Raw genomic sequence first — 115,343 nt, forward strand, 5'->3', positions numbered from 1 at the left:
GTTCCGTCATTTGCTGGTAAGCTGTCTGATAAGGGTCCGAAGTTATCCGTTCCTACTGAACAGTCATCACATCCGTCTCCATCTGAGTCACCACAAATATCTGGGTTCGTATCGTTAGGGTCTGTAGCATCTAAGATTCCGTCGTTATCATCGTCTGTATCTCCAGTATCACATATTCCATCTCCATCTGTATCCGTTCCGTCATTTGCTGGTAAGCTGTCTGATAAGGGTCCGAAGTTATCCGTTCCTACTGAACAGTCATCACATCCGTCTCCATCTGAGTCACCACAAATATCTGGATTCGTATCGTTAGGGTCTGTCGTATCTAAGATTCCGTCGTTATCATCGTCTGTATCACAAGTTCCTACTAAACCATCTCCATCAAAATCTAAATCAACTGTTGTTACACTTAAATTTGTCCCAGTATAACCACCATCTCCAGTAATTTGACCTGAGCCATTTACTGTATCAGGTGTTGCTCCTAATGTACCGTTATTATCTGAATCCAAAAATCCAGCCTCATTAACATCGTTACAACCGTCATTATCAGAATCTAAATCAAAAGAATTCTGTACCCCATCTCCATCAAAATCACAATGGTTAACATTTATGACAATATTATCAACATATTGATCAACTGAAACACTTAAAGAAGCATTATTTAACCACGGATAATTACTTGCTGGACCAAAATTTATTGCATTAGCGATAATAGGTGCACTAGTAGGAATACCTGTTGGGCCATATTGATAACCCTCATTATTAGCATATAAATGTAAAACTCCTGATCCATTATCTGCAACATAATACGTTGACTTTTGTCTAAACCATCCGGTAACTCTTGGTGGAGCAGTAAATGCTGGTCCTGAACTATTTGGCTCACGTATTAAAGATACACCATGTCCATATAAAAAGACCCCATCAGGAACTCCCGGTACATCATTTCCCCAAATTGGATCTTGTCCTCCAGCTCCTAAAGCTATACCATATTCATTACTAGTCCCACCTGTAGTCATATCCAATGAAAAATCAGCACTAACTGTAAAAACATTTCCAGCTACAAGATCAATATTCTTTTTTACTACAAACGAAGACATTTGCAAATTATCAGTAATTCCACCACCATTTGCATTAATAACCTTAGTAAGATTTCCATCAAAACCAATAACACTTGAATATTCACCAACATTAACTGTTGAAGAATTTCCAGGATTACTATTATATGCTTCTAATAAACCAACTATACCAGGAACTCCCACTAAATTTCCTTTAGGTACTGGGAAACCAATTGTTCCTGTTTCAAAAACTTCATTTAAAATATTTTCAACCACAAAAGGACCTGATGCACAATTAGTATCTTCAACAGTATCTAAAATACCATCATTATCGTCATCTAAATCTGTTAAATCAGGAACTCCATCACCATCATTATCAGGAGCTGGATTAACAATTAAATCTACTGCGTTTGATTGTACATTGGCACAAACAAAATTAGATTCTGTTATTATAACTCTATAATCATAACCATTATTAGCACCAGTAACAGCGGTTAATGTTAATGTATTTGTTGTAGCGCCACTATAAATACCAGCATTTACTATATTATTCCATGTTGTACCTCCATCTGTACTTTCTTGCCATTGGTACGTTGTTACACCTGAACCACCAGAATTTGCTACAGTAAATGTTGCGTTGTTTCCAGAAATTACTGATTGGTTTGAAGGTTGTGTTGTAATTGCACTTGCAGAACCTGCAGTTGTTACATTGGCGTTTGTCCCAGTATAACCACCATCTCCAGTAATTTGACCTGAGCCATTTACTGTATCAGGTGTTACTCCTAATGTACCGTTATTATCTGAATCCAAAAATCCAGCCTCATTAACATCGTTACAGCCATCATTATCAGAATCTATTTCAAAGCTATTTGGAATCGTATCTCCATCAGTATCTCCAACTTCAACAGTATCTAAAATTCCATCATTATCATCATCTAAATCAGTTGAGTCATCAATCCCATCTCCATCATTATCTGCTAAAATTGCAACCGTAAACGTTTCTATATCATTAGGACAGGGAGCGGTACCAGTCACTAAATATTGAAAAGTGTAAGAACCAATACCTGCTAGAGCGGGATCAAAAGTTCCTGCACCTGCATTAAAGGAACCAGGACCAGGACTTCCAGCGGTTATTGTCCATACACCACCTGCGTCCTCACCTGTTAATTGATTTGCTAATGTAATTATTGGATCAATTAACGATGCAGTTAAATTAGTTCCTAAACCAGCATTAGATCTTGGATTTGCTTGAATAAACAAAATATCTTCTCTATTACAAGATGATATACTATTATCTAAAGTAAGTTTAACCCATGTGTTTTGATTAACTACTAAATTTGGTGTTAAAGTTGTGTTATTAAATTCCGCATATGGACCAGCAATACCGTCTACACTATAAGACCATTGCCATCCTCCTGACGAACCATTGACACCAACACTAGGATTAATTGTTAATGTCTGACTTACAGTAACTAACGGACTTGAAGGCACCACATAAATAGAAGCTGTAGCTTGAGTACATGAGTTGTCATTAATTGGCACATTAATTGAGCCACTTGTATATGTGACTATATTACCAAAACCATCATCAAAAATAATTGTTGCTCCGGTTAAATTCCCTATGTCAGCGCCAACACAATCATAAATTTGTACAGCCCATCCCCCTTGATTAGCATCTATACCATAAAGAGGCGCCCAATTAATTAATTTATTAGTATTATTAGGCAAATCTGTTGGGTTTGTACCAGTATAATATCCGTTCCAAGTTCCTGTTAGTGGTGCTACAACTGGTGAACAATAATTGAAATAAGCAGGTGCACCTTGATTACTAAATGTTAAATTACTAACATTATCTCCAGAATTACAAGTATTTGCCTGATTTACAGCTAAAGGAATTGTAATTGTACTTGAAGGATCAACAAAATAAAAGCCTAAATCAGAAACGTAGGTATGTGTAGCATTAAATCGTACTGAAATTCGAGTAGTTGGGCCAATAATAAAGGGTCTTCTTACTGGGTCATAGTGCGTAAAAGTTTGAACTAAACCTCCAATACTTCCGTTTAAAGAATGAGTATCACCCTTACAAACAATCGCATCAACACCAGCATTAGGGTTGCTTGATGCAACATTCCATATCCAAGCTCTACCTTCTGTAATAGTTCCTGCATCATTTCTTACAACCAAATAACCCCCATCAGGAAGGTTACTTTGAATTCTTGTACTACCTAATGCATAATTTGCATAAGAATTTGTAGCTGGGTTAAATTTATACCAATTATAAGTTGTTGCGACATCTACACCTGCTGGGCACTCTAAGTTACCATCGTTACCACCAGAATTAAATATATATATGGGATCATTTGAATTAGCGGAATATAATGGATTTGAATAGTTTGTTTCTAACACACCGCAAGAGCTAGAAGAAGTCAAAGGCAATTCATTAGCATCCATTTTTATAACTAAGACCGATGTAGATGCGGTACCACAAGGAAGTGGTGCATTAACATCATATCTAAAAGTTGAACCTCCTAATGGTAAAGAAGCAATTGTCACAATACTTCCGGCTAGTGACCCAGTACCATCAACATCAACCCAAGTACCACCTAAATCTTGCGAACCATCTAAACCAGTGAATAAATCCACAGTAAATCCTGTAGTAAAAACAATTAGCGGACCTGGTGTATTTCCGGAGTTTGCAGCTTTTGTGACATTGAAAAAAGCTATTGGTGCATTTGAAATTTGACCAATCGCATCAGTAACTTGAACACTAACTTGACGTTGTACAACAGTATTTGGATTTGTTGCTAAATCTTTATAAATTAAATCATCTAAAACATTTCTCATTGTATTAGTTGAAGCTGAACCATCATTTGTAATTGTCAAAACTTGTGATCCATTACCAGCTACTAAAACACCTGCATATGAACCTCCAATTGACAACTGCTCATTTACTCCGTCTTGTGGATTTAGTAACGTCACCGTCATAGACATAACTACTCCATCTGGAGAATTAAAATTAGAAGTCGCTCCTGTATTTGAGTTGTCTAATATTTCCCAACCACTAGAACAAGCAGTTGTATTAATATTTACACCACCCGCTCCAGTAATATTTGTTACATCTAAACTAATTATTGGAGCAGCAACAAGTTTTTTGTAAGTAGTATTGTTCTTGCTTTTTGCTGAAAAAGACTCTTTGTTTTTTATAGAACTCGACTTTTTGCTTTTGGTGTTTTTCCCATTTTCAGCATACATTGAAGTAACTAAAAAGAAAGTTAGCAAAGACAAAAGACCAAATTTAAATTTTGAGTATTTTGTTATCATAATTAATAAAATTAAATTTTAAAAAAGTTTATAGTTGATTGATTAAAAAAATTATTCTGAAACTAATTTTTTTAATACTTTACTGTTTTTTTCTAACTTAGAAACTTCATTTGGATAAATCAAAAGTTTTAATTCTTGTTCAAACTCTAATGCAATTTCCTTTTTCCTTTCAACTGTTAACGAATAAATGGAATACTGCTTATACTTCTTATAAAAAAAATCTAAAATAGGTTGTTCTTGTTCAACACCTACTGAAACAACTGTTTTTAAAATTTCTAAATCTTTCTTTGCAAAAAGTTTAAAATCTTTAGTTAAGTCTTGAGACATTGACATTTGAGTAAAGCTTAAGAAAAACAAAAGTGCAATGATTTTTTTCATGTGTATGGATTTATTAGGATTAAATAATGTTGACTCTAAACAATATGAACAACTTTACAAAAGTATTAACTTTTTTTTAAGATATTTGTAACGGCCCACTACATTGTTTGTAGAATTAAAACTACAAATGTTTTTGGTCGATGTTTTAAAACATTTTGTCGATGAAGTTAACAGAAAATACTACTTTTAAAGTTTTATTAACCATTTTTTTACTTATTTCTAATACTATTTATTCACAAAACAGTTATTTTGAGGAGTGGTATTCTGCAGATAAGGAACATTTACCACAAAATTCTGTTAAAAGTATTACTCCAGATAAATATGGTTTTGTTTGGATGACAACTGAAAATGGATTGGCGCGATTTGATGGGCAAAACTTCAAAAACTTTAACAATACTACAATGGAATTGCAATCCAATCGGTTTTTGTATTTGTTTGGTAATATTAAAAAAGATGCCTTATATGCCTTTACAGATGAACGAGCCGACTTCGTTTCTATTACAAAAAGAAAAGTTAATAAAATCAAAAAAAACAATTTTAACAAAAACGTTTTAGATTATTTAGATAAGCGATTTTACCTCAATCATCAGCTCCATACAAAAATCCATTTTTTAGGATGTAGAATTGAAGATACTAACGAAAACTATTATCTTATTGGAGCAAAAAACATCTCGTTTTACTCTTCAAAACATAAATTAATAAAGAAAGTTGCACACAATTACCTACCTACAAATGACTATTTTTTAATCCATAACGAATTAGTTTGCTTGAGCAACTCCAAAATTTATAGCTTTTTTAATTCAAATTTTCAAACTCAAAACACACTAAATTTACCTTCAAATTCAAAAACTATTTACAATCATTTAACCCAACAATATTTTCTGTGTTCTGCTAATCAAATTGCAATGATTAGTAAATCGAAGAATAAATTATTTTTAACAACCTTAGTGAAATTAAAAAATGATCATAATTTAATTAGTTGTGTGTATTATGATACAAAAAACAAAAAGTTATTTTTGGGTACACAAAACAAAGGATTAGCTATCCTTACCTTAAATAAATTTACTGTTTTAACAAATCCTACTAGTACAAATAATAATTATTATGCGATAACAGCCTTAACAAAAACGGAATTTATTACGGCTAAAGGAGAAATTTATAACAAAGACGGACTGGTTAAAGATTTAAAATTAAACCAAAACGGAAATACATATGCTATAACTTTAGATCAACAAAAAAATATTTGGATACAAAACGACAATATTTTAATACGCTTTCACAAAGCTACAAACTATACCACTTCCAATACTTACGATTTTAAAACAGAAATTAAAACTATTTTTTGTGATTCTAAAAACAAAATATGGGTCGGATTTAGATCCACAAAACAAACAAAATGTGGAGTGGCTACTATAGATGCTAACAAAAAGAAAGCAACACCCGAATGGAAGTTTTTTATTAAAGATGCTGTTAGTTTTTTTGCAGAAACGAAAGAACAAACGATTTTAATGATTGGAAAAAAAAGAATCTTATTTTATAAACCCAATAGCAAAAATGTACAAACTGTTTCACTCGGTAAAAATGAAGCGCGAAGTATTTTTATCTGTAAAGACAATAAAATATGGATTTGTACTTACAATAATGGATTTAGTTTACTAAAAGATAAGCAATTAATTAAACTCCCTTTTGATACGAATCAATTTTTAAACTCTGCACATTGCATCAATGAAGACAAAAAGGGGCATTTTTGGATCAGTACAAATAGAGGGTTAATTGAAGTTGCAAAATCAAGTTTACTTCAATATATTGTAGCAAAAAAACCTGTTTATTACCATCATTATGATACGGAGGATGGATTTCTTACTAATGAATTTAACGGGGGTTGTCAACCAAGTACCTGTCAATTAGAAAATGGGTATATTATATTTCCAAGTTTAAATGGTTTGGTGGTTTTTCATCCAGAAAAAGTAAATAAAATTATTCCAATTCGTGATTTTTTTATCCATGAAGGAGAAACAGAAAACGAAACTATTTATTTTAACGATACGGTATATTTATCTAGAAAAAATACTAGAGTAAAATTAAAAATCGACTTTCCATATTATGGTAATGGAAATAATATTCATTTCGAATCCAAATTGATGCTAGGTGAAAACAGTAAGTGGATTTCAACAAGTGGAGAAAAAAAAACAATTAGTTTTACCAATTTACCTCCCGGTGATCACATCCTATTTATCAGAAAAATTGGTGGTTTTTCTTCTAATTACCAAACTAAAAAAATAGTACTTTCTGTTCCGTATAAGTATTATGAAAAAACTTGGTTTAAATTTATAATTATACTATTCATAATTGGTTGTATTTTAATTATATCGAGATTAAGATATAAATATATACAAAGGAAAAACGAAGAATTAGAACAAATTATTGACGAAAGAACTAATGCACTAATTAAAACGGTTGAAGCTTTAAAAATCACAAAAAACAATTTATCGCAAGAAATTTTACAGCAAAAAAAATTAATTGGTACTATAAGTCATGATATTAAAAGTCCCTTAAGATTTCTTGCAATTACCGCCAAACATTTAGATGAAAAAGTATCAAAAACCGAAAACGAAACTTTAAAAGATAATGCTAAAATTATGCATGAATCAGCCAATCAATTGTTTCGATTTGTAGAAAACTTGGTAGATTATTCTAAAATATTTATGGAACATCATAACATAAACCAGCTTCAAAAAGAGCCAATTGAAGTGGTAATTTATGAAAAAATGGACTTGTTTGAAAATATCGCAGTAGCAAATGGCATTCAAATTCTATATAAAAATGAAACGGCACATCCTCTTTTAATAGACAAAAAAGTCATAGGAATCATTATCCATAACTTATTAGATAATGCTATCAAAAACACCAAAAATGGTGAAATACATATAAGTGTAAAACTAGAAGGTAAAAAATTATATGTTGGAGTAACAGATACGGGAAATGGTATTTCGGAAGAAATTAAAAACTATTATTTAAACTTGTTAAAAAACAACGAAACAGATAAACTAAGCATTCAAAACTATGGCATTGGTTTACACATGGTTCTCGAATTAGTGAAACTTTTAAATGGTGATTTAAAAATAAATACTAAAAAAAATGAAGGCACTACAATGGAAATTATTTTAGATTATATTTAGGAAAGATACAACTGATACACCTCTATTAATTCTACTAAATTATTAATCTTTAGCTTTTCAAATATTCGGTTTTTATAGGTACTTACAGTAGACATTTGTATGTTTAAACTATTCGATATTTCTAAATTACCATTTCCTTTAATTAATAATTTAGTGATTTCTAATTCTCTATTCGATAATTTATCAAAGGGATTAATAGGTTCATTATTTAATTTTTTAGCTTGTAATAATGATCGGATATCATCCGGAATGTATTCTCCATGATTCATAATTGAATTTACAGCAGCAACAATTTTGTCTTCTCCGCTTAATTTATTTAAATATCCGTTGGCGCCAGCCTGAATATATCGTAAAGCATGAGATTCTTCTTCGTAAGCTGAAAACATTAAAACCTTAACTTCTGGCATCATAGCTTTTATCTCAGTAATCATTTCTGTATTTTTTCCCCCAGGAATATTGATATCTAAAATAATTAAATCATAATTTTCCTTAGATAAGATCTGTAATAAATCACAAAAATCTGCTCCAAAAGATATAGAAAGTCCTTCTATTTCGCTTTGCAAAATAATTTTCACACCTGTTTTAACTACCAAGTGATCGTCTACAATAAGTATTTTATAAGCCATTCTATATATTTTATAGGTATAATTAAATCTGCTTCAATTCGTTGGTAAAATACGAAACAAACCTTTGTATTTCTTATTCAGATGCTAAAATAACAATTCGAAGATTAGAATGTTAGTAATAAATAGTATTTTTGCAAAAAAAAGCACACAGATGAGTTTCGAAAAAGAAATTGCCTTGCAATAATCAAAATCCTGTTAAAGCTGTATTTAAAATTTAATTTTAGGTACAGCTTTTCTTTATTTATATATTCTACAAATATTGTTTTGATGAAATTTAATTCTTTTAGTTTTTTGTATGTTAAAATCACAATTTTAGTTTGTTACTAAAATTGGTTTTCCGTTAAAAGTTTCTATTGGTTTATTTCCTAGTAATCGTTGTTGTGGTCTAATGGTGTTGTAAGTTATTATACAAGAAATTGTTTTACAAGTTCTTTTTTATCTTTTCCTATTCTACTTACAGCTTGTTCAATTTTATCTAAAATTAAATCCTCTACAACCTTTCCATTTGGCTTCAGATAATTTACAACCTCATTTATTCCTTACTTTTTGAGATTTAAGGAATAAAACTGAACTCTCGGAATACCCTTTGTATAAGTATGAAATTCCGAAAGTTCTTCATTAGTGATATTAGGAAAGTTCTTTTTTATAAACAGTCCTGTTATCAATCAATGTGATTGTTCTTTCATCACGATTTTCAGTTATCATTTTATCCCAAATCATTTTAAATAATGAATTGAATTTGTTCCACAATCTTCAAAATCTAATAACCTTATAAAATCAGTGAAGTCTTTCAAATTTAACCTCGATGCCTTTCTCAATTTTAAAAAAGGTACTTTTAATATTTCAGAAAATCATTTAAAACAGCATTAAAACTCAAAGCTCTTTTATTTCTGATTAAAAAATTCTGAATTTGAGTAATTTGATTTAAATATAAAGCATTAACACTTCTATTACTAACTAATTTAATTTTTGATATCACTTCATCTCTCCCAAATTCATCTAAAAAGGTTTTAAAAATAGTAGCTAACCTATGAATGATTAACCCATCATAAGAGCTCGATTTTTTACCCTCATACAATTTTGAAAAAGTAAAATTTTCATTTGATCTTCTTGTGCTGTATTTTAACAAAGAAATTACAATTGATTCTGAACTTTTAAAATCATTCCCTCCAAAATATTCCGTCAAATCAATTCCTAAAAAATTTTCCCCAGAAAAATCAATTTTTCTTGACAAATTCTTTTCAAATCCTTCAATTGTAATAGCCTTTATACCTGCTTTCTCAAAGTTTAGTAATTCGAGAGATTTCTTAATAGACCACAATATGTGAAAGTCGTCTCCAGCACTAGATAAATCCGCATCTGTAATAGATTTTTTAAATTTCATGTTCTAAATCTATTTTTATTATAATATTACATACTTTACTATAACAAGCATACTTAATACATTATAAAAATAATTAATAATCTTAATTGATTAAATCACTATAATCCTCAGGTAATTCTGCATCAATATCGGGTAAACACTTTTCTAAAGCCATCATAGTATTATGAACAGTAATTAACATTAATCTACTCTTTGTTTCAAATGGAGTTAAAGTCTTTCTCATTTCACGATAAATCTTTGTAATAAAAGCATGTCTGAATGAATAGATTCCATATTCACTACCTAAAGCAAAATAATCTTTAGCTCATCTTTAGCTTTTTTAGTGAACAAATCTTTTACTTCCTTAAATTTCTTCGTAAAGTAATCTCTTTTGTTATCATCTGTAGCTTCACAATCAGAAGGTTCTCCTTTTGGAGTAAAAATAAAATCGGATGGATTGTATTTACACAAAAAAGATAATTCTTCCATTAAGATATTTGGAATGATTTTCTCTTTTACTAACTTATTTTTAGCCTTAACACTTAAAGTTTGTTCTTTGAAGTTTATATCTTCAACTTTTAAACGACAAACTTCAATAGGACGCAAGAAATTATATGATACAAATTTGACAAATAACAATAAATTTGGATCATTCTTTTTAAGATACTCATAAATGAATTCTAACTTATTTTCAGAATAACTTTTATTTCTTTTTGGAGGAGCTTTTAAGTGTTTCAATTTAGAAACAAAATTTGAAGGAATAATATCTTCATCTTCAAAAAGCTGAAACATTGTTCGAATATCTGTTCTAGTATTATTTCTATTCCTTGGACTTGATGTATTTAAAAATTGATTTAAATAATCCATCACTACACGCTTATCAACTGAAGTTATAAATCGATGAGTAAAACCATTATCTAAATAAACTTCAAAACGCTTAATTCTAGATTTAAATCGAATAAACGAATTCTCATTCATCACATTCTTTTTTAAATTCAATCCAAAAGAAAATGCGCCTTTTACAGACATGATTTCAGTTATAACTTCTTATGAGTCGTATGGGTCATAACCGTCCTTTAAAATCCTTGACAAGTCGTTTACTGCTGCCAATATATGAAGAATTTTAGACATAAAAAAAAAGGCTTTGAAAGTATTCAAAACCTTTTGTTTTCTAGCTCTACAAGCTTTTCTAATTTAGTAGCGGGAACAGGACTCGAACCTGTGACCTTCGGGTTATGAGCCCGACGAGCTGCCTACTGCTCTATCCCGCGATATATGTTTAAATCAATTTGTCAATTCTAAGAACTAATAAGAAAATCTCTTCCTTAATTCGAGTGCAAATATACAACCATTTTTGGTTCTGGCAAGTAAAACTTAAAAAAATATTAAATTATTTTGTTGTGACTAAAAAACAAGTACATTTGTATTGTTAAAAAAAACACATCAGTGCTTAAAAAAATATTCCATAAACTATTGTTTATCACTCCGCTATTAGGATTGATACTATCTTATGCAACAGGAATAACAACTACTTCAATTGAACTAAACAAAGAAACAAGTTATGTTCAATCTGAAAAAAATACCTTAAAAGCACTTTCTTTCTATCACGAAATTGAAGAAACCAACGATTTTTCCGATTTCTTTTATGAAGAATCTGAATTAGAAGATGACTTTGAATTTGATTGGCTTACTCCCATATCTAATTCGGAAACTTTCATTTCTTCTGTTACCGAAGACCAAAAACTTTATAACAAAACCTCTTTTTGTCTCCTACAAAAAAGTACACCTCTGTACGATTTATTTTGTAATTGGAAACACCATCTAAGTTAAAACAATAGTTACAACCATTTGCTAACTAAGCAAATTTACATTGTTATTAACTTAATTTAGAATATAATGAATTCAACTTCATTGCGATTTGTCGAAGAAGCAACTCTTCACAAACTTTCGCATTTTCTACCTGCACAAAATCCGTTAAAAGACTTTGTGCATCATAACACATTACATGCTTTTCAGGATAAAGACTTCTTTACTGCCTTACAAGAATCATCTGGAATATTTGGTTATAAAACGTTTTTACCGCTTTCTGATTTCAGAAACAAGCTAAAAAACAACCAAATAAACTCAGAAATTCTAGATAAAATTATTTATCAGAAAAAAGGAGAAGACAACTTTTCATCTTGGAAAGAAAATATTTTACATAAAAATTACGACGAAGCCATTCATCCTAAGATTGGAAAACTTAGAAGTCTTTGGAAAGAAAAATATGCCATAAACTTAGATAAATCTACACATGGTATTCTTTTCAGAATCTTATGCAGTTATTTAGATCAAGGTATTTCTGTTTGGACATTTCCTGTTCATCAAGACGGGTTTTTAGCTTCTATAAAAGAATTAGATAAAAATGGTGTTTTTAGTATTTTTTCAACGGCAAGAGCTAAGAAATTACTAGAAGAAGACACTTCCATTTATAAATTACTTCAAATTTTAGTGGGAGAAGGTTTGTATTTTGAAAATTATCTCTTTGATCAACAATTTTCTCATCCTGGATGGAGCGGTATGATTGCAACTTTGGAAAGCAATCCCACTTCTCTATTAGATGAAAGAAAAATAACTTTAAAAGAACTTATTACTTTCGAGTTACTTTTAGAAATTGACGCATTAGATAAAAAATTTGGTGAAAACTGGGAACCACTTATTTCTAAAATCACTTTTGACGCCGAAAATTTATTTTCTCAATCTGCCTATTCTGAATATTTTGAAGTGCTTTCTATTTGGCAAGAAGCTTTTGAATGGACCTTTTACAACCAAGCCTTAACAGGTTTACAACATAAAACAAGTGTAAAAACGTCAAAAGAAACTACAAAATTTCAAGCTTTCTTTTGTATGGATGACAGAGAATGTTCATTACGTAGACATGTTGAAGCTTTAGAGCCTAATGCAAAAACGTTTGGAACTGCTGCGTTTTTTAATTTCGAATTTTTCTATCAACCTATAAATGGAAAATTCTTTACCAAATTATGTCCAGCACCTGTTACTCCAAAATTTTTAATTAAAGAATTACCGAGAAAAAAGAAAAGCGCTAAAGATTATCATTACCATAAGAAATCGCATTCTTTAGTATTTGGTTGGCTTATTTCTCAAACTTTAGGATATACCTCAGCGTTTAAATTGTTTTTAAATATTTTTAAACCGAGCATGTCACCAGCCACTTCTTCTTCATTTAAACATTTGAATAAGAAATCGCAATTAGTTATTGAAAACACCAATCCAAAGGAAACTATTAAAGGTTTACAAGTTGGTTTTTCAGTGGAAGAAATGGCAAACCGCGTGGAAGGGATTTTAAAAAGTATTGGTTTAGTGGAAAACTTCGCACCTCTTGTGTACGTGGTTGGACACGGCGCAACTAGCGTAAACAACACCCATTTTGCCGGTTACGATTGCGGTGCGTGCAGCGGAAGACCAAGTAGTGTGAATGCGAAAGTATTAAGCTTCGCAGCCAATCATGTAAAAGTTCGTGAAATTTTGGCTGAAAGAGGCATTGTTATTCCAGCTGAAACTCAGTTTCTACCGGCTTTACATGATACAACTAGAGATGAAATTGTTTTTTACGATGAAGCATTACTTTCTGTAGTAAACACTTTTTCACACAAAGAAAACAGCAAAACATTCACAAATGCCTTAGCCAATAATGCCAAAGAACGCTCTAGACGATTTGATACAATTGATTCTAACCTTAGCATTTCAAAAGTACATGAGAAAATAAAAAATCGTTCGGTTTCACTATTTGAACCTCGACCTGAATTAAATCACGCAACAAATGCCATGTGTATTGTTGGTAGAAGAAGCGTTTCAGACCATGTGTTTTTAGACAGACGTTCGTTTATGAATTCTTTTGATTATGAAGTAGATCCAAAAGGCGATTATTTAGCTGGAATTTTAAATGCCGTAGCTCCTGTTGGTGGTGGAATTAATTTAGAATATTATTTTTCTAGAGTCGACAATCATAAACTCGGCGCTGGTTCCAAATTACCTCATAATGTAATGGGATTAATTGGAGTAGCCAATGGAATTGATGGTGATTTACGACCAGGTTTACCTAGTCAAATGATTGAAGTTCACGATCCATTACGCTTATTAATTGTAGTAGAACATTTTCCTGAAATTGTAAAATATGCCATAACAAAATCTCCTGCAACTTACGAATGGTTCATCAATAATTGGGTGAATTTAGTTGCCTTAGATCCAGAAACTAAAGAACTATATCGTTTTGTGAAGGGTGAATTTGAAATTTACAAACCTGTTTCTTATAACATACAAACTATCGATAATTCTTTGGAATATGCGATTACGAGTTCGGAAAATTTAAACATAACGCTAATAAAATAAGAGGATGACAAATGAATTTTTATTAGTATTTATCATTATTCCTATTGTAGGATTTTTGATTAGTTTTTTTATTCCTGAAAAGAAAGAGTCTTGGCTATCTTGGACGGCATTTACAACCGTTTTTGTTCAGTTTTTAGTGCTATGCGTTTTTATTTCCTATTGGATAATTAACGGCAGCAAAGATTTAAATTTATTCGAAATATCATTAGTCAAAACAAATGACTACGACTTCTTTATAGATTTTTATTTCGACAAAGTAACTGCGGTATATTTATTCATCGGTGCTTTATTAACCTCAATGATAACTACATATAGTCGCTATTATTTACATCGAGAAAAAGGATACAAACGCTTTTTTATAACGGTTTTATTCTTCTTTTTTGGATATAATTTAGCCATTTTATCAGGAAATTTTGAAACCTTATTTATCGGTTGGGAAATTATCGGAATTTCATCATTCTTACTAATTGGTTTTTACCGAGAACGTTATTTACCTGTAAAAAATGCTTTCCGAGTATTTTCAATTTATAGAATTGGTGATGTGGGAATTATTTTAGCGATGTGGGCAAGTCATCATTTGTTCCATGAAAACATCACTTTTATCCGACTACATAATTACGAATTGGTCAACGAACATTTGCAAAATCACACCTTAATTGGTTCGTTTATTGCCTTATGTTTGGCGTGTGCAGCAGCAGTAAAATCTGCTCAAGTACCTTTTTCTTCTTGGTTACCAAGAGCTATGGAAGGTCCTACACCATCAAGTGCTATTTTTTATGGTTCCCTTTCGGTGCATTTAGGTGCATTTTTAATGTTACGAACCCTACCTTTTTGGGAACACCAAACGTCTATGCGAATTGCCATTGGCGTAATGGGTTTCACCACAAGTATCATTACCACATTAATTGCTAGAGTACAATCCTCCGTAAAAAGTCAAATTGCTTATAGTTCGATTTCTCAAATTGGATTGATATTTATTGAAATTGCATTAGGATTCGAAACATTAGCTTTATTTCATATCGCTGGAAATGCGTTTTTAAGAACCTATCAATTATTGGTTTCACCATCTGTGGTAAGTTATTTAATCCGAGAACAATTTTACAATTTCGTACCTAAACAAGTAAGCAAAAGTATCCTTCCTAAAAAATTAGAAAATGCTTTATATGTTTTAAGTATCAACGAATTTTATTTGGAAAAAATAATTAGAATTTTCCTTTGGAATCCATTAAACACAATTGGTAACAAATTAAATTTCTTAAACTTAAGAAAACTATTCTTCTTGTTTTTAAGCACGTATTTAATTGGAAGCATCACTTTGTATTACAAAAATTCCATTCCAAGTTATGTGACTAATTATTTGCCTGAAATTTTTGCTGCGATTGGATTAGTATTCGTATTCAAAGCCTTTTCAGAAAGAAAAAGTCCGTTTGTAGCTTGGTTGCTAATTGTTTTTAATCATTTCTGGATTGTGTTAGCCATTTTGTTTAACGAAAAAGTAAGTTATTACGAAATATCCCTTTATATCACAGGAATTGTAATTGCGGGAACAATTGGTTACATCGCTTTATTGAAATTAAAAACAATGGAAAAAAGAATTTTATTAAGTCAACATTCTGGACACGTTTATGAACATCCAAAATTTGCTTTCTTTTTCTTATTAGCAGCACTTGGCGTTACAGGTTTTCCAATTACTTCCACTTTTATTGGCGAAGATTTATTGTTTAGCCATATTGAAAGTCACCAAGTAGTTTTAGCTTTTTTAGTGGCAAGTAGTTTTGTGGTTTCTGGAATAGCTGGCGTTAGAATTTACACCAGACTTTTCTTAGGTACACACATTAAAACCTATCACGAATTACCTTATAAATCATCATAAATAGAAACAAGATTATAGACGAAAGATAATAGACTTTTCGCAAATATTTAAATTATCAATATAAACACATTCATTTATATGAACTCAAAAATAAAAAAAATCCTCCCAGCAGACGGAATTGCGGGATTAAAAGAAAATTTCTCATCAGATGCCATATCTGGTTTTATCGTATTTTTATTAGCGCTTCCTTTAAGTTTAGGAATTGCCAAAGCATCAGAATTTCCACCAATTATGGGATTAATTACTGCCATTATTGGTGGTTTATTAGTCAGTTTAATTTCTGGTTCACGATTAACTATAAAAGGTCCAGCTGCTGGATTAATTGTAATTGTAGCTAGCGCAGTTGCCGAATTTGGACAAGGCGATCCAATTTTAGGTTGGAAATTAGCCTTAGGCGCCATGGTAATTGCGGGTTTTGTTCAAATTTTATTTGGTGTTTTAAAACTTGGAAAACTTGCCGATTTCTTTCCGCTTTCGGCCATTCATGGCATGTTAGCCGCCATTGGAATTATTATTATTGCGAAACAAATTCCAGTATTATTAAATGACAATCCAGCTTTGGCAAAAGGGAAAGGTCCGTTAGAATTATTAGCTAACATTCCGAATTTCATTATGAATTTAGACTATAAAGCGACTATTATTGGTGTGGTGAGTTTAGCCATTATGTTGGGTTGGCCATACATCAAAAACAAGTATATCAAAATGTTTCCAGCGCCGCTTGTAGTTTTATTATTCGCTATTCCAGCTGAGTTATATATGGATTTCGCTCATACAGAACCGGCTTATTCTTTAGTAAAAATTGGAAATTTAGTAGATAACATTAATTTCAACGCTAGTTTTGAAGGAATTTCACAAACAGGAACATTTATTAAATTCGTGATTATGTTTGCTTTGGTTGGAACTTTAGAAAGTTTATTAACTGTAAAAGCTATTGACTTAACGGATCCTTTCAAAAGAAAATCGAACGCTAATAAAGATTTAATTGCTGTTGGAATTGGAAATGTTTTCGCTGCTTTTTTAGGTGGTTTACCAATGATTGCTGAAGTAGCACGTAGTTCTTCAAATGTGAACAATGGTGGAAAAACACGTTGGGCGAATTTCTTTCATGGTTTTTTCATTTTAGCTTTTTTATTAGTCGCTTCACCCTTATTAGAAATGATTCCGAATGCCGCATTAGCAGCCATGTTAGTTACGGTTGGAATAAAATTAGCACATCCGAAAGAATTCATTCATACCTTTGAAATTGGAAAAGAACAATTAGCCATATTTTTAGTGACTATTTTCTTTACTTTATTTGAAGATTTATTAGTCGGTATCGCTGCTGGTATGATTTTAAACATGATTATTCACTTATTACACGGAACTCCAATTTCATCATTCTTTAAAGCACCTACAGAAGTCGCTTTCGAAGGAAATGAGTATTTAGTTACGATTAGCAAAGCTGCGATTTTCACCAATTTCTTAGGAATTAAAAGAAAATTAGAAGAAATTCCATACGGATTTAACGTTACAATCGATTTAAAAAAGACGAAAATTGTAGACAATTCTGTTATGGAAAACTTAGAACATTTCGTTCATGATTATGAATCTAACGGAGGAAAAGTTACCATTAAAGGATTAGAAAATCATACCGCTTTTTCAGCACATCCAAAATCGTCAAGGAAAAATTTAAATTTTGTTCATTAACAAATGAAAAGATATATTCATTTCTTAGTAGCTCTAGTTGGGCTACTAGGAATTCTGTTGCCAAATAGTTCTAGCGCACAGACCAAAACAAGCAACAACGATGTTTGGTTTCATTATGTTGGAAAAAATATGTTAACCAAAAAGTTATCGTTTACATTAGAAGCTACCATGCGATATGCAAATGGAGTTTCTGAAAAACAACAATATTTTGTGAGACCATCCTTTGATTATCAGTTTACTAAAAAATTTAATGGTAGCATTGGTTATTCGCATTACAACACGTATGTATATGGAAGTCCGGCTTTAAATAAAAAAGATATTCCTGAAGATCATGTTTGGATTCAAGGAACATTTGTTCACACGAAAGGAAAATTTAAATTCACGCATCGTTTAAGAGATGAAAATAGATTTGTTGGAATCGCAGTTAAAAACGGAACCGATTATTCAATTGATCGTTATGAGTATAGAAACAGATTGCGATATATGTTTTTGATGAATTATACTTTAACGAAAAAAGAAGATAAAGTAAAATTATTTGGAATTGTAGGAAATGAAGCTTTTTTTAATTTGGGTTCAAACGCCGGAAAAACCTTTTTTAATCAGAATAGAATTATTGGAGGTATAGGTTATAATATTGATAAAAACCAACAAATTCAACTAAGTTATATCCATCAAAACATTTGGAATTACTCCAATACTTTACAAGAAAGTAATCCAACTATTAGAATATCGTATATAACGAATTTAGATTTCAGCAAAAAAGAATAAATAGAGTTTAGTTATAATGCGAAAAATCCGTCTTGATTTATTTCTTGACGGATTTTTTATGCTCATATATTTAATTATAAATCTTACTTTTATAGGATAAAATTTAAAAATGAATTTGAAACACAAAATAGTAGTTGTCTTGTTCTTTATGTTTTCAGTAACATTTGCACAAAAAACAATTCAAGGTCAAGCCATTTGGGTCGCCTATACAGGACAATATAAACTTACCAACAAGTTTGGTGCACATTTAGAAGTTCAATGGCGTGGCGATGCTAATTTTGAGCAAAACAGACAAAATTTATTCCGAATTGGCGGCATGTATTACTTAAACAATCAAATTACGATAAGTGCGGGTTACGGATTGATAAAAACATTCAAACCTTCTTTAACCGATTTTTTTACAGAAAACCGAGCTTGGGAACAAATACAATACAATCATAATTGGTCTGAAAATAAAAACGTAATGTCTCATCGTTTTCGTTTAGAACAGCGTTTTGTAGACAATATTGTTTTAAATAGTGACGATGAAGTGGTAGTTGAAGCAACGAATTATCAAAACCGATTGAGGTATTTAAACCGAAATTTGTTTCATTTATTTAAATTTAATGATGACAGAAATAAAGCGTACGCCATTTTACAAGACGAATTCTTTTTTAATTTAGGAGACAATAAAGTGAATGCAAATTTCTTTGATCAAAACAGATTTTTACTTGGCTTCGGAATTAATTACGAAAATACAATCCGACTTGAAGTTGGTTATTTAAATCATTTGGTAACTCCAAGTACTGGAAACAACACAATGAATCATAATGTTTCTATGAGCATTACACATAATTTAGATTATACGAATTCGAAGAAGTAATAAAGTTTCTAAAAAACAAAAAACCGTCCCGATTTTATCAGGACGGTTTTTTTATACTTCGTAAATCTAAAATCGTAAATCTAAAATTAGACTACATCATTCCTGGCATTCCTCCGCCCATTGGACTTGGACCCGCATCTTCTTTAATTTCGATTAAAGCACATTCTGTAGTTAAAATCATTCCAGCTACTGAAGCTGCATTTTCTAAAGCTACACGCGTTACTTTTTTCGGATCGATAATTCCAGCAGCTAACATTTGAACATATTCTCCTGTTTTAGCATTGAATCCGAAATCACCTGAACCATCAATCACTTTTGCAATAACTACAGAACCTTCTCCGCCAGCATTTTCAACAATTGTACGTAATGGAGATTCGATTGCTTTGTTTATAATTTGAATTCCTGTTGCTTCGTCAGCATTTTCTGCTTTTAAATTTTCTAAAGCATTTTTAGCTCTCACTAAAGCCACTCCACCACCAGCAACAATTCCTTCTTCCACAGCAGCACGAGTTGCATGTAACGCATCGTCTACTCTGTCTTTTTTCTCTTTCATTTCTACTTCAGAAGCCGCACCAACATACAATACCGCTACTCCACCAGCTAATTTAGCCAAACGTTCTTGTAACTTTTCTTTATCGTAATCAGAAGTTGATGTTTCCATTTGTGCTTTAATTTGGTTGACACGACCTTTAATTAAGTCGGCTTCACCAGCACCATTTACGATAGTAGTATTATCTTTATCGATAGAAATAGTTTCGGCAGTACCTAACATTTCTAAAGTTGTGTTTTCTAATGAATACCCGCTTTCTTCTGCTATTACAGTTCCACCAGTTAAAATAGCGATGTCTTCTAACATAGCTTTTCTTCTGTCTCCAAATCCTGGAGCTTTCACAGCAGCAATTTTTAATCCACCACGTAATTTATTAACTACTAAAGTTGCTAACGCTTGTCCGTCAACATCTTCTGCAATAATTAACAACGGACGACTAGATTGTGCAACTGGCTCTAAAATTGGCAATAACTCTTGTAAGTTAGAGATTTTTTTATCGTATAATAACACATAAGGATTACTTAATTCCGCTACCATTTTATCAGCATCAGTCACAAAATATGGAGATAAATATCCTCTGTCAAATTGCATTCCTTCTACAACATCTACGTAAGTATCTGTTCCTTTTGCTTCTTCCACAGTGATAACACCTTCTTTTCCAACTTTCGTGAACGCTTTAGCGATTAAGTCACCAATCGTTTCGTCGTTGTTAGCAGAAATAGACGCTACTTGTTTAATTTTTTCAGAAGAATCACCAACTGATTGAGTTTGTTTTGCTAAATCGGCAACAATTGCTTCGACAGCTTTATCGATTCCACGTTTTAAATCCATTGGATTTGCTCCAGCAGCTACGTTTTTCAAACCTTCTTTTACGATAGCTTGAGCTAAAACCGTTGCAGTTGTAGTTCCGTCGCCAGCTAAATCATTTGTTTTAGAAGCTACTTCTTTTACCATTTGCGCACCCATATTTTCTAATGGATCTGCTAATTCAATTTCTTTTGCTACAGAAACTCCGTCTTTAGTCACTGTTGGTCCACCAAATGATTTTGAAATAATTACATTTCTACCTTTTGGTCCTAAGGTTACTTTTACTGCGTTTGCTAATGCATCAACACCACGTTTTAATCCGTCACGTGCTTCTATATCGAATTTTATATCTTTTGCCATTGTAATTTTTGTTTAAAGTTTAAGGTTATATTTGTTTAACGTTGAACAACCCATAAATCAATTTTAATAAATAATATTTTCAGAAATTAAAGCTTATTAACTTGAAACTTTAAACCTGAAACTAAGAGTTTTATAATATTGCGTAAATTTCGTCTTCTCGCATAATTAGGTAATCTTTACCTTCGTATTTTAATTCTGTTCCTGCATATTTACCATATAAAACAGTATCTCCAACTTTCACAGTCATAGTGTAATCAGTTTTACCAGTTCCAACGGCAACAACAGTTCCTTTTTGAGGTTTTTCTTTAGCTGTATCTGGAATAATAATCCCTGATGCAGTAGTTGTTTCTGCAGCAGAAGGTTCAATTACTACTCTGTCTGCAATAGGTTTAATATTTAATGACATAATTATATGAATTATTAGTTTATTTTTCGCTTTTGATGTTGTCAGAAATTGTGCCAAACGCAATTTTTGACAAATTTACTTAAATGAAAATGCCAGCACTGACAGGCTGGCATTTTATAATATGAATGGCAAAATATTATTTTGCAGAATCTACTGGTTTTGCAGCAGGAGTTGTAGCTGGTGCTGGAGTCGCTGACTTCTCAGTTGCAGGAGCAACATTTTCGTCAACTAATTTAGAACCACCTGTACTTCCGTTGAAACTTAAAGTTGATAATAAGATTAATAAAATTAATGTACCTCCTAAAACCCAAGTTGTTTTTTCCAAAAAGTCGGTAGTTTTTTGAACACCTCCCATTTGACCACCACCACCAAAAGATGAAGACAAACCTCCACTCTTAGGATTCTGAACCATAATAGTTAAGATTAATAAGAAACATACGATGATGATTAATGCTAAAAAAATTGTAAATGACATAACTTCTGTATTAATTATTTTGTTGTAAAATTTTTATATTTTTTATTCGGTCTGCAAAGAAACTACTTTTTTCTGGATATTTCAAAATTAAAATATCATAAGCTTGTATGGCTTTGGTATATTTTTTTTGTTCGAGATAAATTTGAGCCAAAGTTTCCGTCATAATTGACGAAGGCATTTCATTGCTTTTGGCCACATTTACTGGCACTGACGTGCTATCTTTTGCTTGAGGAATTTTCGGATTTAGTTCAATAAATTTTTCAATTAAGTCGAATTTTTTTTCTAATTCTGAAGACACTTCAAGTTGTTTTTCTTCTTGTTCACGAACAATTGGTGAAATTTTAGACAATTGTAACCATTCTGAAAAGGAATGTGTTTCATTTTTTTCGAAATGCAATGGTTTTCCTATTTGCAATTCGGCTTCTACAATTTCGTTTTGTGTTTTTGGTTCTGCACTTGCAACAAATTCTGTTCGAATAGTTGTATTAACTTTAGAAATCGCATTCAAATCAACAGTTAAACCTTCCTCCACTTGAACCAATTCAAAGTCAGCTACAATTATATTCTGAATTTCAGCTTGGTATTTATCGTATACTTCTTGTTGAAAAATTTTAAAATCGTCGGAAGTAACAAAATCGAACAACACACTTCTATCTGTTGTATGAGCTGCTGTTTTCTTTAATTCGTAATTATATCTGAAACTTTCCTGATTATACAATCCCTTTAAATACAAAGCACGAGCACTTTGATAAAAAGGAAATTCTTGCACAATAGTTTCTAGTATTAACGTTTGTTTGTCGTTAATAGCCTTAGAATTATTGAGTAAGTTGATGTAATCGTTTGTGTTCATTTTTATAAAAGAGCCAAGTAAAAAGTAAAAAGGTTAAAGTGTGAAATTTTGAAATTAAATTACCATTTCGCTAAAGATTCATTAAAGATATCTTGAGTGATACGTCCGTAAATACCTTCTAAAGCTTCATTTAATACTTCTGAAGGTAATTTATCTGCGGGATAATCATGATAAAACGAAAAACGTTTTTCAAAATTATCTTCTTCTGTGTTTTTACTTGAATATCTGACATTAATAGTAATTGTCATTCTGTTTTGAGAGGATTCTTGTGCCGCATTGGCCGACATAGGCGTGATACGATATTCTACAATTTCACCTTCATATAACAAATCGCCACCAGAAGTTACTAAGTCTAAATTGGTTTGATTTAAAATAGTGTTTTGCAATTTTTGTGTAAAAGTTCTTTCGATTCCAACTTCCACAATTTCAGCATTATTTGTAAAATAATTTACTTGAAATGTTTTGGCATTTATTTTTCCTGTTCCTGTAAAATTATATTTCACATTACAACCAACAAGTGTAAACAAGGTTAAAATTGCAATTATTTTTATCTTTAATTTCATATGCGGATATTATTGTTTTTTTAGGACATATGGTATAGCTTTTATATCTGTGTTTGCAAGCAAACGCTTTGTTTATGGCTATTTCATTATTTTACAAATCAAATTGTTTAATTTTTCTGTATAAAGTACGTTCAGAAATACCTAATTCGTCAGCCGCAGCTTTTCTTTTTCCTTTATTTTTTTCTAACGATTTTTTAATTAATTCTATTTCTTTGGCTTCTAAACTTAACGTTTCCGTTTCGTCTATCGTTTCTGCATACAAGTAATTGTTATTGAAATCGTCATCGTCGTCCTCAAATTCTTCTTGTTCTATTTCCTCTTCTTCAGGCAAAACCTTGATCTTCGATTCTTGTTCAAAAATAGTATTTTTTTCTTCAGAATTGCCATAAATTTTCTGAATCAACGATTTATTATTTTCCTGAACTTTTGCTGTTCCATTTTGCATCAATTCTAATGTCAGCTTTTTCAAATCGGTTAAATCGCTTTTCATATCGAATAAAACTTTATATAAAATTTCGCGTTCGTTACTGAAATCTGAAGTGCTTTTTTTCTCGCCAACTACTTGTAATGAATTACTTTCTGCACTTGGTAAATACGATTTTAAAGCTGCTAAAGAAATATCTCTATTCGCTTCCAAAACCGAAATTTGTTCTGCCGAATTTCTCAATTGACGGATATTTCCGCTCCAGCGATAATGCATTAAATAATTCACCGCATCATCTGATAATTTAATCGGAGGCATTTTATATTTGTGCGCGAAATCAGCTGCAAACTTGCGAAACAACAAATGAATATCTTCTTTTCTTTCGCGTAAAGCAGGCAAATTAATTTCAACAGTGCTTAAACGGTAATATAAATCTTCACGAAATTTCCCTTTTTCAATCGCATCTAACATGTTCACGTTAGTAGCAGCTACAATTCGAACATTTGTTTTTTGTACTTGCGAAGAACCTACTTTAATAAATTCACCATTTTCTAAAACACGTAATAAACGTACTTGAGTTGTTAACGGCAATTCCCCTACTTCATCTAAGAAAATAGTTCCGCCATCGGCCACTTCAAAATACCCTTCACGAGTTCCTGTAGCGCCAGTAAATGAACCTTTTTCATGTCCGAAAAGTTCCGAATCAATCGTACCTTCTGGAATAGCACCACAGTTTACCGCAATGTATTTTCCGTGTTTTCTGTGTGATAAAGAATGAATGATTTTAGGAATACTTTCTTTTCCCACACCACTTTCACCTGTGACCAATACAGAAATATCTGTAGGCGCAACCTGAATGGCTTTTTCTACGGCGCGATTGAGTTTTGGATCGTTTCCAATAATCTCAAAGCGTTGTTTTATGTTTTGAACTGATTCCATATATGTTACGAAGCAATTTCGTTTATTTATTAGCCGCGAATTTTCGAATTTATCGAATTATTTTGTACTTACTAATCGTTTTCTTTCTAATGAAGCTTTATTGAAATTTACAATTAATCCAACATCTGCATCTGCTAACTTTATATAATTCAATGTTTGAGCAATATGTTCTTTAGATATTTCAGTTACAGATTTTATTTCAAGAATAATATCTTCAAAAACTATAAAATCTGCATAAAATTTATGTGGAAGAACTATTCCTTTATATTCAATTTTGAACTCTTTTTCGCGTTCAAAAGGAATTCCTCTTTCTTTAAATTCGATTTCTAAAGCATCTTTATAAACAATTTCCAGCAATCCTGGTCCCAAACTATTATGAACTTCAATACAAGCACCTATTACTTTAAAGGTGTCTTGATTTCTATAATCTTCTAAACTCATTATTTCGTTATCAATATATTCGAAAAATTCGAAAATTCGTGGCGTATATTTTTTATTTTCTAATTCATTATCTCAGAATATCCAACTGCTTCCCCAATTAAGGTTCCACTTGTACAATCAGATATTTTTACTAGTACAAAATCTCCTGGTTTATAATTTTCTTTTGGAAAAACAACAACTGTACTTTGTGAATTTCTTCCACTCCATTGTTTGTCGGAACGTTTAGAATCTTTTTCCACTAAGACTTCAACAGTTTGTCCTACAAAACGTTGTGTGCGTTCTAAAGCAATACGTTGTTGTACTTCGATAATTTCTTGTAAACGACGTTTTTTTACTTCTTCAGGAATATCATCTTCCATTTTTCTGGCTGCTAAAGTTCCTGGTCGTTCCGAATACGAGAACATGAATCCGAAATCGTATCGAACATATTCTAATAAACTTAAGGTATCTTGATGATCTTCTTCAGTTTCTGTAGGGAAACCTGCAATAATATCTTGCGATAAAGTAATATCTGGAATGATTCTGTAAATATTATCCACCAACGTAATATATTCTTCACGAGTATGTTGGCGATTCATTTCTTTCAAAATTCTGGTACTTCCACTTTGAACGGGTAAGTGAATGTAATTACAGATGTTATGATGTTTTGCCATCACTTCAATCACTTCAAGATGCATGTCTTGTGGATTTGAAGTTGAAAATCTAAAACGCATTTTTGGAAATTGCGTCGCACATCTGTCTAACAACTGAGCAAAATCTACCGAAGTTGCTTTTTGCATATCACTTGCTTTTTCGAAATCTTTTTTCAATCCGCCACCATACCAAAGGTAACTATCCACATTCTGACCTAATAAAGTAACTTCTTTAAAACCTTTACTCCATAAATCGGCAATTTCTTCAATAATACTTTCTGGTTCACGACTACGTTCACGACCACGAGTGAAAGGCACTACGCAAAACGTACACATATTATCGCAACCACGAGTTATCGATACAAATGCTGTAATTCCGTTGCTACTTAAACGTACTGGTGAAATATCTGCATAAGTTTCTTCACGAGAAAGAATTACGTTTATCGCATCACGACCATCTTCTACTTCTCTTAATAAATTTGGAATATCTTTGTAAGCATCTGGTCCTACAACCATATCAACAATTTTTTCTTCGTCTAAAAATTTTTCTTTTAAACGTTCTGCCATACAACCTAAAACCCCAACTTTCATTTTTGGATTGATGTCACGTTTTACAGCATTATACATTTGTAATCGCTTACGAACGGTTACTTCTGCTTTATCTCTAATGGAACAAGTATTTACTAAAACCAAATCGGCTTCTTCTAAAACTTGGGTAGTATTATATCCTTCATTAGCTAAAATAGAAGCTACAACTTCACTATCAGCAAAGTTCATTTGACAACCATAACTTTCTATAAATAACTTTTTTTGGTTTTCTTTTTTTGTTTCCAAAACCATCGAAGTTCCTTGTTTGCTTTCTTCTATAACCTTTTCTTCCATAACCAGTATTATAATTTTATTTTCGAAAACTATTCTTTCGAAAATTCAGTCAGCAAAGATAGTACTAAATTTTACTATCTGCCAAATTGTCAGCATCAGTTTAACAAAATATTTTAAAATTTCTTCGCGTATACAAAAAACTAAAAAAATCAAAAAAACTACACCTATATATATTAATCAAAAAAAAAATATACTTTTGCCAAATCAAATAAATGAAAATGGCGAAGAATTTAGTTATCGTGGAGTCACCTGCAAAGGCAAAAACCATAGAAAAATTTTTAGGAACAGATTTCCAAGTGGAATCGAGTTACGGACATATTGCAGATTTACCTTCAAAGGAAATTGGTGTAGATGTGAACGATAACTTCAAACCTAAATATGAGGTTTCTCCGGATAAAAAAGCACTAGTAAAAAAATTAAAAGACTTATCAAAGAAAGCCGACATGGTTTGGTTAGCTTCCGATGAGGACCGAGAGGGAGAAGCAATTTCTTGGCATTTAGCTGAAGAATTAAAATTAGATCCAGCCAAAACAAAGCGTATTGTTTTTCACGAAATTACAAAAACTGCCATTTTAAAAGCGATTGAAAATCCGAGAGATATTAATTACAACTTAGTAAACGCACAACAAGCTCGTAGAGTTTTAGACCGTTTAGTAGGTTACGAATTATCACCAGTTCTTTGGAAAAAAGTAAAAGGTGGACTATCTGCTGGTCGTGTACAATCGGTTTCAGTGCGATTAATTGTGGAACGTGAAAGAGAAATTCAGAATTTTAAAGCGGTTGCGAGTTATTCCATCAGTGCTGAATTTACAAACGAAGCTGGAAAAACGGTTAAAGCAAAACTGAGCAAAAATTTCAATACGAAAGAAGAAGCGAAAGCCTTTTTAGAAAAAAACATAAAAGCCGATTTTAAAGTTGCCGATTTAGAAACGAAACCAACTAAAAAATCACCAACAGCACCCTTTACGACTTCTACTTTACAACAAGAAGCCGCTCGTAAATTGTATTTACCTGTTGGAATTACGATGCAAATTGCACAACGTTTATACGAAGCCGGTTTAATTACGTATATGAGAACCGACAGTGTAAACCTTTCTCAAGATGCAATGGCAGCTGCAGAAGCAGAAATCACATCATACTACGGAAAAGAATACAGTAAACCAAGAAATTACAATACCAAATCGAAAGGTGCGCAAGAAGCTCACGAGGCTATTCGTCCTACAGACATGAGTCGCCATACAGTTGATATCGATAGAGATCAAGCACGTTTATACGATTTAATTTGGAAACGTACTTTAGCTTCGCAAATGAGTGATGCAGAATTAGAACGTACCAATGTTAAAATTGCTGCAAATACACATAATGAATATTTTTCTGCAACGGGTGAAGTTATCAAGTTTGACGGTTTCTTAAAAGTATACTTAGAAGGTAATGACGACGATGAAGAAGAACAAGAAGGCATGTTACCTGCTTTAAAAGTAAACGAAAAATTAAATAATAAATTTATTGCTGCAACGGAACGTTTTACCAGACCAGCAAGTAGATATACTGAAGCTTCTCTAGTAAAAAAATTAGAAGAATTAGGAATTGGTCGTCCTTCAACGTACGCGCCAACTATTTCTACTATTATCAATAGAAACTATGTTGAAAAAGGTAGTTTTGAAGGAGCAGAAAGAAAATACGAACAATTGACTTTAATTGCTAACGAAATCAAATCGCAAACTTTAAAAGAAAATTCTGGTTCGGATAAAGGAAAATTAGTTCCAACAGATATTGGAGGAATTGTGACCGATTTCTTAGTCAAAAACTTCGAAACGATTTTAGATTATAATTTCACAGCAAAAGTGGAACAAGATTTCGATGAAATTGCTGCTGGAAATGAAGATTGGCATAAAATGATGAGTACGTTTTATAACCACTTTCACCCAATTGTAACAAAAGTAGAAACGACTGCAGAACGTGAATCTGGTGAACGTATTTTAGGAACCGACCCAAAATCTGGAAAACCAGTTTCAGTACGTTTAGGAAAATATGGTGCAATGGCTCAAATTGGTGCTATTGACGATGAAGTAAAACAATTTGCAAGTTTAAGAGCGGAACAAAATTTAAGTACTATTACTTTAGAAGAAGTTTTAAATTTATTTTTATTACCAAAATCTTTAGGGAATTACGAAGGAGAAGAAATTGAAGTGAATAACGGACGTTTTGGACCTTATGTGAAGTTTGGTACTCAATTTATTTCTTTAGCGAAAGGTGAAGAACCACTAGACGTTACTATGGAAAGAGCTATTGAGTTAATCGATGAAAAAACGAAAGCAGATGCTCCAATTGCCACATATGACAATTTACCAGTTCAAAAAGGAGTGGGTCGTTTTGGACCTTTCTTAAAATGGAATGGCATTTTCATCAATGTAAATAAAAAATACAATTTCGATAATTTATCTCAAGCAGATATTAACGAATTAATTGAAGACAAGCAACAAAAAGATATCGACAAAGTACTTCATAATTGGACGGATGAAGGCATCAAAGTTGAAAAAGCACGTTGGGGAAGATCTGTAATTACAAAAGGTAAAATTAAAATTGAATTAAGTAAAGATATTGATGCTACCAAATTAACTTTGGAAGAAGTTAAAGAAATGATCGAAAAGAAAGCTCCAGCTAAAAAAACAGCAGCAAAAAAAGCTCCAGCAAAGAAAACTGTAGCTAAAAAGAAATAACATTTTAAAAGCAAGAAAAAATTATGATATTCGAATATTTACAACCTGTATCGGAAGAAATTCAGAAATTTACAGAAAGTTTATCTAATCAAACATTAGGTAAAAAGGTTGTGATGCATACTGAAACCGATTATCCAAATTTAGAAAATATATCTATTGCAATTATTTGCGTTAATGAAAATAGAGGTGCTGATTTATATAATGAAGATTATAATTTCGACAACTTTAGAAAAACCCTATACAGCTTATTTCCAGGAAACTGGAGTAAAGGAATTGCGGATTTAGGAGATGCATTAGTTGGAAATGAAACAAGTGACACCTATTTTGTGTTAAAAATCATTTGCGCAGAATTAATTAAACAAAAAATTATACCTTTGGTGATTGGTGGGTCACAAGATTTAACTTATGCGATGTATCGTTCATTTGATAATTTAGATCAAATGGTTAATTTAGTTGCCATCGATAATAAGTTCGATTTTGCAAAAGAAGAAAAACTGCAATCTGATTCCTATTTATCAAGAATTATAGTCGAAGAACCAAATAATCTATATAATTTTAGCAGTGTTGGTTATCAAACCTATTACACTTCTCAAGAAGAGATAGATTTAATTGAAAAACTATATTTTGACACATACAGATTAGGCGAAATAATTAAAAGTCCAGCTATTGTTGAACCCATTTTTAGAGATGCTGATATTATCAGTTTAGATCTAAAATCAGTAAAATCATCAGACTCTGGAAATACAACTGAATTTTATCCAAACGGATTTGACGGAAGAGAAATTTGCGCATTAGCAAGATACGCTGGAATTAGCGATAAAGTAAGCGCATTTGGTGTTTTTAATCAGTTTTTTGCAAAAAATGAAAACGAGCTAATTGCTCAAATTGTTTGGTATTTCATTGAAGGATACCACTTAAGAAGTTACGAATACCCATTTGAAGAAAAAACAAACTATAACAGATATATTGTTTTAGCAGAGGACGAAGAGTTGATTTTTTACAAAAGCAACCGATCAGAAAGATGGTGGATGGAAATAAATTATAATACTATATACAATAAAAGTGTTAAAAAAACGTTATTACCTTGCACAAACGACGATTATATAGCAGCATGCAATGCGGAAATTCCAGAAAGATGGTGGAAAGCGCATAAAAAAAGTTATTAAAACATCGTTAAAAGTGCAATAATAATCGATAAAAAGCATTTTTTTTAGTTTTTTTTAAGATAGCTATTGTATATGTCAAAATAAATAGATAGGTTTGAACCCTAAAATAAAATAAAATTTTATAACCCAATTAATATGAAAAAGTTTTTAGTATTATCGGCAGCATTAGCTTTATTTACAAGCTGTGGAAAAGGCGATAAAGGTGAACTGGTAGGAGTTAAAGGCAAGAAGTGGTTTTCTGAAAAGCCATTTGGTATGTCACTTATACCTGGAGGTGCATTTATAATGGGTAAGTCAGATGATGACGTTGCCAATATTCAAGACGCTCCAACTAAGACTGTTACTGTTCGTTCATTTTATATGGATGAAACTGAAATTACTAATAGTGAATACCGTCAATTCGTAGAATGGGTGAAAGATTCTACTATCAGAACAAGACTTGCTATCCAAGCTGAAGAATCTGGTGCAAAACCAGCTGAAGGTGGTAAAGGCGGTAAAAACGCTGGAAGTATTGGTGATTTTGCTTTCGCAGACACTGATCCAGAAAAAATGACGGCATATGATAAATATATGTACGAAAACTATTATAGTGTTGGAACTGATGCAGATCCTTACGCTAATAGAAAAACAAACAAAAAAGTAAAATTAATTACAGAAACTGCAAAATATCCAGATGCGGATTATGTTGAAGTAATGGATTCTATGTATTTACCTGAATCAGAATCGTTTAATGGGTTAAAAACGATTGATGTAAGTAAATTAAAATTCAAATACAATCAAGTAGATTTAAATAAAGCTGTAAAGAAAAAAGGTCGTAAAAACTTCTATGAAGATGCACCACCTTTAGAAATTTATCCTGATACAACTGCTTGGATTAAAGATTTCGCATATTCTTACAACGAACCAATGCACAATGATTATTTTTGGCACCAAGCATATGGAGAATATCCAGTAGTTGGAGTTTCTTGGAAACAAGCTAAAGCATTTTGTGCTTGGAGAACAATGTACAAAAACTCTCATGTTAAAAAACAAAAAGGTAGAGATCAAGTAAACTCTTTCCGTTTACCAACTGAAGCAGAATGGGAATATGCTGCAAGAGGTGGAATTGAATCAGGAACTTACCCTTGGGGAGGTCCTTACGCTAAAAACGACAGAGGATGTTTCTTAGCTAACTTCAAACCAAACAGAGGAGATTATGCAGCAGACGGTGCTTTATACACAGTTGAAGCTAAATCTTACGAGCCAAATGATTTCAATTTATACAACATGGCTGGTAACGTTTCTGAGTGGACAGAAACTGCTTATGACGCTGGAGCTTATGAATTCGTTTCAAGTATGAATCCAAACGTTGCAGATCCAAAAAACCAAAGAAAAGTTGTTCGTGGTGGATCTTGGAAAGATGTTGCATTCTTCCTACAAGTTTCAACTCGTGATTTCGAATATGCAGATTCTGCAAGAAGTTATATCGGTTTCAGAACTGTACAAGATTACATGGGAACTGATGCAACAGGAAATAAACCAAAATAATATTAAACAAGAATTAACTTAACTAATTAATTATACTTAACTAACTAAAATTTAAATTATGGCACTTTTAAGCAAAAAAGCAATGAATTTCCTTTACGGAATGGGAGCAGCAGTAGTAATCGTTGGAGCATTATTCAAAATTCAACACTGGCCTGGAGCAGGACCTATGTTAATTGTTGGATTATTAACTGAAGCAATAATTTTTGCATTATCAGCATTTGAAACTCCTGAAAAAGACTTAGATTGGTCATTAGTTTATCCAGAATTAGCAGGAGAAGATGCTAAACCAAAATCATTGAAAAAAGAAAATCCAGCTGAAGCTCAAGGATTATTATCTCAAAAATTAGACAACTTATTAAAAGACGCTAAAATTGATGGTGAATTAATGGCAAGCTTAGGAAATAGCATTAAAAACTTCGAAGGTGCTGCTAAAGGTATCGCTCCTACAGTTGATGCAATGGCTTCACAAAAGAAATATGCAGAAGAAATGGTTAAAGCATCTAGTTCATTAGAAGCATTAAACAATTTATATACTGCACAAGTTGACGCTGCTCAGAAAAATGCTGATGCAAACTCTCAAATTGCTGAAAATGCAGAAAAATTAAAACAACAAATGCAATCAATGACTTCTAACATATCTTCATTAAATGCTGTTTATGGTGGAATGTTATCTGCAATGCAAAACAAAGGATAATTAGTTTTATCAAATAAATTACAATTTAATTAACTAAACTAATTATTACACAAAATGGCAGGAGGAAAATTAACCCCTAGACAGAAGATGGTAAACCTAATGTACTTGGTTTTCATCGCAATGTTGGCATTAAACATGTCAAAAGAAGTATTATCAGCATTCGGAAACTTTAACGATAAATTTTCAGAATCTAATAAATTGACAGATGAAGCAAATGGAAATTTATTATCAGCATTAAATACCAAAGCTAGTGATGAGCCAGCTAAATATGCAGAATCAGCAAAAAAAGCTGCGGAAGTAGCTAAAATTTCTAAACAATTTGTAACATTTATTGAAAGTGTTAAAGGTGAAGTTACTGCAGGTTATGAAGTTGATGAAAATGGTAAATTACCATTTGAAGCAATGGATAAATCAAGTATTGATGAAAAATGGTTTTTAGGAGATGGGTATAGCCCAAGAGGAAAAGAAATTGTTTCAAGTATTGATAAATACGTTGCTGATATTAAAAAGGTATTAGGATCTGATGTAAAATACATTCCTTTTATCAAAGAAATTGAAAAGAAATTTTCAACGGCTGATATTAAAAACAGAGAAGGTGTAAGTGTAAAATTCTTAGATTATAAAACTAAAGGTTTTCCAGATGTATCTACTTTAACATTTTTAACAGCTTTACAAAATGATGCTAAAAATACTGAAGCTGGAGCTTACAATTTATTCTTAGGAAATGCATTAAAAACTGCAGCTTCTATGAAAAACTTCCAAGCGATTGTTGTTTTAGATAAAAATGCATATTTCCAAGGTGAGCAAGTAACTGGTAAAGTGGTTTTAGGTCGTTATGACGCAAACACTCAACCAACTTCTTTCAAAGGTCCTGGAAAAATCCAAAACGGACAAGCTGTTATATCTATGACTGCTGGTGGTATTGGAGAACAAACAATCTCTGGACAATTTGGTTTCTTAGAAGATGGAAAAGAAATTCCATTAAAATTCGAAGGTACTTACGTTGTTGTTCCTCGTCCAAACTCTGCAACTATTTCTGCAGACAAAATGAACGTGGTTTACAGAGGTGTAAACAACCCAATGACAATATCTTTTGCAGGAGTTTCTAACGATAAAGTAAGAGCAAATGCAGCTGGAATGACTGGAACAAACGGTAAATACGTTTTAAGACCAGGAGCTGGAAGTACAGTAATGATTAATGTAAGTGCAACATTACCTGATGGTAAAGTGGTTTCTGACAAAAAAGAATTCCGTATTAAAGGTTTACCTGCTCCAACTGGAAAAGTTAGAGGAATGGTTGCTGCAAGTGGACCAGCTTCAAACTTAGAAGTTGTTTCAATTTCAGCTGAAATGGAAGATTTTGATTTCCCTGTAACAGCAAACGTAACTCAGTTTAACGTTAAAGTTCCTGGACAACCAACAATTGTAGTTCAAGGAAACAGAATGGACGGAAGAGCTAAAGCTGCAATTAAAAAAGCAGGAAGAGGTGATGTTGTAATCATTTCTGAAATTAAAGCTACTTTCGTTGGAATTGACCAAAGACCAAAATCTATTTCGCCTTGTACTTACGAAATAAAATAATTTAAATAAAAATAAAAAAATGAATTGGAGAAATTTTTTATTAGTAGCAGTATTTAGTGTAAGCACGTTTTCGTTCGCTCAATCTAACTTACTAAACGCAAAAACACCTGCTGAAATCGGTAAAAAAACGGAAGCAGAATTAAATGCAGATAATGACAAACCATTACCTTACGGTTACGTAGGTGATAGAGATATCCTAATGGGTAAAACAGTTTGGGAAATTATTGATGTAAATCAAAGAGTTAATTTTCCTATGTATTATCCAATTGAAGGAGATTTAGGTCCAGATAGAAAACCTTTATATGATGTATTGACTCAAGCAATGAGAGACAAAAAAATCACTGAAGTATACGATTCTGGATACTTTACAGCTAAAAAAACTTTAGATGATATTGAAAAATCATTAGTATTTACAGATACTACTGACCAAGGTATTGAAGAATTAAATGCTGGTGCAACAAAAGTTTCAGAAGAATACATTGTAAAAACTGAAATCAAAGCTATTGATGTTCAGGGATACAAAATCAAAGGGTTTTGGTATTTTGACAAACGTCAAGGTGAATTAAAATACAGATTAATGGGAATTTGTCCATTAGTTCCAGATGTTTACACAATGAACTCTGAAGCTGGTAAAAACGAACCACCAATTGAATTATTCTGGGTTTATTTCCCAGCAGCTAGAGAAGTTTTACATGGAGCAAATGCTTTCAATGAAAAAAACTCAGCGATGCCATTCTCTTTTGACCATATTTTAAATGCTCGTCGTTTTGGGGCAGTAATTTACTTAGAGGAAAATGTATACGGAGACAGATTAATTAAAGATTACATGAAGGAAAATTCTCAAATGCAATTATTAGAATCTGAAAGAGTAAAAGAAAAAATACGTAATTTCGAATTAGATATGTGGAATTACTAATTAAAATATTTCTCCAATCATAATACAAAAACTCTTACTTCGGTAAGAGTTTTTTTTTGTTTAATTACTTTGTCATTGCAAGCACGAAGCAATTTCATAATAGCAAATGAAACCAAAAAATTTATGTAAATTTGCATTTCTATCATACAAAATAATGGAAGTCGATTATCTTATTATTGGTTCTGGTTTAGCCGGAATTTCTTTTGCAGAAACCTGTTTATTGAACCATAAAACAATTATGGTAATCAATGACAACTCACAAAACTCCACAACCATTGCTGGTGGATTATACAATCCTGTAGTTTTAAAAAGATTTACAAAAATTTGGGAAGCGGAAGCACAACTTGAAATCTCTATTCCTTTTTATAAAAATTTAGAAGAAAAATTAAACGAAAAATTTCTATTTGAAATTCCACTTTTAAGAAAACTGAATTCAATAGAAGAACAAAACAATTGGTTTACAGCTTCAGACAAACCTACCCTATCTAATTACCTAAACATCAATTTAGAAACTTTAGAAAATGAATTTGTATCAAATAACTACAAATTCGGAAAAGTAAATCATACTGGCTTTTTAGATACCAAAAAATTGAAAGAAACATATACTACATTTTTAATTTCGGAAAAAAGTTATTTACAAGAAACATTTGATTATTCTAAATTAGTTGCTGAAGAAAATCACATTCATTATAAAAACATCAAAGCCAAACAAATTGTTTTTGCAGAAGGTTTCGGTATACATAGCAATCCCTATTTCAATAATTTGCCATTAGATGGAACAAAGGGGGAACTTTTTATTATCAAAGCGGAGAACTTAGATTTAAACGAAATCATTAATTCAAGCATTTGGATTTTACCTATCGGAAATGATTTGTATAAAGTTGGTGCGACTTATAATTGGGAAGACAAAACCACAACTAAAACCGAAGCAGGTAAAAAAGAATTACTTTCCAATTTAAAAGAATTAATTTCTTGCGAATTTGAAATTATTGAACATTTAGCAGGAATCAGACCAACTGTAAAAGATAGACGACCACTTTTAGGTAGACACTTTGCAGAAAAAAACATCTATATTTTAAATGGAATGGGAACAAGAGGCGTACTTTTCGCACCTTATTTATCAGATAAATTATATCAGTATATAGAAAACAATATGGAATTAGACAACGAAATTTCAATCAATAGAATTTATAAAAAGTTATTTAGATAATTTTGATTTCCAATTCTTATCAAAATCAATAAAAATATTAATCCAAATATTTCTAGATACACGCATCATAATTGGCATCATAACCAATAAAGTAATGACAATTGCAATAAAAGAAGTCTTTAATGACGATTCAAAAAACAAATAAGAAACTACAAAAGCGGCAACTGAAAAAGCAACTCCTAAACCATAACTAACATACATTGCACCATAAAAAAAAGAAGGTTCAATACTATAAACTAATCCACATTGCGTGCATTTTTCGTGCATAGCATAAACTTTGTTTAAATTAAATGGATTTCCATCAAAATACATACTTTCCTCGTGACATTTTGGACAACAACCAGTTATCATCGCATAAATTTTAGAACCTTTACCAAACATTTCAATAATTTTAATGCAAAGGTAAGATAAGAGTAGTACTTTTGCAGACTATTAGAAAAAAAACATGCTGAATATACATAATCTTTCTGTTTCCTTTGGTGGAACGTATTTATTTGAAGAAGTAACCTTTAGAATGGGCGCTGGCGACAGAGTCGGTTTAGTTGGAAAAAATGGTGCGGGAAAATCGACCATGCTTAAAATTTTGGCTGGCGATTTCAAACCTGATTCTGGGCAAATTGCAACTGAAAAAGAAGTTCGTATTGGGTTTTTACGCCAAGATATTGATTTTGAAGCTGGGAGAACGGTTTTAGAAGAAGCCTACCAAGCGTTCAAGGAAATCAAACTTTACGAAGCGAAGATTGAAGAAATCAATCATCAATTGGTGACTAGAACGGATTATGAAAGTGAAGCGTATTCAGAATTAATTCAGCAATTAAGTGATTACCAGCACCAATATGAAATTCATGGTGGTTATAATTATGTCGGTGATACTGAAAAAATATTATTAGGTTTAGGTTTTAAACGTGAAGTTTTTAACGATCAAACAGAAACGTTTTCTGGTGGATGGCGTATGCGTATTGAATTAGCAAAACTGTTACTTCAAGCGAATGACATCTTACTTTTAGATGAGCCAACCAATCACTTGGATATTGAAAGTATCATTTGGTTAGAAAGTTTTTTACGAAATTATCCTGGTGTTGTGGTTATAGTATCGCACGATAAAATGTTTTTAGATAATGTAACGAATCGTACGATTGAAATTTCCTTAGGAAAAGCCTATGATTTCAACAAACCGTATTCTCAATATTTAGAATTACGTCATGAAATTCGTGAAAAACAATTGGCGACTCAGAAAAACCAAGCTAAGAAAATTGAAGAAACAGAAAAATTAATTGAGAAATTCCGTGCCAAAGCTTCTAAAGCATCGATGGCGCAATCTTTAATTAAAAAATTAGATAAAGTAGAACGAATTGAAGTTGATGAAGACGATAATTCGGTGATGAATATTTCGTTCCCCGTTTCAAAAGTTCCGGGAAGAGTGGTGATTGAAGCCGAACATGTAACAAAAGCATACGGCGACAAAACCATTTTAAAAGACATTTCTCTTTTAGTGGAACGTGGTAGTAAAATTGCGTTTGTAGGTCAAAATGGTCAAGGAAAATCGACTTTTATTAAAGCGATTGTGAACGAATTTGAATATGAAGGTGAAATAAAATTAGGTCATAATGTCCAAGTCGGATATTTTGCCCAAAATCAGGCGGAATACTTAGATGGTGAAATTACTTTGCTTCAAACTATGGAAGAAGCGGCAACGGATACCAATCGTGCGAAAGTTCGAGATATGTTAGGTTCGTTTTTGTTCCGTGGTGATGATGTAGAGAAAAAAGTAAAAGTACTTTCTGGAGGTGAGCGTAATCGTTTGGCTTTATGCAAGTTATTGTTGCAACCTATCAACGTTTTGGTGATGGATGAGCCAACGAATCACTTAGATATTAAATCGAAAAATGTATTAAAAGCCGCTCTTCAAAAATATGAAGGCACACTCCTACTCGTTTCTCACGATAGAGATTTTTTACAAGATATGTCGAATTTAGTATACGAATTCAAAGACCAAAAAATCAAAGAATATTTAGGTGATATCAATTATTTCTTAGAACAACGCAACTTGGAAAACATGCGTGAAGTAGAGAAAAAAGATATTGAGAAAAAAGAAGTTTCGGCTTCCAACAACTCTAAAGCTTCTTATGAAGATCAGAAGAAAAATAAATCTTTATTAAATAGATTATCTAAAATTGAAAGTCAAATTAAGCAATTAGAAATCGACATTCAAAATGACGATAAAGAATTAGCATCTAATTACGATAAACATGTGGAAAACGCTTCGTTTTTCACCGCTTACAACAAGAAAAAAGCAGAATTAGACAAGTTATTATCGGATTGGGAAATTGTTCAGGAAGAAATAGATAATTTGTAGAGAGAATAGATTTACGATTTTGAATTTACGAATTACGTTCTTTCTATAAAAACACATTAAAACTCCTAACTTGTTATCAGGTTGGGAGTTTTTTGTTTGAACTATGTTTGTTTCGATTAAGCCAAAGGTTACTTCGATTGAGCCAAGGCTTACTTCGATTGCGCCAAAGGTTATTTCGATTGAGCCAAAGCTTACTTCGATTGAACCAAAGCTTACTTCGATTGCGCCAAAGGTTATTTCGATTTGGGATTTACGAATTGTGATTTGGGATTATGAAAATCCTCCTTAGATCGGAATGACAAAGTTTGTAGGGATTGGATGGAGATTAAGGCTTGTGTGAGATGCTTTCAGCATGAAAAGATTGTGGTAAAGCATTATGGATGTAGATTATGAGATTCCTCCTTAGATTGGAATGACAAAGTTTGTAGGGATTGGATGGAGATTAAGGCTTGTGTGAGATGCTTTCAGCATGAAAAGATTGTGGTTAAGTTTAGATTTGTTTTGAAAACTGGATTTGCGTTAGTGATGGGAACGGCATCCTTTTTGTTTTTTGCTTTAATAAAAAAAGCAATAAAATAAAAAGATATAGTGGACAGCACGACCTGAAAGGGAACGCCCAACCCTTCGACAAGCTCAGGATGACAATTAAAACTATAGAAAACAAAAAAAGTCCCGATTGCTCGAGACTCTTTTACTATTTATAAAACATTATGAATTACTTCACTAAAGTCATTTCATCAACAATGTGTTTTGCACCAGAGAAATTTTCAATAACCCAAAGTACATAACGGATATCTACGTTAATTGTTCTTTGTAAGTTTCTATCGAAAATAACATCACCAGCCATGGCTTCAATGTTTCCATCAAAAGCTAAACCGATTAATTCTCCTTTTCCGTTTAATACTGGAGAACCAGAATTCCCACCTGTAATGTCATTATCTGTTAAGAAATTTACGTGTAAAGAACCGTCTTTATCTGCATAACGACCAAATTCTTTTTTAGCGTTCATATCTAAAAGACGCGTTGGTAAATCAAATTCTAAATCCCCTTTTTTGTATTTTTTTACTTGTCCTGCTAAAGTTGTGTAGTTGTTAATTGATGCATCATTTCTTTTATCAGCTGGTAAAGAACGAACTTTTCCGTAAGTTAAACGTAATGTTGAATTCGCATCTGGATATAAAGTAGTACCAATTTTAGATTCTCTTAAACCTTCTACCAATAAACGGAAAGAAGCTCCGAAATCGTTTTGAGCTTTCATTAACTCATCACTTCTTTTACCAATATGAGCTGTTAAATCATTTGATAAAACATATAAAGGATCATTTGTTAACATCGCTTCACTTGGTAAATCTAAGAACGCTTTAATTCTGTCTACAGAAGTAAAAATACTTAAATCGAAAGCTGCGTTTACATATTTTGTAAAATCGCCATTGTTTTCTTTAGCTAATTTTTCAACCATTGGTGCTAAAGTATAACCCGCTTTTTTAGAATACAATCCTAATTGAGCTGCTAAGATATCTTTTTCAGCAGGGATATGTAATTCTTTGAACATATCAGTGGCAGTTTCTAAAATACCTGGAGCCAATTCTGCACGTTTTGCAGCATCAGCTTTTGCATAGAAATCTAATTGTTTTCCTAAAGTTCTGCTTACAGTTCCGAAAGCAGACGTTCTGAATAATTGTTGTAAATAGTTATCATGACGAGATTTTTCATTCGTCATTCCATAAAATTTATTAATTGTAGCTACAACATTTCCATATTTTGCTTTGTTAGCTGGTTGGTTCGCCCATTTGTTAAATTTAGCTTCTTGAGCAGCTTTAGATTTAGCTGTACCAAATTTTGTTAACGCATCAATCATACCTTGACGGTTTTTCCAGTAGTTAGCAACTCCTGCAAATTTTGAAGCATAAATTAAGTTTAAAGCATCAGATTGAACCATGTATTTTTTCATGTTGTCCATTCCTGTTTTAGAACCTTCAACCCAAGCTGGATAAGCAAATTTTACGTTTTGCTCAATTCCACCTGCTGGCATCCAACGGTTTGTACGACCTGGATAACCTAAAATCATAGCGAAATCATTTTCTTTTACTCCACCTAAATTAACTGGTAAGTGGTGTTTTGGTTTTAAAGGAACATTGTTCGCTGAATAGTCTGCTGGATTACCATTCGCATCTGCATAAATTCTGAACATAGAGAAATCTGCAGTATGACGTGGCCATTCCCAGTTGTCTGTATCTCCACCAAATTTTCCTAAACTTTCTGGAGGAGTTCCAACTAAACGTACATCTTTATAATCTTGGTAAACGAAATAGTAATATTCATTCCCTTGGAAAAATGGACGAACAGAAACGGTATATTTTCCACCTTCGTTATTTTCTTTTTCGATTTTTGCAATTTCTTGATTGATTGCTTTTTCTCTGTCTGCTTCACTCATACTTGGGTTCACAACAGATAAAATTCTTTTTGAACAATCGTCCATACGAACGAAGAAACGTACAAATAAACTAGAAGGTTTTAATTCTTCTTTTTTATTTGCTGCCCAGTAACCATCTTTTAAATAGTTTTTTTCAGCAGAAGATAATTCAGCAATAGCATCATAACCACAGTGGTGATTTGTTAATACTAATCCGTCTTTAGAAATTAATTCGGCAGTACAACCTCCGTTAAATTGCACGATAGCATCTTTTAAACTGTGATTGTTAATACTGTAAATTTCTTGTGGTGTTAATTGTAACCCCATTTTTTGCATATCGCGGTGGTTTAGTCTTTCAATAAACATTAAAAACCACATTCCTTCGTCAGCCTTTACACTAAATGGGATTAGCATAAATGCAGCCACTAAGGATACAATAAATTTTTTCATAATTAGTTAAGTTTAAATTTTGAAACCTGCATTTACAGATTTCGTAAAATAGTTTGTTATTTGCGATGCGAATATACTTTATTTTTAAAAAAAAATCTAAATTTTCAGTAATCAATAAAAAGCGTTAAGAAAATTTTAACTTTTAAACATAAAAAAAAGCGCTCTGAAAATTAGGGCGCTTTTTAAATATAAAAAATAGTTTGTTAAAAGTTATATATTTAACATTTTCCACAATTTGTCTTTCAATTCCGTTAAACCTTGTTGTGCCACAGACGAAATAAACATATAATCAAGACCTTTAAGTTCTTTATCTAATTGTTGCTTCATTTCTTGCTGCAATTCTTCATCTAACATATCGCATTTAGAAATTACTAACAACCTGTCTTTATCTAACATTTCAGGATTGTAACGTCTTAATTCGTCTAAAAGAATTTCGTATTCCTTTTTAATATCATCTGCATCTGCAGGAACTAAAAATAATAAGGTAGAGTTTCTTTCAATGTGACGTAAGAAATAATGCCCTAAACCTTTACCTTCAGCTGCGCCTTCAATAATTCCAGGAATATCAGCAATTACAAATGATTGAAAATCACGGTAAGCAACAATTCCTAAATTCGGTTTTAAAGTGGTAAAAGCATAATCAGCAATCTTTGGTTTTGCTGATGTTAATACTGATAATAAAGTCGATTTTCCAGCATTTGGAAATCCAACTAAACCAACATCTGCTAGTACTTTTAATTCTAAAATTACATCTACTTCTTCACCAGGAATTCCAGGTTGTGCATATCGAGGCGTTTGGTTGGTAGAACTTCTGAAATTCCAGTTTCCTAAACCACCTTTTCCACCACGTGCTAAAATTTTAGTTTCTCCATCATCTGTAATTTCGAATAAAATTTCACCCGTTTCTTTATCTTTTACCACAGTTCCTAATGGAACTTCAATAAATTTATCTTCACCATCATGACCTGTACTTCTACTGCTTCCTCCATCACCACCGTGACCCGATTTCACATGGCGCAAAAATTTTAAATGGAATAAAGTCCACAAATTTTTACTTCCTCTAATAACTACATGACCACCACGTCCACCGTCTCCACCATCTGGACCACCTTTTTCAATAAATTTTTCTCTGTGTAAGTGAGAAGATCCCTTCCCGCCTTTACCAGATGCAACATATATTTTTACGTAGTCTACGAAATTTCCTTCTGTCATTTTATTTTGTTTTCAGTTTAAATTTTTCAGTTTTCATCTTTTATATGAAACTGGCATTCAAACTATTTTTATTCTTTAATTATATTTATTTGGCAAAGATACGTTTTTTACCTTATTTATTTAAATAGAAAAAACAGCTCAGAATGTTATCCATTTCAAGCTGTTTCATTTATGTTTTAAAAAAGTTATTCTGTAATTGCTTTTATTAGAATTTTATCAATTTTAACACCATCCATATCCATTACTTCAAACTCTAATTTATTCCATATTAATTTTTCACCTTGTTTTGGAATACTTCCTAATTCAGTAATCATTAAGCCGCTCACAGTGGTTACTTCATAATCGTTTAGCATATCATCTAAATCGAAATACGTCATAAAATCATGTAAAGAATAATGTCCATCTACTAACCAACTGCCATCTTCTCTGACTACTAATTGAAATTCTTCATCGTAAAAATCGGCAGCATCGCCCACTAACGCTTCTAAAATATCATTTAAAGTAATAATTCCTTGAAAAATACCATATTCATCAGTAACTAAAGCATAATGCACTTTTGATTTTTTGAAATTCTCTAAAGCTTTATATGCCGAAGTATGTTCAATAAAATATACTGGATCAATCATGATTTTTTGCAAATCGAAATCGCCTTTTTCAATATTCGCAAATAAATCTTTCAATAAAACTACACCAATAACTTCATCTAAATTTTCGCTACAAACTGGATATACAGAGTGTAATTCGTTTAATATTTTTGTTTTTAATTCTTCATAACTTTCGTCTAAAGCCAAATACACAATGCTTTTTCTGTGTGTCATTAAAGAATTAACTTTTCGGTCACCAATATGAAAAACACGTTCCACAATGTCTTGTTCAATTTCTTGAACTTCACCTACTTCGGTACCTTCTTTAATAATCGCTTTAATTTCTTCTTCGGTAACTTTTCCGTCAGCTGTTGGTTTTATTTTAAATACTTTAAGAATAAAATCTGTTGAAGTGGTTAACAACCAAATAAAAGGTGCTGTCGCAATGGACATCACTTTCATTGGAACGGCTACTGATTTTGCAATAGCTTCTGGATAATTTAAACCGATTCTTTTTGGTAATAATTCTCCAAAAACAAGAGAAAAGAAAGTTAAAATAACTACCACCACACCTACTGCTAAAGAATGTGCATATGGAAAAGTTAAGGTATATGATGCGAAAAATGTTTCCACATCAGTTGTAATTTTTGCTCCAGAATAAATACCGGTTAAAATACCAATTAAGGTAATACCAATTTGCACCGTCGACAAAAATTTGTTAGGTGAATTAGCTAAATCTAAAGCTGTTTTTGCACTCGTGTTGCCTTTTTTGGCAGCGGTTTCTAACCTGTTTTTTCTTGCTGATATGAGTGCGATCTCTGACATGGAGAAAATTCCATTGAGTAGTATCAACAAGAATATTATGACTATTTCCAATTTTTATGTAGTTGAATTTAAATGCAATATAATTAAAATTTATCGATTATTGTACTTAATCGTTCTGTAATTTCTTCAATTGTACCAATTCCATTCACAGCATAAAACTTACCTTGAGACCTATAATAGTCCATTAAAGGTGCAGTTTTTTCGTTATATTCTTGGTATCTATTTCTTATTTTTTCTTCATCTTGATCGTCTGGTCTTCCAGAAGTTTTCCCTCTTTCTAACAAACGTTTTACTAAAATTTCATCATCTGCTTCTAAAGCAACAGTAGCTGTAATTTTATCATTTTTAGATTCTAAAAACACATCTAAAGCTTCCGCTTGTGCAATAGTTCTTGGAAATCCATCAAATAAAAACCCTTTAGATTCTGGATTTTTTTCCACTTCACTTTGTAACATTTGAATCGTTACAGAATCTGGAACCAAATCCCCTTTATCCATGAAGGTTTTTGCTAAAAGACCTAATTCTGTTTCATTTTTGATGTTAAATCTAAAAATATCACCAGTTGACAAATGTGTCAAAGTGTATTTCTCTTTTAAAAATTCCGCCTGTGTTCCTTTACCAGCACCCGGCTTACCGAATAAAACGATATTAATCATTGTGTTGTTGTAGTTAAAATAAACGGCAAATTTACAAACTATTGAACATATAAAAATATAAATAGTGCTTTTTTTAAAAAATGATTATTTTTACTGAATGAATTTAGCTTTTTATAAACTTGTAGAAGAAAGTACGGCACATCGATTAAATCGAGAATTTATTCGCGATTATGTAATTCAAAATCCAGAAAAACTTAAATTTTTAATGGAAATTGCGCTGAACGAAAACGACAAAATTCATGTTAAAGCTTGTTGGAGTTTAGAATTAATTTTCGAACTAAAACTAGAACTTATTTTGCCATTTTTAGATGATTTTATTGCAAAAATTCCCGTTTACAAAAACGATTCTGCAATTCGCCCGGTTTCTAAAATATGTCTGTTTTTATCTAAATCGAAAACCATAAAACTATCAGAAAACCAAGAAACAAAAATCATTGAAACCTGTTTAGATTGGTTAATTCAAGATGAAAAAGTAGCTTCAAAAGCCTATTCCATGAGAGCTTTGCACAATTTTGGTAAAAAACATTCGTGGATAAATGAAGAATTAAAAATGATACTTTCGCAAGATTACCCCAATCATTCCGCAGCCTACAAAGAAGCAGCAAAAGATATTTTAAAGAAACTAAAATAAATGCCAATTGCGAAACAAATTCAAATTAGTATCTTTGCGCAAACACAACAATAACAACTAATGAATTATTTTTCTTCAGATTTTAAATTAGGAATTTTAGGAGGCGGCCAATTAGGTAAAATGCTACTTACCGAAACTCGTAAATTCGACATCACCACTCTTGTTTTAGACCCAAGTAACGAAGCACCAGCACAATTCGGCGCGAATAAGTTTTTTACTGGAAGTTTAATGGATTATGAAACGGTTTATCAATTTGGTAAAATGTGTCATGCCATAACGATTGAAATTGAAAATGTAAATTTAGAGGCTTTAGATACATTAGAAGAAGAAGGTCATATTGTTTTTCCTTCACCAAAAACGTTGCGATTAATTCAAAACAAAGGAAAACAAAAAGATTTTTATGTGGATAATAACATTCCAACATCAAAACACCAAAGATTTGTAGATTTAAATGATTTGAAAAAATCTTTAGAGAATGACGAATTAGAATTTCCTTTTGTTTGGAAATGCGCCCAATTTGGTTACGATGGTAATGGTGTGAAAATTTGTCGTTCTACTATGGATTTAATGCATTTACCAGAAGTCGAATGTATTGCGGAAGAAATGGTTCCGTTTAAAAACGAATTAGCTGTGATTGTTGCCAGAAATGCAAATGGTGATGTAAAAACCTACCCAGTTGTGGAAATGGAATTTCATCCAGAAGCGAATCAAGTGGAATATGTAATTTGCCCAGCTAGAATCGATGAAAAAGTAGCACAATTAGCTATTGAAACGGCTTTACAAGTTTCACAAGCTTTCAATCATGTTGGATTATTGGCTGTAGAAATGTTTCAAACAGAATCAGACGATATTTTAGTAAACGAAGTCGCACCAAGACCACATAATTCAGGACATCACACCATTGAAGCGAGTTATACTTCGCAATTTGAAAACCATTTGCGTTCGGTTTTAAACTTACCTTTAGGAAATACCGATAGTAAAGTCGCTGGAATTATGGTAAATTTGGTTGGGGAAGAAGGTTTTTCTGGTCCAGTTATTTATGAAAATATTGAAAAAATAATGGCCATTGATGGTGTAACACCTCATATTTACGGTAAAAAAGAAACGCGACCATTCAGAAAAATGGGACACGTGACTATCGTAAATGAAGACATGACAGAAGCCAGAAAAATTGCCGAAGAAGTGAAGAATAGTATTAGAGTTATCAGTGTTCAGTAATTAGTATTCAGTCGCAGTTTTCAGTCGCAGGTTTCAGTCGCAGTTAACAGTTTACTATGATGAAAAATATTTTAAAAATAACATTACAAGCTTTTGTTTTATTTTGTGTGATTTCTTTTTTATCATTATCATATTCGATGATTAATTCAAGACTTAATAGTATATCTCCAAATTTAACAATTGGTTTTCCATTTGAAATGTATTATCAATTTGAAGTTAAAGGCGAATGTGATGAAAGAACTTTATTACATGGTGCACATTTCATAAACATAATTTACAATTTTATAATCTGTTTTATTATAATAGCTTTTATAAACTATAAACAACAAACTAAAAATAACAATCAATGAGTAAAGTAGCCATCATAATGGGAAGCATTTCGGATATGCCTGTCATGCAAGAAGCCATAGACATTTTAAAAGGATTTGATATTGAAATTGAAGTCGATATTGTTTCAGCACACAGAACGCCAGAAAAATTATTCGATTTTAGTAAAAACGCACATACTCGTGGTATTTCAGTCATTATTGCTGGAGCTGGTGGCGCGGCACATTTACCTGGAATGGTCGCTTCTATGAGTCCACTTCCAGTAATTGGAGTGCCTGTAAAATCAAGTAATTCTATTGATGGTTGGGATTCTGTTTTATCCATTTTACAAATGCCAGGTGGTGTTCCAGTAGCAACAGTTGCTTTAAATGGCGCGAAAAACGCTGGAATTTTAGCGGCACAAATTATCGGAAGTTCAGATAAATGTGTGTTGGATAAAATTATTTTTTACAAAGAAGGCTTACGCGATACGGTTTTAAAAGCTTCAGAAAACTTGAAGAAATAAAAAACTCCGACTTATTACTAAGTCGGAGCCAAAAATCTATTCACAATTAAGTGACAACTATAAAAAAAATTCTCTTTTGGGGAAAAAAGGGCGATATATCGCTTTATTTCTTTTACAAAGATATACGCTTTGTCGGTAAAAACAAGCATTTCATCGGTTATTTTTGTTAAAATATTGAATTATTTTCAAAACCCCAATAAAATAAGGGCTTCCGAAATCATAAAAAAATCAAAGAAATTACTTAAAACATATACATATGTCAGTTTTAACTCAAAAATTCAACACAAAATACAATACCGCTCCCTTTTCAATACTAAAAACGGAAGACTACCTGCCCGCTTTCCTTGAAAACATCGAAAAGGCGCGTTTAGAAATTGACAATATCATCCATTCAACTGAAAATCCAACGTTTGAAAACACGATTGAAGCCTTAGATTTTTCAGGAGAAACATTAGACCGACTATCAAGTATTTTTTTTAATTTGAATTCGGCAGAAACTTCAGATGAAATGCAAAAAATCGCACAAGAAGTGACGCCGTTAATTACGGAATTCGGAAACGATATTGCTTTAAATGAAGAATTGTTTAAAAGAGTGAAATCAGTTTATGAGAACAGAGCGAATTTAGATCTGACAACTGAACAAGCTACTCTATTAGATAAAAAATATAAAGGTTTTGCCCGAAACGGAGCTTTACTTTCGGAAGATAAAAAATTACGTTTACGTGAAATTGATACCGAATTAGCTAAATTACAATTGACTTTTGGTGAAAACACGTTAGCAGAAACCAATAATTTTCAATTGCACATTACCAATGAAGCCGATTTAAAAGGTTTACCTGATGGCGCAAAAGAAGCTGCAGCCGATTTAGCCAAATTGAAAAATGAAACAGGTTGGATGTTTACTTTAGATTTTCCAAGTTATATTCCGTTTGTCACTTATATTGAAAATAGAGAGTTACGTAAAAACATGGCGATTTCTTACGGTAAAAAAGCTTTTCAAAATAACGAATACAATAACGAAGAAATTACTAAGAAAATTGTTTCACTTCGTCATGAACGTGCTAATTTATTGGGTTATGAAACGCATGCCCATTTTGTTTTAGAAGAACGAATGGCTCAAAATCCTACTAAAGTATTATCGTTTTTGAATGATATTTTAGAAAAAGCCAAACCAGCTGCTAAAAAAGAATTTGAACAATTAGCAACTTTCGCGAAGGAATTAGACGGAATTGAACACTTAGAAAAATGGGATTCAGCTTATTATTCAGAAAAATTGAAACAAAAATTATTCAATTTGGATGACGAAGTGTTGAAACCGTATTTCAAATTAGAAAACGTTTTAAATGGTGCGTTTACAATAGCAGAAAAACTTTTTGGAATCACCTTTAACGAAGTTTTCGATATTGACAAATACCATCCAGATGTTCAAACTTTTGAAGTTTTAGATGAGAATAAAAACTTAGTGGCAATTTTTTACACCGATTTCTTTCCAAGAAAAGGAAAACGAAATGGCGCTTGGATGACATCTTTCAAACCACAATATATAAAAGAAGGAACAAACGAAAGACCACATGTTTCCAATGTGTGCAATTTCACTCCGCCAACAGCAACGAAACCATCATTATTAACGTTTAATGAAGTAACGACATTGTTTCACGAATTCGGTCACGGATTACACGGCATGTTTGCGAACACCACCTACCCTAGCCTTTCTGGAACATCTGTTTTTTGGGATTTTGTGGAATTACCATCACAAGTTATGGAAAACTGGTGTTACGAACCAGAAGCATTGGCATTGTTTGCGAAACACTATGAAACGGGTGAAATAATTCCACAAGAATATGTCGAAAAAATCAAAGAATCAGCGAGTTTCTTAGAAGGAATGGCAACGTTACGTCAATTGAGTTTTGGTTTATTAGATATGGAATACCATGGAAAAAATCAAGTTATTGAAAATGTAAAAACGTTTGAAAAACAAGCCATGGGCGACACGTCATTATTTCCAGATGTTGCTGAAAATTGTATGAGTGTTTCGTTTTCACATATTTTTCAAGGCGGCTATTCTTCAGGATACTACAGTTATAAATGGGCAGAAGTTTTAGATGCCGATGCGTTCGCCTATTTCCAAGAAAATGGGATTTTCAATAAAGATGTCGCAACTAAATTTAAAGATAATGTTTTGTCAAAAGGCGGAACAGATCATCCAATGACGTTATACAAAAATTTCCGAGGACAAGAACCTAAACCAGATGCTTTGTTGAAAAGAGCTGGGTTGATTTAGATTACTAAATTTTAGATATTTAGAAGCCGAAGAAAATCACTTCGGTTTCTTTTTAAAACAAACTTTCATTTTTTTTTGAAAGTTTAAAAACTTTTATATATCTTTGTACTATCAAATTAGATAAACCATAAAATGACAATGAGCATTTTTTCAATGCGATTTGCATTTGACCATTAAAAAACAATAAAAGCAATAAATGAAATTCAAAGAAGCTAAAAATAAATTCGTACAAACTTGGGGAGCGTTAGGTTCTCAATGGGGAATTAACAAAACGATGGCGCAAATTCATGCTTTGTTGATGGTTTCTAGCGAAGCGATTTCTATGGAAGAGATTATGGAAGAATTACAAATTTCTCGTGGCAACGCCAGCATGAATATTCGTGCTTTGATGGATTGGGGAATTGTGTATAAAGAATACAAAGCAGGCGAAAGAAGAGAATTTTTCACCGCCGAAAAAGATTTGGACGAATTAGCCGTAAAAATCTCCAAAGAAAGAAGTAAAAGAGAAATTAAACCCGCATTAAAAGTTTTAAAAGAAGTTTCTTCAATTTCTGCCAATGCCACTTCTGAAGAAAAACATTTCGTTGATCAAACTAAAAAATTATATGATTTCGTACTAAAAGCGGATAACGTTTTAGATAAAATCACAGAATACAAAGACAATTGGTTGGCGCAGATTTTAGTCAAGTTTATGAAATAAAAAAATTTAATTAAAACTTTCATTTTTTTCTGAAAGTTTAAAAATAAAAAGAATTATGAAAAAGTTTAGTTTCACCGTGAATATAATTTTAACTAGTATAGCTTTAGTCTTCACCGCTTTTAAATTTATATTTAATTATATTGATAATGCAGATATCTCTTTTCTTTTATTTCTTGGAATATATCAAGTATTCATATCAATATTAGTGACAATTTACGCTGTAATATACAACAAGATAGTAGCAGCATTTTACTTAGTATATTGGTTTCTTGTAATTTTATTCTTCAAATTTATTTTTCGAGATTTTTTTTACTTCTGCATTCTAATTGCGTTATATAATTTATATGTTCATTATTGTAGTTTTTCAGATTCAAAATATAATACCACTAATTATGATTCTACCATTTAAAGTTATAAAAGTAATTAATATGATCGCCTTATTATTTCTGCTATTAGGTGGATATGGATTAGCTGTTACTGGTTTTTTACAAGTAATTGCAGCACTATTCTTTTTAGTTACTTTTCCGAAAAACAAATTGATTTATATTTATTTCGCAATCGTAATATCTTTCTTTATTATTTGGGACAGACATACAATGAACTGGTTATTTATCATTCCAATTTTGTTAATCTTTTTCTTAACCTATATTATTTACAACCAAAAAGAAACAAAATGAATAATTTAAAAACATACAACCCTTTATTACTATTGTTAAGTGTTTTACTTTGGCTTACATTTTGGTTAGGCCCAATTTTTATGATTACTTTAGGTGTTTATAATATTTATTCTTCAATAAAAATTTACAGCAAACTCAAAACACAAGTAATTGTATACTGGATTCTAGTGGCTATAAATTTAGTATTAATGTTTCTGACATTTAAATTTGAAATTATTGAACTATTATCTTTTGAGTTTTTTTCAGTAGTAATAGTTGCACCCTATCTCTTATCAATTTATCTAATTTACCTAATTAATAAAATTTAATCATGAGCTTTTTAACCGCAAAATGGACCAACTTAGCTTTAATCAATTATAAAATTGACGCTAAAATTTTAGAAAAATATGTACCAAACGGAACCGAATTAGATTTTTGGGACAACAAATGTTATATCAGTTTAGTCGGATTTATGTTTGAAGATGTGAAACTTCTAGGTTTAAAAATTCCTTTACATACTAATTTCGAAGAAGTCAATTTACGATTTTATGTGAAACGTTTTGAAGAAGGGAAATGGAAACGAGGCGTTGTTTTTATAAAAGAAATTGTTCCTAAACTAGCATTAAAAATTGTGGCCAATACTGTTTTTAAAGAAAACTACGAAACTTTACCAATGAAACATAAAATGATAGAAAACGAAAACACTTTTAATTTCACTTATGAATGGAAGAAAGAACAAAAATGGCATTCAATTGCTCTAGAAACAGAAAAAAAATTAATAAAAATTGAAGAAAATTCTGAAGCGCAATTTATTACTGAACATTATTTCGGTTATACAAAAGTAAACCACACAAAAACGTTTGAGTATGAAGTGAAACATCCAATTTGGAAACAATATAACGTATTGAACTCTAAAATTGATGTAGATTTTAAAGCCACATATGGAGATGAATTTGCATTTATGAAAGACTTAATTCCAACTTCAATAATTTTAGCAAAAGGTTCAAAAGTAAGTGTAGAAAATAAAATAAAAATCAAATGAACCTCAACATCATAGGATATTTAATTTATCTAAGTCTCACCAGCGTAATTATCATCAAAGTTGGAAAATTATGCTACGATAACGGAAATATTTTTGTGTCGCAATTGATTCCGAATCATGAAGAATTGTGTCTTCAAATAAACAAAACGCTTCTAATTGGTTATTATTTATTGAATTTGGGTTATTGTGCGATGACAATCATTTCATGGGAAAAAATTCAAACTAGAAATCAACTTATTGAAATCATTGCGACCAAATCAGCAATCATCATTCTTACCATCGGATTTATGCATTATATCAACATAATATTATTAACTAAATACATTAAAAAATTAATTTAAACATTCAACATTATGGAAACTACAAAAATCTTAGTCGGATATGCCATTTACTTACCAATTGCTTTATTTTTAACTTATTACGTAAGCAAAACATTATTCAAAAACAGTAAAATATTCATGTTAGATATTTTTAAAGGCCGAGAAGAAATTGCAACGGCGACCAATAAATTATTTGAAACCGGTTTTTATTTACTTAATTTGGGTTTTGCTTTGATGATTTTAGAAATGACAATTTACAAAGACGATTATCAAAGTTTAATTGAAGCCTTAAGTTATAAAATTGGCGGATTTGCCATCTATTTAGGAATTATGTTGTTCTTAAACTTATATTTCTTTTTTAGAGGAAAACGCAAAGCCAGTCAAACACAAGTAGAACAAAGAATTGTAATTAACGGGTAAATTAAATCCTAGCTCCGACAGCGTTTAAAACCCTGTCGGAATTGAAACTATAAAAAATGAAAACGCTAAAAAACCAAACCTTACTTTACGACGAAGAATGTCCACTTTGCCGAGTGTATACTAAAGGGTTTATCACAACTGGAATGTTAGACGAAAACGGTAAAAAACCCTATTGTCAATTAACGGAAGAAGAACAAAATTTTATTGATGTACAACGCGCTTCTAATGAAATTGCTTTGGTTGATAATGAAAATAAAACCGTTCTTTATGGCATTGACAGTTTGTTAAAAGTGATTGGTTTTTCATTTCCTTGGATGGAAAAAGTCGGAAATTGGAAACCGATAAATTTTCTACTTAAAAAGCTCTATTCTTTTATTTCTTACAATAGAAAAGTGATAATGCCAAGTAAGAAAAAAACTGAAATAAAATTAGAATGTGTTCCCGATTTTAATATCAAATACAGACTAATTTATATCATTTTCGCCACTATAATTACGATTTTCACTTTATACAAATGTGCTCAAATTATAACTATACTTCCAAACGCATCCATTTATAGAGAAGTTATTTTAGCGATTGGACAAATTGGTTTTCAACTTTTATTTCTAACTAAAACAGATAAAAAAACAAACCTTAATTATATTGGAAATTTAATTACGATATCTTTATTAGGTGCTATTATTTTAGTTCCAATAATTCTACTTTCATCAATTATTGAATTACCTCATCTTTTTATCTTAACTTGGTTTGGACTGACGGTTTGTATTATGATTGCGGAACATTATAGAAGAATCAATATTCTTGAATTACCAAAATATCTAACCTTAACTTGGGTTTTATATCGAATTATTGCACTAGGAATTATCTTAAACACATAAAATGAAAAAACTTATCATAGCAGCTGGAACCGGATTTTTAGGCCAGGTTTTAGTCGACCATTTCAAAGATTCTTTCGATGAAATTGTCATTCTCACGAGAGGAAAATCTGAGAATAAGAACAACATCAAATATGTAAACTGGAATGCCAAAACATTTTCTGGTTGGGAAAAGGAATTAGAAAACACAGATGTTTTAATCAATTTAGCAGGGAAATCTGTGGATTGCAGATACAACGAAAAAAACAAACAAGCGATTTTTAACTCTAGAATTGAGAGTACCAAAATTTTAAATGAAGCCGTTTTACAATGTGAAAATCCACCGAAACATTGGTTAAATTCTTCGACTTCTACTATTTATTGTTTTTCATTAGACAAACAAATGGATGAAACTACTGGAGAAATTGGTAACGACTTCTCTATGAACATCGCTAAAAGTTGGGAAAAAGCGTTCTTCGAAACTAAAACTCCGAAAACTTTAAAAACAGCGTTACGAACTTCTATAGTTTTAGGAAAAAATGGCGGTGCATTTATTCCATTAAAAACTTTAGCAAAACTAGGAATGGGCGGAAAACAAGGAAATGGTAAGCAATTTATCAGTTGGATTCACGAAAAAGATTTTGCCAGAGCCGTTGCTTTTGTTATCGAAAACAAATTGGAAAACGAGATCAATATAGTGTCTCCAAATCCGATTAGAAACGTAGACTTTATGTCGAAATTACGAAAAACGGTTGGTATGCCGTTTGGATTTTCTCAACCGAAATGGCTATTAGAATTGGGTTCAAAAATAATTAATACCGAAACCGAATTGGTTTTGAAAAGTCGAAACGTAATTCCAAAACGCTTACAAGAAAACGGATTTATTTTTAAGTACGATTCAGTAGATAAAACATTTGAAAATTTATTACAAAAAAATTAGACACAGATTTCACAGATTAACACAAACCAATCTGTGAAATTTGAGTAAATCTGTGTTACCAATACTTTTAATTAAAATGACAACCATAAAAATCACCACAAACTATTTCGCAACCATTGAAACCGTTTTCGATACCAATCGAAATATCGATATTCATCAGCAATCGGCAAGTAAAACTAAGGAAGTTGCTATTGCTGGAATTACATCTGGATTAATAAATAAAAACGAAACCGTGACTTGGAAAGGCAAACATTTTGGCGTGTATTTAACACATCAAAGTCTTATTTCTGAAATGGATTTCCCCACTTATTTTGTAGATGAACAACTAAAAGGACAATTTAAAAGTTTCAAACATCAGCATCTTTTCAAACAAAAAGAAAACTATGTAGAAGTGACAGATGTTTTAGAATACGAAACGCCTTTTGGCATTTTCGGCCAACTTTTCGATAAATTACTATTGAAAAAACATTTGACGAATTTCATCATACATAGAAATGCGGTTTTGAAAAATTTAGCAGAGAAATAAACCTACAAGTTTAATCGTAAACAAAAACTAACATCAACCACCAAAAAACAGGAATCGCTTCCACCCAGAAACTAGTATAATATCTCGATCGATTTTCATTGGCAAAATATAAAAACAAAGCAATAGAACCTGAAACTATAATTTTAAAAAGTAGTGGTGTATAATCATGATTCGCTTCGTATAAAAATTCTAAAAGAAGCAAAACAATCAAAAGTCCGTAGCCTAATAATTTGGTCTTTTCTACCCCTATTTGTTGCGGAACGGTTTGTAAATGTGGATCATCGGTATTAATATCTATGATTTCGAAAATCAAAACCAATACAAAAATCAGTATAAATCTTTGAATACTCAGTAATAAAACGTCAGATGTAAATCCAACTTTTGCGTTAATTAATGGAAGAATTACGGTAACGCCAACCCAGCACAAACTCACAATGTAAATCTTTATGCCTTTCCAATTTCTAGCATTTCGTTTATTTGGAAAAAACGGCAAAGTATAAAGCAACAACAATACAAAAACAAAAACTCCTACAGATTGGGTGATAAATTGCAATTTTAGAAAATAATAAAAACTAGCTAACCCACTAAAAATACTAAGGAGAATAATCAACCTCAATTCTTTCTTAATCGTTATTTTGTTTAACCTTGCCAACGCATCGTATTTTACAAAATTATAACCTACAATAGTTCCGAAAAAAGCAAAGGCTTTCACCTCAAAATTTTCTGATATGTTGAAGAAGTACATTGTCATGGAAACCAATGCAAAAGCCGATAAAGCCACGTGCAAACTGCTTTTAATATAAAAATCAAATATTTTCTTCCATATCACCATTCAACAAAAATAATCAAAGTGTTAATAACAAGCCTTATTAGTTGATAAAAATCACAAAATTTCAGTTTAAAAGCGATTATTTTTAACAGATTAATAATTACTTTTGTATCCAAATTTAAACACAACTTATTTTTATATATAATGAGAACAGATGCTTTTGCTTTAAGACACATTGGAACTGGTGAAAACGACCTAAACCATATGTTACAAACTATTGGAGTTGATTCACTAGATCAATTAATTTTTGAAACTATTCCAGACGATATTCGCCTTAAAAACGAATTAAATTTAGACGAACCAATGACAGAATATGAATACTTAAATCATATTCAAGAATTAGGTAAAAAGAATAAAGTTTTCAAATCATATATTGGTTTAGGATACAACCCAGCAATTGTTCCTGCAGTTATTCAAAGAAATATTTTTGAAAACCCAGGTTGGTATACTGCATATACGCCTTATCAAGCAGAAATTGCTCAAGGTCGTTTAGAAGCGATTTTGAATTTCCAAACAACAGTTATCGAATTAACAGGAATGGAAATTGCAAATGCTTCTTTATTAGACGAATCTACTGCTGCTGCAGAAGCAATGGCATTATTATTCGATGTACGTTCTCGTGATCAAAAGAAAAACAACGTAACGAAATTTTTCGTTTCAGAAGAAATATTACCACAAACACTTTCTGTTTTACAAACACGTTCTACACCACTTAAAATTGAATTAGTAGTTGGAAATCATGAAACTTTCGATTTCTCTAAAGAATTTTTCGGAGCCATCTTACAATATCCAGGAAAATATGGTCAAGCAAACGACTATACTTCATTTATAGCAAAAGCAGCTGAAAACGAAATTAAAGTAGCTGTTGCCGCTGACATTTTATCTTTAGCTAAATTAAAATCTCCAGGTGAAATGGGCGCTGCTGTTGTAGTTGGTACGACGCAACGTTTTGGTATTCCAATGGGTTACGGTGGACCTCACGCCGCTTTCTTCGCCACAAAAGACGAATACAAACGTTCAATGCCAGGAAGAATTATTGGTGTTTCAATTGATGTAAACGGAAACCGTGCCTTACGTATGGCATTAGGAACTCGTGAACAACACATTAAACGTGAAAAAGCAACTTCTAACATTTGTACTGCTCAGGTTTTATTAGCGGTTATGGCTGGAATGTATGCGGTTTATCACGGACCAAAAGGATTAAAATATATTGCAAATAAAGTACACGCTTCTGCACACACAACTGCTGAAGAATTAAATAAATTAGGGGTTTACCAAACGAATACTTCTTTTTTCGATACGATTTTAGTAAAAGCAGATGCTGCTAAAGTAAAAGCGATTGCAGAAAGAAATGAAGTAAACTTCTTTTATGTTGATGCAGAAACGATTTCGATTTCATTCAACGAAACGACTTCGATTAACGACATCAACCAAATTATCGGAATTTTCGCAGAAGCAACTGGAAAAGAATTTACACCTGTAAAAATCCTTTTACCTTCTGGAAGAATTACTGAAAACTTAGAAAGAACGTCAACTTTCTTACAACATGATGTTTTCAACAATCATCATTCGGAAAGTCAATTGATGCGTTATATCAAAAAATTAGAACGTAAAGATTTATCGTTAAATCATTCTATGATTTCTTTAGGATCTTGTACGATGAAATTAAATGCTGCTGCCGAAATGTTGCCTTTATCTATGGCAAATTGGAACAACATGCACCCTTTTGCTCCTATCGAACAAGCGGAAGGTTATTTAACTATGCTTAAAAAATTAGAACAACAGTTAAATGTCGTTACTGGTTTTACAGGTACAACTTTACAACCTAACTCTGGTGCTCAAGGTGAATATGCTGGTTTAATGGCTATTCGTGCGTATCATTTATCTCGTGGAGATGATCACAGAACGGTTTGTTTAATTCCTTCTTCTGCACACGGAACTAATCCGGCTTCTGCAGCAATGGCTGGAATGGACATTATCGTTACAAAAACAACTCCAGAAGGAAATATTGATGTAGAAGATTTAAGAGCTAGAGCTATTGAATTTAAAGATAGATTATCATGTTTAATGGTAACTTACCCTTCAACTCACGGTGTTTTTGAAAGTTCAATTATCGAAATTACAGACATTATTCACGAAAATGGTGGATTAGTATATATGGATGGTGCGAATATGAATGCACAAGTTGGATTAACCAATCCTGCTACAATTGGTGCTGACGTTTGTCACTTAAACTTACACAAAACCTTCGCAATTCCTCACGGTGGTGGTGGACCAGGTGTTGGACCAATTTGTGTGAACGATAAATTAGTTCCTTTCTTACCAACAAATCCTGTAATTAAAGTAGGTGGTGATCAAGCGATTACAGCTATTTCTGCTGCTCCTTATGGTTCGGCTTTAGTTTGCTTAATTTCTTACGGATACATTTGTATGTTAGGTGCGGAAGGCTTAACAAAATCTACGAAACACGCTATTTTAAATGCGAATTATATGAAAGCGCGTTTAGAAGCACATTATCCAGTTTTATATTCTGGAGAAATGGGAAGAGCGGCTCACGAAATGATTTTAGATTGTCGTGCTTTTGAAGACAACGGAATCAAAGTAACGGATATCGCAAAACGTTTAATGGATTATGGTTTCCACGCGCCAACGGTTTCTTTCCCAGTTGCTGGAACTTTAATGATTGAACCAACTGAATCAGAAGATTTAGCAGAATTAGATCGTTTTTGTGATGCGATGATTTCAATTCGTAAAGAAATTGCAGCTTCAACAAAAGACGATGCTCAAAATATCTTGAAAAACGCTCCGCATACTTTAGCTATGGTTACTGCAAACGAATGGGTTTATCCATATTCTCGTGAAAACGCAGCTTATCCATTAGAGTACATTGCTGAAAATAAATTCTGGCCAACTGTTCGTCGTGTTGATGAAGCGTATGGAGATAGAAATTTAGTTTGTAGCTGTGCACCAATTGAAGCGTACATGTAATATTAAAGTACGATTTTAGATTTACGATTTTCGTAGTCTAAAAACAAACAACTTTAAAATCCCAAATTCCAATTCGGTTTTTGGGATTTTTTTTTGAAATATGATAAATATCAATTTCTTCAAGAAGGAATGTTGTAAATTTGAAGTGCAAAAAATTGAACAAAATGAAAGACATAGAAACCCGTGAAGATATCATCCTAATCATAAGAAATTTTTACGATAGATTATTAAAAGACCAATCTATCAATTTCTTTTTTACTAAAGCAACTCACGTAGATCAACATTTAGAAGAACATTTTGAAACTTTAGCAACCTTTTGGGAACAAGGTTTATTTTTAAAAGGCGGTTATACTAACAACATGTTTCAAATTCATAAAGACATTCACGATAAACATCCTTTCACTCACGAACATTTCGAAATTTGGTTAGATCATTTTTATACTTCCATTACAGAAAGTTTCGAAGGTAATAAAGCCGACCAAATGAAAACTATGGCACTGAACATGGCAACTGTAATGAAAATAAAGTTTGCATAAATTCTGAAATCAATAAAAAAAAGGAATTATTTTAACAATTTCGTAATAATTAATTAATTTACGAATTGTTAAGCCTTTTATGACTCTCAATTTAGTAATTTAGACTAAAATTTGCCGAAATGAATATTAAAATTACTGGCTCAGGAAGCTACATACCTACAGAAAAAGTTACGAATTTAGATTTCGCAAAGCATTCTTTTTTAAATGAGGATGGTTCTGATTTTCCGTATTCAAATGAAATGGTTGCAGAAAAATTTTTAGAAATTACTGGAATTCAAGAACGCAGATATGTTAGCGATGATTTAGTGACTTCAGATATTGCCTTAATTGCCGCTCAACGTGCTATTGAAGATGCAAAAATTGATCCTGAAACTTTAGATTATATTATTTTCGCACATAATTTCGGAAACGTAAAACACGCTGCAATTCAAGCAGATGCGGTGCCAACTTTAGCATCTCGTGTCAAACAAAAATTACGTATAAAAAACCCATATTGTGTGGCTTATGATATGCTTTTCGGTTGTCCTGGCTGGATTGAAGGAGTTATTCAAGCGCAAGCTTATATCAAAGCTGGAATGGCGAAAAAATGTTTAGTCATTGGTGCCGAAACCTTATCAAGAGTCGTTGACATTCACGATAGAGATTCTATGATTTATTCGGACGGAGCTGGCGCTACAGTTATTGAAGCTACCGAGGAAGAAGGCGGTATAATTAGCCATGCTTCTGCAACTTACGCGACAGACGAAGCGGATTATTTATATTTCGGAAATTCATTTAATAAAGAGTTAGATGCAGATGTGAGATACATCAAAATGCACGGTCGAAAAATTTACGAATTCGCACTAAACAATGTTCCAAATGCGATGAAATTATGCTTAGAGAAAAGTGGCTACGAAATCACAGATATCAAAAAAGTATTGATTCATCAGGCCAATGAAAAAATGGACGAAGCTATTATTCATCGTTTTTTCAAATTATATAACCAATCTCCTCCAGAAGGTGTGATGCCAATGAGTATTCACAAATTAGGAAATTCAAGTGTGGCGACAGTTCCAACTTTATATGATTTAATCGTAAATGGAAAAATTGAAAATCAAGAATTAAAAAAAGGCGATGTGATTATTTTTGCTTCAGTTGGAGCAGGAATGAATATTAATGCGATTGTTTATAAAGTTTAATTTTTTTTTGTTTAAAGTTTCAGGTTTAAAGTTTCAGGTTTATTTACTATTTTTACACTCTTGTTTTAAACTTGAAACATTAAACTTGAAACAGTATTAAAATGTACGAAAAAACATATCCTAGCAAGCGCTTCAATATTACTTTAGATTTTTTAAAAAAACATATATCCACTTCTGAAACCATTTTCGATTTAGGTGTTCCTAATCCGTTTTCGAAAATTATGTTAGAAAATGACTATAAAGTTATCAATACAAAAGGGGAAGATTTAGATGCGAATCAGAACGCTTTACGCGAAGAAAATTACGATGTTTTTACAGGTTTTGAAATTTTCGAACATTTATTAAATCCGTATACTGTTTTAGAAAACGTAAAATGTGATAAAGTTTTAATTTCTATTCCTTTACGTTTATGGTTTTCATCGGCATACAGAAGTAAAACCGACAAATGGGACAGACATTACCACGAATTTGAAGATTGGCAATTGGATTGGTTGTTAGAAAAAACTGGCTTTAAAATTATCGATAGTGTGAAATTCACGCATCCTGTGAAAAAAATTGGTTTCCGTCCGTTATTGAGATGGTTTACACCAAGATATTATTTGGTTTACGCTGAAAGAAGCACCCTAACCCCTAAAGGGGGAATATAAAACGCAAAATAAGTTTTATAATGAACAAAATAAAATCAACACAAAATACTTCCAACTCCCCCTTCGGGGGCTGGAGGGCTTACTACATTATCATTCCTGCTTATAACGAAGAAGCTTTTATGGCTTTGACCTTACAATCTTTAGTAGAACAAACGGTTTTGCCATCTAAAATTGTTGTGGTGAATGATAGTTCTACGGATAGTACGGCAGAAATTGTGACTTCTTATTCAGAAAAATTTCCGTTTATTACTTTAGTCAATAAAAAATCGGATGCGATTCATCTTCCAGGAAGTAAGGTAATTCAAGCTTTTCATGAAGGTGAAAAACATATTGATGACAATTACGATATTATCGTAAAAGTGGATGCCGATTTAATTTTTCCAAACCATTATTTCGAAACAATTATCAAACATTTCCAATCTGATTCAAAAATTGGAATGGCAGGTGGATTTTGTTATATAGAAAAAAATGGCGATTGGGTTTTAGAAAACCTAACCGACAAAGACCATATTCGTGGTGCTTTAAAAGCTTACAGAAAAGAAACATACAAGCAAATTGGTGGCTTAAAACCAGCAATGGGTTGGGATACTGTAGACGAATTACTTTGTAAATTCTATAATTGGAAAGTCATTACTGATGAAAGTTTACACGTAAAACACTTAAAACCAACAGGTGCCAGTTATAACAAAGCGGCGCGTTACAAACAAGGTGAAGCTTTTTATAGTTTAGGTTACGGAATTTTCATTACAGCAATAGCTTCTTTAAAATTAGCGAGTAGAAAAGGAAAACCATTATTGTTCATCGATTACATAATGGGATTTTGGAAAGCCAAATCTTCAGGAAAACAATTATTTGTTAATTCCGAACAAGCCAAATGGATACGAAACTACCGTTGGAAAAAAATGAAAGCGAAGTTATTCAATTAGCCAATTAAAAATTAGCCAATTCATCAATTAAAAATATTATGTAATTTTCAAATTGGCACATCGGTAATTGACACATTAATTTACTATTTTAGCAGATATTTTTAAACTATGATGTTGATTAGATATTTATCTCAAATTGGTCGCTATTTCATTATGCTGAAAGACGTTTTCAATCGTCCTGTAAAATGGAGCGTGATGAAACAACTTATCTTAAAGGAAATTGATGATTTAATTATTGATTCACTTGGAATTGTGTGTTTCATTTCATTTTTCGTGGGTGGAGTTGTAGCCATTCAAACGGCTTTGAATTTAACTAATCCGTTAATTCCAAAATATTTAATAGGTTTTGCTACGCGTCAATCTATAGTTTTAGAATTCGCACCGACATTTATTTCTATCATTATGGCAGGAAAAATGGGTTCATTTATTACGTCAAGTATTGGTTCTATGCGTGTTACCGAGCAAATTGAAGCGTTAGAAGTTATGGGTGTAAATGCCTTAAATTACTTGGTTTTCCCAAAAATGATAGCCGCTACGCTTTATCCGTTTGTGATTGGAATCGCCATGTTTTTAGGAATATTCGGTGGTTATTTAGCTGGTGTTTATGGTGGTTTTACTACAAGTCAAGAATTTATTACAGGTTTACAAAACGAATTTATCCCTTTTCATATCGCATATGCTTTTATTAAAACGTTAGTATTTGCATTTATTTTAGCTACAATCCCTTCTTTTCATGGCTTTTACATGAAAGGTGGTGCTTTAGAAGTAGGTAAAGCTAGTACAGTTGCTTTCGTTTGGACATCAGTTGTAATTATTTTAATGAATTATATTTTAACCCAATTACTTTTAAGCTAATGATTGAAGTACACGACATTAAAAAAAGCTTTGGAGACCAAATGGTTTTAAAAGGTATTTCTACAAGTTTTGAAGCTGGAAAAACCAGTTTAGTAATTGGACAAAGTGGATCTGGGAAAACGGTTTTTTTAAAATCATTATTAGGCGTTCATCAAGTGGATAGCGGTCATATTTCATTTGACGGCAGAATTTATGAAGACATGAACAAAGATGAAAAACGTGATATTCGTACCGAAATCGGAATGGTTTTTCAAGGAAGCGCTTTGTTTGATAGTATGACTGTGGAAGAAAACATCGGTTTTCCATTAAAAATGTTTACTAATAAAACAGCAGCAGAAGTTAAAGAACGTGTCAATTTTGTAATTGATAGAGTAAATTTAATCAATGCCAATCATAAAAAACCCTCTGAAATTTCTGGTGGAATGCAAAAACGTGTGGCGATTGCAAGAGCAATTGTTAACAACCCGAAATATTTATTTTGCGATGAACCGAATTCTGGATTAGACCCGAAAACGGCCATTGTTATTGATAATTTAATTCAAGAAATCACTAAAGAATACAATATCACAACAGTGATTAATACCCACGATATGAACTCGGTAATGGAAATTGGCGAGAAAATCGTTTTCTTAAAAAACGGTTTATTAGAATGGGAAGGCACCAATAAAGAAATTTTCAAAACAGATAATGCAGCCGTTACAGACTTTGTGTATTCAAGTGAATTATTCAAACGTGTACGAAAAATGTATTTAGAAGATGACATATAAAAAAAAGGTTGACTCATTGTCAACCCTTTTTTTTCAACCTAATTAAACCAACTTAATTTTTAATAATTTTCTTTGTAGCAATATTATTGTTTACATCTTGAATTCTTACTAAATAAATCCCAGCAGGTAATTCAGAAACATTGATTTTATTTTCTTTTGAAGACATCACTTTCTGACCTTGTAAAGTAAATACTTCTACTAATAAAATCTCCTCTTTCGTATCAATATTTAAAATATCATTTACAGGATTTGGATACAAACCAACTTCTAAATTGTTTGCATTGAAGTTTTCAGAAGCAAGCATATTACTTGTATACAAATTTGAAATTTCTGTAGTATTCAATACATAGTTGTAAATTTTTAAATCATCAATAGCTCCGTTAAAATAATTTACAGCTCCAGTTTCGGCTGTACCAAGCTTAAATATATCAGAATTATTTACCGTATTAAAGGTTTTAGCTCCTGAACTAAATAAAACCCCATTCTTGAAAACTTTTGCAGTAGTACCGTCGTAAGTACATACATAATGCACCCAAGTATTGTTTGCATTTGTGTTTGAAAGTTCAAGATTTGCACCTCCATTTTCAAAATAAAGAATTGATGTGGGTCTAAACGCTAATCCATTTCCATTTGCAGTGTTTCCATAGTGAAATACATAATTAATAACACTATTTAAAACATTAGTTTTTGCCCAAACAGAAATTGTTCTAGCACCAGCACCATATGATAACCCAGCAATAGTAGCATTAGATCCCGAATTATTAATATTAATAGCTCCATTAGAATTTCCATGTCTGTCCGTTACAAATGAAGTTCCTGCATTTGAAGAAAATGCTGCATTCCCATTAATATTAGTGTACGTATTATTAAAAGTATATTCTGCAATAGTTTGAGGAATATTTTCAAACACTTTTGTATTATCAACATTAAAAGTAAAATTCCCACTAGTACAATACAGATAAAATTTAAAAGCTACATTGGCTCCAGTTGGAATTGTTCCTGCTGGAATTGTTGCAGAAAGTGTTTGACAAGTACTTGAAAAAGAAGTTGTTGTTGTTATTGTCGTCCAACTACTAGTTGTGAAATTATAATATTGAAGATAAAAAATACCTCCACCAGAGCCAGAACTTTTTTTATAATCTGCCGAAACAGTAATGGAAGCTCCAGTAGCTGTATATGTGGGAGTAGAAATTTCTGCACCTGATCCAAGTCCAGAAGTGGTGAATGAAGCAGAATAAACACCTGAACAAGAAGTCGTATTGGTAAAAGAAAAATTATTATTTGCCCAACCAGATGGAATTGTTCCTGATTCAAATCCTTGTGACACATTAATTTGTGCATTGGCAAATGAAAATGCCATTAAAAATAATAGTAATCTTGTTTTCATAATTTTTAGATTTTAAAGTTCGAGACAAAACTAACAAGTGAACCATATTAAATTGATGACAAGTTTACCAAACAAGGTTTTCCGTTTACGAAACTATAAAACAAGAGAAAACACAAGTAGGAATAACAAACTATATATCGCGAAAAGCAATAACTCTAATTTATATTTCTTCATAATTATATCTAGAAGTCTCATGTTTTACTCATTTATAAGCTAAAAATATTAAAAATAAAACGCCCTTATTTAACGAGTTTACAAAAGGTGCTTTTCCGTTTACCAAATTGGCTTACGTAAATTAAAAAGGTAGTTTCATTAACTGGCCACATTAATTAATTTAGTATTTATTACATTTGTTTAAAATCAAAATCCTTGCGAATACTTTTACTTTCTTTGTTTTTACTTATTACGAATTTAGGCGTTAGTCAAAATCCGTATAGTATAACTATTGATAAAGCTTCAGGACTTCCATCAAATAGTATTTACGATATTTTTCAAGACAGTAAAGGATTTATGTGGTTTGCTACTGGTAAAGGTTTATGTCGATATGATGGAAATAAAACAAAAGTTTTTACCGCAGATTTTCAAACTTCAAAATCGGGTTCTTGCATTGCTGAAGATGCTTTTGGAAGAATTTGGTATTGCAATTTTGACGGCTATTTATATTATGTAGAAAAAGAAAGTATTAAAGCTTTAAAACAACCCACTTCACTAGGATATTTTAAATTTGGAATCATCAAAAACGAATTATTTCTAATTCAACTGAATGCTGTTTTAGTGTACGATTTAAAAACATTACAACTTAAACACAAACATTCTATTCTTGATACACAAATCCGATTTTGTTTTGCAACGAAAGAAAAATTCTATGTTTTAGGCAATTTATTATACGAACTTGGTGCTAAAAACACAATCAAAAAACACCCTTTACCTAATAGGTTTTTTGAAGAAATAATTACGCCGATTATAAACACTTGGAACGGCAAATTAATTATTAATTCCAAATCAAATAGCACGTATTATAGTTTTGAAAACGAAAAATTTTCAAAACATAAATTGAATAATGCTCCTGATTTTATTCAGAATACGGCTATAACAGATAACTCCATTTGGATTTGTACACCCAACGGCGTTTATAAAAATGATTTGAATACAACCAAAAGCAAAACCTATTTTACAGATCAAAACATTTCTTTTGTTTATAAAGACAAGCAACAAAATTATTGGGTTTCTACATTAAATAAAGGCGTTTTGTTTATTGAGGATTTTACTAACAATTATATCGATTTACAGCCCAGACCACAATCTTTAGCTTTAGGAAAAAACGAAATTTTCATCGGTGCAGAAAAGGATTTAGTATACAAACTCAACTGTAAAACGTTACAAACTGAGAAAATATTTGAAACAGAAAGCAATCATTCCATTAGCCAGATTTATGCTGATACTGTAAATGATAATGTTTTTTTCAATTCTATAAAATTCAATATTTTAGATAAGAATAATCAGATTAAAAGCGAGTTTTCAATTGCTATAAAAGACGTTAAAAAAGTGGATGATAAATACTTTTCATTTGCAGCAAGCGGATTAGTTGGTATTTTTTATATCGACAAAAATTTAAAAAGCAATTGGGATTTTATCTATGAAAAAAACAAAAACATAAATTTCTCAGGATTTAATCAAGTGGCATTATTGATTAACACAAACGGAAAATCTACAGAATACAATGCTATAAACAACACTATTTATTACGCCACAAATAATGGATTAATTGCAGTAACTAATGACGGAAAAAGCAAAGAAATAAAACATAATAACGAAACACTTTTTCTAATAAAAATTCAAAAATATAAAGATAAAATCATCGGGCTTTCAACGGCTGAAAAATTATATTGCTTAGATTCGAAAAACAAAGTTACCGTTTTCAAACTGCCTTATTTTATTGCTAAAGAAAAATTTAATCGCTTTTTTATCAGAAATCAGTATTGCTATTTATTTTCGGAAAATAGTGTCTATGAATATGATTTGGAAAGCAAAAAAGCACAGAAAGTGATGTCGATAAGTAATGACATGGAAGCGACAGATGTGATTTTAAAAAACAACCAACTATTATTCGCCACATCAAAAGGAATTGTAATAAAAAACCGGAATGAAATTGGTAATTATCCGAAACCTAAACTAATTTTAAATGAAATTCAGATCAATGGAAAAAGACGTGAAATTGAGGAAATAAATCAATTAAATCCGGAAGAAAACGACATCACAATTAATTATTCCGTTTTATCATTTATTCCAAATGAAAATTATCGTGTTTCCTATACCATTAATAATTCAGGTTGGAAAACATTGGATGAAAACGATAAGAATTTAAAACTATCTTCTTTATCATCAGGAAATTATACTATTCAATTAGCCATTATTTATAATAATGAAAAAACAGAATTACAAACCATTCAATTCGAAATTAAAAAACCATTTTGGCTAAACACCTTCTTTTTGATTGGAATGGGAATATTGTTTTTAGTCTTAATTTATAGTTTCTACAAATGGCAAATTCTTAAATTAAAACGCAAAAACGAATTACAACTAGAGAAAGTAAACCTGGAAAAAAACTTGAATCAGTCGAAATTAAAAGCTATAAAATCGCAAATGAATCCGCATTTCTTTTACAATGCGTTGAATACTATTCAGTCTTTTATTCTTTCTAACGATAAAAAACAAGCTGTTAATTATTTGTCGAAATTCTCCACATTAACACGTACGATTTTAGAAATGACCGAAAAAGATTTGGTTTCAATCACAGAAGAAATCAAAACGTTGAGTTTGTATTTAGATATAGAAAAAGTTAGATTTAATGATGATTTCAATTACGAAATATTTGCAGATTCGAATGTTGATGCTGACAATATAAAAATTCCATCTATGTTTTTACAACCTTTTGTAGAAAATGCGGTAAAGCACGGATTACTTCATCAAACAGAAGAAAAAAAGTTGAAAATTCATTTTGAAAAAGTGGCGGATCAAATTAAAATCAGCATTGACGATAACGGAATTGGTCGTAAAAAAAGCCATGAATTGAATCAAATAAAAAACAACAAACATCAATCTTTCGCCACAAATGCGATGCAAAATAGAGTGAACTTACTGAATCAATTTACTCAGAAGAACATTTCAATTGAATACATTGACAAGCAAAATCAAAATAATCAATCGTTAGGAACTACCGTTGTATTTGTAATTCCTATAATTTATTAAATCCTTTATGAAAGCTATAATTATTGACGACGAAAAACGAGCACGAGTTTCATTAGCTTTACTTTTACAAGAGTATTGTCCGCAAATTAGCGTGGTTGCAGAATGCGAAAACTTGCCAGAAGGTGTAAAAGCAATAAGAAAATTTCAACCCGATTTGGTTTTGTTAGACATTGAAATGCCAGGCCATAGCGGTTTAGAATTATTAGATTTTTTTGATGAAAATGATGTGAATTTTTCTATTATTTTTACTACAGCATATAACGAATATGCCTTACAAGCTTTTAAATTTTCAGCTGTCGATTATTTATTAAAACCTATTAATCCTGAACAATTAACCGAAGCTATTACACGTTTAGAAAAGCAAAAACAAAAAGTAGAAAATTACAAACTTTTAAAAGAAACGATCAATCAAGACAGTTTAACAAAAATAGCTGTGCCTTCTGGCAATACTTTAATTTTTATTGATACAACAAAGATTTCTCACATTAAAGGTGAAGGTGCTTATTCAGAAGTTTTTTGCAACAATGCAACTAAACATTTAGTTAGTCGAAATCTGAAAAATTTTGAAGACATTTTGTGTTTAGATTCAAGATTTATGCGCGTTCACAAATCATACATTGTAAATTTTGAAAAGGTTGTCGCTTATAACAAATCGGATGGCGGAAGTTTAGAATTGGAAAATGGAATTCACATACCTGTTTCGCAGGATAAAGCACAAATTATTTTAGATCGAATTCAAATCATTAAAAGATAATTCTGTTTTTATAATTTATCTTGTCACATAAACCCAGCCCGTTTTTGATTGCCCTGAATTCAATTTTAAAACATAAAAATAAGTAGCATCTGGCAAAATAGCACCATTATTTGCTTGACCATACCATTCTTTTTTATAACCATTTTCTTTAGAATATATTTCTAAGCCATATCTGTTGTATATTTTAATTGCATTTACATCAAAACCTGATAAATCAAAATAATCATTCAAACCATCATCGTTTGGAGAAATACCTTTTGGGATTTGGCAGGCTGTGCTTAAAACGCTAATTCCTTTTAAAACTTGACAAGTATTTTTTTCAATTGTAAGAGAATAATCGCCAATATTTCCAGACTGAGTTTGAATTGGGTTTAACGAACTAGTAAAACCATTTGGACCTGTCCAATTAAAATTTATAGCAGCATCAAATGTTCCATTTAAAGGAATTGCTGTTAAAGTTTTTATATTATTTTCACAGGTTTCATTAATATAAAATTCAGGTAAACTAGTAACTTCAATCACAAAATTAAAAGGATCAGAATTACAACCATTATTGCTCACAATTAAAGTATATTGACCAATTGAAACACTTTGAATAGCATTAAATTGCAGCATTGTATTGGTTGAGGAAAAGTTATTTGGTCCTGTCCATTGGTAAGAATAATTGGAATTATTCATATTTGGATTAATTTGCAAATCTTCACCTTTACAAACTGAATATAGTGTTGACATAGAAGTTATTACTGGCTTTTCAATGATATTTATCGTAATAATGGCCTCATCTGAACTAGCGCAAAAACCATTCACCACATATTTAAATTTATAGACACCATAATTCACGGATGTAGCATCCCAAATTCCATTAATTGGTAAACTATTAGAAGTTGTAATTTCTTCCCAATTTCCGTTGGAATCAAACGTTCCTGATAAATAAGAAGTCAAATTGATTGAATTTTGTAATCCACATAAATTGATAGTACTATCTAAACCAGCCAATGGTGTAGCTTGTGTTAAAATAGTATACGTCTTAACAGTATTTAAACATGATGTTGGATTTCCATTATGAATAATTCTTACATAATAAATACCACTATTTGCTGACGATAAAAATGGATTGAAAGTCAAAACATTTGTTGTACTTAAAATATTTGAGGGATTACCATCTTTCCACCATTCATATTGCAAGAAAGCGTGAGTATCAACTGTTAAATTAGACAATTGGTTTTCACATAAATTGGATGTAATTTGAATTGGAAAACCCGTATTAATTTGAATTTGATGATTTAAAACATTACCACAACTGTCTTCAATTTGAAAGTTATAAATGGCTGGTTCTAAATTTGAAAAAACATTATTAGTCCCATTATTAACAAAAAATGGTTGGTTATTTTTCGATGTAATTCTGTAAATTAATTGTCCAATACCAACAGCATTTAACTGAATCGCAGAAAAACCATTTCCACAGTTTATAACATTATGATTTAAAACTTTTGGCTGTCCTAATACTTCAAATTCTTTGATTGTACGAATACAAGTTACAAAATTAAAATTTCTGTAAGCTTTTATTATTCTGAACTTCCCTAAAAAACTTAAATTTATGTTCCATTGGTTATGGCTTAAAGCATAAAAATTACTAGGATTAATTAAATTGTTAATGATTTGCATTCCCGTTATTGGATGTTCCCAATTGCCTGTTACAGCATTAAATTTTTGAAGTCCGTAAGCAGCTTGATTACCATTTCCTTGATGAGTAAATTTCAAATTAAAAGAGCTACAAAACTGTTGAATTTCAATTGTCGTACCGCTGTCAACATAACCCAAAACATTAATAATATCAGTTTGAACATTTCCACAAGACGATGTCATTTGAACCGTATAACTTCCTTGTGGTACATTAGTCAATGAAAAAGCATTATTGGTAGCAGGTGAAATAATATGAGGTAAAGAAAAAGGATAATTATTGGGTGCAGAAAGAATCTGTAAACTTGTAATAGTAGCTGAACCATAAAGTCCATAAACCGAACCAAAACCTAATTCACATTCGGGATAATTATTAACACTTAAACTTGCAGATTGCCCTGAACCAACTGTAATGTTTTTTATATGCAAAACACCACAAGAATCAACAATATGAAATACATAATTGCCAGCTGGAAAACCAGTATGTGTCCAATTATAACCTGAAGTACTAATAAACGCTGATAAATTTTCAGGCAAACTTCCAGTGTATGTAGCTGGTGCGGAAACTAAAGTTACACTTTGAATGGTAACATCGTAAACTTGATTAATTGAAAAAGAAATTTCACCACAACCATTACTTGATGCAGTACCTAAAACTGGTGTTTCAAAATCTAAGACTTGAAAATTGACTGTGAGTGTTTTTCCACAAGCATCTGTTAGTTTAACCGAATAATTACCTAACACCACATTTAATTCTGTTTCTTGAGTAAAATATGGACCAGGGAAACCAGGATTTAATGTAGATGGATTATAACCTGCAGGCGAAATTAGAAATTCTATCGTATAAGGATATACTGCATTTGTTGTAGAAATATTAATTTTTGGAGAACAACCGTTTAAAGTAAATACTACAAAACTGAAATTATTATTAATTAAATTATTATTACTTACTGTAGCGTTTCCGCAAGCATCTATAATTTTAACATCGTAAAAATAATTCCCATCAAATCTTGGTGTAATTTGTTCAATTCCTTGATTACTAAAAGAGGTCAAAGTTTGCGTGTAAATTAATGGCGGAGCACTATTTGGCGGATAAACTTTAAATTCAACATTTAAGGGATAGGCAATATTTCCGTTAGAGTAATTTGTATTGGCTTTTAACTTAACGGTACTACAAGTTAATTCATTTTCAATTAAGGAAAAAATTGATAAGGGTGTGTAATTTTGAATAAGGGTAAAACTATTAACAACAGCATTTCCACAAATATCAAATACTCTTATTGAATAATTTCCAACTGGTAAGTTGGAAAAAACATTTGAGACTTGAGCTGGCATTGTGACAGGCCCCGTTAACAATTCGTAACTAACAGCATTTCCAGTAATAACATTTGCAGTTAAAACTCCATCATTACCGCATTTTACTTTTTGATGAGAAATGGTAAAAGTCAAATTTTCAATATCATTTGAAATTGTTGCATTTTGTTGTTGTGAGTTCGTATTGGCTCCTAAAGATTGATTAGCAATAACTTGATAATTCCCAGCACTTAAACCTGTTAAAGAAGAATTGGTTGTTGTAGCTATTGGAGTTGTAGTGTTTGGCAATAAAAAAACAGTATATACAATTGTAGCTCCAGCAGTTGTGTTACTTACCGAAAAATTTAACGTTCCATTACCAGAACAAAATTCATCCGTTGCAGTAATTTGCAAATTAAAATTTGATAGTTGTGAAAAACCAAATTGGAAAAACCCTAATAATAAAGTTAAGTAAAAGCTCTTCATTGAAAATAATTTCTTACAAGATACAGAATAACAGAAAAGGTTGCGTTATAGTTTAACTTTTTTAACAAAAAAATAGGTTTAAAAAAATTTTAAAACAAAAATCCAATTTTTTTCAAATCATCCCAAAAAGTTGGATACGATTTTGAAACTACTTCAGCATTTTCAATAATAATTGGCACTTTTAATGCTAAAGGAGCAAATGCCATAGCCATTCGATGATCTTGATAAGTTGCAATGCTTACGTTTTCATTAATTCCTTTTGAAGAAAGTATCGTTAAGGAATCATTTGTGATAGAAACTTCTGCACCAAGTTTAGTTAATTCGTTTTTTAAAGCTTCTAACCTATCCGTTTCTTTGATTTTTAAAGTATGTAACCCTGTAAAATGACATTCAAAACCTAATCCAAAACAAGTTACTGCAATAGTTTGCGCAATGTCAGGCGAGTTTTGTAAATTCAGCTGGAAGTTGGAAGCTGGAAGTTGGAAGTTTTCAATCTTTCTTAGTAAGATTGAATTTTCTTTAAAAATTGTTTCCACTCCAAAGTTTTTATAAATTTCAACCAAAATGGCGTCGCCTTGTAAGCTGTTTTCTTTATAACTTGATAATGTAATTTCTGTTCCAATTTCTGATAGAGCTACAATTGAATACCAATAAGAAGCGGAAGACCAATCACTTTCAATGGTTAAAGGTATTGGGTTTTGGGTATTTGGTTTTGGATTTACTTTAATAATATTTTTTTCAAAACTAGTTTCAACACCAATTTCGTTTAGTAAAGCTAATGTCATTTTGATGTATGGAACAGAAGTAATTTCACCTTCTAAGGTTAATTCTAAACCATTTTCTAATTTTGGCGCGATTAACAACAAAGCTGAAATATACTGACTGCTTACATTTGCTGGTAACGAAACTTTATTTTTAGTTATCTTTTTTCCTTTAATTTTAATAGGTGGAAAACCTTCATTTTCAACATACGAAATTTCTGCACCTAATTGATTTAATGCATTTACTAAAATTTGAATTGGGCGTTCTTTCATACGAGAAGAACCCGTTAAAACTACTTCATTTCCTTCTTGTATTGCAAAGTAGGCTGTTAAAAACCGCATTGCTGTTCCAGCATGATGAATATCGAAAAGCTTGGAGTTGGAAGATGGAAGATGGAAGTCTTTCAATACTTTCAACATCACTTCTGAATCATCTGAATTAGAAGTATTTTCTAAAGTTAAATTTGGATATAAGGCTTGTAACAACAACAATCTATTGGTTTCTGATTTAGAACCTGTTATTGATATTTCAGATTTCAGATTTGAGATTTCAGATCTTTTTAGGTGTAAATCCATTAGTGAGAAACAAATTTTAATCCAACAATTGAAGCAATTAAAGTGAACATAAAAAATATTCTCCAAAAAGTGGCTGGTTCATTAAATATCAAAATTCCAATAATTGCGCTTCCGATAGCGCCAATTCCTGTCCAAACCGCGTAAGCCGTTCCGATAGGTAATTCTTTGGTGGCTTTCACTAATAAAACCATACTTATGGTTAAGCAAATTAAAAATCCGCCATACCATAGTAAAGAAGTATTCCCTGAAGTTTCTTTAGCTTTCCCTAAACAAGTAGCGAAACCCACTTCAAACAAACCTGCAATTATTAGTAAAATCCAATTCATGTTATTTTAATTTTTCATTATTTTGATGACGATCGTGATCGCGATTGGTTTTTAAATCGAGTTTTTTATCAAATGCTTCTTGCAAATTGATTCCAGTTTGATTCGCCAAACATAAAACCACAAAAACCACATCTGCTAGTTCTTCACCAAGGTCTTTATTTTTATCTGATTCTTTTTCAGATTGTTCGCCATAACGACGCGCTATAATTCGGGCTACTTCACCAACTTCTTCAGTCAGTTGTGCCATATTGGTTAATTCGTTAAAGTAACGAACCCCGTGATTTTTTATCCAATTATCAACTTCTAGTTGTGCATTTTGTATGTCCATTTTATTTCTTTTTTTTGAATTTCGGTAAGATAAAACTATAAAAAATTGACATTACTAATCCGAATACTAATCCAAATTTTAACGATTTTATCCAATCATTATATTGTAAAAAATTAACTAATACGGTACAAATTGTAGCGTTAAGTAAAAACTCTTGAAATAGTTTTTTAAAATTAAACTCATTCATAAACTATTGCTTTTTAAGTACAATCTTCTCATTCATTTTCAAATACACTTGATTGTAAAAAACTTTCAAAGTATCATAATAATCAGATGGAACCATAGCTGAATTAATATAAAAATTTGAAACAATTTGTATTTTATTCCCAGTTTGACCAATTAAAAAAGAAAAAGAACTTAAATTATCTTCTGTAGCAATATTCATTTTCTCTGGCATTGATTCAACAACATAACCTTGTGGCAAATTATAAGTTAAAGTATAGCTATCATGTGTTGGATATTTAAAATCTATTGGATAATCTCTTTTATCTTGTTTAAATGGATTTTCGTCAATTGCAAAAAACAATAGTGGTTTAAAAAACAGTTTATCATTAATTACTTCAATTTCATTAGTTGAAGTGAAATTATAATCTTCCTTTAAGGATTCTTTTTCGTCTTTTTTGTTTTCAATTTTGTATTCTGAAATTTCAAAACCAGACATATTTTTTTCAATATTTTCTAAATAACTTTCTTCAGAAATAGCATTATTTTTTTCTCTGAAATTATAAGCTCTATTTTCCGTTAAAGTTTCTTTAATATTCCCTTTAATAGACTGATTGTCGACTGAAGCGAAAATCATAACTGATTTTTTAGAATGTACTTTTGGTGATAAATCAACTTCCGTTGAAGTCCCATTTTCTCTAACCAATCTTCCAATATAATTTAATGCTCTAGTTGGAAGCACATCTGGTTTTAATAATTTATCTGTTGCATCCAAAAAGACTATTTTATCACCAATTTCTACACCACAAATTACATAATTAAATGCATCAGAAGAAGGGTATAAATTTATAGCTCGGCTTCTTGTTGTAAGTAAAACAGGATTAGCTTTTATACCAGAATTTCTTAACATCTTTGTTAAAATTAAATTTATATCTGCTACATTTCCAACTCCTTCTAAGTAAGCTTTTTTTACACCAACATCTGTATAAATACCAGATAAATTATTCCATTTAACTTTATTTTTTACAAAATCGAAAATTTTAATAATTTTTTCATTCTCAGATAATATTTGACCTTTTATTAATTTATTTAAATCCTCTTCAAAATAAGACTCTTTATTTAATTCTAAACCAAAATCTGAGTTTTTATATATTTTTTCCACAACATCTTCCCATGATTGTGAAAACATTTTAGTTGCTTGATTCTTAAATTGAGTAGAGGCTAATTCATGTTGTACTCCAGATAAATAATTTACAATATTATTAGAATAACTTTCTTCAACTAACGCAGGAAGATTTTTTAGAGTAAACTTATTTGTTGTTTCAGAATACTCCATATTCTGAGTTGAATAATTAGTGGAACTAGCTCCAGAAACACCTGGAATGGTTCTAAACTTATCTTTCAATTCAATATTTATTGCTTTTACATCTGTTTTAAAAACTGGTTGAATAAACCCGCGTGTATAATATTTGAAAGTCCAATATTCTGGGATCTTTGTAACAAATTCAGAATAATCTACAGGTATAACTTGTTGAAATTGCCAATCTGGAATATTAGATAAATAAACACTTTTAATAGTGTATTTATATTCAATAATTGAACCTTCTTTTACGTTTGGAAGCGTGATTTTTTTAAATTTCCAATATTTATTATATTTTTCATCAAACTCACCATCACTATTTAGTTTTGTTTTTTCTATTTTTCCATTCACTAAATTATAAGTTGCAGCTTTTGAAAAAATTAAAGACTCATCTTCCTGCGAACCAACATAATAAGAAACTTGTTTATTTGCCCAATCAAAACCTGACTTCTTGTAAATTTTTATTTTTGCTACAACTTCAGTTATTAATACAAATCCATCGCTTTGAGTATACTCTATGCATGACTTTCCTTTATTAAATAAAATGGCAGCAACAGCGGAAGTATCCGTTGGATGTTGTTTTTGGTTTAATTCTGCGATTGTTACTTTTCCAAGATCATAATCTTGTGCTAAAACTAAAACTGGAAACAGTAAAGTTAAAATTAATTTTTTCATAAGTTGTGTAGTTATTATTTTGTGTCTATTATTATTTTTATGTTGTCTGATTTACTAATTTGTTCTATAAATTTTCTGTACGTTTCGTAATCTTCTTTGGCATAAACACCATCAAAAATTGTTAACTTTCTTTTGTAAATTAATTTATTATTTTCAAATATCACACTTGCGTTATACTCGCCAAACTTTTCTTTTAAATTAAGTTTTTCAGGTAGTTGAGTTATCGAATAATTTTCTGGTAAAGCAATTTCTATTTCATCAGCATCTATAAAACCATACTCAATTTCAAATGAAAATTTTTTATTTCTATACTTTAAAGGAATTCTAGAATACCTATTTAATACATTTAATGGAAGTATAATTGTGTTTAAACTTTTTTCAAAATAATTTTCTGCTTTAAAACTAAATGCTTCAGAGAACGAAAATTCTTCTTCATTATTCTTGAATTTTAAATTTGAAACTTGCAAATTATTTAAATGACCAAAGTGATCTTTATAATACTCAATTTGATCTTTTGAATTCTCATTTTCTAAGTGAGATACATTTTTGTATTGTATGTTTTTTGATATAATTTCTGCATTTCCAGAAATGGTTCCGTCTTCTAAAATTAAAACTTTTGATTTAGTTTCTTGCGTATTTTTTTCCGTTTTATATTCTGATGTTTTTACAATTTCAGATCCAATTGGCTTAATTATTAAAGCATTTCTATTCGAAGTAAAATCACTTAAATAGGAAAATGGATTGGTTTGACTCGTACATTCTAAAAAGATATAATCATCATCATTAGGTACTGATAAAATAGCGTGATTACCTTGCATCGAAACAATTTCTTCATCAAGTTTTCTTTTGTCACCACCATAAAGAACAGTATAATACGATTCAATATCATACGCTTTCAATAGAGAACGTGTAAAATTACTTAACGCTTTACAATCGCCATAACCATATTTTTCTACATCAGAAACATCCATTGGTTTCCATCCGCCAACTCCAACTTGAATACTTACATATCTAGTATTATCTTGAACGTATTTGTAAATTTTTTTGATTTTATCGAGTTTAGAATCGTTAACTGAAATAATATTATCTAATTTCAATTTGGTCTTTTCAGAAATAGTACTGTTCTCTTTAATGAAATAATCATAATACATTTTACCAAATTCACTCCAAGAACTCATATTTAACTCATAACCTTCCAAAGAAGCTTTGTTTAAATACATTTTAACCATTGGTAACTCTTTATAATAATCGGAATTAACTTCAGGTTTAATTGCCATTATGTTTTTAGCTGAAAAAATAGTTTTTTTTGCTGAATCCAATTTTTCAACATTAAACTCTTCAAGTTTTTGAAGTTTTAGATTTACTTCAAATTCTGGGTTTTTAATAATTTCTAAAGTAGCATTTAAAACGGTTTCGTTTAAATTTGCAATCGGCAACCAAGCTTTTAAAAATGCCGTGTTTACAGATTCTGTTTCACATTCATATTCCAAAACAAAAGGATAAATAATTGGAGTGTAATCCAAATATAATAATCTGCTATCTGAAAATATGGTGGAATCATCTAATAAACTTCTATCTTTAAAATCATCTTTGAAAAATTGTTTCATTTTTCCTCCGGAAGCATTGTAAATAGTAACATTCAGTTTCTTAATTCTATTTGATTTATTATAATTTTCAGATAAATCTAAATTATTAAAACCAATTTCATTTAAAACCAACACAACATATTTACTCGAACTATTTACTCTATTATAGCTTTTATATTCTATAGTTTGAAAATCAGAAATCTTAACTGTATTTGCATTTTCTTTTTGCTCTGGTGTGATCTCAGGGATTTTTATATTTTGGCCAAAAGCAATATTAATTCCTAAAAAAACAATTAAAAAAACAATTCTCATATTACTCTTTATTTTTACTATCTATAATTATGGTTACTGGTCCGTCGTTTACTAATGTAACTTTCATATCAGCACCAAATTGTCCGGTTTGTATTTTCTTACCTAATTCGGTTTCTAATTGTTGTACGAATTTCTCATACATAGGAATAGCAATATCTGGTTTTGCCGCCTTTATATAACTTGGTTTGTTGCCTTTTTTGGTTAATGCATGAAGTGTAAATTGACTTACAGCAATAATTTCACCAGCAATATCTTTTACAGAAAGATTCATTACCTCATTTTCATCAGCAAAAATGCGAAGATTTACAATTTTTGAAACCAACCAATTACTATCTTCCGAAGTATCTTCTTCTTCAATTCCTACTAAAACTAATAAACCTTGATTTATTTGTGCGACAATTTTTTGTTCAATTTCAACTGAAGCTTCAGAAACTCTTTGTATGACTATTCTCATTTTAACATATCTTATTAAACGTAATGAATGCTGAATTTATTTGCTGCGAAGTATAAAAAAAACATTAAATAGAATAAAATTTAAAAAACTAAAGCAGTAAATATAAGGTAAAAATAAGAAATATACTATTAATAATCATTAAGTAAAATTTAATAATTAATTAATTTGTGTGGCACGATAAATATTGTCTCTACGATTTTCGGGTTTCATCGCTGGCAATTCGGTCTTCTCCGTAAATATCATTACGGAAATTTTCTTCGTCGCCTTCTAATATTTTTAAATAACTTTGGTATCTGCTCCAAGCAATTTTATCTTCGTCCAATGCTTTTTTTACCGCACAATGAGGTTCTTCTTTATGCAAACAATTGTTGAATTTACAATCTTCTTTCAGAGCAAAAAATTCAGGAAAATAATCAGAAACTTCTGGTTTTTCCATATCTACCATTCCAAAACCTCTAATTCCAGGTGTGTCAATAATTCGAATATCGTTAGCCAAATCGAACATTTCCGCGAAAGTGGTAGTATGTTGCCCTTGCGAGTGCGTATTAGAAATTTCTTTGGTTTTTAGATTCAATGTTGGTTCAATTGCGTTTACTAATGTCGATTTTCCAACACCTGAATGTCCAGAAAACATTGAAACTTTTCCTTTCATTAAATCCATCAATTCCGCAACACCTTTATTGTCAGTAGCTGAAACGCGCAAACATTTATAACCGATATGTTCATACGTATGTTGCAAATACAATTGCTCATCTAAAGTCGCATCGTCAAAAGTATCAATTTTATTAAAAATTAGAATTGCTTCAATTCCGTATGCTTTTGCAGTTACCAAAAATCTGTCGATAAAACTGGTTGTGGTAGTTGGATTATTAATAGTTACAATTAAGAAACCAATATCAATATTTGAAGCAATAATATGTGTTTGTTTCGATAAATTTACCGATTTACGAACGATATAATTTTTACGATCGTGAATATTGGTAATGATTCCGTTTACTTCATCAACTGTTTCATCCAAATCAAAATCCACCACATCACCTACCGCAATTGGATTGGTACTTTTAATACCTTTCATTCGGAATTTACCTTTGATACGACAATTGTAAAATTTATTTTCGGTAGATTTTACGTAATACCAACTTCCGGTTGATTTATAAACGGTTCCTGTCATTCTAAGTTAGAAGTTAGAAGCTAGCAGCTAGAAGTTTGATTCTAATTAATAACTCCATTTGTTAATTGAAACAAAGATAGTATTTCTTCTTTTATTTGTTAATTATTTTTTCTTGATGTGCGATACTTTCTTGGTGAATGGCTTTGTAAATTCTTAAAACGAAATCTTCATTTAAACCTTTGTCTTCTCCATCTAAAATCATTCGACCTAAAATTTCATTCCAACGTTTATTTTGCAAAATGGCCACGTTTTTCTCTTTTTTAAGTTGTCCGATTTTTTCGGCTAACTTCATACGTTTACCTAAAATCTCAATTAGTTTTGTATCTAATTCATCAATATAAGCACGTTGCATCGCCATGGCTTTGTTCCATTCCGCGTTTTCATCCGTTTCTTTTCTCATTTTCAAATCGATGAAAATTTGTTTCAAAGTGGCTGGTGTTACTTGCTGAGCCGCATCACTCCAAGCATTATCTGGATCAGTATGTGTTTCAATAATTAATCCATCGTAATTTAAATCTAACGCTTGTTGCGAAACTTCCTGAATCATATCACGTTTTCCTGTAATGTGCGAAGGATCACAAATTAGCGGTAAATTAGGGAATTTGTTTTGCAAGTCAATCGCAATTTGCCATTCTGGATTGTTTCTGAATTTTGTTTTTTCGTACGTTGAAAATCCTCTATGAATGACACCTAACTTTTTAATTCCAGCGTTATATAAACGTTCTACACCACCAATCCATAAAGATAAATCAGGGTTTACAGGATTTTTTATCAAAACAATTTTATCCGTATTTTGTAAAGCATCAGCAATTTCCTGAACGGCGAATGGGTTTACAGTCGTTCTTGCTCCAATCCACAACACATCAATATCATGTTCTAAAGCCAACTTCACATGTTGTGCATTAGCGACTTCCGTAGCCATTAACAATCCCGTTTCGGCTTTCGCTTTTTGCAACCATTTTAGTCCGATTTCACCAACACCTTCAAAACCACCTGGACGCGTTCTTGGTTTCCAAATTCCTGCACGGAAAATAGACACATCTGAATTTTTCAATTCGTGTGCAATTTTCAATACTTGTTCTTCCGTTTCTGCGCTGCATGGTCCAGCTATAACTAGTGGATGATTTAAATTAAAATCGACCAACCATTGTTTATGTTCTTTTGTAATTTCCATAATATAATTGTTTTGCAAAGGTAACTCCTTTTATATTTTATTTAATATTTCTTTAATTTTTTCTTCTGAAACGCAAAGCGAAAAACGAATATAGTTTTCACCATTTGAACCAAATATTGTTCCGGGCACCACAAATAAATCTTTCTCTCTCAATAACGTATTGACAAAATTTTCTGCAGATTTTTCTCCCTTTGGAATCTTCGCCCAAACAAACAATCCTACACTATTTACATCATAAGTACAATTCAATTTATCTGCTAATTGAAAAACCAATTCTCGTCTTTTGCCATACATTTCATTCAACTCATTAAACCATTCTTTTCCAGATTTTAAAGCTTCGATGGCTCCTTTTTGAATGGCATAAAACATACCGCTATCCATATTGCTTTTCACTTTTAAAATTGCCGAAAGTAATGTCGCATTTCCGCTCACCATTCCGACACGCCAGCCCGCCATGTTAAATGTTTTACTCAACGAATTCAATTCCAAAACCACATCTTTTGCTTCTTTAATTTGCAATAAAGAAATCGGATTATCGTTTAAAACGAAACTATACGGATTGTCGTTAACCAATAAAATTTGATATTTTTTAGCAAATCGTACTAATCTTTCAAATAAATCAGAACTTCCTTTTGCACCCGTTGGCATGTGTGGATAACTTACCCACATTAATTTCACTTTAGATAAATCTTGTTTTTCTAAAGCTTCGAAATCGGGTTCCCATTTATTGTCTTCTTTCAAATCATAAAAAACTGACTTTGCTCCTACCAAATTCGTAACCGATTCATAAGTCGGATAGCCTGGATTTGGAATTAACACTTCGTCACCCACATTTAAAAAAGCCATAGAAATGTGCATAATTCCTTCTTTCGAACCCATTAGTGGTAAGATTTCCGAATCTGGATTTAGCATCACATCAAATTGCGTTTTATAGAAATTAGCCATCTCATTTCGCAGTTCAGGCAAACCTTGATAACTTTGATATTCGTGTGCTTTCACGTCAAATAATGCTTTTTGAATTGCCAACATTACCCTATCTGAAGGTGCGCAATCTGGACTACCAATTCCCATATTAAGAATCGGTTTACCCTCACTTACTAGCTGAGTCACTTCTTTTAATTTTCTTGAAAAATAGTATTCCTGAACACTATGTAATCGATTTGCTGTTGGTATCATTGTTCTCCTTTCCTATATTCGCCTAACACTTTGAAATGCGTGGTCATTAGTTCTAAAATTTCTTTTGCTTTTTCGTAATATTCATATTTTTCAAAAATCACATCTACAAAAAACGAATATTGAAAAGGGGTTTCTATAATGGGTAACGATTGAATTTTAGTGAGATTAAGTTGGCAAGTATTCATTATATTCAAAACAGCTGCTAAAGCTCCGGGAAAATCTTCTAATTCAAATTTGATTGAAGCTTTATTGATTTTTTCTTTAGGAAACTCTTTATTTTCATTCTTCAAAATCACAAATCGGGTTTTATTACTTTTTATGGTATGAATTCCGGCTGCAATAATTTCTAATCCGTACATTTCTGCTGCAATTGGCGCGGCAACTGCTCCAATTCCTTTCAATTGTTGTTCTTGAATTCGTTGAGCAGTTTCGGCGGTATCTACACTTTCAACTAACTTTATATGTGGATATTGACTAAAGAAAACAGCACATTGTAAAAGTGCAATTGGATGTGAATGTACTTCCGTAATATCTTCAATTTTTTGACCTTTTAACACCATTAAGTTCATATGAATATCCAAATAACATTCCCCAATAATGTGTAAATTATTTTGGTCAATTAGTGCATAATTTGGAATAATGGAACCTGCAATAGAATTTTCTAAAGCCATGATTCCTTTATGTACTTGATTCTTTTTCAAACTTTTAACCAAATCAGGAAACGACAAACATTCCTCCAACTCAATATTAGATTGAAAATAGTTTAGTGCGACTTGATGGTGAAACGAGCCTTTGATTCCTTGAATTGCAATTTTTGTTTCCATATGGGCAAAAAAAAATCCCGATTTACATCGGGATTGTTTATATATAGTTAATTATCTTTTTAATTTATCATCAAATAACACCATAACAATCCCTGTCCTCGTTCCAGAAGAAATAAAAAGAATTGTTATAAAATGTAGAATTTGTGTTCATTATTTTGTTATCTAAAAAGCAAATGTAGAAAAAAAATTGATATAACCTAAAAAAAAATTAATAACTTAAACTAACTAAGCCGTTATCTTGTACAATTATTTGTCCGGTTATTCCGTTTGAATCTTCTGAAAGTAAGAAACATGCCGTTTTTGAAACATCAATTGGATTTAAAATTCGTTTTAAGGGATGTTTTGCAATCATGTTTTCTTTAATTTGTTCTGAACGTAAAATTCCAGCTGCTAAAGGTGTATCAATTAAAGAGGGCGCGATGGCATTCACTCTAATTTTTGGTGCAAATTCTGCCGCTAAACTTTTCACTAAACCTTCTACTGCTCCTTTCGCTGCAGCAATACTAGCATGATATGGCATTCCTGATTGCACCGCAACTGTACTAAACATTACAACGCTTGCCTTTTCCGATTTTTTTAAGGTTGGTAAATAATGTTGAAACGCTTTTAAGGCTCCGAAAAAATTTACGTTTAAATCGGCATTAAAATCTTCTAAACTCAAGCGATTGAAAGGTTTCAAGTTGATACTTCCCAAACAATACACCAAACCATCAATAGCTTCTATGGTTGGTAATTCATCTGTTAGCGCATCTAATTGATACCAATTTCCATTAAATGTATAGGTTGGTTCAGAACGAGAAATAACGTGACAAAAGTTCCCTTTTTCAGATAATTCTTTTACGATTTGTTCCCCAACACCTTTGCTTCCGCCAATTATTAAGTAGTTTTTCATTTTTTTACCTTTAATAGTTTTATTTTTTTCACCATTAAGAAATTAAGTTAATTAAGAACAATCAAAAGATGTATTAGAATCAATTCATAAAACCAACATAACTTAATATTCTTAATTTCTTAATGGCGTGTATGTAACATTAACTTAAATATTTCTCAAAATCGTTAATTTTAACTTTTGCTTTGATATCGAACATCAAACTATATAGACCAAAAAACGTGCGGTTTACATATATAAAATGTTTGGAACCTCTGTTTCCATTCATTTTTCTTAATGTTTTATCGCTTGCGAATTTTTCACTTAATGTTGCAATATCATTCTGAAATTTCAAATCCGCAAAATCAAACTCAACTTCATTTATGGGTCTGGTAAATACAGATAATAATTCGTGAAACAAATCTGTAAAAAATTTTAATTCTTTTGGTTTATCCGTAGTTTTTAAAATTTCTAATTCGTACAATTTTTTTGAAAAATAGTCCATATCTTTTAATGATTCTGGTGTAGAAACTTCAAAATATGGCACGTAGAAATCATTTGGAATTTCTTTCATACAACCAAAATCGATGGCAATTAAATTGTCGTTTTTATCCACTAAAAAGTTTCCTGGATGCGGATCGGCGTGAAATTTTTTCAATTGGTGAATTTGATACATGTAAAAATTCCATAACGTTTGTCCTACTTTATCACGTTGTTCTTGAGAAGCATCGCTCGAACAAAATTCAGATAAATGAATCCCATTCATCCAATCCATTGTGATAATTTTATCTGAAGAAAACTCAGGATAATAATGTGGAAATAACAAGTTTTCTATTTTCTCACAATCTTCAATGACTTTCATCGACTGCGAAATTTCCAATTTATAATCGGTTTCTTCTGTTAATTTCTCTTCTACTTCTTGAAAATACTCATCAGAAGTTCCCTGTAAATTGAACATTCTAATGGCAATTGGTTTTACTAAAGCTATGTCTGAACTAATACTTTCACGAATACCAGGATATTGAATTTTTACGGCTAATTCTTTTCCGTCTTTCTTTGCCTTATGTACTTGACCAATACTTGCAGCGTTTATAGAATCTGGGGAAAAACTATCAAATAATTCTTCTGGATATTGTTTGAAATACGTTTTGAATGTTTTTCGAACTAAAGGCGCTGATAATGGCGGAACAGAAAATTGCGACAACGAAAACTTATCTACATAAGATTGAGGCAACAAGTTTTTTTCCATGCTTAGCATTTGTGCTACTTTTAACGCACTTCCTTTTAATTCTTTTAATCCATCATAAATATCAGAAGCATTACTTTCATGTAATTTGTCTTTTGTTAAAGACGGATTGACAACTTTTTCGCCGTAATATTTTAGGTAATTTCCTCCAACTTTCACACCAGTGGTAACCAATTTAGTTACACGCTCCATTTTTCCTGTTGGAATACTGTCTATTTTTTTCATTGTTTTTTTTTGAATTTATGATTTAGAAAACATGCCATTCATTTGTTCTTTCCATAAAAATTTCCCGAAATCAATTACACTTTGAGTTGGAATGTTATAGGCTAAATCGAAACTTGCTTTTACTGATTTTTCTATGAAAACATCTGTTTTTTCAAAATTTGATGATTCGTCGTTCATCCAGAAATTGAAAATCGAAAGAAATTGTAACCAAGAAGCTTCTTGTAAAACTTTGTCTTGAATTTTCACGACCGTTTCTTGATCAATTTTAATAGGTTTTTCTAAAATAGTTAAGGCAAAATCCAAATATACTTCACGAAGTTTTGATAACTTCCCTAGATTTTTCATAGGATTTTTGTCTTGTTTCAGTAAATAAATCACAAAACTTCTGTTTGCCGTTGCCATTTCGAAAAAAGTAAAATAAAATGCTGATAACTTGTCCGCGCTTTCATACGATTGATAGGCTTCGTTTTTTTCTAATAATTCTAAAGTATAAGCAAACATGGAAACAAAATATTGCTTTTCTAAAAAATCAAAAGAAGCAAAAAATTGATAAAAATCGCTTTCTTCCATAGTGTTTTGCTTGGCAAATTCATAAACCGAATTTGGTTTTTTACCATGCGTTAAACAATAATCTGTATATGCAGAAACAATTACATCCTCAGTAATTGCTTTCTTTTTTTTTGGTGCAGCCATAATATTATTTTTTTGTTTAACAAAAGTACGAAAAATGTAAACAACAAAAACAACATTAACTTAAATTTATCTATAATAGTATTGCATTTATTTATTATTTTTGTTGAAAACAAGAATATGTCAATAGAAGTAAAAAACATAACCAAAACATACGGATCACAAAAAGCGTTAGATAACGTAAGTTTTTCTGTAAACAAAGGCGAAATTGTAGGTTTCTTAGGTCCGAATGGAGCTGGAAAATCGACTTTAATGAAAATATTGACAACTTATTTAACCGCAGATGAAGGCGAAGCGACCGTAAATGGTTTTGATGTCACGACTGCTCAAAAAAGCGTACAACAATCTGTTGGCTATTTACCAGAACACAATCCGTTGTATTTAGATTTATATGTTCGTGAGTATTTAGAATTTAGCGCTGATGTACATAAAACGGACAAATCTCGAATTCAGGAAGTGATTGAATTGACAGGTTTGACTCCTGAATGTCATAAAAAAATTGGTGAACTTTCTAAAGGATTTCGTCAGCGTGTTGGTTTAGCTACGGCTTTACTTCACAATCCGGATGTGTTAATTTTAGATGAACCGACTACAGGTTTAGATCCAAATCAGTTGGTGGAAATTAGAGAATTAATTAAGAATATTGGTAAAGACAAAACCGTATTTTTATCTACACATATTATGCAAGAAGTGGAAGCTATTTGCGATAGAATTATTATTATTCACAAAGGAAAAATTGTGGAAGACGCTCAACTTGCGGATTTAGGCACTAATTTAGAAAAAGTTTTTAGAGAGAAGACGAAGTAATGGTCGATTTGACAATTAGTCAATGTGCCAATACATATATTCCAATTCAAAATCAATTATTTCAATAGTTTGCAAAAAAAAAATCTCTTCATAAAACTAAATTTACGAAGAGATTTTAAAACAATCAACGCATTAATTGTTTAATGTCTTTCTTGATAAGTAACGTATCTATTTCTTAATCTGGTAAAGTCATTATATAATTCGACAATTGTGATATCAGATAATTTAGCATCTAACACTTGACTGTAAATCAAATCTTCTTCTGTTAATCCATATTTCTTAATTGAAGTCTTTAAGGTTTTAACTGCCATTTTGGTATCGTTACTTTTAAAATAGCAATTTGCCAATTCAAAATACACTTCTTTTAAATTGTCATTTTTAGCTATATTAACATAAGCTTTGTACGATTTAATAGCTGCATCATAATCTTTATCTAAAGCGAATTGCCTTGCTTCTTTCAAAAGTAAATCTTTGTCTTTTGCAAAAGTTATTTGACCTACAAATAACATAACGAATAGGAAGATAATTTTTTTCATAATACACAGGGATTTGGATTACATATTCCTAAAGTTAAAAATATATTTTTAATCTACCAAAAGTGAAACCCTCCTAAAGCCCCGTATTTAAGCTTTACAAAATTGTTTTTTGAATCTTACACTAACTATTCAGCAATATTGTTTCATTTCATTTTCTGATTCTGCATAAAAGATAGCATAACAAGTAAAAATGCAACAATATGATAAAAATTCGTTTTCTATTAAAAAAATAAAAAACCTCAATAAATTCTTACGAATCTAAAGAGGTTTTTATACTTAACTATTCTTAATTTAACTAAACTTATTTTGTTTTTAACTCGACAGTATTGTTTTCAACATAAATGTCTACGTTATTTAATCTTTTTATGAATTGTTTTCTCAAAGTAGTATACTCTGGAAAAATATCAGCCCAAGCTACTTCAAACAATTTTTTATCTAAAATAGTACTGGTTTCTAAATCTTCTTTAGTGGCACCATATCTTGAAATGGTTTCTTTAACCACTTTAAATGCCATAAAATTATTTTTATTTAGAAAATAACAGTTGGCTATTTCATAATAAATATCTTTTAAATTTACTGCTTCGTTTTTAAACAACTTTACATACGAAACATATTCTTTTATAGCTTGGTTATAATTTTTACTTTCTTTTAATTCTCTAGCGCGATTTAAAACTTCATCTCTATCGTTTGAAAATCCAAATTGAAACGATAAACTTAACAATAAGATTAGTATTACTTTTGCCATGATCTTGGGTTTTAAATTAATTGTCACGAAAATAACAAAATCAAGAAATCAATAATAACTTTATCGTTATAAAGCTTAAAAATTCGCTAAAAAACAAAATACAACTAATTAAAAACCAATGTGTTAAAACAAAACCTGTTTAGTATTAAAATATTTTACTTGCAATTGCTTTAATGTTTTCCGCTTTACCCATAGAATAATAATGCAATACTGGAATTCCAGCAGCAACTAATTCAGTACTTTGTTGAATGCACCATTCGACACCAATTTCTTTAACCGCTTCGTTATCTTTTGCTTTTACAACCTCCATAATTAAATCGTCTGGTAATTCTATACTGAATCGGTGTGGAATTAAATTCAATTGTTTTTTAGTTGCGATAGGTTTCAATCCTGGAATAATTGGAACGGTAATCCCAGCTGCTCTGCATTTTGCTACAAAGTCGAAAAATTTCTGATTATCGAAAAACATTTGTGTAATGATGTAATCCGCTCCGTTTTTAATTTTTTGCTTTAAGAAATGGATGTCGCTATCTAAACTTGGTGCTTCCATATGCTTTTCTGGATAACCCGCTACTCCAATACAAAAATCAGTTTTGGAAGAATTTTGTAGATCGGCATCTAAATAAATTCCTTTATTTAAATCATTAATTTGCGAAACCAATTCTGAAGCAAAAGCGTGACCTTCTTTTTCAGGTTTGAAGTAAATTTCACTTTTAACCGCATCACCACGTAGCGCTACCACATTATTAATTCCTAAGAAATCTAAATCGATTAATAGATTTTCAGTATCTTCTTTTGTAAAACCACCACATAAAATATGCGGAATTGCATCTACAGCATATTTATTTTGAATTGCTGCGCAAATTCCAACCGTTCCAGGACGTTTCTTTACTACTTTTTTTTGCAATAACCCGTTTTCTAATTCTTTAAATTCATACTCTTCACGATGATAGGTAACATCTATAAAAGGTGGTTTGAATTCCATTAAAGGACTAATACTATCAAAAATAGATTGAATATTTTGTCCTTTTAACGGCGGTAATATTTCGAAAGAAAAAAGTGATCTTCCTAAAGCGTTTTCTATATGTTGTGTTACTTTCATTTGTGTGTCTTAAAGTTTGAAAGTCGAAAGTCGAAAGTCATAAGAATATTTCTTTAAGACTTTATGACATTTGACTTTATGACTATTTTAATCTGCAATATTTGGGTTAAGCCATTTCATGGCTTTTTCAGTACTTATGCTTCTTCTTTTGGCGTAATTAATTACTTGATCTTCTTTTATTTTTCCTAGTCCGAAATATTTACTTTCAGGATTTCCGAAATAATAACCTGAAACCGATGAAGCTGGCCACATTGCCATACTTTCTGTTAAGGTGACACCAATTTCTTGTTCTACATTTAATAATTTCCAAATGGTAGGCTTCTCTAAATGGTCTGGACAAGCAGGATAACCTGGAGCAGGACGAATTCCTTTATATTCTTCTTTGATTAAATCTTGATTTGAAAGATTTTCATCAGAAGCATAACCCCAAATTTCTTTACGTATTCTTTCGTGTAAATATTCGGCAAAAGCTTCAGCAAAACGATCTCCTAACGCTTTAACTAAAATCGAATTATAATCGTCTAAATCATCTTCAAATTCTTTTGCTTTCTCATCAACTCCAAAGCCAGTAGTGACACAAAAAGCGCCCATATAATCTTGTTTCCCGTTATTTTTAGGACTAATAAAATCAGCTAAAGCGATATTTGGTGCTCCTTTTGTTTTTTGAGATTGTTGTCTTAAAGTCAAGAAAGTTTCTAGAACTTTTCCATCATTTCCATACAATTCAATATCATCATCATTAACCTGATTTGCTGGAAAAATTCCGTAAATACCTTTGGCTTCCAACCATTTTTCGGACATTAATTGTGCTAACATTTTTTGAGCATCGGCAAACAAATCCGTAGCTTGTGTTCCTACTATATTATCTGTTAAAATTGCTGGATATTTTCCGTACAATTCCCAAGAACCAAAAAACGGAGTCCAATCTATATAAGGAACTAAATCTTCTAAGGCTACTTCAATTGTTTTTACTCCAATAAAATTAGGTTTTATAACATTATAACTTTCCCAATCCAATTGTAATTTATTGGCTCTAGCTTGCTCAATTGTTAAGAAATTTTTATCTCGTGAACGATTTAAAAAAGTTTCTCTAAATGCATCATATTCTGCACGAATTTCGCTTGCATATATTTTTTTATTACTATCTAAAAGGTTTCCTGCTACGGTAACCGCTCTAGAAGCATCGTTTACGTGAATTACCGTTTGACTATATTGTGGTGCGATTTTCACTGCCGTATGAGCACGTGAAGTTGTTGCTCCACCAATCATAACAGGAATTTTTAGTCCTTGTCTGTCTAATTCTTTGGCTAAATACACCATTTCGTCTAATGAAGGCGTAATTAAACCGCTTAAACCAATAATATCAACTTCATGTTCAATGGCAGCTGAGATGATTTTCTCTGGAGAAACCATCACTCCTAAATCGACAATTTCGTAATTATTACAAGCCAATACTACAGCAACAATATTTTTACCAATATCGTGTACATCACCTTTTACGGTAGCCATTAATATTTTTCCGTTTCCTCGTTTATCACCAGCTTCTTTGCTTGCTTCAATGAATGGCAATAAATACGCAACAGCTCTTTTCATTACTCGGGCTGATTTTACTACTTGAGGCAAAAACATTTTTCCACTTCCAAATAAATCTCCAACCACATTCATACCTGCCATCAAATTTATTTCGATAACTTCAATAGGTTTGGTTGCTGCTATACGAGCTTCTTCAACATCTTCTTCTATAAATTGATCAATTCCTTTTACTAAAGCATGTGTAATTCGGTCTTGAACCGAACCCGAACGCCATTCTTGAATTGCTTTTTCACCGCTTTTAACATCGCCTCGCACATTTTCTGCAAAATCCAATAATCTTTCCGTAGCATCATCTCTTCTGTTTAGAATTACATCTTCAACATGTTCTAGTAAATCTTTAGGGATATCATCATAAATAGATAACATTTCCGGATTTACAATTCCCATCGTCATTCCATTCTGAATCGCATGATATAAAAAAACCGAGTGCATCGCTTCACGAACAGTGTCATTTCCTCTAAACGAAAACGAAACGTTACTCACACCACCACTAATGTGTGCATGTGGTAAATTTTCTCGAACCCATTTCGTACCTCTGAAAAAATCTAAAGCGTTTAAGCGATGTTCTTCCATTCCAGTCGCCACAGGAAATATATTTAAATCGAAAATAATATCTTGAGGTGGAAAATTTACTTTGTTGACCAAAATATCATACGAACGTTGACAAATTTCAATACGACGTTCGTAATTATCGGCTTGACCAACCTCATCAAAAGCCATAATAATAGCTGCGGCACCATATCGTTTAATCAATTTGGCGTGATGAATGAAAGCTTCTTCTCCTTCTTTCAAAGAAATGGAGTTTACAACACTTTTTCCTTGTACAACTTTTAGTCCAGCTTCAATAATTTCCCATTTCGAGCTATCAATCATGATTGGTACTCTTGAGATATCTGGTTCTGAAGCAATTAAATTCAGGAATTTTGTCATAGCATAAACGCCATCTAACATTCCTTCATCCATATTTATATCGATGATTTGCGCACCACCTTCTACTTGCTCTCTAGCGATAGAAAGTGCTTCATCGTATTTTTCTTCTTTTATTAAACGTAAAAATTTTCTTGAACCAGTAACATTGGTACGCTCACCTATGTTAACAAAAACGCTTTCGGGCGTAATTATCAATGGTTCTAGTCCTGAAAGTTGTAAATTTATTCTTTTGTTTTTCGACATCTTCTTTTTTATAATCCTATGCGTTTTTACTTTAAAGTAACTGGCTGTTTATTCTTTTATAGTTTCTAGCAACATCTTTCCAAAAGATTTTACTTTTACTGAAATATAGATTTATTCTGTTCTCTTTTGACTGTATAAAATTTTCTATTTTTATTATTTTTATGATATTTTTCATTTCCTATTTACAAGTTATTCTTGCTTTCTTAAACCCGTTTAGGGTTTAAAAACACTAAATAGGTTGGTTTTGTTCTAATTTTCTTGGTTTATATTCTTTTGCTATTTCAGCAATTAATTTGATATGTTCTGGTGTTGTTCCGCAGCAACCTCCAATAATATTTACAAGGCTCTCATCCAAATATTCTTTAATAAGCGCTTGTGTTTGCTCTGGTGTTTCATCATATTCTCCAAAAGCATTAGGCAAACCTGCATTGGGATGAGCAGAAATATTGAATGAGGTGTTATGCGACAATGTTTTTAAATAGGGTTTTAATAAATCGGCACCTAAAGCACAATTAAACCCTACACTTAATAACGGAATATGAGAAACTGAAATTAAAAATGCTTCAACTGTTTGTCCAGATAATGTTCTTCCAGAAGCATCTGTAATTGTTCCTGAAACCATGACTGGAATGTCTAAATTCCTTTCTTCTTTCACTTCTTCAATAGCGAATAATGCGGCTTTAGCATTTAATGTATCGAAAATAGTTTCTACTAAAAGCACATCAGAACCACCATTAATTAAAGCTTCAACTTGTTGTTTATAGGCAATCCGTAAATCGTCAAAAGTTACGGCGCGATATCCTGGATCATTCACATCTGGTGACATTGATGCCGTTCTGTTTGTTGGTCCGATTGAACCTGCAACAAAACGAGGTTTCTCAGGGTTTTTGGCTGTAAATTCATCGGCAACTTCACGGGCAATTTTAGCGGATTGATAGTTAAGTTCGTAAACAAAATCTTCTAAATGATAGTCGGCCATTCCGATTGTCGTTCCTGAAAAGGTATTCGTTTCTACGATATCAGCACCTGCTTGAAAATATTTACGGTGTACTTCTTTAACAGCTTCTGGCTGTGTGATTGACAACAAATCGTTATTCCCTTTTAAGGAATGTGGAAAATCTTTGAAACGTTCGCCACGAAAATCCTCTTCTGAAAAATTGTAGCGTTGCAACATGGTTCCCATAGCACCATCAAGAACCAAAATTCTTTCTTTAATGGCTTCCAGGATGTTACTTTTAGATGTTAAAGTTGATGTGTTCGTATTTGACATTTTCAATGATATTATGTTTTATTTTAATTCTTCGTGCACTTGCTTTTACCCTCGTTACAATAGAACGTGAGTAAACTTAAAATTGATATCAGCGAAAAGTGGTGAAAATTTTCTGGTTATCTGTTTCCGATAAAAAAATCGGAATAGAATGTAGCACCTTCTACAAGAGTAGGGTTGCTAAGGTTTCGCTGGGTCTAATCCCTCCACCTTTCGTGATAACAATCATTATGTTTATGAACGAGACAAAGGTAATAAAAAAATGTAAAAAAGAAATATTTTCTAATTTTTAATTAAAAAAAGAGAATAAATAGTTTTTTATTCATTTAAAACAATAAAATCAAGAACAAAAAACTATAAAAATTTCTTTAAAGCTATATTTTATCGATAATTCTTAATATATCACCAAAAACGCCTCGAGCTGTTACAGACGCTCCTGCTCCTGCTCCTTGAATTACGATAGGTCTTTCTCCATACGATTCGGTATAAATTTCGAAAATGGAATCAGAACCTTTTAATTGCCCTAAAGCGGAACTTTCTGGGACAGAAACCAATTTCACCTCTAAATTTCCTTTATCTTGTTGTAAATCGCCAGACAATTCTCCGATATAACGCAAGACATTTCCTTTCTCTTGATTTTCTTTAATTGTTTTATAATGCGAATCCAAAAGATTTAAATTCTCTAAGAAATTGTTCGTAGTTAATGACCTCAACTCTACTGGAATTAAATTCTGAATATCTATTTCATTAAATTCATTTTGTAAATCTAATTCGCGAGCTAAAATCAGTAATTTTCTAGCTACGTCGTTTCCACATAAATCTTCACGCGGATCAGGTTCCGTGAAACCTAAAGCGATTGCTTCTTTCAATACTTCACTAAACGGTTTATCTTCCACAGAAAAATGATTAAAAATATAACTCAACGTTCCTGAAAACACGCCTTTAATTTTGGTGATATTTTCTCCTGAAAGATGTAACAACTTAATCGTATCAATTAAAGGCAAACCTGCACCAACATTCGTTTCGTATAAATAATTTTTTTGGTTATCTTGTAACACCTGACGAATTTCTTTGTAGAAACCATAACTTAACGTATTGGCAATTTTATTAGAAGAAACCACATCGAAACCACTTTCAATTAGTGTGACATAATTTTCTACGAAACTGCTACTTGCGGTATTATCCACTGCGATTAAATTTTCTAAATGATTTTCTTTCGCATATTTAATAATATCCTGAACATCATAAGCTTCTCCGTTAGTTGCGATTTCAGATTTCCAATTTTCATTGATTCCTTTTTCATTTATTACCAATTTTGTAGAATTCGCAATCGCAAAAATATTCAGTTTGATTCCTTTTTTAATTTCAATGTTTTTTGCTGAAGACAAAACCTGATCAATCAAAGTGGAGCCGACTAAACCATGACCAAAAATGGCAATATTTATTTTTTTTGTTAATCCGAAAATCTCCACATTAATTACGTTTAATGCGCGTTTTAAATCGGTTTTCTTCACTACTAAACTCACACTATTTCCAGTAATGATGTTGTTAAATAAAATGGGTGTGATTTTATTTCGAATTAAAGACGAGTACAACTTGTGAAACGTACTTAAATCTTGACCTGTAATAGAAATAGCTGCAATATTATTATCAACAGAAACTTTACTTACATCGCCAAAAATCAAATCATTTGCGAATTCTTTTTCCAAACCTTGCAAGGCTTCTGTGGCTCTTTCCGTGCTTACTACAATTCCGATTCCTCTTTCTGACGAACCTTGAGAAATGATGCTTACACTGATTTTATGATTTGCCATTACGCTAAAAATTCGCGCATCGATACCTGGTTTACCTAATAAACCTTTTCCTTCTAAATTGACTAAAGATACATTATCCAAAACGGATAATTCTTTAATTCCTTTGTACTTAAATCCTTTTTCTTCTGATTTTAAAATTGACATAATTAAATTGTGTGTTTAGAGTTAAATATTGTTTTTAAAATGTTGTTTAAACTTTCATATTCTATTAGGAAAGCATCGTGTCCGTGAATAGAATTTATTTCATGATAAGTTAAGTTTTTTGAAATATTGCTTAATAAATTATGCGTTTTGATATTCTCATTTGGTGCGAAAAAATAATCGCTATTAATTGCTATTTGATGAATTTTTGTCGGACTATTTTTTGCAAAATCTTGTAAATCGTTTTCCGTACTACTTTCTCCAATGGTTTTTAACAGATGATTCATTAATTTGTAGGCACTTAATTCAAATCGACTTGTTAATTTTTCACCGTGATGCAACAACCAGGATTCGACTTTATAACTATTTTGATTGTCATTTCTTTCCGAATTGAATTTCGCTGTTAGTGATTCTGGTGTTCTATACAATAACATGGCGTGCAATCTTGCATCATGAATTGGGTTTCTAGAATTATTCAGAATCGCATCTTGTACTAAAACATTTCCGATTAACCAATCGTTAGCTTTCCAATTTGTGGCGATTGGAACTAAATTCTGAATGGCATTTGGTTTTATAAAAGCCATTTCCCAAGCAATGGCACCGCCTAAACTTCCGCCTATAACCGCAAAAAGTTGATTTACTTTTAAATATTCTAAACCTTTCCAAAAAAGCGAAGCGATATCTTTTGTTGTGAAACTTTTATAATTTTCAATTAAATTTTCCGCATCATTATCGTACCCATTTCCTGGAATATTGAATGCGATTATCGTGTATTTTTTAGTGTCAATTACTTTGTTTTCTCCTACAACATCATTCCACCAACCATTTTCACCAGCTACATTTGAATTTCCGGTTAAGGCATGATTTACCAACACTATTGGTGCCATTCCAATCGGCAACCCAAAAGTTTGAAAGGATAAGTTGATTTTACAAACCTCACCCGATTGAAGTAAAAAGTTTGCTATTTTTATATTTTGTATTCTTTTCATTTTTTTTTTAACCTGCTATTATTTTTTTTGAACTAATACTCTTTTCATTGTGATTCTGAAACTAGTTCAGAATAAAAAACCCTTTTGGAACATTTACCAAAAGGGCTTATAGTTGAACTATAACAAAGAGTATCTCTTCCGCTTTTGGCAATATTTAATTGGTACACACATGCGCATCATCATTCGGCTAGTCATCATAAAACTGTTTGTTGTATTCATATTTTTTATTTCAATTGTATTTATAAAAAAGCCTCTGCGTTTTGGCAGAGGCTAAAGTTGCATTATTCTTAGTAGGTTAAGTTAAAATTATGCAATATCATCCTCTGTGGAAAATTTCCACATCATCATTCGAATAGTAAACATTGTATACTTCATTCTGATCTTATTGTTTTTTGATGGGGCAAATCTAGAATAATTTTCTGTTTAAAAAAATTATATAGATAAATTATCTAAATTTTATTATTTATTGAGCTGTAAATAGATTTTAAATCTAAAAATATCTTTTAATCGCCAAAATAATTCTACTAAAAAGAAAAAATCTAAGTTATGCTATTTTTAGTAACATCCTTATACTAAATACGATAACTAAAAACGCTACTAACAACAAAGCTGTTTTTTGTGGTAATTTTCCAGCTAGTCTTGCTCCTAAAGGCGCAGCTAAACCTCCTCCAATAATTAATCCCACAACGATATACCAATGACTCACACCAATAGAAGCAAAAAATGTAATGGATGCAGCCATCGTTACAAAAAATTCTGCTAAACTCACGGTTCCAATTACATATTTAGATTTTTTTCCTCTTGATAATAGCGTTGAAGTTACAATTGGCCCCCAACCTCCGCCTCCGAAAGCATCTAAAAAACCTCCAGCAAAACCTAAAAACCCGGTATTTTTACTTTTTCTATTTGGGATTTGTTTTCGAATGGCGATTCTTAACAAACTGAAACCCATAATCATGGTGTACGTTGCTAAAACTCCGTACGTAATTTTTTCATATTTACTACCAAAATACACCAAAAGCAAAGCTCCAGAAACAGCTCCGATTACACCAGGAATGACCAGCCACCAAAGTAATTTCTTGTTTACATTTCCGAATTTATAATGAGAAAATCCGCTAATTCCGCTTGAAAACATTTCCGCGGTGTGAATACTTCCACTTATGGCTGGCAATTTTATTCCTAACAGCATCATACTGGTAGAACACGTAATTCCATAACCCAAACCCACTGCACCATCTACCAATTGTGCAAAAAAACCAACCAATAACATTCCGTAAAAAGCATTTGGAATTTGGTTGGAATATTCTTTTACTTGGTCAATAGAAACAATTCCTGAAAACCCGTAACCTAAGAAAATAGCAAAAAACAAAAGTGTCAATTGAAACGTTAAGTTTTTATACTTCTTTTTTTCTGACTTTTTCTTCTCAAATACAGAAGTAACTTCATTCAAATCGGCTAGTTTTTGACTAAAATCTCCTTTATGTTGGTTTCTAAATTCATTTAATTGCGTGATGTTTTCTTCAATTTCATCTGGAATAACTTCTGTAAAATATTCACGTAATCTCTTGGCTAAAACTGGAGATTTTCCATTGGTTGAAATTGCAATTTTTAAGTTTCCTTTGTTTACAATCGAACCCAAATAAAAATCACATAAATCAGGTTGATCTGCTGCATTGACTTTAATTCCTTTTGCTTTTGCTAATTCCCTAACGTTTCGATTTACTTCTGGACTATCCGTTGTTATGATTACAAAATCTTTGTTTTCTAAATCCGTTTCTTCAAAAGCTCGTTCATAAAAAGAAATGTTTTCATTTTGATGAATAATCTCTTTTAACTTCGGATGAAAATAAGTGGCTACCAAGATGATAGTAATCTTAGGATTTTGTTTCAATAAGGTTTCTGTTTTTTCTAAGCCTACATTACCACCGCCCACAATTAAAAATTGAGCCGTTTCTGTTTTTAGAAAAACTGGAAATAGTGTGTTTGTCATTATTTATCTTTTTTAAAATCAATGTTATGAAAAATGGACAATCTTAAAATATCTCTGTTATAAAAATCAACTCCTGATTTTTGTTGTTGAAACCAATTCATATAACCCAATTCAAAAGCATAAGAATTATTTAGTTTATAATTGAAAGCTGCATAAATTCGGTTTTTATCGAAAGTATTTTTCACAATCTTATTACCCACATTAAACATGATTTCATCTTTAATTTTTAGAAGTAATTTTTCATTTCCTTCTTTTTTCCATATAGGAAAATCCAAACCCAATTGATAGCGCAATCGGAAATTTGAAAAGCGATAACCACCAACTAATCTGTCATTTTCAACATCGTGAAAAAATCTTGCTTCAGCTTTATAACGATGATTGATAGTTAAAAACCCTAATTTTTGTTTATTACTAAAACCAATATCTGGACGCAATTCGGGAACTGTTAAATTACTTTCAGAATTGGGAGTATTCGGATTTTGTAAAAACAATGTCATTCCGACAGAAGCCTTCCAATCTCCGAATACTTTTCTTTCTAAATTCGATCTAAAAACCAATTGATGTTGAGCCGTTGGATTATAAAACTGTCGTTCTTGAATTTCACTGTTTAAATTCCAATTCTCGTTAAACTTTAAATTATTATAATATCCATACCATATAAGCTGTTGATTTTCGACCTTTTTTTGCGCTAATAAAAATTCTGGAAGCAATAAAATAATTACTAAAATTATCTTCTTCATTAGTTTAAAATGGTTCTAAAAGTAAAATCTCCGAAAGTTTCATTTTCTAACTTCTCTTTTACATATTTTCCTAGTAAAACATCCACTTCCGCTAAAATTTGCGATTCGGTTTGTTTTTCTTTATAAATGGTATTCAAACGCGTTCCTAAACGATCGCCGCCTAACATGAAATTATATTGTTCCGGACCTGTTCCAACAAAACCAAGTTCTGATACATACGGACGACCACAACCATTTGGACAACCTGTCATTCTAATGGAAATTTCATCATTTGACAATTCGTATTTTGCTAAAATTGGTTCGATTTTAGTTACTAATTCTGGCAAGTAACGTTGTGCTTCTGCTAAGGCTAACGGACAAGTTGGTAAAGCCACACACGCCATAGAATTTTTTCGTAAAGCACTTACTTGTTTTTCAATATTGTGTTGCAATAACAAAGCTTCCACTCTTGATTTATAGCTTTCTTCAATCTCACCTAAAATCAGATTTTGATTTCCTGAAAAGATGAAATTATTAACATCCAACTGCGCCAATTCGTACAAAAATTGTTTCTGTTCCGGTTTTACCACTCCATGTTCAATAAACAACGTATAAAACCATTTTCCTTGGTGATTTTGTTCCCAGCCAAAACGGTCGCTTCTCTCTGTGAATGTGTATTTTCTTTCTGGTTCGAATTTGAATCCGATGCGATTTTCCAATTCTTTTTTGAAACCTTCCACGGTTAATTTATCGACTGTATATTTCAATCGAGATAATTTTCTGTCGACACGGTTTCCGAAATCACGTTGCACGGTTAAAATTTCGTACACGGCTTTTAGCGTTTTTTCTTCCGTATCTGTAAAACCAATAATACTTCCCAAACGAGAATACGTATTTGGATTTCCGTGAGTTGTAGCCAAACCACCACCAATTGCGATATTGAATCCTTTCAATACATCGTTTTCGATGATGGCGATTAATCCGATATCGTTGGTAAACACATCCACATCATTACTTGGTGGAATGGCGATGGCGATTTTGAATTTTCTTGGCAAATAGCGGTCTTCGTAAAGTGGATCCGCTTCCGAGGAACGTTCGTAAATTTTTTCACCATCGATAAAAACTTCGTAATACGATTGCGTTTTAGGCAAAAGCAAGGTTGAGATTTTATCCGCATATTCATAAATTTGTTGATGAATCGCTGAAATTTGCGGATGTGAACTCACAATTACATTTCTATTTACGTCGCCACACGCGGCAATTGAATCTAATTTTGCGGTGTTAAAAGCTTGAATTGTTGGTCGTAATTGGTGTTTTAACAAACCGTGTAATTGCACCGTTTGCCTTGTCGTAATTTTTAAAGTTCCTGTTCCGAATTGTTCCGAAATTTCGTGTGTCGCAATCCACTGATTGGCATTTATTACTCCGCCAGGAATTCTCAAACGAATCATAAAAGAATATAATTTGTCTAATTTTTTGGCGGCTCTTTCTGCTCTTCTGTCGCGGTCGTCTTGCACGTACATACCGTGAAATTTCACTAAAGTTTCGTCGTCTGGACGTACATTTCCGGTATGATTATCTAAATCGATACTTTCTTTTAATGTCCCTCTAAGACCGTCACTTTTGGTCTTTATATGTTCTACTGCTGATAATTTTTCGCTCATCTTTTTTTGTTTTTTTGAGGCATTAGCAAAAAGGCAGAAGGCAAAAGTTTCAATTTTCATTAACTTATCCCTTTTTACTTTTGCCTAATCACTTAATATACGTCTTTTTGATATTTTCCTTGATTTTCTAATTCCTCCAAAATTTGTTTGGCTTGTTCTTCCGAGATATTTCTTTCTTTTGAAATAACGGCAACAATGGCATTTTCTACATCTTGACTCATTGGATTTTTTTGTCCGCAGATGTAAATACTGGCTCCGTTTTCTAACCAAGCATTAAATTCATTTGCTTTTTCTCGAATTCTGTCTTGCACATAAATTTTTCGTTCTTGATCTCTTGAAAATGCTGTGTCTAATTTGGTCAGTACACCTGTAGTTAGCCATTCTTGGATTTCGGTTTGATAATAAAAATCTAAGACGAAATGTTGTTCCCCAAAAAACAACCAGTTTTTACCTTCGGCTCCCGTAACATCTCTTTCTGCTAAGAAACTTCTGAAAGGCGCAATTCCTGTTCCTGGACCAATCATTATAATATCTGTTTCTTCTTTTGGTAATCGGAAATTTTGATTTTTATGAATGTAAAATTCCAGTTGTTCATCGAGAGGAAAATCGGCTAAAAATTCTGAAGCTAAACCAGACTTCATCTTATCATTCACTTTAAACTTATTCAGACTTACGGTTAGATGTACTTGTCCGTCATGCGCTTCCGAAGACGAAGAAATCGAATACAATCGAGGAGATATTGGCAAAAGCAAAGCAATTACTTCTTCTAATTTTACCTTTTTAGGATTGTATTTTTGGATGATATCTAACAGATTTGCTTTCTCTTCGATAATTTCAATTTCAAACAACTTTGAAAAAGCTTCTAGTGATTTTTTTGACAAACCTCGAATATTTTTATCGGCAAGTATTGAATAATTTTCTTCACCGAAATACGTGGCAATGGCTTGAATTTCTGCTTCTTTATTTTTCGGAAAAACACCTAAAGCATCGCCAGGCTCGTAACTAATTTCCTCATCCGATTCAATTTCGATATGATACGTTTCTTTATTCGAACCTACATCATTCAGTACCACTTTATGACTAATTTTTCCTAAGTAATTTTTCTTAGCTGAAGAAACTGTTGCACTTGTTGGTTTGACTTCATTTGTTGCATTTGAACCTAAATTTTGAAAGGCTTTTTGTAAATCAGCTTCCCAAATTGAAACTGTTTCAGCAAAATCTACATCTGCTTTCACTAAAGGTAATAAGCGTTTCGCACCTTTTTCTGCTAAAACTTCATCTAATAAAATTCCTGCATTAGAAAACAACGGATAGGATGAATCTCCAAGTCCTAAAACAGCAAAAGAAACTTTATTTAAATTCGCATTTGATGCTTTTAATTTTTCGTAAAACGGAATGGCATTTTGAGGAAATTCGCCTTCACCTTGTGTGCTCATGACAAACAAAACCAAACTTTCTTTTTCCAATTTTGCCACATCATATTGAAACACATCAATCGCTTTAGCTTGAATTTTATTCTTTTTGAAAGTCGCCAATAAATTAGAAGCTACTTTTTTAGAATTTCCCGTTTCCGTTCCATAAATGATTAGAGGTTTTACTGCTACTGGAGCAAGAGTATTGCCTTCAGTAGTTCCTCCTAACAATTCCACTCGATCTAAAAAACCAGTTAAATAGCCTTTTGTCCAGATAATTTCTTCTTTTGAAGCATTTTGTGCTAATTGTTGTAATAATGATAGTTTTGTTTCAGACAGCATTTTTGTAACTATTTTTATGATTATCGAAATAAGATTCAACTATATTTTTTTCTGTGAACCATGCATATTGTTCGTGTAAATTCACCACTTTTCCTATAATTAATAAGGTCGGTACAAATTCAAATTCGGGTAACGATTTAGATTGAATAGCCTCAAAAGAAAACACATTTGTTTTTTGATTGGGTGTTGTTGCTTGTTGTACGACAGCTAAGCCTTTTTCTAAACTAATTTCTTGTTTTAGCAGTTGTTTTGTTAAGAAATCTAACCGTTGTCCGCTCATGTAAAACACTAATGTATCTTCCGTTGTGGCCCAATCTTGCCATTGATGACTTCCCACTTTATCCAAATCGTAAAGCGTTAAAAATCGGACACCTCTTGAAAAACCTCTTGCGGTTAGTGGAATTCCAGTATAAGCTGCGGCGCCAAAAGCAGCGGAAATTCCAGGAATAATTTCATAAGGAATTTCATGTTTTTTAACCGCTTGCAATTCATCTAACACATTTGAAAATAATGTCGCATCGCCACCTTTTAATCGCAGTACCAATTTTCCTTGCAAAGCGAACTCGACAATAAGTTCATTGATATCGCTTTGTGGTGTCCAAATGCCTTTTGAACATTGTTTTCCCACGTAAATGACTTCTGCCTCTTTGCGAGCATATTGTTCAATTAATATTGGCGACACCAATCTGTCAGTTAAAATCACATCGGCAGTTTGCAAATATTTTAAGGCTTTCAGACTTATTAAATCGGGATCTCCAGGGCCGGCTCCTGCCAAAATCACTTTCCCTTTTTTGTTAATTTGTATCATAATTATTTTAAAATTAGGCGTAGAAAGGGCTGTTCCGAGTCGAATCGAAATACAATTTCTACGATAAATTATTGATTTTTAGAACAAACCTTCTATAGAAAGATAGCGTTCGCCAGTATCATAATTAAAGGTTAGAACTACAGCATCATCTGGTAATGACGCTACTTTTTTGGCTACGGCTGCTAATGAAGCACCCGTTGAAATTCCGACTAAAATTCCTTCTAGTTTGGCAACATTTCTAGTGTATTCGAACGCTTCCTCTTTTGACACTTGAATGACCTCATCAATTAAATCGCTGTGGTAATTTTCTGGAACAAATCCGGCGCCAATTCCTTGTAGTGGATGTGGAGCTGGAGTTCCACCACTTAAAACTGGGGATAATTCTGGTTCCACAGCAATGATTTTTACATTTGGAAACTTTGCTTTTACCACTTTAGCCACTCCTGAAATATGTCCGCCCGTTCCTACTCCAGTAATTATATAATCTAATCCGTTTGGAAAATCGTTTAAAATTTCTTGCGCTGTGGTTCTTTGATGAACAACTACATTTGCTGGATTTTTAAACTGTGATGGCGACCAAGAATTTGGTGTTTCAGCAACTAATTCGGCAGCTCTTTCTATGGCGCCTTTCATTCCTTTTTCACGTGGTGTTAAATCGAATTCTGCTCCGTAAATTTCCATTAATTTTCTACGTTCAACACTCATCGATTCTGGCATTACTAGAATCACTTTATAACCTTTAACAGCTGCAACTAATGCTAATCCAATTCCAGTATTTCCTGAAGTAGGTTCGATAATTACGCTATTTGGATTTAATAAATTTTTAGCTTCTGCATCTTCAATCATCGCTAAAGCAATTCTGTCTTTTATGCTATTGCCTGGATTGGTTCTTTCTAATTTAATCCATACATTTTTATTCGCACCATAAAGTTTATTGATTTTTACTACTGGTGTATTTCCTATGGTTTCTAATATATTATTTGTCTTCATTTTGTTTTATTTTTATTGTGTTATTTACTTGTTTTATTTTTGTTAAATCACATAATTTAAGGCTTCTGGAAACTCGCTTTTCTTTTTAATTTCGATTTCACTTTTATGATATACCAAAGAATTTTCAGGAACAGAATGTGTTAACCAAACATTTCCTCCAATTACTGAACTTACTCCGATTGTTGTATTTCCTCCTAAAATTGTAGCATTTGCATAAATTGTTACATTGTTTTCAATGGTTGGATGTCTTTTTGCTGAAGCATTATCTTTTGAAACGGACAAAGCTCCGAGTGTTACTCCTTGATAAATTTTAACATTATTTCCAATTTTGGTGGTTTCTCCGATTACGATTCCTGTTCCGTGATCGATGAAAAAATTCTCTCCAATTTCGGCTCCTGGATGAATATCGATTCCAGTTCTGCTATGCACATATTCCGTAATAATTCTCGGAATAATGGGAATATCTAGTTTCCAAAAAATATTCGCAATTCTGTAAGCCGTAATGGCAAAAAAACCTGGATAAGCGATTAAAACTTCTTCTTTAGATTTTGCGGCTGGATCAAAATTTATGATGGTTTCTAGATCGTTAATCAGAACAAAATGAATTTGCTCTAGACTATCGAAAAAATAATTTGAATTCACTAAAACTTGATTCGTATCATCCGTAACTTTTGCTAAAATGTCTTGCAACTTTAATTGAATCAACTTTTCTTTATTCTGAAAAAATCGGTAATTAGAATATTCTTGACTGATATCGAATAGCCAATTAATCAACTCATCCACCCATTTTTCGACTTGTCTTTTATTGATTGGGCTTTTCGCTCTTTCCTGATTTCTGATGTAAATGGAATATGACATATTATAAAAACATTAAGGCGCCAACCGTGTTATTACTAGTTTCATCAATTAGAATCGCATTTCCTGATTTCGGATTTTTATCAAACGCATCATAAAACAAAGGCTGATTTGTACGCAACCTAATTTGAGCGATATCATTTAATTTTATTTCCGTTTCGTTGGTAAATTCCCAATCGTTGATGTTCCATTTTTGGTTGACTTCTTGAATTTTCACGCGAACATTTTTAAATCGGTGTTGCAACAAATACGTTTTTCCTACTTGCAATGGTGTGTTGTCTAACCAAGAAATCCAAGAATTAATTTGAGTGGATTCTGTTGGTAATTCATGGTATAAAACGACAGAATCACCACGGCTAATATCAATATTATTTTCAAAATGCAACACAATATTATCGCCTGCTTTCGCTACTTGAATGCTTTCCAAATTCTTCTCAATTTTTACAATTTTAGTTGCCATATTCGCTGGCAAAATAATTACTGTATCGCCCACTTTATAATTTCCACTTAAAACCAAACCAGCATAGCCGCGATAATCGTGATTGGCTTCATCCTTTGGACGAATTACCCATTGCACTTGAAATCGAGAGGCTAAATCTTCTGTCGTTTCTGTTTCAATAGATTCTAAAGTTTCTAACAAAGCTTTTCCTTCGTACCAATCTGTGTTTTCAGATTTCGTTACAATATTATCGCCAACCAAAGCACTTACTGGTATGTAATGAATTTCATTGAAATTTAATTCGGACTTAATACTCTCGAAATCAACTTTAATTTGATTGAAAGTTGCTTCAGAATAATTTAGTAAATCGATTTTATTAATGGCGATAATTGCTTTTTTAATTCCCATTAGCGAACCAATACTCGCATGACGTTTTGTTTGTTCTGTAATTCCTTTTCGAGCATCGACTAAAATGATAATCAAATCGGAATTTGAAGCGCCAGTTATCATATTTCTAGTATATTGTTCATGACCTGGTGCGTCGGCGATGATGAATTTTCTTTTCTTAGTGGAAAAATATTTATAGGCTACATCAATTGTAATTCCTTGTTCGCGTTCTGCTCGAAGTCCATCTGTAATTAGAGATAAATCGATATCTACACCTTCTTGTTTCGTTTGTTTCTTCAAAACGCCCAATTGATCGGTGTGAATACTATCGGAATCATATAAAAGTCGACCTATTAAAGTGCTTTTACCGTCATCTACATTTCCTGCTGTTATAAATCGTAATGTGTTCATTTTCTTTTGTTTTTTATTAATTGTGACAACTCACGAGTTGTCATTACTAGAAATATCCTTGTTTTTTTCTGTCTTCCATGGCTGCTTCAGATAATTGATCGTCTAATCGAGTTTGTCCTCTTTCGCTGACTCTAGTTTGAATGATATCGTCAATTATATCTTGAATTGTTGCCGCTTCGGAAGGAACTGCTGCTGTACATGTCATGTCGCCAACTGTTCTGTATCTTACTTTTTCCACCACAACCGTATCATTTTCTAAAGGTTGGATGAATTTTGAAGTCGCCACCAATTTATCTTGGTGGACAATACATTCTCTTTCGTGAGCAAAATATAAACTTGGTAACTCGATGTTGTATTTTTGAATGTAGTTCCACACGTCTAATTCTGTCCAATTGCTGATTGGGAATACGCGAACATTATGACCTTTTTTCACTTTTCCGTTTAAAATATCCCATAATTCTGGACGTTGTAATTTTGGATCCCATTGTCCGAAATCATCTCTAACTGAAAAAATACGTTCTTTTGCTCTGGCTTTTTCTTCATCGCGTCGAGCGCCACCAATGCAGGCATCAAATTCATTTTCTTCGATGGCATCTAAAAGCGCGTAAGTTTGTAACGCATTTCTTGATGGGAAACGACCGGCAGTTTCTTTCAAATTGTATTTTTTGATGCTGTCTTCTACTGAAGCTACGATCAGTTTTTCACCAATTTGATTCGCCAAATAATCTCTGAATTCGATGGCTTCTGGAAAATTATGACCGGTATCAATATGAACTAATGGAAAAGGAAATTTCCCAGGACGAAAAGCTTTTAGTGCAAGATGTACTAACACAATTGAATCTTTTCCGCCAGAAAAAAGCAAAGCAGGTTTTTCAAATTGTGCGGCTGTTTCACGAAGAATATAAATCGCTTCGTTTTCTAATTGTTCTAGATAATTATGTTTTTGACTCATTTGTTTTTTGTTTCAAGTTTCAAGTTATTTTTGTTTCAGATTGTTTGAACCTGATTTTATTTATGTAATCCACATTCTTTTTTGGATTGATCTTCCCACCACCAGCGGCCGGCTCTGAAATCGTCGCCACGTTGTATGGCTCTTGTACAAGGTGCGCAGCCAATACTAACAAATCCTTCATTGTGTAAAAGATTATAGGGAACTGCGTTTTGTTTTAAATATTCGATTACTTCATCGGTTGTCCAGTTTAATAAAGGATTGAATTTGTAAAGTTGTTTTTCTTCGTCCCATTCTATTTCTCTTACGGAATTTCTATTGTTGGATTGTTCTGCTCGTAAACCTGTAATCCAAATTGAAGCTCCAACTAAAGCTCGTTTTAAAGGTTCAACTTTTCGAAGGGAACAGCATTCTTTTCTTAACTCTACTGAATTATAAAAAGCGTTAATTCCGTTTTCGTTGATATATTTTTCAATGGATTCTGAATTCGGATAGTAAGCCTTAATTTTTGTATTGTATTGCAATTGCGTTTTATCCCAAACGGAATAGGTTTCTGGAAAAAGTCGGCCTGTATCTAATGTAAACACTTCGATATTTTTAATGTTTTGTGAATAAATAGCGTGAGAAATGACTTGATCTTCGATTCCGAAACTCGTTGAAAAAACTATTTTTCCTTGAATTAAATTGGATATTTGTTTTAGTTTTTCTTCCAACGTTTTACTTTCTGCTACTATTTTTAATAAATTTTCTTGCATTTTGATTTTAGTTTAAATAAAAAAAGCTCCTTCAAATTGAAGGAGCTCATACTAGTGTTTTGATATATACAAATACAGTGTTACGGCTCCTTTTTAAGAAAGCACGCACAACAAGCTGAAGTTGAAACTGTATTTTGTATTGAAGTTGAAATCATTTTATTTTTGTATTTATTTAAGTATTGGATATAAAAAAAGCCTCTGCGAAACAGAGGCTTTTAGCTATTTTAAAAATTTAAAATTAGGCAATAGGCAGCTCTGTGGAAATTTTCCCCATACAACAACACATATTGCAAACTGTAAATATCATTTTCTTATTATTTATGGTGCAAAGATAGATTAATTTTCTTTAAAACCAATTTTTATAGATTAATTTTCTATATTTTGTTATTAATTATTCTTTTTAATGAAAATATAATTTATTAATATACTTTTAATAGATTATTTTTCTTTTTTAAGATTCGATTCTAATTTTTTAACTTATTCCAACACCAATTGGAAAGCTTTGATAATATTTTCAATAGGTTCTGTACCAACAGAAATTCGCAATAAATTCGGATTTATTCCTAATTTCTTCAACACATGCAAACCCATTTCCGACTTTAAATACTCATAATGCGCTAGATATACGTATGGCATTGCTAGCGTAAATTCTGTTCCTAAACTAGGACCTTTTGCCACTTGTAATTTGTCGTAATAAAAGGCTAAATCTTTATCAAAAACCACTGACAATAATCCTGGAACATTATTTCCGATTTGGATTTTAGAAAAATTCTCGGAACTAGCTTCATGAAAAACACTTTTAATTTCAAGCACTTTTGGTTGTTTTTTTAGAAAATTATATAGTAAAGTCGTGTTTTCAGAAATTTTACGAACTCGATTTTCATACGCTAAAATTTCAAAACCTAACCTTTTGATTTCACCTTCGAAAGGCGGAATTACATTTTTTTTAAGTAGCGGAATTAAACTTTCATCTTTTACTATAATTGCTCCGAAAAGCAAATCGGCATTACCGCAAGCGAACTTGGTTAAACTTTCCACAGCCAAATCACAATACGGCAAAACATCCACACAAAAAGGCGTTGCTAATGTGTTATCTACAATTAATTTAATTGAAAAACGCGAACAAATTTCATACAATCTTGGCAAATCTACACATTGCAAAAGCGGATTACTCACTACTTCAGTAATAAGAACAGCTACATTTTCATGATTTTTTTCAAGCCAATTTTCTAGTTGAACTAAATCGAAAATATTAATTTGAACGTGAGAATATTCATTTCTTTCGATAATTTCCATCGTATCGACATACAACCAACCTAATTGTACAATTTTAGTTTTTCCGAATTCTTTTTGGATAGAAACCAATGTTTCAGTTGCCGCAAATAAAGCATTCATTCCGCAATTGGACAAAATAATTTTCTCTGATGAAGTTCCGTAAGCTTTACTCAATGTGTTTTTAATATTGAAAATCGCTTGTTCTTCGGAAACATTTTCTTCTTCAAATATGGAATCAATTAAATTAAATTCATATAAAGTTGCTTCAGCTTTTCTGGAACTAATAATTAATCCAGTATTCCGGATAAAATCGGTATATTTTTGGGCGTTTTTATCATTGGAATCTATAATTAAAAATACATTTTTACTCTTGTCTTCTATACAATTTAAAGCAACATTAAAAACGCTTTCAAGTATATTTTTAGCATGAATAGAAACAATTGGAATTAGTTTTTCTTCATCCGAAATACGATATTTTTCTCTTATAAATTGCGTCAATTGTTTCACAAACTGATTTTGAAAAAAACGCGGATAGCCCGATTTCATCTTATCAATCACTTCCGATTTACCTTCTTCATAATCAATCACATCTTGAATTTTTGGTAAACTCACTGAAACGGAATGTGGATTATACAAAGGAATATTTTCTCCGCAAGGAATTTCACAGAAATAGTCACTAATTACTTCATTACTCATAACTAAACACATTTACTCGTTTCTACTTTAAAGGCTTGTTGAATATCTGCAATTAAATCGTCAATGTTTTCCAATCCAACTGAAATTCTGACTGTTGCATGCGTCAATCCGATTTTTTTCAAATCTTCTTCTGAATACGTGGCATGACTCATTTTTGAAGGGATTTCTAAACGAGAATCAGATGTTCCGAAAGACACTTTTTCTCCGAATAACTTCGTGTTTTGAATTAATTGTTCTGCTTTTTCTACCGATTTTAAAGTGATGGTTAAAACCGAAGGAATAATTTTCATTTGACTTTTCGCCAATTCATATTGAGGATGCGATGGTAATCCAGGAAATTTCACATCAATAACATCAGAAAGTGTATTTAAAAATTCTGAAAGTTGAATCGCGCTTTGTTCTTGTGTTTTCATTCTGTACACTAATGTTGGCAAACCTAAAGACACTAAAAAAACATCAAAAGGACTTTGTGCTCTTCCGTGTGCATTGGAGAAATAGTTCAATCGTTCCGACCAATGTTCTGTTTTAGCCACAATCGCTCCAGCCACAACACTTCCATGACCAGAAATAAATTTTGTTGCAGAAAACAAAGAAAAATCCGCACCTAAATCTAAAGGTTTTTGCGAGGCAAATGTGGCCATGCTATTATCTACTGCAAATAAAGTATTGTGTTTTTTACTTAAATCAGCTACCGATTTCAAATCCACAATTTTCAAACTTGGATTCGTTGGTGATTCGCATAAAATTAATTTAACTTCGTTTTGTTGCAAAGCAATTTCCACTTCAGATAAATCCGTAAAATCTGCATAACAGGTTTTTACCTCATATTTCTCTAATAAAATATTTAACAATCTGTAGGTTCCGCCGTAGCAATCTCTTTCTACCAAAATGGTGTCACCCGATTTTAAAACCGTATCGAACAATAAAGCTAAAGCCGAAACACCCGTATTCGTACAAACGCAACCTGCGCCGTTTTCTGCCAAAGCGAAAATATCTTCTAAAGCGTTTCGGGTTGGATTATCTGTTCTAGAATAATCGTAGTTTTTATTATTTGGAAATTGTCTTTTTTGATCAAAAGTTGCTGTGTTGTAAATTGGCAAATGAGTCGCACCGTAAGCGTCGACTAAATTGGAATGTTGTGCTATATTAGCTAATAATGTTTCAAGTTGCATGTTATATGTGTTTTATGTTTAGACAAAAAAAAACCTCTACAAAAGCAGAGGTCTATTTATATTATTAATTTAGATTTAACAAATAGAATACCCTGCGGAAATTTTCCACATCATCATATGTTTCATCATTTTATTATTCCCTAATTGCATGTTGTTGTTTTTTAACGAGGCAAAAATAGAATAATTTTCTAATAAAATAAATATTTTAGTTAAATTATCTAAATTTTACTATTTTGTAATTGTTATTTAGATTTTTTATCTACAAAACTTAAAATTTAGCATTAAAAACTTTATTTACATACAAAAAATTCGGAATAACAAATTGAACATCAATTCATTATTCCGAATTTTAAAATTTATAAATTATTTGTATTCTTAGTTTTTTACAAATTTAGAAGTTCCAACACCATCTAAAGTATTGATTTTTAAGAAATAAATCCCAGCAGTTAAATCTCCTACAGAAACACTCGTTACATTGGAATTAATTTCTTTAACAACTCTTCCATTTATATCAATAATTGAAACTTTAGTTATTTCAGAATTATTTGAACTTGATATGTTAATCACATCATTTACTGGATTTGGATATACTGAAAAATTATTTTTAAAGAAACTATCAGTACTTAAAGGCCTATCAACTGAAAAAGTATCTATACCAATAATATCAGAATTAGCTCCAGAAGGACCACCATTAGTTACAAAATATCTAAACGCAAATTTAACAGGAGTTGCAGAAACCAATCCAGAAACAGTATATGAATATTGAGTCCAAGTTTTTGGATAAACAAATCCAGCTACTAAAGTTGGATTAATAGTCAAACACACTGTAGTAAACGAACCAAGTCCAGCAGAACCGCCAGAAGGTAAAACAGTTGCTGTTGAACTCATTCTTAATTCTAATCTATCTGGAAAATCACCTGCCCCATCTGTTCCTTTGCGAGAATAAAACGTAACAATATCACCATTTTGAACCGTAATGTCTGGAGTAATCAACCAATTGCTAATTGTTCCCGCACCGGTAGTACTGTTAAAATTGACCAAAGCGAAAGAGTTATTACCTCCAGCTTGTCCCATAGGAAGGGTAGTTGTGTTTCCACTTCCAAATATCGCACTCGCTAATGGCAAAGTAAAGGACGAATTCGACCATGTTGAAGCTCCAGCAGGAGAACTTTGGTTTGTTTGTTGCCATCCAGCAGATAGCATAGCAGCAGTTGTTCCATCAAAACCGAAAGCAAATTGATTTTGAGATATTCCCAAAAATGGCAACAAAAGTAAAAGTAAAGTTTTTTTCATAAATAGTTTGATTTTAATTAAGTACTAAATTTATTGAATCAAAATAACAAAACGGTATTATATCGACATAAGACATATAATAATCGATAAAATACATTATTTAGTAAAAAAAACTAAAACAACTATTTGGATTTCAAATACATTTCATACATTTGCACCAGAATTAAAAGAGGAAAAATTTGAACTGATTGCAACCTCGTTAAAAAAATGCTAAAGCAGAAACCCTCCTTTAGTATTTACCTGCAATTTTTTCGTTTATTATTTATATAATTTATTTTTATAATTATGGCATATTTATTTACGTCGGAATCTGTTAGTGAAGGACATCCAGACAAAATTGCAGATCAAATTAGTGATGCATTAATTGACAACTTTTTAGCATTTGACCCAGCGTCAAAAGTAGCTTGTGAAACTTTAGTAACAACTGGACAAGTAATTTTAGCTGGTGAAGTAAAGTCTTCTACTTATTTAGATGTTCAAACTATTGCACGTGATGTAATCAGAAAAATTGGTTACACAAAAAGCGAATATATGTTTGAAGCAAACTCTTGTGGAGTTTTATCTGCAATTCATGATCAATCTGATGATATTAACAGAGGTGTTGACAGAGCTGCTGCAACTGATTTCGAATCAAAAGCAAATGCACAAGGAGCAGGTGACCAAGGAATTATGTTTGGTTATGCTACGAATGAAACGGTTGATTTAATGCCATTAGCTTTAGACTTAGCTCATAAATTATTACAAGAATTAGCAGAATTAAGAAGAGAAAATTCAGCTATTACTTATTTACGTCCTGATGCAAAATCTCAAGTAACATTAGAATATAACGACGATAACATTCCTGTTAGAATTGACTCAATTGTAGTTTCAACTCAGCATGATGATTTTGACGAAGAAACTTCTATGTTAGCAAAAATTAAGAAAGATATTATTGACATCTTAATTCCTAGAATTTTAGCGAAATATCCTCAATACGCTCATTTATTTAATGACAAAATTGAATACCACATTAACCCAACTGGAAAATTCGTAATTGGTGGACCACACGGAGATACTGGATTAACAGGTAGAAAAATTATTGTGGATACTTATGGTGGAAAAGGCGCTCACGGTGGTGGTGCTTTTTCTGGAAAAGACCCAAGTAAAGTAGATAGAAGTGCCGCTTATGCTGCACGTCATATTGCTAAAAACCTAGTAGCTGCTGGTATAGCTAGTGAAGTTTTAGTTCAAGTTTCTTATGCTATTGGTGTTGCAAAACCTTGTAACATTTATGTAAACACTTACGGAACAGCTAAAAATGGTTTATTGGATTCTCAAATTTCTGATAAAGTAGCGCAATTGTTTGACTTAAGACCTTACGCAATTGAGCAAAACTTAAAATTAAGAACTCCAATTTATAGTGAAACTGCAGCTTACGGACACATGGGACGTAAAAATGAAGTAGTGACTAAAACGTTTAAATCTCCAAATGGTGATATTAAAACGATTGAGGTAGAATTATTCACTTGGGAAAAATTAGACAGAGTTGCAGATATTAAAACTGCTTTTGGAATATAAAGCCTCACCCCAACCCTCTCCAAAGGAGAGGGAGCAAGAAAAGCTAAATATATTACATAAAAAAATCCCGATTTTCAATTGAAAATCGGGATTTTTTATTTTAAATTAGCATGCTCACAAAAACAAGATCCGACTTTACGTAATTTTAATAAAACACAATCAATACAATAATTAAAAGTGATTTTTAATATTTTTTTAAAATTAAAATCTGCTTAATCTACTTACATTTAATAATCATTATGGAATTAATAGCGCTTCTTTTTAACTTAATATTTTCCTTAGTTAAATTGGCAATTCTTACTAGCGTACATGCAACCATTTCCTTGTTTTTGTTTAATTTATTAAATATTTTTTATCCAAAAAACCAGTTTTCTAAAATCGCAGAAAACAAGACTCTGTATTGGTTTAAAAGTA

The 115,343-nt window shown here is 31.6% G+C and carries 93 protein-coding genes, 1 tRNA gene, 2 pseudogenes and 1 riboswitch (1 of these 97 running past the window's edge); of the genes and pseudogenes, 40 read left to right on the forward strand and 56 right to left on the reverse strand.

Annotation, left to right across the window (positions count from 1 at the left end; translation table 11 throughout):
• Together G6N05_RS13165 and G6N05_RS13170 are read right to left on the reverse strand one after the other, a co-directional pair.
• Positions 1-4,376: beta strand repeat-containing protein (locus tag G6N05_RS13165; protein WP_394351478.1), on the reverse strand; the 4,376-nt coding region annotated here is incomplete at its 3' end.
• 51 nt (positions 4,377-4,427) lie between these two features.
• Positions 4,428-4,754: a hypothetical protein gene (locus G6N05_RS13170; RefSeq protein ID WP_166130348.1), complete on the reverse strand. Its 327-nt coding sequence runs from the start codon at positions 4,752-4,754 to the stop codon at positions 4,428-4,430.
• Between the two features lie 161 nt (positions 4,755-4,915).
• Between G6N05_RS13170 and G6N05_RS13175 the strand changes: the two genes are divergently transcribed.
• A complete protein-coding gene (locus tag G6N05_RS13175) occupies positions 4,916-7,933 on the forward strand; it encodes a sensor histidine kinase (protein WP_166130352.1) in 3,018 nt (1,005 codons plus the stop codon).
• On the opposite strand, the gene G6N05_RS13180 is transcribed toward G6N05_RS13175, so the two are convergent.
• From G6N05_RS13180 to G6N05_RS13200, 5 genes are all read right to left on the reverse strand, one after another.
• Positions 7,930-8,559: a response regulator gene (locus tag G6N05_RS13180; RefSeq protein WP_166130356.1), complete on the reverse strand. Its 630-nt coding sequence runs from the start codon at positions 8,557-8,559 to the stop codon at positions 7,930-7,932. The two genes, G6N05_RS13175 and G6N05_RS13180, sit on opposite strands and share 4 nt — an antisense overlap.
• Positions 8,560-9,394: 835 nt before the next feature.
• A complete protein-coding gene (locus G6N05_RS13185; RefSeq protein WP_166130360.1) occupies positions 9,395-9,943 on the reverse strand; it encodes a hypothetical protein in 549 nt (182 codons plus the stop codon).
• A gap of 82 nt (positions 9,944-10,025) precedes the next feature.
• Positions 10,026-10,166, reverse strand: coding sequence for a hypothetical protein (locus G6N05_RS13190; protein ID WP_166130363.1), 141 nt, complete (start codon positions 10,164-10,166; stop codon positions 10,026-10,028).
• A 59-nt stretch (positions 10,167-10,225) separates the two neighbouring features.
• Positions 10,226-10,951: a tyrosine-type recombinase/integrase gene (locus G6N05_RS13195; protein WP_166130367.1), complete on the reverse strand. Its 726-nt coding sequence runs from the start codon at positions 10,949-10,951 to the stop codon at positions 10,226-10,228.
• A 169-nt stretch (positions 10,952-11,120) separates the two neighbouring features.
• A tRNA-Met gene (locus tag G6N05_RS13200) sits at positions 11,121-11,193 on the reverse strand.
• Between the two features lie 175 nt (positions 11,194-11,368).
• On the opposite strand from G6N05_RS13200, the gene G6N05_RS13205 reads away from it, so the two are divergent.
• The 6 genes from G6N05_RS13205 (at position 11,369) to G6N05_RS13230 (ending at position 19,500) form a co-directional block, all read left to right on the forward strand.
• The gene (locus tag G6N05_RS13205) at positions 11,369-11,752 is read left to right on the forward strand and encodes a hypothetical protein (RefSeq protein WP_166130371.1); all 384 of its coding nucleotides are present in this window, start codon (positions 11,369-11,371) and stop codon (positions 11,750-11,752) included.
• Positions 11,753-11,818: 66 nt separating this feature from the next.
• Complete coding sequence (locus G6N05_RS13210) at positions 11,819-14,311, forward strand: YbcC family protein (RefSeq protein WP_166130376.1); 2,493 nt, start codon at positions 11,819-11,821, stop codon at positions 14,309-14,311.
• Between the two features lie 4 nt (positions 14,312-14,315).
• Positions 14,316-16,184, forward strand: a complete 1,869-nt coding sequence (locus G6N05_RS13215; RefSeq protein WP_166130380.1) for a proton-conducting transporter transmembrane domain-containing protein — start codon at positions 14,316-14,318, stop codon at positions 16,182-16,184.
• Between the two features lie 78 nt (positions 16,185-16,262).
• Positions 16,263-17,870, forward strand: coding sequence for a SulP family inorganic anion transporter (locus G6N05_RS13220; protein WP_166130385.1), 1,608 nt, complete (start codon positions 16,263-16,265; stop codon positions 17,868-17,870).
• A 3-nt stretch (positions 17,871-17,873) separates the two neighbouring features.
• Positions 17,874-18,638 (forward strand): DUF2490 domain-containing protein, encoded by a 765-nt coding sequence (locus G6N05_RS13225; protein ID WP_166130389.1) that lies wholly within the window; start codon positions 17,874-17,876, stop codon positions 18,636-18,638.
• A gap of 109 nt (positions 18,639-18,747) precedes the next feature.
• Positions 18,748-19,500 carry a DUF2490 domain-containing protein gene (locus G6N05_RS13230; RefSeq protein WP_166130393.1) on the forward strand — a complete coding sequence of 251 codons (753 nt, stop codon included), beginning with the start codon at positions 18,748-18,750 and terminating at the stop codon, positions 19,498-19,500.
• A gap of 91 nt (positions 19,501-19,591) precedes the next feature.
• On the opposite strand, the gene groL is transcribed toward G6N05_RS13230, so the two are convergent.
• The 8 genes from groL to miaB all read right to left on the reverse strand — a co-directional run bounded on the left by groL (position 19,592) and on the right by miaB (position 26,829).
• Positions 19,592-21,217, reverse strand: a complete 1,626-nt coding sequence (gene groL / locus G6N05_RS13235; RefSeq protein ID WP_166130397.1) for a chaperonin GroEL — start codon at positions 21,215-21,217, stop codon at positions 19,592-19,594.
• A gap of 130 nt (positions 21,218-21,347) precedes the next feature.
• Positions 21,348-21,623: a co-chaperone GroES gene (locus G6N05_RS13240; RefSeq protein WP_166130401.1), complete on the reverse strand. Its 276-nt coding sequence runs from the start codon at positions 21,621-21,623 to the stop codon at positions 21,348-21,350.
• A 136-nt stretch (positions 21,624-21,759) separates the two neighbouring features.
• The gene (gene secG, locus G6N05_RS13245) at positions 21,760-22,098 is read right to left on the reverse strand and encodes a preprotein translocase subunit SecG (RefSeq protein WP_166130404.1); all 339 of its coding nucleotides are present in this window, start codon (positions 22,096-22,098) and stop codon (positions 21,760-21,762) included.
• A 10-nt stretch (positions 22,099-22,108) separates the two neighbouring features.
• Entirely contained in the window at positions 22,109-22,948 is an 840-nt protein-coding gene (locus G6N05_RS13250; protein ID WP_166130408.1) for a tetratricopeptide repeat protein, read from the reverse strand.
• Positions 22,949-23,007: 59 nt separating this feature from the next.
• The gene (locus G6N05_RS13255; protein ID WP_166130412.1) at positions 23,008-23,511 is read right to left on the reverse strand and encodes an LptE family protein; all 504 of its coding nucleotides are present in this window, start codon (positions 23,509-23,511) and stop codon (positions 23,008-23,010) included.
• A gap of 91 nt (positions 23,512-23,602) precedes the next feature.
• On the reverse strand, positions 23,603-24,874 hold the full coding sequence (locus G6N05_RS13260; RefSeq protein ID WP_166130415.1) for a sigma-54 interaction domain-containing protein: 1,272 nt from the start codon (positions 24,872-24,874) through the stop codon (positions 23,603-23,605).
• A 57-nt stretch (positions 24,875-24,931) separates the two neighbouring features.
• Positions 24,932-25,315, reverse strand: a complete 384-nt coding sequence (locus G6N05_RS13265) for a GxxExxY protein (RefSeq protein ID WP_166130419.1) — start codon at positions 25,313-25,315, stop codon at positions 24,932-24,934.
• Positions 25,316-25,374: 59 nt separating this feature from the next.
• Positions 25,375-26,829 (reverse strand): tRNA (N6-isopentenyl adenosine(37)-C2)-methylthiotransferase MiaB, encoded by a 1,455-nt coding sequence (gene miaB / locus G6N05_RS13270; protein WP_166130423.1) that lies wholly within the window; start codon positions 26,827-26,829, stop codon positions 25,375-25,377.
• A gap of 218 nt (positions 26,830-27,047) precedes the next feature.
• Here miaB and topA point away from each other — a divergent pair, with 218 nt between their 5' ends.
• The 7 genes from topA to G6N05_RS13305 all read left to right on the forward strand — a co-directional run bounded on the left by topA (position 27,048) and on the right by G6N05_RS13305 (position 36,643).
• Positions 27,048-29,549, forward strand: coding sequence for a type I DNA topoisomerase (topA, locus tag G6N05_RS13275; RefSeq protein ID WP_166130427.1), 2,502 nt, complete (start codon positions 27,048-27,050; stop codon positions 29,547-29,549).
• A 23-nt stretch (positions 29,550-29,572) separates the two neighbouring features.
• On the forward strand, positions 29,573-30,715 hold the full coding sequence (locus G6N05_RS13280) for a formimidoylglutamase (RefSeq protein WP_166130431.1): 1,143 nt from the start codon (positions 29,573-29,575) through the stop codon (positions 30,713-30,715).
• 135 nt (positions 30,716-30,850) lie between these two features.
• Positions 30,851-32,242: a T9SS ring complex lipoprotein PorK/GldK gene (gene porK / locus G6N05_RS13285; protein ID WP_166130435.1), complete on the forward strand. Its 1,392-nt coding sequence runs from the start codon at positions 30,851-30,853 to the stop codon at positions 32,240-32,242.
• A gap of 58 nt (positions 32,243-32,300) precedes the next feature.
• The gene (porL, locus tag G6N05_RS13290; protein WP_166130439.1) at positions 32,301-32,936 is read left to right on the forward strand and encodes a type IX secretion system motor protein PorL/GldL; all 636 of its coding nucleotides are present in this window, start codon (positions 32,301-32,303) and stop codon (positions 32,934-32,936) included.
• A 54-nt stretch (positions 32,937-32,990) separates the two neighbouring features.
• A complete protein-coding gene (gene porM, locus G6N05_RS13295) occupies positions 32,991-34,517 on the forward strand; it encodes a type IX secretion system motor protein PorM/GldM (RefSeq protein WP_166130443.1) in 1,527 nt (508 codons plus the stop codon).
• A gap of 19 nt (positions 34,518-34,536) precedes the next feature.
• A complete protein-coding gene (gene porN, locus G6N05_RS13300) occupies positions 34,537-35,433 on the forward strand; it encodes a type IX secretion system ring subunit PorN/GldN (RefSeq protein ID WP_166130448.1) in 897 nt (298 codons plus the stop codon).
• 154 nt (positions 35,434-35,587) lie between these two features.
• On the forward strand, positions 35,588-36,643 hold the full coding sequence (locus G6N05_RS13305) for an NAD(P)/FAD-dependent oxidoreductase (RefSeq protein WP_166130769.1): 1,056 nt from the start codon (positions 35,588-35,590) through the stop codon (positions 36,641-36,643).
• On the opposite strand, the gene G6N05_RS13310 is transcribed toward G6N05_RS13305, so the two are convergent.
• Positions 36,632-37,024 carry a DUF983 domain-containing protein gene (locus G6N05_RS13310; protein WP_166130452.1) on the reverse strand — a complete coding sequence of 131 codons (393 nt, stop codon included), beginning with the start codon at positions 37,022-37,024 and terminating at the stop codon, positions 36,632-36,634. The two genes, G6N05_RS13305 and G6N05_RS13310, sit on opposite strands and share 12 nt — an antisense overlap.
• 64 nt (positions 37,025-37,088) lie before the next feature.
• On the opposite strand from G6N05_RS13310, the gene G6N05_RS13315 reads away from it, so the two are divergent.
• Positions 37,089-38,999: an ABC-F family ATP-binding cassette domain-containing protein gene (locus G6N05_RS13315; protein ID WP_166130455.1), complete on the forward strand. Its 1,911-nt coding sequence runs from the start codon at positions 37,089-37,091 to the stop codon at positions 38,997-38,999.
• 715 nt (positions 39,000-39,714) lie between these two features.
• On the opposite strand, the gene G6N05_RS13320 is transcribed toward G6N05_RS13315, so the two are convergent.
• The 4 genes from G6N05_RS13320 to G6N05_RS13335 form a co-directional block, all read right to left on the reverse strand.
• Positions 39,715-41,862 carry a S46 family peptidase gene (locus G6N05_RS13320; protein WP_166130460.1) on the reverse strand — a complete coding sequence of 716 codons (2,148 nt, stop codon included), beginning with the start codon at positions 41,860-41,862 and terminating at the stop codon, positions 39,715-39,717.
• 210 nt (positions 41,863-42,072) lie between these two features.
• Positions 42,073-43,074: a GTPase ObgE gene (gene obgE / locus G6N05_RS13325; protein ID WP_166130464.1), complete on the reverse strand. Its 1,002-nt coding sequence runs from the start codon at positions 43,072-43,074 to the stop codon at positions 42,073-42,075.
• A 185-nt stretch (positions 43,075-43,259) separates the two neighbouring features.
• Positions 43,260-44,534 carry a hemolysin family protein gene (locus G6N05_RS13330; protein WP_166130469.1) on the reverse strand — a complete coding sequence of 425 codons (1,275 nt, stop codon included), beginning with the start codon at positions 44,532-44,534 and terminating at the stop codon, positions 43,260-43,262.
• 32 nt (positions 44,535-44,566) lie between these two features.
• Positions 44,567-45,139 carry an adenylate kinase gene (locus G6N05_RS13335; RefSeq protein ID WP_166130472.1) on the reverse strand — a complete coding sequence of 191 codons (573 nt, stop codon included), beginning with the start codon at positions 45,137-45,139 and terminating at the stop codon, positions 44,567-44,569.
• 97 nt (positions 45,140-45,236) lie between these two features.
• On the opposite strand from G6N05_RS13335, the gene G6N05_RS13340 reads away from it, so the two are divergent.
• From G6N05_RS13340 to G6N05_RS13400, 13 genes are all read left to right on the forward strand, one after another.
• Positions 45,237-45,770, forward strand: coding sequence for a hypothetical protein (locus G6N05_RS13340; RefSeq protein WP_166130476.1), 534 nt, complete (start codon positions 45,237-45,239; stop codon positions 45,768-45,770).
• 60 nt (positions 45,771-45,830) lie between these two features.
• Entirely contained in the window at positions 45,831-46,988 is a 1,158-nt protein-coding gene (locus G6N05_RS13345; RefSeq protein ID WP_166130481.1) for a 5-(carboxyamino)imidazole ribonucleotide synthase, read from the forward strand.
• A 56-nt stretch (positions 46,989-47,044) separates the two neighbouring features.
• Positions 47,045-47,338, forward strand: a complete 294-nt coding sequence (locus tag G6N05_RS13350) for a hypothetical protein (protein ID WP_187003032.1) — start codon at positions 47,045-47,047, stop codon at positions 47,336-47,338.
• Complete coding sequence (purE, locus tag G6N05_RS13355; protein ID WP_166130488.1) at positions 47,335-47,820, forward strand: 5-(carboxyamino)imidazole ribonucleotide mutase; 486 nt, start codon at positions 47,335-47,337, stop codon at positions 47,818-47,820. The genes G6N05_RS13350 and purE overlap by 4 nt, the downstream gene beginning before the upstream one ends.
• A 256-nt stretch (positions 47,821-48,076) precedes the next feature.
• Positions 48,077-50,101 (forward strand): M3 family metallopeptidase, encoded by a 2,025-nt coding sequence (locus tag G6N05_RS13360; RefSeq protein ID WP_166130492.1) that lies wholly within the window; start codon positions 48,077-48,079, stop codon positions 50,099-50,101.
• Between the two features lie 196 nt (positions 50,102-50,297).
• Positions 50,298-50,801, forward strand: a complete 504-nt coding sequence (locus G6N05_RS13365) for a GbsR/MarR family transcriptional regulator (protein WP_166130498.1) — start codon at positions 50,298-50,300, stop codon at positions 50,799-50,801.
• Positions 50,802-51,193: 392 nt separating this feature from the next.
• Positions 51,194-51,478, forward strand: a complete 285-nt coding sequence (locus G6N05_RS13370) for a hypothetical protein (RefSeq protein WP_166130503.1) — start codon at positions 51,194-51,196, stop codon at positions 51,476-51,478.
• A 310-nt stretch (positions 51,479-51,788) separates the two neighbouring features.
• The gene (locus tag G6N05_RS13375) at positions 51,789-52,499 is read left to right on the forward strand and encodes a YqjF family protein (protein WP_166130508.1); all 711 of its coding nucleotides are present in this window, start codon (positions 51,789-51,791) and stop codon (positions 52,497-52,499) included.
• Positions 52,496-52,840, forward strand: coding sequence for a hypothetical protein (locus tag G6N05_RS13380; protein ID WP_166130513.1), 345 nt, complete (start codon positions 52,496-52,498; stop codon positions 52,838-52,840). Before G6N05_RS13375 ends, G6N05_RS13380 begins: the two co-directional genes overlap by 4 nt.
• Before the next feature lie 12 nt (positions 52,841-52,852).
• Entirely contained in the window at positions 52,853-53,239 is a 387-nt protein-coding gene (locus G6N05_RS13385) for a hypothetical protein (RefSeq protein WP_166130518.1), read from the forward strand.
• A 56-nt stretch (positions 53,240-53,295) separates the two neighbouring features.
• Complete coding sequence (locus G6N05_RS13390) at positions 53,296-54,117, forward strand: thiol-disulfide oxidoreductase DCC family protein (protein WP_166130523.1); 822 nt, start codon at positions 53,296-53,298, stop codon at positions 54,115-54,117.
• 1 nt (position 54,118) lies between these two features.
• Complete coding sequence (locus G6N05_RS13395; protein WP_166130529.1) at positions 54,119-55,033, forward strand: TIGR01777 family oxidoreductase; 915 nt, start codon at positions 54,119-54,121, stop codon at positions 55,031-55,033.
• A gap of 76 nt (positions 55,034-55,109) precedes the next feature.
• On the forward strand, positions 55,110-55,559 hold the full coding sequence (locus G6N05_RS13400) for an SRPBCC family protein (RefSeq protein ID WP_166130534.1): 450 nt from the start codon (positions 55,110-55,112) through the stop codon (positions 55,557-55,559).
• A 10-nt stretch (positions 55,560-55,569) separates the two neighbouring features.
• Here the strand turns inward: G6N05_RS13400 and G6N05_RS13405 are convergent, their stop codons facing one another.
• Positions 55,570-56,340: a UbiA prenyltransferase family protein gene (locus tag G6N05_RS13405; protein ID WP_317167489.1), complete on the reverse strand. Its 771-nt coding sequence runs from the start codon at positions 56,338-56,340 to the stop codon at positions 55,570-55,572.
• A 192-nt stretch (positions 56,341-56,532) separates the two neighbouring features.
• Between G6N05_RS13405 and gcvP the strand changes: the two genes are divergently transcribed.
• From gcvP to G6N05_RS13440, 7 genes are all read left to right on the forward strand, one after another.
• The gene (gene gcvP, locus G6N05_RS13410; RefSeq protein ID WP_166130542.1) at positions 56,533-59,376 is read left to right on the forward strand and encodes an aminomethyl-transferring glycine dehydrogenase; all 2,844 of its coding nucleotides are present in this window, start codon (positions 56,533-56,535) and stop codon (positions 59,374-59,376) included.
• 164 nt (positions 59,377-59,540) lie between these two features.
• Complete coding sequence (locus G6N05_RS13415) at positions 59,541-59,912, forward strand: group III truncated hemoglobin (RefSeq protein ID WP_166130546.1); 372 nt, start codon at positions 59,541-59,543, stop codon at positions 59,910-59,912.
• Between the two features lie 119 nt (positions 59,913-60,031).
• Positions 60,032-61,090 (forward strand): 3-oxoacyl-ACP synthase III family protein, encoded by a 1,059-nt coding sequence (locus tag G6N05_RS13420; protein WP_166130550.1) that lies wholly within the window; start codon positions 60,032-60,034, stop codon positions 61,088-61,090.
• 101 nt (positions 61,091-61,191) lie between these two features.
• Complete coding sequence (locus G6N05_RS13425; protein WP_166130553.1) at positions 61,192-61,737, forward strand: class I SAM-dependent methyltransferase; 546 nt, start codon at positions 61,192-61,194, stop codon at positions 61,735-61,737.
• A gap of 20 nt (positions 61,738-61,757) precedes the next feature.
• Positions 61,758-62,663 carry a glycosyltransferase gene (locus G6N05_RS13430; protein ID WP_166130556.1) on the forward strand — a complete coding sequence of 302 codons (906 nt, stop codon included), beginning with the start codon at positions 61,758-61,760 and terminating at the stop codon, positions 62,661-62,663.
• Positions 62,664-62,771: 108 nt separating this feature from the next.
• The gene (locus tag G6N05_RS13435) at positions 62,772-63,518 is read left to right on the forward strand and encodes an MlaE family ABC transporter permease (RefSeq protein ID WP_166130561.1); all 747 of its coding nucleotides are present in this window, start codon (positions 62,772-62,774) and stop codon (positions 63,516-63,518) included.
• Positions 63,518-64,285 (forward strand): ABC transporter ATP-binding protein, encoded by a 768-nt coding sequence (locus G6N05_RS13440; RefSeq protein WP_166130565.1) that lies wholly within the window; start codon positions 63,518-63,520, stop codon positions 64,283-64,285. Before G6N05_RS13435 ends, G6N05_RS13440 begins: the two co-directional genes overlap by 1 nt.
• Positions 64,286-64,337: 52 nt before the next feature.
• Here the strand turns inward: G6N05_RS13440 and G6N05_RS13445 are convergent, their stop codons facing one another.
• Complete coding sequence (locus tag G6N05_RS13445) at positions 64,338-65,672, reverse strand: LamG-like jellyroll fold domain-containing protein (RefSeq protein WP_166130570.1); 1,335 nt, start codon at positions 65,670-65,672, stop codon at positions 64,338-64,340.
• 369 nt (positions 65,673-66,041) lie between these two features.
• Here G6N05_RS13445 and G6N05_RS13450 point away from each other — a divergent pair, with 369 nt between their 5' ends.
• Together G6N05_RS13450 and G6N05_RS13455 are read left to right on the forward strand one after the other, a co-directional pair.
• Positions 66,042-68,921 (forward strand): sensor histidine kinase, encoded by a 2,880-nt coding sequence (locus G6N05_RS13450; RefSeq protein WP_166130573.1) that lies wholly within the window; start codon positions 66,042-66,044, stop codon positions 68,919-68,921.
• 7 nt (positions 68,922-68,928) lie between these two features.
• A complete protein-coding gene (locus G6N05_RS13455; protein WP_166130577.1) occupies positions 68,929-69,675 on the forward strand; it encodes a LytR/AlgR family response regulator transcription factor in 747 nt (248 codons plus the stop codon).
• 15 nt (positions 69,676-69,690) lie between these two features.
• Here the strand turns inward: G6N05_RS13455 and G6N05_RS13460 are convergent, their stop codons facing one another.
• The 14 genes from G6N05_RS13460 to G6N05_RS13525 form a co-directional block, all read right to left on the reverse strand.
• A complete protein-coding gene (locus tag G6N05_RS13460) occupies positions 69,691-73,134 on the reverse strand; it encodes a gliding motility-associated C-terminal domain-containing protein (RefSeq protein ID WP_166130581.1) in 3,444 nt (1,147 codons plus the stop codon).
• 89 nt (positions 73,135-73,223) lie between these two features.
• Complete coding sequence (gene aroA, locus G6N05_RS13465) at positions 73,224-74,471, reverse strand: 3-phosphoshikimate 1-carboxyvinyltransferase (protein ID WP_166130585.1); 1,248 nt, start codon at positions 74,469-74,471, stop codon at positions 73,224-73,226.
• The gene (locus tag G6N05_RS13470; RefSeq protein ID WP_166130588.1) at positions 74,471-74,797 is read right to left on the reverse strand and encodes a DMT family transporter; all 327 of its coding nucleotides are present in this window, start codon (positions 74,795-74,797) and stop codon (positions 74,471-74,473) included. Before G6N05_RS13470 ends, aroA begins: the two co-directional genes overlap by 1 nt.
• 1 nt (position 74,798) lies before the next feature.
• Entirely contained in the window at positions 74,799-75,125 is a 327-nt protein-coding gene (locus G6N05_RS13475) for a nucleotide pyrophosphohydrolase (RefSeq protein WP_091309962.1), read from the reverse strand.
• Between the two features lie 190 nt (positions 75,126-75,315).
• Positions 75,316-77,322 (reverse strand): DUF3857 domain-containing protein, encoded by a 2,007-nt coding sequence (locus G6N05_RS13480; RefSeq protein ID WP_166130592.1) that lies wholly within the window; start codon positions 77,320-77,322, stop codon positions 75,316-75,318.
• 14 nt (positions 77,323-77,336) lie between these two features.
• Complete coding sequence (locus G6N05_RS13485; protein WP_166130595.1) at positions 77,337-79,220, reverse strand: DUF3857 domain-containing protein; 1,884 nt, start codon at positions 79,218-79,220, stop codon at positions 77,337-77,339.
• 1 nt (position 79,221) lies between these two features.
• Positions 79,222-79,674, reverse strand: a complete 453-nt coding sequence (gene dtd / locus G6N05_RS13490) for a D-aminoacyl-tRNA deacylase (protein ID WP_166130600.1) — start codon at positions 79,672-79,674, stop codon at positions 79,222-79,224.
• 190 nt (positions 79,675-79,864) lie between these two features.
• Positions 79,865-80,845 (reverse strand): ribosome small subunit-dependent GTPase A, encoded by a 981-nt coding sequence (gene rsgA, locus G6N05_RS13495; RefSeq protein ID WP_166130604.1) that lies wholly within the window; start codon positions 80,843-80,845, stop codon positions 79,865-79,867.
• A 91-nt stretch (positions 80,846-80,936) separates the two neighbouring features.
• Positions 80,937-82,019 (reverse strand): bifunctional 3-deoxy-7-phosphoheptulonate synthase/chorismate mutase type II, encoded by a 1,083-nt coding sequence (locus G6N05_RS13500; RefSeq protein ID WP_166130608.1) that lies wholly within the window; start codon positions 82,017-82,019, stop codon positions 80,937-80,939.
• Between the two features lie 30 nt (positions 82,020-82,049).
• Positions 82,050-83,195: a pyridoxal phosphate-dependent aminotransferase gene (locus G6N05_RS13505; protein WP_166130612.1), complete on the reverse strand. Its 1,146-nt coding sequence runs from the start codon at positions 83,193-83,195 to the stop codon at positions 82,050-82,052.
• Positions 83,192-84,019 carry a prephenate dehydratase gene (locus tag G6N05_RS13510; RefSeq protein ID WP_166130615.1) on the reverse strand — a complete coding sequence of 276 codons (828 nt, stop codon included), beginning with the start codon at positions 84,017-84,019 and terminating at the stop codon, positions 83,192-83,194. Before G6N05_RS13510 ends, G6N05_RS13505 begins: the two co-directional genes overlap by 4 nt.
• Positions 84,020-84,227: 208 nt before the next feature.
• The gene (locus tag G6N05_RS13515) at positions 84,228-84,911 is read right to left on the reverse strand and encodes an SDR family NAD(P)-dependent oxidoreductase (protein ID WP_166130618.1); all 684 of its coding nucleotides are present in this window, start codon (positions 84,909-84,911) and stop codon (positions 84,228-84,230) included.
• A 139-nt stretch (positions 84,912-85,050) separates the two neighbouring features.
• Positions 85,051-86,358 carry an ABC1 kinase family protein gene (locus G6N05_RS13520; RefSeq protein ID WP_166130621.1) on the reverse strand — a complete coding sequence of 436 codons (1,308 nt, stop codon included), beginning with the start codon at positions 86,356-86,358 and terminating at the stop codon, positions 85,051-85,053.
• A 15-nt stretch (positions 86,359-86,373) separates the two neighbouring features.
• Positions 86,374-87,051 (reverse strand): TetR family transcriptional regulator C-terminal domain-containing protein, encoded by a 678-nt coding sequence (locus G6N05_RS13525; RefSeq protein ID WP_166130626.1) that lies wholly within the window; start codon positions 87,049-87,051, stop codon positions 86,374-86,376.
• A gap of 117 nt (positions 87,052-87,168) precedes the next feature.
• On the opposite strand from G6N05_RS13525, the pseudogene G6N05_RS13530 reads away from it, so the two are divergent.
• Positions 87,169-87,822 (forward strand): annotated as a pseudogene (locus G6N05_RS13530) (ATP-binding cassette domain-containing protein); the annotation flags it as partial.
• A 173-nt stretch (positions 87,823-87,995) separates the two neighbouring features.
• Here the strand turns inward: G6N05_RS13530 and G6N05_RS13535 are convergent.
• The 20 genes and pseudogenes from G6N05_RS13535 to G6N05_RS13630 form a co-directional block, all read right to left on the reverse strand.
• The gene (locus G6N05_RS13535) at positions 87,996-88,391 is read right to left on the reverse strand and encodes a tetratricopeptide repeat protein (protein ID WP_166130629.1); all 396 of its coding nucleotides are present in this window, start codon (positions 88,389-88,391) and stop codon (positions 87,996-87,998) included.
• A gap of 301 nt (positions 88,392-88,692) precedes the next feature.
• Complete coding sequence (locus G6N05_RS13540) at positions 88,693-89,136, reverse strand: hypothetical protein (protein ID WP_166130633.1); 444 nt, start codon at positions 89,134-89,136, stop codon at positions 88,693-88,695.
• Positions 89,137-89,281: 145 nt separating this feature from the next.
• Positions 89,282-90,238, reverse strand: a complete 957-nt coding sequence (gene metF / locus G6N05_RS13545) for a methylenetetrahydrofolate reductase [NAD(P)H] (protein ID WP_166130636.1) — start codon at positions 90,236-90,238, stop codon at positions 89,282-89,284.
• A gap of 87 nt (positions 90,239-90,325) precedes the next feature.
• Positions 90,326-93,004 carry a methionine synthase gene (metH, locus tag G6N05_RS13550; protein ID WP_166130640.1) on the reverse strand — a complete coding sequence of 893 codons (2,679 nt, stop codon included), beginning with the start codon at positions 93,002-93,004 and terminating at the stop codon, positions 90,326-90,328.
• A gap of 229 nt (positions 93,005-93,233) precedes the next feature.
• The gene (locus G6N05_RS13555) at positions 93,234-94,274 is read right to left on the reverse strand and encodes a homocysteine S-methyltransferase family protein (protein WP_166130643.1); all 1,041 of its coding nucleotides are present in this window, start codon (positions 94,272-94,274) and stop codon (positions 93,234-93,236) included.
• A gap of 113 nt (positions 94,275-94,387) precedes the next feature.
• Positions 94,388-94,496: riboswitch (SAM riboswitch) on the reverse strand.
• A 149-nt stretch (positions 94,497-94,645) separates the two neighbouring features.
• A pseudogene (locus G6N05_RS13560) lies at positions 94,646-96,190 on the reverse strand (ACT domain-containing protein); the annotation flags it as partial.
• 41 nt (positions 96,191-96,231) lie between these two features.
• Complete coding sequence (locus G6N05_RS13565; protein WP_166130650.1) at positions 96,232-97,215, reverse strand: alpha/beta fold hydrolase; 984 nt, start codon at positions 97,213-97,215, stop codon at positions 96,232-96,234.
• Between the two features lie 544 nt (positions 97,216-97,759).
• Positions 97,760-99,205, reverse strand: coding sequence for a TSUP family transporter (locus G6N05_RS13570; RefSeq protein ID WP_166130655.1), 1,446 nt, complete (start codon positions 99,203-99,205; stop codon positions 97,760-97,762).
• Entirely contained in the window at positions 99,205-99,945 is a 741-nt protein-coding gene (locus tag G6N05_RS13575) for a DUF2490 domain-containing protein (protein WP_166130659.1), read from the reverse strand. Before G6N05_RS13575 ends, G6N05_RS13570 begins: the two co-directional genes overlap by 1 nt.
• Positions 99,945-101,648: an NADPH-dependent assimilatory sulfite reductase hemoprotein subunit gene (locus G6N05_RS13580; protein ID WP_166130662.1), complete on the reverse strand. Its 1,704-nt coding sequence runs from the start codon at positions 101,646-101,648 to the stop codon at positions 99,945-99,947. Before G6N05_RS13580 ends, G6N05_RS13575 begins: the two co-directional genes overlap by 1 nt.
• Before the next feature lie 32 nt (positions 101,649-101,680).
• Complete coding sequence (locus tag G6N05_RS13585; protein WP_166130667.1) at positions 101,681-103,342, reverse strand: diflavin oxidoreductase; 1,662 nt, start codon at positions 103,340-103,342, stop codon at positions 101,681-101,683.
• On the reverse strand, positions 103,332-104,150 hold the full coding sequence (cobA, locus tag G6N05_RS13590) for a uroporphyrinogen-III C-methyltransferase (RefSeq protein WP_166130669.1): 819 nt from the start codon (positions 104,148-104,150) through the stop codon (positions 103,332-103,334). The genes G6N05_RS13585 and cobA overlap by 11 nt, the downstream gene beginning before the upstream one ends.
• A 78-nt stretch (positions 104,151-104,228) precedes the next feature.
• Complete coding sequence (gene cysK, locus G6N05_RS13595; protein WP_166130672.1) at positions 104,229-105,140, reverse strand: cysteine synthase A; 912 nt, start codon at positions 105,138-105,140, stop codon at positions 104,229-104,231.
• Between the two features lie 42 nt (positions 105,141-105,182).
• Positions 105,183-105,998 carry a serine O-acetyltransferase EpsC gene (epsC, locus tag G6N05_RS13600; RefSeq protein WP_166130676.1) on the reverse strand — a complete coding sequence of 272 codons (816 nt, stop codon included), beginning with the start codon at positions 105,996-105,998 and terminating at the stop codon, positions 105,183-105,185.
• A 1-nt stretch (position 105,999) separates the two neighbouring features.
• Positions 106,000-107,232 carry a sulfate adenylyltransferase subunit 1 gene (locus tag G6N05_RS13605; RefSeq protein ID WP_166130679.1) on the reverse strand — a complete coding sequence of 411 codons (1,233 nt, stop codon included), beginning with the start codon at positions 107,230-107,232 and terminating at the stop codon, positions 106,000-106,002.
• Between the two features lie 46 nt (positions 107,233-107,278).
• Positions 107,279-108,184 (reverse strand): sulfate adenylyltransferase subunit CysD, encoded by a 906-nt coding sequence (gene cysD, locus G6N05_RS13610; protein WP_166130682.1) that lies wholly within the window; start codon positions 108,182-108,184, stop codon positions 107,279-107,281.
• 56 nt (positions 108,185-108,240) lie between these two features.
• On the reverse strand, positions 108,241-108,936 hold the full coding sequence (locus G6N05_RS13615) for a phosphoadenylyl-sulfate reductase (protein ID WP_166130685.1): 696 nt from the start codon (positions 108,934-108,936) through the stop codon (positions 108,241-108,243).
• A 477-nt stretch (positions 108,937-109,413) separates the two neighbouring features.
• The gene (locus G6N05_RS13620; RefSeq protein ID WP_166130688.1) at positions 109,414-110,907 is read right to left on the reverse strand and encodes a PLP-dependent transferase; all 1,494 of its coding nucleotides are present in this window, start codon (positions 110,905-110,907) and stop codon (positions 109,414-109,416) included.
• 2 nt (positions 110,908-110,909) lie between these two features.
• Complete coding sequence (locus tag G6N05_RS13625) at positions 110,910-112,079, reverse strand: trans-sulfuration enzyme family protein (RefSeq protein WP_166130691.1); 1,170 nt, start codon at positions 112,077-112,079, stop codon at positions 110,910-110,912.
• A 375-nt stretch (positions 112,080-112,454) separates the two neighbouring features.
• Complete coding sequence (locus tag G6N05_RS13630) at positions 112,455-113,372, reverse strand: T9SS-dependent choice-of-anchor J family protein (protein WP_166130695.1); 918 nt, start codon at positions 113,370-113,372, stop codon at positions 112,455-112,457.
• Positions 113,373-113,657: 285 nt separating this feature from the next.
• On the opposite strand from G6N05_RS13630, the gene metK reads away from it, so the two are divergent.
• Both metK and G6N05_RS13640 read left to right on the forward strand, forming a co-directional pair.
• Positions 113,658-114,929 carry a methionine adenosyltransferase gene (metK, locus tag G6N05_RS13635; protein WP_166130699.1) on the forward strand — a complete coding sequence of 424 codons (1,272 nt, stop codon included), beginning with the start codon at positions 113,658-113,660 and terminating at the stop codon, positions 114,927-114,929.
• Between the two features lie 329 nt (positions 114,930-115,258).
• Positions 115,259-115,343, forward strand: partial view of a hypothetical protein gene (locus G6N05_RS13640; protein WP_205729765.1) — the start only. It continues 410 nt past the right edge of the window; 85 of the gene's 495 nt are visible here — the first part of the coding sequence; it begins with the start codon at positions 115,259-115,261; its stop codon lies beyond the right edge, outside the window.

This window comes from Flavobacterium bernardetii (assembly GCF_011305415.1).
In the GTDB taxonomy this organism is placed as follows: domain Bacteria; phylum Bacteroidota; class Bacteroidia; order Flavobacteriales; family Flavobacteriaceae; genus Flavobacterium; species Flavobacterium bernardetii.

Bases quoted from the DNA above. Each gene is read 5' to 3' on its own strand.
- G6N05_RS13390 (WP_166130523.1), top strand. From the start codon at position 53,296: ATGAAAACGCTAAAAAACCAAACCTTACTTTACGACGAAGAATGTCCA.
- G6N05_RS13605 (WP_166130679.1), bottom strand. From the start codon at position 107,232: ATGAACACATTACGATTTATAACAGCAGGAAATGTAGATGACGGTAAA.
- G6N05_RS13510 (WP_166130615.1), bottom strand. From the start codon at position 84,019: ATGGAAACAAAAATTGCAATTCAAGGAATCAAAGGCTCGTTTCACCAT.
- G6N05_RS13335 (WP_166130472.1), bottom strand. From the start codon at position 45,139: ATGATTAATATCGTTTTATTCGGTAAGCCGGGTGCTGGTAAAGGAACA.
- gcvP (WP_166130542.1), top strand. From the start codon at position 56,533: ATGAGAACAGATGCTTTTGCTTTAAGACACATTGGAACTGGTGAAAAC.
- G6N05_RS13630 (WP_166130695.1), bottom strand. From the start codon at position 113,372: ATGAAAAAAACTTTACTTTTACTTTTGTTGCCATTTTTGGGAATATCT.
- G6N05_RS13565 (WP_166130650.1), bottom strand. From the start codon at position 97,215: ATGAAAAGAATACAAAATATAAAAATAGCAAACTTTTTACTTCAATCG.
- porL (WP_166130439.1), top strand. From the start codon at position 32,301: ATGGCACTTTTAAGCAAAAAAGCAATGAATTTCCTTTACGGAATGGGA.
- G6N05_RS13480 (WP_166130592.1), bottom strand. From the start codon at position 77,322: ATGAAAAAATTAATTTTAACTTTACTGTTTCCAGTTTTAGTTTTAGCA.
- G6N05_RS13255 (WP_166130412.1), bottom strand. From the start codon at position 23,511: ATGAAATTAAAGATAAAAATAATTGCAATTTTAACCTTGTTTACACTT.
- G6N05_RS13555 (WP_166130643.1), bottom strand. From the start codon at position 94,274: ATGTCAAATACGAACACATCAACTTTAACATCTAAAAGTAACATCCTG.
- G6N05_RS13370 (WP_166130503.1), top strand. From the start codon at position 51,194: ATGATTCTACCATTTAAAGTTATAAAAGTAATTAATATGATCGCCTTA.
- G6N05_RS13575 (WP_166130659.1), bottom strand. From the start codon at position 99,945: ATGAAGAAGATAATTTTAGTAATTATTTTATTGCTTCCAGAATTTTTA.
- G6N05_RS13320 (WP_166130460.1), bottom strand. From the start codon at position 41,862: ATGAAAAAATTTATTGTATCCTTAGTGGCTGCATTTATGCTAATCCCA.
- G6N05_RS13475 (WP_091309962.1), bottom strand. From the start codon at position 75,125: ATGGACATACAAAATGCACAACTAGAAGTTGATAATTGGATAAAAAAT.
- aroA (WP_166130585.1), bottom strand. From the start codon at position 74,471: ATGGATTTACACCTAAAAAGATCTGAAATCTCAAATCTGAAATCTGAA.
- G6N05_RS13190 (WP_166130363.1), bottom strand. From the start codon at position 10,166: ATGAGAAAGACTTTAACTCCATTTGAAACAAAGAGTAGATTAATGTTA.
- dtd (WP_166130600.1), bottom strand. From the start codon at position 79,674: ATGAGAATAGTCATACAAAGAGTTTCTGAAGCTTCAGTTGAAATTGAA.
- G6N05_RS13515 (WP_166130618.1), bottom strand. From the start codon at position 84,911: ATGAAAAACTACTTAATAATTGGCGGAAGCAAAGGTGTTGGGGAACAA.
- rsgA (WP_166130604.1), bottom strand. From the start codon at position 80,845: ATGACAGGAACCGTTTATAAATCAACCGGAAGTTGGTATTACGTAAAA.
- G6N05_RS13445 (WP_166130570.1), bottom strand. From the start codon at position 65,672: ATGAAAACAAGATTACTATTATTTTTAATGGCATTTTCATTTGCCAAT.
- secG (WP_166130404.1), bottom strand. From the start codon at position 22,098: ATGTCATTTACAATTTTTTTAGCATTAATCATCATCGTATGTTTCTTA.
- G6N05_RS13220 (WP_166130385.1), top strand. From the start codon at position 16,263: ATGAACTCAAAAATAAAAAAAATCCTCCCAGCAGACGGAATTGCGGGA.
- G6N05_RS13185 (WP_166130360.1), bottom strand. From the start codon at position 9,943: ATGAAATTTAAAAAATCTATTACAGATGCGGATTTATCTAGTGCTGGA.
- metF (WP_166130636.1), bottom strand. From the start codon at position 90,238: ATGAAAGTAACACAACATATAGAAAACGCTTTAGGAAGATCACTTTTT.
- G6N05_RS13310 (WP_166130452.1), bottom strand. From the start codon at position 37,024: ATGTTTGGTAAAGGTTCTAAAATTTATGCGATGATAACTGGTTGTTGT.
- G6N05_RS13210 (WP_166130376.1), top strand. From the start codon at position 11,819: ATGAATTCAACTTCATTGCGATTTGTCGAAGAAGCAACTCTTCACAAA.
- G6N05_RS13625 (WP_166130691.1), bottom strand. From the start codon at position 112,079: ATGCAACTTGAAACATTATTAGCTAATATAGCACAACATTCCAATTTA.
- G6N05_RS13350 (WP_187003032.1), top strand. From the start codon at position 47,045: ATGATGAAAAATATTTTAAAAATAACATTACAAGCTTTTGTTTTATTT.
- G6N05_RS13365 (WP_166130498.1), top strand. From the start codon at position 50,298: ATGAAATTCAAAGAAGCTAAAAATAAATTCGTACAAACTTGGGGAGCG.
- cysD (WP_166130682.1), bottom strand. From the start codon at position 108,184: ATGAGTCAAAAACATAATTATCTAGAACAATTAGAAAACGAAGCGATT.
- G6N05_RS13435 (WP_166130561.1), top strand. From the start codon at position 62,772: ATGATGTTGATTAGATATTTATCTCAAATTGGTCGCTATTTCATTATG.
- G6N05_RS13485 (WP_166130595.1), bottom strand. From the start codon at position 79,220: ATGAGAATTGTTTTTTTAATTGTTTTTTTAGGAATTAATATTGCTTTT.
- G6N05_RS13620 (WP_166130688.1), bottom strand. From the start codon at position 110,907: ATGAGTAATGAAGTAATTAGTGACTATTTCTGTGAAATTCCTTGCGGA.
- G6N05_RS13240 (WP_166130401.1), bottom strand. From the start codon at position 21,623: ATGTCATTAAATATTAAACCTATTGCAGACAGAGTAGTAATTGAACCT.
- G6N05_RS13175 (WP_166130352.1), top strand. From the start codon at position 4,916: ATGAAGTTAACAGAAAATACTACTTTTAAAGTTTTATTAACCATTTTT.
- topA (WP_166130427.1), top strand. From the start codon at position 27,048: ATGGCGAAGAATTTAGTTATCGTGGAGTCACCTGCAAAGGCAAAAACC.
- G6N05_RS13230 (WP_166130393.1), top strand. From the start codon at position 18,748: ATGAATTTGAAACACAAAATAGTAGTTGTCTTGTTCTTTATGTTTTCA.
- G6N05_RS13315 (WP_166130455.1), top strand. From the start codon at position 37,089: ATGCTGAATATACATAATCTTTCTGTTTCCTTTGGTGGAACGTATTTA.
- G6N05_RS13395 (WP_166130529.1), top strand. From the start codon at position 54,119: ATGAAAAAACTTATCATAGCAGCTGGAACCGGATTTTTAGGCCAGGTT.
- G6N05_RS13305 (WP_166130769.1), top strand. From the start codon at position 35,588: ATGGAAGTCGATTATCTTATTATTGGTTCTGGTTTAGCCGGAATTTCT.
- G6N05_RS13430 (WP_166130556.1), top strand. From the start codon at position 61,758: ATGAACAAAATAAAATCAACACAAAATACTTCCAACTCCCCCTTCGGG.
- miaB (WP_166130423.1), bottom strand. From the start codon at position 26,829: ATGGAAGAAAAGGTTATAGAAGAAAGCAAACAAGGAACTTCGATGGTT.
- G6N05_RS13535 (WP_166130629.1), bottom strand. From the start codon at position 88,391: ATGAAAAAAATTATCTTCCTATTCGTTATGTTATTTGTAGGTCAAATA.
- G6N05_RS13415 (WP_166130546.1), top strand. From the start codon at position 59,541: ATGAAAGACATAGAAACCCGTGAAGATATCATCCTAATCATAAGAAAT.
- G6N05_RS13400 (WP_166130534.1), top strand. From the start codon at position 55,110: ATGACAACCATAAAAATCACCACAAACTATTTCGCAACCATTGAAACC.
- groL (WP_166130397.1), bottom strand. From the start codon at position 21,217: ATGGCAAAAGATATAAAATTCGATATAGAAGCACGTGACGGATTAAAA.
- porK (WP_166130435.1), top strand. From the start codon at position 30,851: ATGAAAAAGTTTTTAGTATTATCGGCAGCATTAGCTTTATTTACAAGC.
- G6N05_RS13455 (WP_166130577.1), top strand. From the start codon at position 68,929: ATGAAAGCTATAATTATTGACGACGAAAAACGAGCACGAGTTTCATTA.
- G6N05_RS13525 (WP_166130626.1), bottom strand. From the start codon at position 87,051: ATGGCTGCACCAAAAAAAAAGAAAGCAATTACTGAGGATGTAATTGTT.
- G6N05_RS13380 (WP_166130513.1), top strand. From the start codon at position 52,496: ATGAACCTCAACATCATAGGATATTTAATTTATCTAAGTCTCACCAGC.
- epsC (WP_166130676.1), bottom strand. From the start codon at position 105,998: ATGTCATATTCCATTTACATCAGAAATCAGGAAAGAGCGAAAAGCCCA.
- G6N05_RS13460 (WP_166130581.1), bottom strand. From the start codon at position 73,134: ATGAAGAGCTTTTACTTAACTTTATTATTAGGGTTTTTCCAATTTGGT.
- obgE (WP_166130464.1), bottom strand. From the start codon at position 43,074: ATGACAGAAGGAAATTTCGTAGACTACGTAAAAATATATGTTGCATCT.
- G6N05_RS13580 (WP_166130662.1), bottom strand. From the start codon at position 101,648: ATGAAAATTGAAACTTTTGCCTTCTGCCTTTTTGCTAATGCCTCAAAA.
- G6N05_RS13215 (WP_166130380.1), top strand. From the start codon at position 14,316: ATGACAAATGAATTTTTATTAGTATTTATCATTATTCCTATTGTAGGA.
- G6N05_RS13340 (WP_166130476.1), top strand. From the start codon at position 45,237: ATGAATTTAGCTTTTTATAAACTTGTAGAAGAAAGTACGGCACATCGA.
- G6N05_RS13585 (WP_166130667.1), bottom strand. From the start codon at position 103,342: ATGCTGTCTGAAACAAAACTATCATTATTACAACAATTAGCACAAAAT.
- metK (WP_166130699.1), top strand. From the start codon at position 113,658: ATGGCATATTTATTTACGTCGGAATCTGTTAGTGAAGGACATCCAGAC.
- G6N05_RS13520 (WP_166130621.1), bottom strand. From the start codon at position 86,358: ATGAAAAAAATAGACAGTATTCCAACAGGAAAAATGGAGCGTGTAACT.
- G6N05_RS13385 (WP_166130518.1), top strand. From the start codon at position 52,853: ATGGAAACTACAAAAATCTTAGTCGGATATGCCATTTACTTACCAATT.
- G6N05_RS13280 (WP_166130431.1), top strand. From the start codon at position 29,573: ATGATATTCGAATATTTACAACCTGTATCGGAAGAAATTCAGAAATTT.
- cysK (WP_166130672.1), bottom strand. From the start codon at position 105,140: ATGAAGACAAATAATATATTAGAAACCATAGGAAATACACCAGTAGTA.
- G6N05_RS13570 (WP_166130655.1), bottom strand. From the start codon at position 99,205: ATGACAAACACACTATTTCCAGTTTTTCTAAAAACAGAAACGGCTCAA.
- G6N05_RS13260 (WP_166130415.1), bottom strand. From the start codon at position 24,874: ATGGAATCAGTTCAAAACATAAAACAACGCTTTGAGATTATTGGAAAC.
- G6N05_RS13360 (WP_166130492.1), top strand. From the start codon at position 48,077: ATGTCAGTTTTAACTCAAAAATTCAACACAAAATACAATACCGCTCCC.
- G6N05_RS13470 (WP_166130588.1), bottom strand. From the start codon at position 74,797: ATGAATTGGATTTTACTAATAATTGCAGGTTTGTTTGAAGTGGGTTTC.
- metH (WP_166130640.1), bottom strand. From the start codon at position 93,004: ATGTCGAAAAACAAAAGAATAAATTTACAACTTTCAGGACTAGAACCA.
- G6N05_RS13500 (WP_166130608.1), bottom strand. From the start codon at position 82,019: ATGGAAATTACAAAAGAACATAAACAATGGTTGGTCGATTTTAATTTA.
- G6N05_RS13180 (WP_166130356.1), bottom strand. From the start codon at position 8,559: ATGGCTTATAAAATACTTATTGTAGACGATCACTTGGTAGTTAAAACA.
- G6N05_RS13375 (WP_166130508.1), top strand. From the start codon at position 51,789: ATGAGCTTTTTAACCGCAAAATGGACCAACTTAGCTTTAATCAATTAT.
- cobA (WP_166130669.1), bottom strand. From the start codon at position 104,150: ATGATACAAATTAACAAAAAAGGGAAAGTGATTTTGGCAGGAGCCGGC.
- G6N05_RS13505 (WP_166130612.1), bottom strand. From the start codon at position 83,195: ATGATACCAACAGCAAATCGATTACATAGTGTTCAGGAATACTATTTT.
- G6N05_RS13225 (WP_166130389.1), top strand. From the start codon at position 17,874: ATGAAAAGATATATTCATTTCTTAGTAGCTCTAGTTGGGCTACTAGGA.
- G6N05_RS13250 (WP_166130408.1), bottom strand. From the start codon at position 22,948: ATGAACACAAACGATTACATCAACTTACTCAATAATTCTAAGGCTATT.
- G6N05_RS13425 (WP_166130553.1), top strand. From the start codon at position 61,192: ATGTACGAAAAAACATATCCTAGCAAGCGCTTCAATATTACTTTAGAT.
- purE (WP_166130488.1), top strand. From the start codon at position 47,335: ATGAGTAAAGTAGCCATCATAATGGGAAGCATTTCGGATATGCCTGTC.
- G6N05_RS13440 (WP_166130565.1), top strand. From the start codon at position 63,518: ATGATTGAAGTACACGACATTAAAAAAAGCTTTGGAGACCAAATGGTT.
- G6N05_RS13615 (WP_166130685.1), bottom strand. From the start codon at position 108,936: ATGCAAGAAAATTTATTAAAAATAGTAGCAGAAAGTAAAACGTTGGAA.
- G6N05_RS13420 (WP_166130550.1), top strand. From the start codon at position 60,032: ATGAATATTAAAATTACTGGCTCAGGAAGCTACATACCTACAGAAAAA.
- porM (WP_166130443.1), top strand. From the start codon at position 32,991: ATGGCAGGAGGAAAATTAACCCCTAGACAGAAGATGGTAAACCTAATG.
- G6N05_RS13265 (WP_166130419.1), bottom strand. From the start codon at position 25,315: ATGAGTTTAGAAGATTATAGAAATCAAGACACCTTTAAAGTAATAGGT.
- G6N05_RS13345 (WP_166130481.1), top strand. From the start codon at position 45,831: ATGAATTATTTTTCTTCAGATTTTAAATTAGGAATTTTAGGAGGCGGC.
- G6N05_RS13170 (WP_166130348.1), bottom strand. From the start codon at position 4,754: ATGAAAAAAATCATTGCACTTTTGTTTTTCTTAAGCTTTACTCAAATG.
- porN (WP_166130448.1), top strand. From the start codon at position 34,537: ATGAATTGGAGAAATTTTTTATTAGTAGCAGTATTTAGTGTAAGCACG.
- G6N05_RS13540 (WP_166130633.1), bottom strand. From the start codon at position 89,136: ATGGCAAAAGTAATACTAATCTTATTGTTAAGTTTATCGTTTCAATTT.
- G6N05_RS13195 (WP_166130367.1), bottom strand. From the start codon at position 10,951: ATGTCTGTAAAAGGCGCATTTTCTTTTGGATTGAATTTAAAAAAGAAT.